Source organism: Propionibacterium sp. oral taxon 192 str. F0372 (assembly GCF_000413315.1).
Classification (GTDB): Bacteria; Actinomycetota; Actinomycetes; order Propionibacteriales; family Propionibacteriaceae; genus Brooklawnia.
In genome coordinates this window covers 1,965,378-2,080,377 of sequence record NZ_KE340297.1, presented here as the reverse complement: position 1 = coordinate 2,080,377, position 115,000 = coordinate 1,965,378, and the positions used below count along the sequence as shown (strand labels likewise).

The following is a 115,000-nucleotide window of genomic DNA, read 5'->3' as shown; positions in this document are numbered from 1 at the left end:
CACGCATCTGGTCGTAATCGGTGGCAACCGGGAATTGCGGGAACTCGGCGACAACATTGTCCGGTGGGCAGAACAGGATTCCGGCATCGGCCTGGGACAACATGTTGGTGTCGTTGTAGGAGTCCCCGGATGCGATGCACCGGAAGTTCAGCTGATGGAAAGCCCGGATCGCCTGACGCTTCTGATCAGCCATCCGCAGCTTGTAGTCAGTGATGCGGCCGTCGCTAGCCACCTCTAAGCGATGACAAAACAACGTGGGGCGTCCGAGCTGTACCATCAGGGGTTCGGCAAACTGGTAGAAGGTGTCCGACAGGATCACCACCTGGAACCGCTCACGCAGCCACGCGATGAAACTGGCTGCACCGGGCAGGGGTTCGAGGCCTGCGATTACCTCCTGAATATCGGGCAAGCGAAGTCCATGCTCCTCGAGGATCCGCAGCCGGTGGGTCATCAACTCGTCGTAGTCACTGATATCCCGGGTGGTCAACCGCAGTTCCGGGATGCCAGTGCGTTCGGCGAAAGCAATCCAGATCTCGGGGACGAGAACGCCCTCAAGATCGAGACAGGCGATTGTTGTCACATTCCCTCCACTCGGATGAAGCGCACCTCACCGTGAACCGCAGGCGAGGTTTTGAGTTCTGAGACACAGTCCAGCACATCCGATTCGAGTGCCTCGTGAGTCATCAGATGAATCTGGTTGGCCTCCCCGTCGGCGATCGCATCCGGTGATTGCTGGACGATCCGGATGGACACATTGTGCGCGGCTAGCACCGAGGCGATCTGGGCCAGAGTTCCGGGCCGGTCGACGACATCAATGCGCAGGTAATAACGAGTGCGTGCCGCGGTGATCGGTGCGACCTCCAACTCCCGGTACATCGACTGGGCGGCACCGGCCACCCCTCTGGTACGGTTGCGCCCGATGGTGACCAGGTCACCAACGACGGCCGAAGCCGTGGGAGCACCCCCAGCTCCCGGCCCCATGAACATCAGGCGCCCGGCACTAGCTGCCTCGACGAAGATCGCGTTGTAGGCACCGTTTACGCTGGCCAAAGGGTGGTCATTGGCCACCATCGCAGGGTGTACCCGCACCGATATCCTCCCATCGGATAGCATGACTGCCACCGCCAGCAACTTCACCACACAACCCATGCTGGCGGCAGCCTTGATGATGTCGGTATCGATGGCCGTGATCCCCTCGGTCGGCACACTGGAAGAGACCCTAGTGTGAAAAGCCAGCGATGCGAGCAGGGTGGCTTTGGCCGCGGCATCCAGTCCCTCGACATCAGCCGTCGGGTCGACCTCCGCATAGCCCAACTCCTGGGCCTGTCGTAGCGCAGAGCCGTAGTCCATGCCCTCGGTGGCCATCTTGTCCAGGATGAAATTCGTCGTTCCGTTGACGATGCCCATCACCGAGCGGATCTCGTCGCCAACCAGCGATTCTCGTAGCGGGCGAACGATCGGGATCGCACCGGCAACCGCAGCCTCGTAGTAGACATCCACCCCGGCGCGGGCAGCCGCCTTGAAAATCATCGGCCCCTCTGCGGCCAGCAAGGCCTTATTGGCAGTGACCACCGATGCGCCATGGGAGATCGCGGACATGATCAGGGTGCGGGCCGGTTCGATGCCCCCCATCAACTCAATGACGATGTCAAGATCGCCACTAGCGAGCAGAGCCTCGGCATCGGTGGTGATCAACTCGGCTGGGATGCCCGGACGCTGTCTATTCTTGTCGCGCACCGCCACACCGATAAGTTCAAGCCGACGCCCGATCCTGGCCTCCAATTCATCTCCCTGGGTGAGGATCAATCGCGCCACCTGAGCACCCACCGTTCCGGCACCCAGAAGTCCAACCCGCAGCACGTTCTTCTCGTTCATCTCACTCCCCCATGTCCAAGGCCATCAGATCATCAAAGGTTTCACGGCGCAGCAACACCGAGACCGCCCCATCCGCCACAGACAGTACTGGGGGACGTGGGGTGTGGTTGTAGTTGGAGGCCATTGCACGAGAATAGGCGCCGGACGCCGGGACCGCGATCAGATCCCCTGGGGCGATGTCCGACGGCAGGAAGACATCATGCACGAGAATGTCACCACCCTCGCAGTGCTTGCCGACGATACGGCTCAAAACGGTGTCTTCCTGCGAGGTGCGTGAAGCCAGGACTGCCGAGTATTCTGCAGCGTACAAGGCAGGACGGATGTTGTCGGACATGCCCCCGTCCACCGAGACGTAAACCCGTTGAGCTCCACCCTCCAAGTCGACGGTCTTCACCGTTCCGACGGTGTAGAGCGCCATTCCCGAAGGTCCCACAATAGCCCGACCAGGCTCAATGGAGATCTGCGGAACCTTCATCGCATGACCACGGGCCTCAATCTCGACGATCTCGCGCAGATTCCTCGACAGGGTATCCGGGGTGGCTGGTGAGTCATTGGAGGTGTAAGCGATTCCGAAGCCACCACCGAGATCGAGTTCGGGCAACTCCGTGCCGGTAGCCTCCTTAAATTGGCGCAACAGCTTCATGGTGCGTCGAGCGGCGACCTCGAAACCGCCGGTGTCGAAGATCTGGGAGCCGATGTGGGAGTGAATGCCAAGCAATTCGATATCCGATGCGACATGACAGCGGACCATAGCCACCATTGCTGCCCCGTTAGTGATTGAGAAACCGAATTTCTGGTCCTCGTGGGCGGTTGCTATGTACTCGTGGGTGTGCGCTTCCACACCCGGGGTGACCCGGATCAGCACCGAGGCCTTCCAGCCGTGATCGTGGCACAGTTGCTCGATCCGGGCTATCTCATCCATCGAGTCGACGATGATCCGTGCTACCCCGGCCTCTAGGGCCATGGCCAATTCTTCGGTAGATTTGTTGTTCCCGTGCATGCCAATGCGTTCCGGATGAAAACCCACCGACAGTGCAGTGGCGAGTTCCCCACCTGAACACACGTCTAAGAACAGTCCTTCCTGGTCCACCCACCGGGCAACCATCCTGGTGAGAAAAGCCTTGCCCGCGTAGTAGACATGCCAAGGGTCGAAGGCATCACGAAACCCTGCGGCCCGGTTCCGGAAATCTCGTTCGTCGATTAGGTACAGCGGCGATCCATAGTCGGCCAGCAGCTCAGCGACTGACAGGCCGCCCACCCGCAGCGCACCATCATCGCCACGTGCAACGCAGCACGACCACAGAGCTGGGTCGAGTGCATTCGGGTCCACTGGGCGATGCAGCCACTGCGGAGATGGGGTGGAAACATCGGCATGGATCGCGCCGGCAACATGCATGTGGGTCACGCTCCAAGTGTGACAGACCGGACACAGTTCTCTGGGCTGCTGGGACGCGGGTTGGGCGCACAGCAGCGGCGGTGCTACCCTGTTCGACGACCTGTACGAGCAGGTCGGGCCCCCGTAGCTCAGGGGATAGAGCACCGCCCTCCGGAGGCGGGAGCAGAGGTTCGAATCCTCTCGGGGGCGCCCCAACACCATCACCCTCCACCGTCAGGGGTGCCGATGTCCGTCAACAGACAGCAGTTGATGGAGCGGGCCATGCGATTGTTCCGCTCCTGGGATCTCGCCTCTGCACGCACCATGTCCTTGGTGTGGGTATGCACCAGAGTCCTGCTGTTGTTCATCTGGGCACTGTTCACCCCCGAATCCCAAGGAGACGTCGTCTATTACTACGAGCACATCACCGCCATGCATGAGCGCGGCCCAGCCCAGACGATGCCGGAATATCCCACTCCGGTGCTGTGGCTGCTGGATATGTGCTGGTACTTGGGCCTAGGAACCCAGGTCGGCTATGTCGTGTGGTTCGTGCTAGCCATGCTCGCCTGTGACGCCGCCCTCTACCGTCGGTTGTGGCTCACTGGGGGCAGGCTCGGCTCCCAGGCGGCCTGGTTCTGGACCGTCTTCATCACTGCCATCGGCCCAACTGTCTACCTGCGGTTCGACATCGTCACCTCGGTACTGACGGGTTGGTCATTGCTGTGGCTGGCTGCCAACCGACCCCGCACCGCCGGCGGATTGGCCGGGTTAGGCGCCGCGATTAAACTGTGGCCTGCCCTGCTGTGGCCAGCGCTGTGCGGAACCCGGGGTAGGCGGGCAGCGCCCACCCTGGCCTTCTGGTTCAGTGGCGGTGTGCTGGGGGTGGCGAGCTTTGTCTGGGCCGGTTGGGACCGATTGATCTCCCCGCTCACCTGGCAGTCGGGGCGTGGTCTTCAAGTGGAATCGGTCTGGGCAACGGTACCGATGTTGCTGCGTGCCTTCGGCGGCGGCGATTACACCGTCGCCGTGTCGCGCTACCAGGCCTTCGAGATCTTTGGGCCCCACGTGGTGAACTGGTCGGTTATCGCCAGCGTGGCCATGCCCGCCGGGTTGATCGGGCTGCTGATCGGCTACTTGTGGTGGCTGCGTGGCGATCAGCAGACCGGTTTCCAAGCGGCAATCCTGGTGATCGCTGTGGTGCTCATGATGATTGTCACCAACAAAACATTCTCCCCCCAGTACATGATCTGGCTCGGTGGCCCCACGGCCGCTGCCATCGCCCTACTCGGTCTCGAGAACCGAGACTCCCCCGGTTACCTGCATCGTCGCTCCCGGATATGGATGATCCTATTGATGGTGCTGGCTGCGAGTCTCGCCACGACGATGGTCTTCCCTATCGGCTACGATCCACTGGTGCGCGACAGCCCGATCTCCGGAACATGGCGACCAGTGGTCACCATTGTCCTGGCGATCCGCAACATGCTGATCTGTGCGATGACCGTGCTGGTCGCCGACACGGTTCTCGGGTTCCTGCGCGCACCTGACCGAACAGGAGAGGGTTGATGGATTCCAGGCCGAACGTCGGCGTTTTGCGGGTGCTCGCCGCCGTCGCAGCCTGGCTCATCACAAGAGTGCTGATGGCGACTCTGTGGGCCACCCGGGAGAGCTTCATCGACCACGATGTGCGCTACTACTACCACCAACTCACATCCAAGGGGTTGGCAGGCGCCTTGGTTGAATACCCCACACCGATTCCCGCAATGCTGGAGGCGATCCGCAACCTGCTGGCCGCCGACGAAGGATCCTTCGTTCTGGTCTTTGTCCTTGTCATGGCATCTTTAGACGCATGGACCACCGTGTGGTTGTGGTTGCGGGTGCATCACTGGGCGGCCGCCTACTGGACGGCATTCATCGCCGCTATCGGTTCCCTGGTCTGGTTTCGCATTGATCTGCTGCCCGCCGTGGCAGTAGTGCTGGCCCTAGGCTGGGTGCATCGCAGCCCTCGCCTTGCCGGAGCTGCCGTGGCAGTGGGGGCTGCCCTGAAGCTGTGGCCCGCTCTGCTCATCGCCCCCATGCTCGGCAGGGGAACGATGGCCCGGCGACGCGGGCTGGGTTTCCTGGTCATGGGCGGATTGCTTGGCCTCATCTCGCTGCTATGGTTCGGCATCGACCGTTCGCTGTCCCCGCTGACCTGGCAGTCGGACCGGGGGCTGCAGATCGAGTCGATCCCGGCCACCGTCGTGATGCTAAAACATGCCTTCGGCACCCCCGGGATGTATCGCACTGAGTTGTCCCAGTACAACGCCTGGGAGATCTACGGACCCGGGACGGACACCTGGCAGCAGGTCGGAGACGTGCTCATGGTGATCGCCATATGTTTCACCATCCTGCTGTGCTGGCTGATCGCCTTCAATGGCTTCGGAATCCGCAACCGGACCACCCAACGCAGCGATTCACCGGCTGTCCTCGCGGCCCGTCGACATGCAATCGTGCTGGCAACCGCGGCGATCATCTGCGCCATGATTGTGGCCAACAAGACATTCTCTCCCCAGTACATGATCTGGCTCGCCGGTCCGCTGGCGATCCTGGTCTGCCTGCCGCTGTCCGGTGGTGACCGCCGATGGTCACTGGTGCTAGCCGGGCTGGGGCTAGTCTGCGCATTCGCGACCCACGAGGTCTTCCCGCTCAACTACTCCGGATTGATCAGTGAGGTGGCTGGTCCCGATGAAACCCTGCTGCTGGCGGTGCGCAACGGAGCCGTCGTAGTGCTAACCCTGCTCGTCGGTTGGCGGGCGGTCGTCGCAGGTTGGCGACTAGGTGCCCTCGAGTCTCCCCCACCCACAGGGACGGGCCCGATTGTTGCAGAAGGAAACCAGAACGACTGCGCTGCGTGACCTGCGAACACCGGTGCTCCTGATTAGTATCGGGGCAGTATCTCCCGTCCAGCAGTGATTCCCGGTCATGGGCACTGCACCAGATGCGATGTCGCAAGGAGGCGAAGCGGTCCACCGCAGCGAACATGTCGAACGATGGATTCGGAACCAACGACTGGATCATTGAGGAGCTGCGGGAGCACTATCTCGCCGATCCTTCATCGGTTTCTCCCACTTGGCGCGAATATTTTGCCAATGAGCCGGAACGCCATCTCACCCCCAGGGTGCGCGTCCCAGCCACAGTCACCTCCCCCGAAACAGCACAACCGCTCAAGGGGCATCCCGTGAGCACTACCCCGCTCCCCGGCAATACCCCGGTGGCCACCGTGGAGCCCAGCGAGGTTCGCACCGAGTCGCCGTCGATCCCGGGCGCCATCTCGCCACTGGGCCCCGATGTTCCCAATCCCTTCGCCGAACCCGTGGTAAGCCGCGACGAGCCAATCCGCACCGTGCTGAAGGGCCCGGCAAAAGCCACCGCCCTCAACATGGATGCATCCTTGATGATGCCGACGGCCACCTCGCTGCGCACCGTGCCGATGAAGCTGGTCATCGAGAACCGCGCCTCAATGAACAACTTCCTACGTCGTTCTTGGGGTGGCAAGGTCTCCTTCACCCACATCATCGCCTATGCGATGGTGCAGGCAATCAAGGACCAGATGGCGATGAACACCACCTACGAGGTGGCCGAAGGCAAGCCCAGCGCCGTGCAGCACTCGAACATCAACCTGGGCATTGCCATCGACGTGGAACGCGGGGGAAAACGCCAACTTCTAGTGCCGAACATCAAAAGTGCCGAGCAGTATAACTTCGCTAGATTCTACGCCGCCTACGAAACCTTGGTGCGCAAGGCCCGCAAGGGCGAGTTGACGATGGACAATTTCACCGGCACCACGGTGTCGATCACCAATCCAGGCGGCATCGGCACCAATGCCTCCGTACCGCGGCTCATGCCGGGCCAGGCGATGATCTTGGGGGTCGGCTCGATCGACTACACCGCCGAGTTCGCTGGAACCTCCCTGCACGACGCCGATGCGATGGCTGTTTCCAAGGTCACCACCCTCACCTCCACCTATGACCACCGGGTCATCCAAGGCGCCCAGTCCGGCGAGTTCCTGCGCCGCATGCATTCGCTGCTGCTGGGGGCCGATAATTTCTATGAGGAGATCTTCCAGGATCTGCGCATCCCCTATCCGCCGGTGAAATGGGCAGTCGATATCCCGGTGAACGACTCGAACCAGCTGGACAAGTCGGCACGGGTGGCTGGGCTCATCTCTGCTTTCCGCACCTTGGGCCATCTGCAGGCCGACACTGATCCCCTGGAATTCAGGATGCGCACCCACCCCGATCTAGAGCTCGAATTCCACGGCCTGACCCTGTGGGATCTGGACCGTACCCTCCCCGTCGGGAGATTTGGCGCGGTGGACAATGCCCGGGTGTCGTTGCGCGGGGTCATCGACCAATTACGCAACGCCTACTGCCACACCATGGGTATCGAGTACATGCACATCCACGACATCGCCCAGCGTCGATGGATCCAAGATCGCCTGGAATCACCACACCGGTCACGTTCCCGTGAAGGGCACCTGCGCATCCTCGACCAGCTCAACGAGGCTGAGGTCTTCGAGACCTTCCTGCAGACCAAATACGTGGGCCAGACCAGGTTCTCCCTGGAGGGGGCCGAATCTGCGATCGTGGTGCTGGCTGCAATCTGCGAGGCTGCGGCCGATGCACACTTGGGCGAGGTGGCCATCGGTATGCCCCACCGCGGCAGATTGAACGTGCTGACCAGCATCGTCGGCAAGCTGTATTCCCAAGTGTTCCGCGAATTCGACAATCGAGCCTCCACCGACCAGGTCTCCGGCGACGTCAAATACCATTTGGGGGCAGATGGCCACTACACGGCCGCATCGGGCAATACGGTGCGCACCTCGGTGGCTGCGAATCCCTCCCATCTGGAGACTGTTGACCCGGTGTTGGAAGGCATCGCCAGGGCCAAAAACGACCAAGCCACTCTTGACGGCAGCGGTTCAGTACTGCCGGTGCTCATGCACGGCGACGCATCCTTTGCCGGGCAGGGCGTGGTCTACGAAACCTTCCAGATGTCCCAGTTGCGGCCCTACCGCAACGGTGGGACGATCCACATCGTGGTGAACAATCAAATCGGTTTCACCACCTCACCAGGCGACGCCCGCTCCTCAGTCTACGCCACCGATGTCGCAAAATCTGTGCAAGCGCCGGTGATCCACGTCAACGGCGACGACCCGGATGCATGCGCGGAGGCCGCTGGGCTGGCCTTCGATTTCCGGGAAACCTTCGGCAAAGATGTCGTGATCGACATGCTGTGTTACCGGCGCCACGGCCACAATGAGGGCGACGACCCCAGCCTAACTCAGCCGCTGATGTACCACTTGGTAGAAAAGAAGCGTTCGGTACGCAAGCTCTACACCGAGCAACTCATCGGTCGTGGCGATATCTCTATGGCCGACGCTGAAGCCTCGGTAAACCGGTTCAGAGACCGCTTGGAGGAGGTCTTCTCCAATGTACGTGACCCGCTCGTACCGAAAGAGCCCGTCGAATACCGCAGAGTTCCGGTCTATCCGGCGAAAGCAAAGCTGCTCCCCGCAACCTCAATCAACGAGGCAACGATGCAACGCATCGCTGAAGTGCACCAGATCCTTCCCGAGGGATTCACGGCCCATCCCAAGGTAATCACCCAGCTGAATCGTCGGGCCGTCCAGATCTCCACCGGGCCGATCGACTGGGCCACCGCAGAATTGCTAGCCTTCGGCTCGCTACTCATGGAAGGCCACCGGGTACGCCTGGTGGGTCAGGATGCCCGTCGCGGTACCTTCTCCCAGCGTTTCGGGGCCATCGTCGACCAGGCGACGAACGAGGCATGGGTTCCCCTCAAGCACCTCACCGCCAACCAGGCCCCTTTCGACATCTTCGATTCCTTGCTGTCGGAATATGCCGCCCTGGGGTTCGAGTACGGCTATTCGGTGGCTGCTCCCGATGCCTTGGTTTGTTGGGAGGCCCAGTACGGGGATTTCGTGAACGGTGCCCAGATCATCACCGATGAATTTGTCTCCTCCGGGTTCACGAAGTGGACCCAGAAGTCGGGGGTCGTACTGTTGCTGCCCCACGGCTACGAGGGAGCCGGTCCAGACCATTCCTCGGCACGCCTAGAGCGATTCCTGCAACTGTGCACCGGCGACAACATGGCCGTCTGCCAGCCTTCCACCCCAGCTTCCTATTTCCACCTACTGCGTCGGCACGTCCAGATCAACCAGCACCGTCCGTTGATCATCGCAACCCCCAAGTCGATGCTGCGCAACAAGGCTGCCGTCTCAACACCCCAGGATTTCACGACCGGCACCTGGGAACCGGTTTTGGATGATCCAAGCATCGCCGACCGTTCGAAGGTGAGGCGCATCGTGCTGTGTTCCGGGAAGGTTGCCTGGGATCTCAAGACCGAACGCGCCCGCCGGGAAATGGATTCCCGGGTGGCAATCATCACATTGGAACGACTGTTTCCCCTGCCAGTGGAGGAACTCGTCGAAGTACTGGCCGCTTACCCCCAGGTCGACGACATCCGATGGGTCCAGGATGAGCCTGCCAACCAGGGCCCGGCAGAGTTCTTCATCCACAGATTGATGCCACTTCTCGGTGAGGATATCCACATCAGCTTCCACACCCGACCGGCGCTGGCCGCACCGTCGACCGGTCTTTCCACCACTCACAAGGCAGAGCACCTTAAGTTGATGGACAACGCCTTCGCAGGGGCCTGACCGGGAATCGTCTCAAGACCCGGTGGGCTTTACCAGCGGAGCGCATGTTAGGGTTGACTTAGTTGCATTTTGCTCAACTAACTCTTCCACTTCCGGCTTCCAAGTGGCACAGTTATACAGCCGTGCAACCGAAAAGATGAAGGAGCCGCGAGCATGGACTGGCGCCATCGAGCAGCGTGCCTCACAGAAGATCCTGAACTCTTCTTCCCGATCGGTAACACGGGCCCAGCACTTGCCCAGGTTGAAGAGGCAAAACTCGTGTGCCGTCGTTGCGACGTCCGCGAGAGTTGCCTCAAATGGGCACTGGAAGCAGGACAGGACCACGGGGTATGGGGCGGCCTGTCCGAGGACGAGCGTCGGGCTCTGAAACGACGCAACTCCCGAGCAAGGGCCCGAGCAAACTGAACAGCATCACTGGCGCACCATGGGAGCATGGTGCGCCAGTGGTCTATCCTCGCTTCCCTGGCTAAATTACCTGCCCCGGATGCTCACAACTCACAGATGAAACGGCATACCCACTCTGACAGTGGCGACGGCTCCGTGTCCGGCACCGTTGGTCAACGCGAAACTGCCACCCAGATCGGAAATCAGGGTTGTGACGATGGACAATCCCAGTGAGCTTGTTTTGGTGGGATCGAACCCCTCGGGCAACCCGGCTCCATCATCAATGATCTGCATGAGTAGTTCTCCGTCGGCATGTCGCTCAACGTGGACTATCACCGATCCACCGCCCATCGCTAGTCCGTGTTCGATGGCATTCTGGGTTAATTCGGTCATAACCAGCGACAGGGAGGTGGCCCATTCCCCCGGCACCATACCGAAGCTGCCCTCCCGGATGGCGCTCACCCTGCCGCTGGATGCTGCAACATCACCGACCATCACCAAGATGCGATCGGCGATGGCATCGAAATCGACATCCTCGTCGAATCCCCGGGAGAGAATCTCATGCACCGCCGCGATCGACTGCACCCGGCGCATCGCGTCGGCAAGTGCTTCCTTGCCCTCGGGGTTGGTCAATCGCCGGGACTGTAGACGCAGCAGCGCCGCGACGGTTTGCAGATTGTTCTTCACCCGGTGATGAATCTCCGCGATGGTGGCATCCTTGTTCACCAGCTGCCGTTCCCTCTCCCTAACCGTGGTGACATCACGCACCAAGACGAGAGCAGCCACGAAAACCCCGTCGCTGTCCAAGGAAATCACCCTCATCCGGACAGCCGCTTGGGGACCCTCGACAGTCACCTCGACTGGTTTAAAGCTGCGACCCTCATTTCCGGCCTCCACCGTACGGGTGAATTCGTCCACGAGTTCGGGAGCCAGCGAAGTGATCTTCTCGCCCTGGATGTCGCCGCTGAGTTCCAATCCACGCAGGGCAGAGATGACATTCGGCGATGCAAAGGTGATCATTCCGTCCGGGGCCACCCACATCATCCCGTCGCCGACCCTAGGACTGGACACTGGATCGGAGGGCGGATCGAGAGGAAACATTCCGCGATGCAGCATGCTCGTCAGGACATCAGCGACCGCCAAATAAGTGTCTTCCAAGGCGCCGGGGGCGCGCAGCCCCATCTGGTTAGTGTGTCGCTCGACCACCGCGATGACCTTGCCGTGACGCACGACGGGCACCGCCATGACATCGACAGGAATGCCTGCCATCAGTCGGTGGTCCGAGGTGGCAGAGATCTCCCTCGACAAGAAAGCACAAGTGACCAAGGCCTCAGGATCGTAGGAGACGTCATCCCCGACGACATCGTCGGCCAGGGCAGTGGGCCCGGTGAGGGGACGAATCTGGGCACCCGCCCAGAAAACGTTCTCGTCGGCGCAGTCGGGCAGCCACAACACCAAGTCAGAGAAGGATGTGTCGGCCAGCAACTGCCACTCGCCGGTCAGTGCTTCGAGCCATTGCCGGTCCGAGGCATCAAGGGCGGTGTGCTCCTCGAGAACTTGGGACAAGCTGATCACGACCCACACAATAGAGCACCCGAGCCATCCGACCGTTCTCGCCGAATGGTGGCATTCCGGTTTTGGCGAGTCGACATGGTTTGGCATGATGTTCGTGCTGCGCGTGAGACCACGTGTGTGGCACGTGAGGTCCACGTGCTGGATCAGGAGGACGAAGATGGGAAAGACCGGACGCAAGCGCCGCGCCCGCCGCAGGAAGGCTGCGAACCACGGCAAGCGCCCCAACGCCTGAGATCAGGTATCCCGGCATGATCCGGGACAAACCGAAGGTCCCGCGCGATATTCGCCGGGACCTTCGTCGCTGTCAGAAGCTGTTCGCCGGACCGGAACCGCGCACCACCATCTGGGTGATGCGGACACGTAGCGAAACCGGTGCGCTGATCTCCACTTGGGCGCAGCGCTTCAGCAGCGTATCGATGCAGGCCTCCACGTCGTAGCTGTCCACGCAGTGCTCACAGGCAATCAGGTGTTCGCGGATCTCGTCAGCGGCTTCTTCGCTCAACTCACCATGTAGGAAAGCGTGCACCTGGTTCATCGCCTCGGCACAAGGATCGTCCTTAGTCATTATCGCGATTCACCCCGATTCCACGTTCGGCCGCATAGTCGGCAAGTTTCGCCCGCAGCTGGGCGCGACCACGGTTGAGCCGTGACATCACTGTGCCGATCGGGGTTCCCATAATCTCGGCAATCTCCTTGTAGGAGAACCCCTCCACGTCGCTGAGCAGCACCGTCTGACGGAAATCCGGGGATAACGAGTCCAAGGCCTCGGTGACGATCGCATCGGGCACTGCTTCGAGGGCTTCGAGCTCCGCTGAACGCAGCCCTACCGAGTCATGTGATGCGGCCCTGGCCAACTGCCAATCTTCCACCTGAGCGTCGCCGCTGGACTGTGGTTGGCGTTTCGCCTTGCGGTAGGAGTTGATGTAGGTGTTAGTAAGTATCCGGTACAGCCAAGCCCGCAGATTCGTTCCGGGGGTGAACTGGGCAAATGAAGAGAACGCCTTGGCATAGGTTTCCTGAACCACATCCTCGGCATCTGCCGGGTTGCGGGTCATGCGCAAAGCTGCCGCGTAGAGTTGATCGAGGTATTCCATCGCGTCGCGTTCGAAGCGTTCGGTTCGCTTTTCTTGCGTCTCCGTGTCACGCACGTCTGAAGGTGGAGTACTCATCAGCTTCCACATTAGCGGATCCTCGCGCAGCCGATGGCAACCGCCGGGTGAGGGTGGAGCATCCGGCGATGCCTGGATGGTGGGGCTCGTGACGCTCATGCCGGAACAACGACGAAGGTGGCCCTGCTATTCCCGGGGATCAAACACCATCTATTTTGCGGAATTGGCTTCGATGTGGGGGCTTGACAGGGTAGGAATGGAACATGTCATTGATTCGCTTCGCTGGACGCGCCCTGTTCTCCGCCCCGTACGTGGTCGACGGTTACCAGATGATCACCAGGCCCGAGCATGACGAGGAGCAGATCTCCGCCGCCGTGGATCGCGTTGTCCCATTCATCAGTTCGGTCTTGCCTGACCCGGTAGCCGGTTCCCTGCCAGTCGAGCCCCGCACTTGGACCCGTCTATTCGGCGGGCTGCAGATGCTGGGCGGGATCACCTATGCCAGTGGTTTCGGTCGCCGTGCTGGCGCTTGGTTACTAGTGCTGGCCACATTGCCGAAACTCGGTTCTAGTCACGGCCTGCTGACCGACCTCGGCCTGCTGGGCGGTGCCGTGGTAGCCACCCAAGACACTGCTGGCAAGCCCTCATTGGCATGGCGAGCGGCCCAGTCCCGTAAGTCCATCGGTTCTCAGGCCACCCAGACTTCCCGCTCGGCCCATCGCATTTCACGGAAGTTCTCCGCCAAAGCCGGGAAACTCGGTGAAGTCGGCGCCCGCAAGGCACGAAAGGTTGCCAAGAAGATGGCGAAGGAGCTGGACCGCTGAACACTTGGCACGCGCCACGAGCGCACACACCTCTTCGTGCAGTGTGCGCACTTCCAGGTTCGAAGTCGGAATCCAATCGCGCTCTGGTGCTAGCGGCGCTGGCCGACGCTCCCAGCAGGCTATCGGGGGTACTGGCAGCCCGGGATACCACCTTGATGGTCGGCGCCCTGCAAGCCCTGGGCGTCACTATCACACACAACGGCGATGACCTGTTCGTCACCCCACCGAAGGCCTTCTCTCCCGCTGCATCAATCGATTGCGGGCTAGCCGGAAATGTGATGCGTTTCGTTCCCCCGATCGCCGCTCTTGCCCCCGGAAAAAGCACCTTCGTGGGCGACGAACGAGCTTCACAACGTCCGATGTCCCCGCTAGTCGACGCCCTTCGCCAACTCGGTGCGCAGTGCTCGAATGATGCCCTACCCTTCACCCTGAGCGCCCCCGAACAGTTGACCGGCCACAAGGTGGTCATCAACGCTTCCGAATCCTCCCAGTTCATCTCGGCCCTGCTGCTCAGTGGGGCGCGTCTGCCTCATGGGATCCACCTGATACACACCGGAGACGCACTTCCTTCACGACCGCATATCGACATGACCGTCAAGATGCTGCGTGACCGCGGAGTCGTCGTGACCTGCTCCGAGCCCACCAGCTGGCAGGTGGCCCCTGGACCGATCGCCGCCATCGATCAGCGGATCGAACCGGACCTCACTAATGCGGCTGCCTTCCTCGTCGCCGGGGTGCTGTCGGGTGGAAGTGTGGCGGTTCCCGGTTGGCCCGAACACACCACCCAACCCGGTGATCTGATGCGTCAGGTGCTAGATGCCATGGGTGCCCACACCACTTGGTGCGACGGTGTGCTAACCGCAAGTCACCAGGGCACGCTGCATGGTGTGAGCATTGACCTGCATGCCGCCAGCGAGCTAGTCCCGGTGGTGGCTGCCATGGGTGCGGTGGTCAGCGGGCGAACGGTGATCAGCGGCGTCGCTCACATCCGAGGTCACGAGACCGATCGACTCGCCGCGATTGCTGCGGAGCTCTCCTCAATCGGGGTCAATGCCACCGAAACCGACGACGGTCTGATCATTGAGGGCACCGACCCTGCACGGCTGCACCCTACTAGGGTGTTGCGCTCCTACGCTGATCACCGTTTGGCCCATCTCGCCGCAGTGCTCGGGCTGGTGGTCGACGGGATCGAGGTCGATGACATCAGTGCGGTCTCCAAGACGATGCCCGATTTCACCGAAAGGTGGGCCGCGATGATTGGGCAGGTCTAGATGGGACAGGCATCACGCACAGCCGAGCGCTATGCCGACGTCGACCCCCATACCTTCCGTGCCCGGCCTGCCCGGCGTACCAGGCCCCGCACCAAGGATCGTCCTGATTACTCCGACGCCCCGGTGGGCCGCGTAGTCACCATCGACCGTGGTCGTTACCGAGTGCGGATGAGTGATGCGCTGGTGACCGCCGTCAAAACCCGTTCCCTGGGACGCAAGGCGGCCATCGTCGGCGACTTGGTGCGGCTCACCGGCAACGTATCCGGCAATGATGGGACTTTAGCGCGGATCGTCGAGGTCGCCGAACGTAGCAGCGTGCTGCGGCGCACCGCCGACGACAACGACCCGTATGAGCGTCCGATCGTAGCCAATGCCGACCAATTGATGATCGTGGCCTCCCTGGCTGATCCACCGCCAAGGCCGGGCATGATCGACCGGATCCTGGTTGCCGCCTATGATGCCGGAATTGTTCCGGTGCTGTGTCTCACCAAAGCCGATCTGGCCGATCCCGCAGAGATCCGGGCGGCCTATTCTCCGCTCGGTGTTCCGGTAGTGGCCGTCTCACCCGATGCGGATCTCACCGGGATCAATGACCTGCTCACCGGTCATGTGACCGTGTTGGTTGGTCACTCGGGAGTAGGTAAGTCGACACTCATCAACCGGCTAGTACCCGATGCGAATCGAGTGACCGGGCGGGTAAACAAAGTCACCGGGCGAGGGCGGCACACCTCCACATCAGCGATGGCCCTTGAGCTGCCCACCACGGGTTGGGTGATCGACACCCCAGGGGTCAGGTCATTTGGGTTATCCCACGTCACTCCAGATTCGATCTTGAAGGGTTTCTCGGATCTGGCGAAACTCACTGAGGACTGCCCCCGGGGATGCCAGCATGACCGGACGGCACCCGAGTGCGGCCTAGACCTGGCGGTGTCACATCACAAATTAGATCCCGAGAGGTTGTCCTCCTTCCGGCGGATCATCGGTGGTGTCCACCAGCGCCTTGCCACTGCCGAGGGCTAGCCTTGCGGCATGGGCTCCTACACCGATGATCTCCGATTGACCCACCTGCTGGCCGACGCCGCTGACAAGATCTCCGTGGCGAGGTTCCGTGCCCGCGACCTGCAGATCGCCACGAAACCGGACCATACTGCGGTGTCGGATGCCGACACCGCAGTGGAGGAGCAGATCAGGCACATGCTGGGCCAGGCTCGACGCCGCGATGCGGTACACGGTGAGGAGATGGACGACACCGGTTGGGCACCCCGCCAGTGGATCATCGACCCGATCGACGGCACCGCGAATTTCGTGCGCGGGGTGCCCGTGTGGGCCACGTTGATCGCGTTGATGGATAAGGGCCAGGTACGAGTGGGCATGGTCAGTGCACCATTGCTCGGTCGTCGCTGGTGGGCTGCCGAGGCTGAGGGTGCCTACACCGGACGGTCCCTCATCGGAGCGGAGCGGATACACGTGTCGAAAATCTCCAAGGTTTCAGATGCCTTCTTGTCCTATTCCTCGGTCGACGGGTGGATCTCTTCGGGCCGCGGCCAAGGATTCGTCGACCTGATGCGCGATTCGGGACGTACCCGGGCCTTCGGTGATTTCTGGTCGTACATGATGGTGGCCGAGGGCATCGTCGATATGGCCACCGAGCCCGAACTAAAACTGCACGACATGGCTGCCTTGGATATCATCGTGCGGGAAGCGGGCGGCACCTTCACTAATCTGGACGGGGAGCCTGGGGTCGAGGGGCCAGGTGCTATCGCATCTAACGGGCTGCTGCATGACGAGTTAGTCGACAGGCTTGGTTTCGTCGAGGTTCCCGACGAGGAGACTTCGATCGTCATTGAGCCCGAGCACTGAGCACCGGGCGACTCGCATCATCCCAAAACAATGCGGCCTTTTCGTCCCCACGAACGAGGCTGAACGGTCAAGTCGTTGATCAACGCGGTACTCCAGAAGTAGGGTAACCATTGAGCACCCTCGTCCAAACGCTCAACGGTCATGATCGCCGTGATCAGAGCACCCGGACCCGGATCGTCGCGGGGATCTCCCGCAGCACGTCTTCCAGTCCGGGTTCGGCTGAGGTGACGTCGGCCACCACGTAACCCACCTCAGCGTTGGTGTTGAGCGCCTGGAAGGCGATGTTGGCATCGTGGGCGCTGAGAGCCTTGGTGATGTTGGCAAGAACGCCGGGAACGTTGCGGTGAATGTGCACCACGCGGCGTCCCTGCTGCGGGGCCACCTGCACCTGAGGTAGGGAGACACCCATCACCGTCGAACCGGTGGAGACGTAGTCGACGAGCTTGTTAGCGGTATACTGCCCGATGTCCTTCTGGGCCTCCTGGGTGGATCCGCCGACATGCGGAGTCAAGATCACATTTGGGATGCCAATCAGTGGCGACATGAAGAGGTCACCGGCTACCTTGGGCTCAGTCGGGAAGACGTCCACTGCGGCACCGGCGAGGTGCCCGGAGCGCAGGGCGTCGGCCAGGGCCTGGGGATCGAAGATCGCGCCGCGGGCGTTGTTCAGGAACAGGGTTCGCGGACGCATCCTGGCGAATTCCTCGGCCCCGAACATCCCGGTATTCCCGGCCCGCCCATCGACATGTACCGAGATGGTCTCACAGGTGGCGAGCAACTCGTCAAGGGTGTCAAGACGCTTCGCATTGCCCAAAGCGAGCTTGTCCACCAAATCGTAGAAATAGACGCGCATCCCGAAGGATTCCGCCAGCACCGACAGCTGGGAGCCGATATTTCCGTAGCCGACGATACCCAGGGTGCGCCCGCGCACCTCGTGGGAGCCGGCGGCGGATTTGTCCCACAGACCTTGATGCATCTGGGTGTTCTTGTCGGTGAGGTGGCGGGCCAGCACCACGATCTCGGCCATCGCCAACTCCACCACCGAGCGTGTGTTCGAATAGGGTGCGTTGAAGCAGGCCACCCCAGCACGAGCAGCTGCCTCTAGGTCGATCTGGTTGGTACCGATGCAGAAGGCACCCACGGCGCGCAGGTCCGGCGAATGAGCGAAGACCTTCTCGGTCAACTGGGTGCGAGAGCGGATGCCGAGCAAGGTGACTCCATCGAGTGCCTTGATGAGTTCGTCTTCACCCAGCGCGCCGCGCCGGTTCTCCACCTCGTAGCCCGCGTCAAGCAGGACTTGGGTGGCGTCAGGATGGATGTTTTCCAGGAGCAAAGCCTTCACGCCAGACATCTTATGCACCTGGCTTTGCCAGCCCAGACCGTGGTCAGTCCACGGTTGCCATGCTCAGTGTCCGGGCAAACGTGGTACCGAAGCCAGGAGCCGGGCAGTGTAGTCGTCGGTGGGGTTTGCATGGATGGCCTCGGTACGGCCCTGTTCCACGATGACCCCGTCACGCATGACCACCATCCGGTCGCACAGGTGACGCACCACGGTGAGATCGTGGGAGACGAAAACCAGTGTGAGGTTCTGGGTAGCGACCAAGTCGGTGATCAGGTTGAGCACATGAGCCCGCACGCTGACATCAAGGGCGGAGACAGCCTCATCGGCGATGAGCACCTCGGGGGCCGGGGCCAGGGCGCGAGCGATGGCGACCCGCTGGCGTTGCCCACCGGACAGTTCGTGGGGGTAGACATTCGGGGCAACGTCGTCGAGCTCCACCAGGTCCATTAACTCGGCGACGCGTTCAACAGCGTGAGCGCGAATGCTGCGAGGCTGGACCGGTGAGAACAGAGGTTCGGCGATGATATCACCGATCCGCATCCTGGGGTTGAGCGAGGAGCGGGGATCCTGGAAGACCATCTGCACCCCGCGCCGCAGTTCCCGCAGTTGTTCTCGATTGGCACCGTTGATCGGATTTCCTCGGTAGAGGACCTGGCCAAAGCTGGGTTCCAGTAACCCGGCAAGCATCCTAACCAAAGTCGACTTCCCGGAACCGGACTCCCCCACTATGCCCAGCCGGTCCCCGGATGCCACGCTGAGGTCGATGCAGCGTATCGCCCTGACGGGGTTTCCGGAACGCCGGTAGGTCTTATCCAGGCCACGGGCTTCGAGCAAGGTCATGATTGCCTCCAGAAGTCCTGGATGACCGGGAGCCGACTTCCGGGTTCGGCTGAGGTGATGTCGGCAGTAGCGATCAGCCCTGCGGTGTAGGGATGCTGCGGATTACCGAGCACCTGGTCGAGCCGACCGGTCTCCACGATGCTACCCCGGTACATCACCGCGATGCGCTCGCACATGCGCGCCACCACTGCAAGGTCGTGGGAGATGAACAGCAGCCCGGCACCAGTATTGGCGAGCATCCGGTCGAGTTCCTCCAGCACTTTCGCCTGCACTGTGACATCAAGGGCGGTTGTTGGTTCATCGGCGATCAACAGTTGTGGGGAGTTGACCATCGCCATGGCGATAAGCACACGCTGACGTTGCCCGCCGGAGAGTTCATCGGGGTAGGAATCGGCGATCCGTTCGGGATCAGCCAACCCCACCGTGGCGAGGATTTCCAGGACCTTGGCCCGCGCCTGCCCACGGTCGGCGCCGGCGTGCAGGCGCACCACCTCGGCCACCTGACGCCCGCAGCGCATGGTCGGATCGAGAGCGGTCATGGGCTCCTGGAAGACCATGCCCATCGCTGCCCCGCGCAACCTCGAATAGTGAGCGTCGGAGCGGCCAACGAGCTCTTCCCCCTTCCACCGGATGGAACCGCTGATTCTTGCGGTATCACCCAGCAGCCCCATCACCGCCAAGGATGTGACCGATTTCCCGGAGCCTGATTCACCGATGAGCCCGAGTCGTTCACCTTGGTCAATGTGGAATCCGATGCCGGAGATCGCCGGGGTGGTACGTCGCCCGAACCGCACCGTGAGCTGGTCGACCTTGAGCATCATCGGGTGATCTCTCTCAAGGTGGGGTCGAGCAAGTCGCGCAGGCCGTCACCGAGCAGGTTGAAGCCAAGTACCGCGGCTGCAATACAGATTCCGGGCAGCGCAGCAAGTTGGATGTCGGAATAGACGAACGACTGGGCCTCGTAGATCATCCGCCCCCACGAGGGGGTGGTGGGTGGGGTGCCGAGCCCCAGATAGGACAAGGAAGCTTCGGCCAAGATAGCCACCCCAAATGCCGAGGAGGACTGTACCAGCACGACGGGGGCCACATTCGGCAGTACGTGACGCAGCGCGATATGCCCGAGCCCGAAACCCGCGCCTCGAGCGGCCATCACGTAATCCTGGGCGAGCACATCAACGGCTGCGGAGCGGGTGACCCTCATGAATGCGGGAATCGTGGACAGCCCGATGGCGGCCATCGCGGTGAAGGTCGAGGCATGTCCCCTGGCCGCGGCCAGCAGGATCGCCAGAAGCAGTGCGGGGAATGCGTAGACGATATCGGCCCCGCGCATCAATACTGTGGCCGCCACCCCACGGGAGCCACCGGCGATGATGCCTAACGGAACCCCGATCACCGCGCCGATCGACACCGCGACCACCCCGACGAGCAGACAGGAACGAGCCCCTACCAGCAGCCTGGCCGCCAGATCACGGCCCAAATTGTCGGTGCCCAGCGGGTGATCGGCCGAAGGCGGGGCCAAGGTCGGGGTGCCGACTGTGTTCGGATCCGTCGGCAGCCAGGCCACCGAAACCAAGCAGGCCAAGACCACTAGGGCCACCAACGTCGCCCCGGCCCACAGTACTGCTCGTTTCATCGTCCAAGCCTCCTGCGGTTGCGCAGCCTAGGATCAATGAATCCGTAGCTGAGATCAACCAGCAGATTCACCACCAGCACCAATGCGACGAGCATCAGCACGATGGTGGATACCACCGGCAAGTCACGGTTGCTCACGTTCTGCAGCAGATAGGTGCCGATGCCGCGAATGGCGAACACGGATTCGACGACGATGGCTCCGGCAAAAAGGCTTCCCACCTGCAAGCCGACGACAGTGACCAGTTGCAGGGCGGTATTGCGTAACCCGTGGCGCCACACCGCTGCCCAGCGCCGCCACCCCACCGAGCGTGCGGTGCGGAACCAGTCGGTGCGTAACACGTCGACGAAAGCCGACCGCACGTAGCGCACCAGGATCGCTCCTTGTACCGCACCCAGGGTGATCGAGGGCAGCACCAGGTGGGACAGCCAACCAGTAACCGAGGTGGAAGCCTCGACGTAACCGTTGGCGGGAAACCAGCGCAATTTGACGCCGAAGATGATGGTCAAACAGATGCCAACCATGAAGGCCGGAATAGCCATACCGAATTGAGCGAATCCCGACACCAGCCAGCCGCTGGGGCGATGTCTATTGAGTGCCGCCCAAGCCCCCATCGGCAAGGCCAGACAGATAGCCACGCCCATACCGAAGAACACCAGCCAGCCGGTGACTGCGAACCGTCCGGCGATATCTGCACCAACGGGGGCCCCAGACAAGGCTGAGCGCGGCACGTGCCCGGACAACAGGGTGCCCATCCATGTCACATAGCGCATCACCAAGGGTTCATCGAGACCCATGCGTTCCCGCAGCGCAGCCACCGACTCCGGGGATGCGTTAGGACCAAGGATCACCCCTGCAATGTCACCGGGCAGCAGGTTCACCACGGCGAACACCACAACGGAGGCAACCGCCAGACAGATCAGGAAGTTGCCCAACAACTTCAGGGTTCGCATGTTTATTTCGGCGGTGCCGCCGCTGCCGTCATATCGAAGGACAGAGAGACCGCGTTGGCCCCTACCCCGGTCACGTCAGAGGTGGTGACCACGAGGTTGGGCAGCAACCACAGGAAGTCAGCCGCCGCATCATCCGAGATCAGCTTCGCTGCCTGAGCCATCAGCTGGTCACGCTCAGCGGTGGTGGGCGCCACATTGGCTGCGGCGATGCTCTCCTGAACCGCCGTGTTGTTGTAGTTCCAGTAGTACCCGGGGTTGGCGAAGTTGGCGATGTCCCGTGATTCGGTGTGGGAGATGATCGTCATGTCATAGTTGCGTTCCACCATGACGGTCTGCACCCACGTGGCAGGGAACTCGAGTTGATCGACGGTGGCAGTGATGCCCACCTCTGCCAGCTGGGAAGTAATGTACGAGGCCGCACCGGGGGCGTAAGGCAGGGTGGGGATGCGCAACCGCAGGTTGAGATCGGTAATCCCGGATGCGGCGAGCAGTTCCCTGGCCTTGGCCGGATCATAGGGGTATTCCCCCGACAGATCTTGATACCACGGGTCGGTGGGGGCAACCATGGAGCCGATCAGTTCACCCTTGCCTGCCCACACCGAATCACGCAGTGCCTTACGGTCAATGGCGTAGTTGATCGCCTGGCGCACTTGAAGGTTCGACAGGGCCGGCGATGCGTGGTTGTAGGCGAGGATGATCTCCCCCGTCGAGGTGCCTTCCAAGACGGTGAAACGCTTGTCGCTGAACTGGGACAGCGCCTCGGGAGCGGCGACGTTGGAGATGATGTCAAGCTCTCCCGACAGCATCGCAGCATTCATCGCATTCGGGTCGGCATACTTCCTGAAGGTGATCCCGGCAAGTTTGGTGCCGGTGCCCCAGTAGCTGCTGTTACGCACGAGCTTTATCTCGTCACCCTGGGTCCAATTGTCCAGCCTGAAGGGACCGGAGCCTTGAGGCTGGGATGCGGCATTCGCATGGGAGTTCGGATCCATGATGATGCCTGCACGTTCGGCGATATCGAACAGCCATGAGTTGGAGGGTTGGTTCAGTTGCACCTGCACGGTGTCCGCGTCGACTGCAGTCATCGAGGAAACCGGTTCCATCTTCTTTTTGAGAATCGGCAGCACTGCAGGATCGTCGATGATGCGCTGCAGCGATGCGATCACCGCGTGGGAATCGACGGGAGCACCCGAGGCGAAGGTTGCGCGAGGCTGCAACTCGAAGGTGTAAGAAGTGCCGTCTGGAGAGACCGACCATTCCTTAGCCAACAACGGCACGATATCACCGGTATCATTGATCTTCACCAAGGTCTCGTAGACGTTGTACAGCAAGGCCTGGGAGATCGCGGCACCGTCGGCGGTGGTCGGATCAAGGGATGAAGGACTGGTCGACACTCCGACGACCAGTTGGCGATCGGCAGGAGCACTGGTGCCCCCGCATGCCGTCAACACTACCGTGAGTACGGCACTGATCGTCGCAGCGACGACCCGAGCAGCTGTGGTGCGCATGATCCTCCCGTACGGGTTGTAGGTTGCCCCAGAGTCTAGTGCTCTGTCTACGAGCGCCCCAGTCGAGGAGTGCAAGCACAGCATTAGGCATGTCGACAAGCGAGATAACCACCGTAACGGAGCGATTGCCGACCGTTGGCTTGGCTCTTGGAGACTATATGGGTTATACTTCATTGAGTCACCGCGGGGTGGAGCAGCTCGGTAGCTCGCTGGGCTCATAACCCAGAGGTCACAGGTTCAAATCCTGTCCCCGCTACCAATCAAAGGGCTTCCAGATCTGATCTGGAAGCCCTTTGGCATATGCAATGCAACCGTGGGTGAGACACTAGGTAGCTCAGCAAACACAGCTAAATCGATGTTTCTGCTTCTGGTGGTTCAGCTCACATAGGTGCCTCGGCTGGTGGTTCCAAAGGCGGTGCCCGCCACCGATAGCAAGCGCGTCCTCCCTCCCGGGAACGTGGCAAGCAACCCGCTACCAGGCAACTCAGGCAGCATCCTTCGGCTTGCGAGTGGCCTTTCGTCGCGGTTTGGCAGTTTTCACGGGCTCGGTGACCTTTTCCGGTTGCCCGGGCTCGAGGGGCACCTTCTTGCCATCGAGGACCTCGGCTAGGAAATGACCAGTGTGTGAGGCCTTCACCGCCGCAACCTGCTCGGGCGTGCCCTCGGCCACCACCTTTCCACCCCGGAAACCACCTTCGGGGCCCATGTCGATCACCCAGTCGGCGGTCTTGATGACATCCAGGTTGTGTTCGATGACCACCACGGTATTTCCGCTGTCAACCAGCCTGTTCAGCACCGAGAGGAGCTTGTCGATATCATCGAAATGAAGGCCTGTTGTGGGTTCGTCGAGCACATACATGGTGCGTCCGGTGGAACGGCGTTGCAGTTCCGCGGCTAGTTTTACCCGCTGGGCCTCGCCGCCCGACAATGTGGTAGCCGGTTGCCCCAGGCGTACATAACCCAGCCCTACATCAACCAAGGTGTTCAGGTGACGGGCAATCGCCTGGATGGGAGCGAAGAACTCGGCAGCCTGCTCGATGGGCATGTTGAGTACCTCGGAGATCGACTTGCCCTTGTATGTCACCTCCAAGGTCTCCCGGTTGTACCGGGCCCCTTGACACACCTCACAGGGGACGTAGACATCGGGCAAGAAGTTCATCTCGATTTTGATCGTGCCGTCGCCCTGGCAATTTTCGCACCGGCCACCCTTGACGTTGAAGGAGAACCGCCCCGGCTGGTAACCGCGGGCCTTGGATTCGGGGGTCTGGGAGAACAGGGCCCGGATCTTGTCAAAAACCCCACAGTAGGTGGCCGGATTCGACCTTGGTGAGCGGCCGATGGGTGATTGGTCGACATGGACGATCTTGTTGATCGCATCGGCTCCGGTAATGCCGGTGTGGTGGCCGGGGACTTCCTTGACCGAGTAGAGAGTCTTGGCCAAGGATGTGTACAGGATCGAGTTGACCAGCGACGACTTCCCAGAACCCGAAACCCCGGTGACCGCCACGAAACAGCCCAGCGGGAAGGCAACATCGACATTCTTTAGGTTGTTCTCGGTGGCCCCCAGCACTGCGATCACCTCACCGCTGCCCCGTCGCCGGCGCTCAGGAAGAGCGATGGACCGCTTTCCCGACAAATAGGCACCGGTAATCGAGGCCGGGTTGTCGACCATGTCGGCCACGGTTCCCGACACCACGACGTGACCACCGTATTCACCTGCCCCAGGCCCGATGTCAACCACATGGTCTGCGGCACGGATGGTGTCCTCGTCATGTTCGACCACCACCAAGGTGTTGCCGAGATCCCGCAATCGTTCCAGAGTCTCGATGAGGCGCCGGTTGTCTCGCTGGTGTAATCCGATGGACGGCTCGTCGAGAACGTAGAGGACGCCGGTCAGCCCAGAGCCGATCTGAGTTGCGAGCCGGATACGCTGGGCTTCCCCACCCGACAGGGAGCCCGCCGAGCGAGCCAAGGTGAGGTAGTCAAGGCCGACGTCGAGCAGGAACCGGAGCCTGACGGAGATCTCCCGAACCACCGATGCAGCAATCGCCGACTCCCGCTCGGTGAGTTCAAGTGCGGTGATGAACCCCGCAAGTTGATCGATGGACATGGCGCACACCGCGCTGATGTTGCGCCCGGCCACCGTGACGGCCAGCGAGGAGGGTTTCAGACGCGCCCCATCACAAGCCAGGCACGGAATCTCCCGCAGATAGGCTCCCCACCTGTCGCGAGCCGCGTCGGATTCGGATTCGTCGTAACGCCGACGCACATTAGGCAGCACTCCTTCGTATTTTTGAGTGAAGGAACGCACTCGACCGAAACGGTTGCGGTACTTGACCACTACCGCATCGTCGTTGCCGTTGAGTAGATAGCGACGAACACCGGAAGGAAGGTCTTGCCAAGGGGTATCGACGGAGAACCCGAGCTCATCGGCGATCGAAGCGTAGACGTGCTTGTAGTAGGAAGCGGTGGCCGCCGATGCCCACGGGGCGATGGCTCCCTGGGACAGGGACTTGAGTTTGTCGGGGACGACGAGGTCGGGATCAACCTCCAGGGTGGTGCCCAGACCGGTACACGAAGGGCAGGCTCCCCACGGGGAGTTGAAGGAAAACTGGCGGGGTTCCATCTCATCCATCGCGACGTCGTGGCCATTGGGGCAAGCGAGTTTTTCACTGAAAGAACGACTCCGCGCAGGATCGCCGACAGCCACATCTACAAAGTCGAGAACGACGATTCCCTTGGCCAGCACCAGGGCGGTCTCCACCGAATCGGTGATGCGCTGTTTGGCCGAGGTCTTGACGACCAGCCGGTCGACTACCACGTCGATGTCATGTTTGCGCTTCTTGTCCAGAGCTGGCGGGTTGCTCAGCTGGTGATTCTCCCCGTCCACCCGAACCCGGGCATAACCATCGGAGGCCAGGGAACGAAACAGCTCCAAGTATTCACCCTTGCGTCCACGCACTACCGGGGCCAGCACCTGGAAGCGGGTACCCTCCTGCATGGCGAGCACCTGGTCGACGATCTGCTGCGGGGTCTGCTTGGAGATCAGCGCCCCGCAGGTCAGGCAGTGCGGGTGACCAATCCGGGCGAACAACAAGCGCAGGTAGTCGTAGATCTCGGTAACGGTGCCGACGGTGGACCGCGGGTTGCGCGAGGTGGACTTCTGGTCGATCGCCACCGCCGGTGATAGGCCTTCGATGAAGTCAACGGCGGGTTTGTCCATCTGCCCGAGAAACTGGCGGGCATAAGCTGACAAGGATTCGACGTAACGGCGCTGTCCTTCTGCGAAGATGGTGTCGAAGGCCAGGGATGATTTCCCGGAGCCGGACAAGCCGGTGAACACGATGAGTGAGTCACGGGGCAGGTCGAGCGAGACATTTTGTAGGTTGTGTTCGCGGGCCCCCGAGATGATCAGTCTGTCCTTCACGGTGCCATCGTATTCGTGGCCGCCGACAAAACTTGTTCTGTGCACGGCCGGTGGCAACCGCTAGTGTGCATATGCGACGTACTCATTGAGGGGAGGGCCCCGTGGCTTGGGATCAGGCTGAACAGCAGTCGTTCTCGGCGCTGGCGCCGGTCCATCAGGTCCGCGCAGCGAAGCGCGAGCTGGGTCAGCGTCTGCTCGGAAGCACCATTTCATTGTCCGATCGAGCCTGGCAGGAGCCGTCCCGGCTGCCCGGGTGGACCAGGGCTCATGTGGCAACCCACATCGCCCGAAACGCCGATGCCTTGGTGCGCTCCGTCGATTCCGTATTGAGTGGGCGACGTGGTCTGATGTACGACTCCGCCGACGACCGGGAGACTGCCATTGAGCGCGGTTCCGAACGTACCGGTCTGGATCTGCAGATAGACTTGGACACCACGATCGGCCGGTTGGCACGACGGCTCAATGTTCTCGAGTCCACTCCCCCCGAGTTGATGGTCGAGTTGGTGCCCGGCTGCCTGTTCCGGATGGATCTGTTGCCGGTCATCCGGTTGAATGAGATCGTCCTGCATCACATCGACTTGGACTGCGGTTACGAGGTGGAAGACATTGAGCCCCACGTAGCTGCCTGGCTGGTCCAGTGGAATCTGCTCGGGATCGAATGGGACCGCTGGGTCAGCATTGAACTCCGGTCGGCCTCTGGATGGAGCCACCGTCTGGGGGAAGCCGGGGAGGTCGAGGTCATTGAGGGCGACGACAGCCTCTTGCTGGGTTGGCTGACCGGTCGGCTGGATCAGGTACGAGCGGCAGGTTTCCCGCCCTCTCCGGCCCCCACCTGTTGCTGATTCACCAGCCGAGCCTCAGCGACGGCGGGTAGCGTTGGGTCATGAACTTTCACACTGGCCCGAGTCTTGCCCCCGTCACCTTTGCCGTTGGCGATCTCGCCGTGACCAAGGTCTCGGTCGGAGAGATGGACAACAACGCCTATCTCATCGCCCCGCCGCGCGGTCAGGTTGTTCTCATCGACGCCGCCGCTGATCTGGATCGCCTGATGCAGGTGATCGCAGACCGCGACCTCGGCATGGTGGTGACCACCCACCAGCACCACGACCATATCGGGGCCTTGGCTCGGATCCTGGCCGTCACCGGCGCACGTGGCTTCTGCGGCACCCCTGATGTGGGTGGCATAGCAGAGCAGACCGGGGTCGGGTTGAATGGGGTCTGGGACGGCGAGACGCTCATCTGTGGGGCCATCCGATTGGAGGTCATCGGCTTGGTCGGGCACACCCCGGGCTCAATCGCCTTGGTCCTGCGCCCCCCGCACAATCCGGTGCACCTGTTTGTGGGCGACTGCCTGTTCCCCGGTGGGGTCGGCAAGACTTGGTCGGCAGATGACTTTACCTCCCTGCTCTTCGACGTTGAGAAGAAGATCTTCGACTGTTTCCCCGACGACACCATCATTCACCCGGGTCACGGCGACGCCACCACCTTGGGTGCAGAACGCGAATCCCTGCCGCAGTGGCGAGAGCGCGGCTGGTAATCCAAGCACATGTCATAATTCACCAAATCGCTGAGTGCATTCCTGAAGTAGATGCCCACTTACCCGCACTCTTTCCGCCGAGATCCACTCACGGTTGAGTCTCAATGATACGCAGGAGAGTTGTTGGCCAAGGGAAAATTCTGCATTCCCCGCGCCGAACAGTCCCACCGAAGTCAGCAGGTCATAACGGCCCCATACTCTCAGATGTCCAGCACCCGTACACTGGGGCCCTCAATGGCGAATCGTGCCGCGTTAACCAGATCACCAGGTAGAGCGGCCAGGAGTTCGTCCATCGTCTCGAACACTTGCAAGCTGCGGTCCTGCACCTGCGTGAAGCTGGGTTCCCACGTCTGCGGATCCTCCCACATTGAGGAATCCTGGCTCCACCTGCTCCAATCGGGACGGTCCACGATGTACAGAGCGAACTGGCTCTTCGCCGTGCGGTACACCTCAAAAGTTATCCTGCGCAATCCCAGGGTCTGAGAGAGTTTTGCGATCCTCTCACCCCGGAACCTGGTGCGCACCCGCGCAGGTCCCTCTGCAACGTCGAGTTCGATGAGATCGTCATCCGTGCGCTGTCGTTCCATGTCAGCCCTTCCTGCTGATCGGTTCGAGACATACATCCGCAACGCCGCAGCGATGGCAGGCGAGAGTCCACCCGCCATGGCAGCCGCCTGTTCGAAGATAGGCAGGTCAGTGGCGGAGACGTAGATCGTCTTGTTCGGCATATACGTATACTTGCACATATAATTGTTGAGAGCAATGGGACAACTCTGCAACCCAGGGACAACTCTGCAACCCAGGGCAGTCGACGCCAGCGGCGATCCGTGCACACATGAAAACCGGGGCCGACGTCAGATGACGCCAGCCCCGGCCGGGAAACAGATTATGCTTGGGCCTGCTCATCCCGCCTGGATTTCGACAGGGATGCCACCGCCGTGATCGTCAAGGTGACGATGATGACTGCCAGGGACAGCAGATTCGGCATCTCCCAGTGAACGATGTCGTAATGGTGCAAAGCGTGCAGCACCAGCTTGAAGGCGATGAAGCACAAGATGAAAGACAAGCCCACCGACAAGTAGACGAGCTTCTCGAGAAGGCCACCCAGCAGGAAGTAGAGTTGCCGCAGGCCCATCAGCGCGAAGAAGTTCGCGGTGAACACCAAGTAGGGCTCCTGAGTGAGCCCGAAGATGGCTGGGATCGAATCCAAGGCGAACATCAGGTCGATGGAGCCCAGGGCAACGACGACGAAGAACATCGGGGTCACCACACGCTTACCGTCGATCTTCACCGACATGTGGGTCTCGTGGTATTCCTCAGTAGAGGGAACCACCCGCTTGACCCAGCGCATGAAGACGTTGTCACCCTCGACAGGCTCATCCTCACCGCTCTCCTCGGCTGCGTTCTCCTTGCGCCAGTCGAGGAATAGCTTCACCCCGGTGTACAGCAGGAAAGCACCGAACACGAAGAAGGCGGCTGCGAAGTTATTGATGATTGCCGCCCCTAGGGCGATGAAGATGCCACGGAACACCAAAGCGAGCACGATGCCGCACATCAGCGCGTACTGCTGGTAGACGCGGGGCACCTGCATGGAACTCAGCAGGATGATGAAGATGAACAGGTTGTCAATCGACAACGAATATTCGGTGAGGAAACCGGTGATGAACTCGATTGAGTAGTCCCAGCTGGTCTTGTCGACGACCGGATGGGCGAACAGCCCGATCCCCACCCCGAACAGCAGAGCCAAAGAGATGTAGAAGGTGAGGAACTTCCCGCACTCCTTCAGTGTGGGCTCGTGGGGGTTTCTCATCATGTGGATGATGTCGAACGCCAGGAATCCGATGAGGATCACCATGGTGATCGCCCAAGCCAACGGGGTCACATGCATCTGTGGGCACCTTCCGGTAGGAACGGGAACGCTGGAGGTCTCACCACCAGGTACCCTGGCGACGGCAACGGAAGACATCTTCGGAGTGACGCTGCCGCACTTGGGGTTACTCCCCTCCAAGACTTGATTTTGACACCTTAAGGGGTCAATGCAAAACCCCGTACGTGGCCGCGACGGGCTCAGCGGGTTGCCTCCGCCATCTGCCGCAGTTCTTTCTTGAGGTCGGCAATCTCGTCGCGCAGCCTTGCCGCAAGCTCAAACTGCAGCCCAGCTGCCGCTTCATGCATCTGCTCGGAAAGTTCTTGGATGAGGTCTGCAAGTTCCGAGGTTGCCATCGTCGAGGAATCCAGCCTGCGCGGCTCGGCGGGCACCGGGCCACCCTTGCGGTGCCGCCCCCCGCCGGTGGCGGCGACCAGACGCATGGTGTCCTCGTCCTCGGCTGCGAGCATCTCGGAGATATCCGAGATCTGCTTGCGCAGCGGCTGGGGATCAATGCCATGCTCGGTATTCCAGGCAATCTGCCGTGTCCGGCGGCGGTTGGTCTCCTCAATTGCGGCTTCCATCGACGGGGTGATCCGATCGGCATACATGTGCACTTGGCCGGACACATTTCGTGCGGCGCGCCCGATCGTCTGGATCAGGGAACGCTCGGAACGCAGGAAACCCTCCTTGTCGGCATCGAGGATCGCCACCAGCGACACCTCCGGGAGATCAAGGCCTTCACGTAGCAGGTTGATACCGACAAGCACGTCGTAGGCGCCCATGCGCAATTCCTTGAGCAACTCCACTCGGCGCAAGGTATCCACTTCCGAATGTAGGTAGCGGGTACGCACCCCGTTTTCCATGAGGTAGTCGGTGAGGTCCTCGGCCATCTTCTTGGTCAGCGTGGTGACCAGCACCCGCTCGTCCTTCGCGGCACGGGTCCGGATCTCACCGAGCAGATCGTCGATCTGGCCCCTGGTGGGTTTGATGATGATCTCCGGGTCGACCAACCCGGTGGGTCGGATGATGAGTTCAACATGGCCTTCGGAACGTTCCACCTCGTAGGGCCCAGGGGTAGCCGAGGAGTAGACCGTCTGACCGATGCGCTCACAGAATTCCTCGAAACGCAGCGGGCGGTTGTCCATGGCCGAGGGCAGCCGGAAGCCGTGCTCCACCAAGGTGCGTTTGCGAGACATATCGCCCTCATACATGCCACCGATCTGCGGAACGGTGACATGGGATTCGTCGATGACCAGCACGAAATCTTCCGGGAAGTAGTCAAGTAGGCAGTTGGGTGGGGTGCCCGCACCGCGCCCATCAATGTGCCGGGAATAGTTCTCAATGCCCGAGCAGGTTCCGATCTGGCGCATCATCTCGATGTCATAGCTGGTACGCATCCGGATGCGCTGGGCCTCCAGCAACTTGCCTTGGCGTTCGAACTCGGCAACCCGGTCGGCAAGTTCTGCCTCGACGTCTGCGATGGCTCGCTCCATACGTCCGGCCGACGCCACGTAGTGCGATGCCGGGAAAACGTAGATCTCGGAGTCGTTAGTGAGGAACTCCCCGCTCACTGGGTTGATGGTGGCCAAGGAGTCGATCTCGTCGCCAAAGAACTCGATGTGCACGGCATTTTGCTCATAGACCGGGAAGATCTCGACGGTGTCCCCACGAACCCGGAAGGTGCCGCGAGCGGTGGCGATGTCGTTGCGCACGTACTGCATGTCGACCAGCTTGTGCATCAACTCGGAGCGGCCCCATTCCTGACCGACGACCAGCTTAAGCATCGAATCAACGTACTCCTGCGGGGTTCCCAAGCCGTAGATCGCCGATACCGTCGACACAACGATCACATCACGCCTTGTGAGCAGCGAATTGGTGGCCGAATAGCGCAGCCTCTCAATCTCCTCGTTGAGGGAGGAGTCCTTCTCAATGTAGGTATCGGTCTGCGGAACGTAGGCCTCAGGCTGGAAGTAATCGTAGTAGGAGACGAAGTATTCCACGGCGTTTTCGGGGAAAAAACTGCGCAGCTCGGCGGCGTACTGAGCTGCGAGAGTCTTGTTCGGCTGTATGACCAGCATGGGTCGCTGCAGTTGCTCGGCCAGCCATGCGATGGTTGCCGTCTTGCCGGTACCGGTGGCTCCGAGCAGGATGACGTCCTTCTCCCCCGCGTTGATCCGCCGGGCCAATTCGGCGATGGCCGCCGGCTGGTCACCGGCCGGTTGAAATTCCGAGTGCACGGTGAACGGGGCAACTCTGCGGGTGATCTCCTCGACTGGACGCATGACACCAATCTAAGGTCTGCCGCCTGGCCTGTCCCAGAGGAAGAGTGGCGATTACGGCCGAGACGTTCTCGCTCCGGAGCCACTTCCTGCCCAGGTGTGGGTAGTGGTATGGGGTGGCACACGTTACGTCGCATGGAACAGGAATGGGCGGAGGTGGACTGGCTCATCGCCGAGTTGCCCGATGACCCTCCGACACGTTGGTGGGTACCGCCTGCACGGGCTCTTCTTATGGTGATGGGATCACCGTGGAACTGGGTTTGTTCAGTGAACCGGTCGGTGCTTATTTTGATCCCGAATGGGTCGAGGGCCCGAAAAGATCATCGACCATCTCCAATGGCGTGCTAGGTGCTTACCGGCGGACACGAGCCAAATACAAACTACTCCGGATGAAGTTCAGCCAGCGTGATCTACTCACCCGGCACTACGACAGGATCACCGGAAGCGTACTCAAGAGCTTCGTCAATGGGTTGACTCTGTGAATCCGAGTGGGTTTTATCTAGTGAATTCAAGCCCACATCTGCATTGTTACAGAGCATGGAATCACACAATCTCGTGTAGAAGGATTAATGATCAATGACGCAAACACCTTGGAATGATGATCCTTTGGAGCAGAAGCGTGCCGCGACCGATCTTTCGTGAGTTGGAGACCGGTATAATTCAGACTCTTGAACGACTGACGGGTACAGATCTGAGCAGGGAGCACGACATTATAGGGAATTTTCCTGGTCTGGGTAGCGGTGAGAGGACCGTGAAGCGCGTGGATGGCCACTGTGATGCGATTGCTTCAAATATACACCAGGCCTATGTGGAGTGGAATGTAGTCACTTCGGAGCTTGAATCAGATGAGTGGGGATGCGCGGTTGTTGATGAGTGATAGTTGGTAATCTGCGGCAGGTGTTGTGTATCGGACTACGGCTCAGCAGCGGATCAGGGAGATTGATACGTTGCGGCCGTTAGCGCAGAATTCACGTGATTTGATGCATTCATTGAGCTACATCCAGTCCGCGATCACCGCCGTCGTCGGCAAATACAAAAAGGTGTCCACTGACGAACGAGACCGCATTGCTTTTAATGGGATGCCTCGTGCACAATTGCGGGGTTTTCAGGTTATGAGACCGAAGCGGGCCCGCGTTCTTCGGGACGGCACGTTGAGATGGTAATTCCATCTCAACGCGGTGGCGTTTTTAGAGTATTCATGGTGTTCGATAGATTGATGGGCATCATATGGTTTTGATATGCGATAGAACACGGCGGTTGGTTTGCATCGCAGCCGTTCTTAGTGTGTTGACATCATTGACGACCTACCAAAACCCGATACTCGCACCATTTCGCAAAAGATCCTGAAATCACGGTCTTTGTTATCGAAGCCAGCTCCGGTAAAAACGGCGATTCGGCCCGCGCTTTCAGTGTTACCAATGGGGAACTGACTTGGTCTAGCATTCGTGACAGTGAATTCTTTCTGACCTAAAACAGTGCCTGTAAATCCTTAGAACCTTTGGCGGAGATTGATCAGTTGTTGGTTGATGAGGCGCTGGGTACGTTGAAACGCCTCAAAGCTGAGGGAACCTGCCAGATACCGAGTATGTTCACTGCGAGCAGCCCTGCTGGAAAACCCGTCTTATAGTATAAATGTGAAGACAAGACCGAGCCGTCTAGTGGCCAGATCGGTTCCGACCCGGTGCCTTACCAGATTGATTTCATTGATCCTGTTAGTTTTCGTTCCCTGTTCGACACCTACACCGCAATCACCGGCACCACCATCAATGAAATCTACTACACCCTCGACGACCACGGCGTCACCATCACCGGCACCATCACAAACTCCATCTGAGCGCAATGCACCATCAGAGCATCTGCCGACCGTGATGGGACTTACCCGTCGATTCCCATGGAATGCGGCACGCCGGATGACACGTCGGGTCCTGCTTTTGATCTGAATGACTACGGAGGCCCTGAGGTCATCAGTAACACCTTCAACCGGGCCATGACCGGAAACCTAGACCCGGACAAGGTCTTCGCTTTTCATATCTACCACCAAAACGGCCAACTGTTCTGGGAGATCAGCAGCCACGACAGCTTCGACTTCTACCAAAACATCACCGCCTACAAAGGAACCATCCCCCACATATAACACTAGTTCTGTCCTCCGGTCGTCTCGGTGGCATGCTCCCAATAGGCTATTCCACGTGATCATCCGCTCACGTCAATCCGCAGACCTCCCGATGCTGGAGAGTCTGCTCCTGGAGGCCCAGCCGCACACGGGCTACCCATCGGTCTGGCCGCTGCCGATGCCGGTACGCGAGTTCATCGCCCGGGAGCACGAGGTAGGCGCCTGGGTAGCGGTCGTGGATGACGCGGTGGTGGGGCACGTAGGGGTGACCCATCCTGACCCGGAGGATGAGTTGACCTCACACTGGGTCGCAAGCACCGCTCTAAGCGTGGAATCCCTGGGACTGATCGGTGCGGTCTTCGTCGATCATCGCCTGACGGGCCGGGGCATTGGTGGTGCCCTGCTTGACCATGCCGTCGCCCAGATCCGAACCCATGGCTGGGTGCCCATCCTTGATGTACTCGATGAACAGGCGGTAGCCAAACAGATCTACCAGCGACGTGGATGGCGGGCCATCGCAGTCGCCCATCCGTCGTGGGCCCCGCGCAACACCCCGGTGACCCTCATGGTGTTGGACACTTGAACCGGTCGCGCTGTTTTCCTCAATCTGTGTCGCTCTTCCCAGCCTGCTGAGCATCACGTTCCGCGAGGCGCTCCTCGGTGCCGCCCCAACCAGTCAGACGCTCCTGGCGAATAATCGACCCAGCCTGTGCGCCCAGCCTTTCGGCATCGCAGTACAAGGCCTTCAGTTCCTCGGTGTCGGGAATCGTCACGCCCATATCTTCCAACCGGGACCGGACCCGTTCCCGTACCTCGTCAGGTGTTCCATGCCAGATGGAATTCGGGTCCTGGAGCGCTTCCCTGATCCTCTGCTGCATCGTCTCATCGAACTGACGCTCAGCCTCCCGGCCACGAAGCCCCATCTGGTCAAGAAAACCGGGATCGGCCATCAGCGTGCGCAACGGACGCTTTCCTTCTGCGACTTCCAGAAGACGCGCACGATAAGCAGGATCATCAGTTTTTGCAGCAGCCTCCTCCAATTGACGTTTGAGTTGCTTGCGAAAATCGGCACCCCCGAGCATCTTGGCTGCCAGTGGGTTCATATCCGGTGTTCCCATGTGACTTCCTTTCTCTTTAGCCTCATCCTTCGGGGAGGGTCACCCAGTTCACATCGGTAGTGGCCGCCCCCAGAAGAGCAATCAGACCGGTATAGCCGTACACCGCGGTCATCATCCATCCCCACATTGCACTGACCTGGGACATCAGTGCAATGAAAGCGGCTATGGCCGCCGGAATGGCCGTTAGACCTCCACTAAAGATTGCAGCGATTGCCGTCATCAAGCTGCCAGCCTCAAAGATGGCCGCGATGGTTTGATCAACGAGCGCATCGACGGCACTGAAGATTGCTTGATAAAACCAGAAAGAAGACAAAGAAACAGTGTTGTAGAGATCCCCCAAATTATGCAGGGGTTGGGGCACCCCGCCCGTGCCACCAAGCACCTTGGCTGCCTTAGCGAAGTAATCGCCAGCCGCTGTGGCATCAGCCGAATCGTACCATCCGGTGAACATGATCGACATCCGGTTCTTCAGTTCGGAGCCCAGTTCCCTGTAATATGCCTCAAGATTGAACCAGGCAGACGAAACACAACTGATCTTGTTGAAATCTCCCCCGATGCATTCCCACAACCATGCCCACAGATCAGCGATTCCGAACAGGGAAGCGATGTAATTCAGGAGCGTACGGGCCCAACTACTGATGGACAGATAGTCCGGCCAGCTCAGCACCTTCCAGATCCAGTCATCGGTCTTGCTATCAGGGGGCTTCAACCCAGCCGACGGCAGTGGCCCGGCACTGGCACCCGCCGACGCCGGCCCCACGGGAGATAGCTTCGGATTCTTCTCGAGTGCATTCCAGATTTTCGCAACCTCATCAGTATTGGTGTTCTCGGTATCTGCGTAAGCCTTGACCGTAGAATCGACGTGCAGCTTGGCATTGTTCAGCAACGTGCGGCTTCCCGAGACTAATTCCCCGAATTTTTCTACCGACTTCGTGTGCTCCGCTAAAAAAGCTTCGTATATTTTTCCACCGTTACAACGTCCGAGGCTCCCAAGATGATCATCGCCATAGGCCTGTGCCTTGGCGACGTCATCACGTAAGTCGGCCAAGTCTTTCGCTCCGGATGCGACAACATTTTGATCAAAATACACCATGCGAGAAACACTACGTTCTTCTTCACTTTCGCATCAACACGTATAAATGCTCAGAGTAAGATAAGTATGCGTACTCATTCTCCTGCCGTGCCGTTCCTCACGTACCGACCCGGAGTTCGGCTGCCCTAGACTCATGTCATGATGAAGCTGCGAGTCGAACTGAATGACATGGGACTTGCAACTCCAGTCTCCAGGGATCGGTTACGTCGCAACATCATCGCAGCCTTGGGAATGGGAACCGGATTGCTCTTGCTCGCCATACTGGCCATCACCGTTTCCCTCGTTCTCGGGAACTGGACCATCGAGAACGAGGTCGGGATCATGGTCATCGGTGGCGTCGGGGCCCTGCTGGTGTACAACGGAATCACCCGCAGCACATGGCTCAGGAAGCACACTGGCACTCGAGAACTACGGCTCGGGGCTCCATATGCTTTCGAAATGTCCGGTGATGCCATCTTCTTTCCAGAACAGCCATCACGACCAGCAGAAACGTGGCCACTGGGTGCAACCACCATCGATGTGGTGAAACGCTTCGGACAGCGCTGGCTCGTATTGCGCAGCCCCGGACACACGACCCGCCGTTACCCACAGTCCGTGCTCGCGACACCCATTGATGAAATCATCGTTTCGCTGTCTGGCAGCGCGTGACTCATCGTGGGGAGGTGATCACAGACCAACCCTCTGCCAAGAGGATGATGGCGCCCATCATCGCCATCACGCCAAAACCCCACACAAACGCCTGATCCTGCAGCCCCAGCTGACCAATGCCCGCAACGACCCCCACAACTCCACCGACAACCCCAAGCACCTTGGCCGCACGACCGCCCGTCCAAGCGACTGCACCGCCGAATCCTGCCAACATGATCATGAAACACAAGAAGGCCAGATCATCACCGTCCACCAGTCTCATCCCCGATAAGGCGGTACGCATACCAAAACCGACCCAAGCCAGCGCAAAGACAACACGCGCATCACGTACGGGATCAGTCATGCCCCAAGAGTAGGGCGTCATCTTGCATCAGGAGAACCCCTCCACGAATGAGTCAGCTGCGACTCACCTTTTCCCAAAGCAGCTGCGTCCACACTCGGTCGACCTGGTGCGGCAGATTGCCCGGTGTCCCGGAGTTGTCGATTACCCAATCCGCGACTGCGAGGCGTTCAGCCCGGGTCGCCTGACCCCGGATACGGGCCTGCGCTTGATCGGCCGTCATGTGGTTGCGCGCCATGAGCCGTCTCAGTTGTTCGGCAACGGGCAGATCGACGAGGATGATCCCGGCGAACCGGTCCCGGACCCCGGTCTCCACCAGCAGCGGTATTATGGAAATGCTCACCGCGTCGTCCGGGGCTGCTGCGATCAACTCTGTGCGACGCGCCCGGACCCGGGGATGGATGATTTGGTTCAGGTCTTGACGGGCCGTCTCGTCGGCGAAGATGATTTCGCCCAGTCCGGCACGATTCAGCCGCCCGTCCCCATCCAGCACACCGGCGCCGAACCGGTCGATGATCTCCGCCAGACCCTCGGTGCCCGGTTCCACGACTTCGCGGGCCAACAGGTCCGAATCGATGATGACTGCCCCACGATCGGCGAAGAGGTCGGCGACAGTCGACTTGCCGGAGGCGATGCCTCCGGTTAGTGCAACGGACAGTGCCGCCACCATTTCAGTTCATTGCCTCACGCGAGACCGACACCCGGGATGCCCCGGTCATTGACTCCTCCCCGGAAGTCCTTACCCGGACGATTCGTGGCGAACCGGTGCGTTCCGGGGTGCAACATCCCGGCGGACAGGCATCAAACCAGGCATCGAATTTCCCGACGCTGCAGCGACCCTCGACCCATCCCTGACGTTCTCCGATCATCTCGACAAGAGCACTGATGAAGACCGGGGCGGTGCCCGGAGTGGGGACCCTACGGAAGGCGAATCCGAGATCCCGGCTGGTGGCCGCGGCCTCATTATCCAGATCCCAGATCACCTCCATGTTGTCGGATAGGAAGGAGATCGGAACGGTGATGACTGCTTTCCGAGAGGACGTGTCGATCTCTGCGATCGCATCATTGACGTCGGGGACCAGCCAGGGCATCTGCGGAGGTCCGGAACGTGACTGGAAGACGAGCTGCCAATTGGGCAGCTCAAGGCCCCCGCGCTGTGCCATCTCGGCCAGGACAAGCCGCGCCACCTCGAGGTGTTGGGCGACATATACCCCACGGCCATCCTTCGGACCGGAAGAGGATTCGTAGCCGACCGGCAGCGAATGAGCGCAGAACAGCACCTCTATCTGTTCTGCCTTCAGATCCTCGACCTCCTCACGCAGCGAGACAACCGCTTCCTCCAACCCCCGGACCCACGGGGCAATGAAACCGGGATGATTGAAGAACTGCCGTACCTTGTCAACCGCAAGAACACTGTCGAGGCGGGTTTCTGCCAAGGCTCGCTCGATATCTTCCAAGTACTGCCTGCACGAGGAATAGCAGGCATAGGGGCTGGTAACCACCGCGAGAAGGCGGCGATGTCCATCAGCATGGGCGCGGACGAAGGCATCGGCGATGAAGGGGGTCCAGTTCCGGTTGCCTGCATACACCGGCATCGGGTGACCAGAATTGGCCAGCCCCTGGACCAGCGCCTCGTACAGGTCCTCGGTTTGCTCGTTGATCGGCGAGGCGCCGTCGAAATGCAAATAGTGCTCCGCCACCTCCGCGAGGCGTTCCTCCGGGATGCCTCGCCCCTTGGTGACATTGCGCAGAAAGGGCATCACGTCATCGGGCACCCGGGGCCCACCGAAGGAGATCAGCACGATGGCGTCGTAGCGGTCAGACATGACCGCCAGCATAGGAAGCCGAGGCCCTGCCAGGCACACTCTTCCCCACAGATCGCACTACGGTACCAGGCCGACAGCCGCCAGGTATCCCGGCAGATGTCATCACCGTATCCCGACAGGCCGATGTACACGTCCTCACCCGTCGGGCCACCTCTTCCGGAGCCGATGAAGGCTACTGTTCAACACGTCCCGATGCGATGCGCAGACGGCCTGGCGAGGAATCCATCGTGGACGGCACAGAAAGGCGGCAACGTGGCAGGACATCCTGGAGCAATCGGATCGGTAAAACCAGTCAACTGGGCATACGACCGGGCACCCATGATCATCTACTGGGAACTGACCCAGGCATGCGGGCTGGCCTGCAAGCACTGCCGTGCCACGGCCCTACCCGAACCCGCCACTGGGGAGCTCAGCACCGAGGAATGTCTACAGGTGCTCGACACCATCGTTGACTTTGGCACGCCGCTACCCCACATCGTGATGACCGGTGGAGATCCACTGCGTCGCGCTGACCTCCCGGTGCTGGTGAAGGCCGCCATCGATCGGGGCATAGGGGTTTCCCTAGCGCCAGCGGTCACTCCCCTGCTGAACCGGGCTTGCCTTCAGTGGATGAAGGATGCCGGAGTGGGCGCTATCTCATTGTCCCTGGATGCCGCCACCGCCGTTGCCCATGACGGGCTGCGTCAGGTCGAGGGAACCTTCGCCGACACTCTCCGGGCCATCAAGGATGCCGCCGAGGTGGGCCTCGGCGTGCAGGTGAATACCTTGGTGTCGGGCAACAATGCCGAGGATCTGGAGGAGATCTACGAGCTGCTGACCCCCTATCCATTGATGCAGTGGTCGCTGTTCTTCCTCATCTCGGTGGGTCGCGGCACCCAGTTGACCGAACTCGACCCTGGTCAAGCCGAGCGCTTACTGCGTTACTGGGGGACCCGCGCCCACACCGCCCCATGGCGCATCAAGACGACCGAGGCCATGCAGTACCGACGGATCATCGCCCAGCGGCTGTTCGCCCAGGGCCGCACCAAGCAGGAGATCATTGAATCTCCAGCATCCCGGGGATTCGGCATCCGCGACGGCAACGGCATCGTGTTCATCGACAAGCTCGGCAATGTGAATCCCTCGGGTTTCCTGCCGATCCAGGTGGGCAATGTGCGCCAGATTTCGCTAGTAGACATCTACCGGGACAACGAGTTGATGGTTGCCTTGCGTCGCCCGGAGCAGTTCAAGGGACGGTGCGGGCGCTGCGAGTTTAACCGCTGGTGCGGGGGGTCGCGAGCCAGGGCCTGGGCACGCACCGGGGATCCCCTAGAAACCGATCCGATGTGCCCCTACCAGCCTTCGGGACACTATGTCCGGGCCATGGAACTGGCCACCGCCTAAACCGAAGCACGTCCACCCCGAGCGGGCGCTCCTTCCCGAGCCGTCTGTCCCGGGAAGGAGTCGGACCAGCTCGTCAGCAGAGCATGCGCGAGCGTCAGACCTCGAAGGCGATCTCGACGGCCAATTCCAAGGCAGCCTGATGGTGATCCCGGCCGAAATTGCGGAATTCGTAGTGGCCCTGGGTCAAGGAATCGGCGGTGAACAGCAGCTGCCCAAAGCGCACGCCCCGGAACTTAGCCCAAGCGGCCCAGGCTGCGCACTCCATCTCGACAGCTGCGCAACCGCGCCCCACCCGGTCAGCCACCAATTCCCGGGTTTCCCGGTGGAAAGCGTCGGTCGTCCACACATTCACCTCGCGGCCCACCAAACCGTGGGAGGCAAGCACCCGGGCGGCAGCCCGGCGCACACCCATGTCGGTACCCACCCATTCGGAGGCCGGCAGATAGTGATAGCTGGTTCCCTCGTCACGCAGGGCACGGACCGGGATGAGGAATTCCCCCTCGCCGAAGGGCTGGAGTGCACCACAGGAACCGACAGCAATCGCCACCCGCACCCCTGCCGAGGCGAGGTATTCGGCGACCATCACCGCCGCCGGGGCCCCCACCGGGGCTTCGACGACGGCAATCTGCTGGGAACCGCGTCGCGCCTTATAGATGGGATAGGAAACGGTCACCATGTCCATGGTGCCAATCTGCTCCAGTTGGTTCGCCGCCGCGTACTGGCCCACCTTCGGTCCGAGGATGCCCAGCACTGCACGTTCCGGCAGCCGAGTTGCCGGTGGTGGGGCCATCGCACCGATCACATCACCGGGGTCGTCATCGTGGTCGAGGATCGGGAAACGACCGCGTTTGAGCATCTGTCCTCCTGCATCACTGGGTCATCGCCGACCCGGACACCATCATGGCAGTACCACCAATCGGACGCACCTCACCTTTCCCGAGACATTCATGACAGCAACAAACGGGGCCGAGCAATGAGCCCAGACCCCCGTTGTTGCGATGATGTGTGGATCAGTTGTTACCGCTGGTGAGCTTGTCACGCAGGGCCTGTAAGGCCTCATCGGAGGCCAGCGACCCCCCAGCCCCTGACTCGGAGGAAGAATACTCTGCTGAGCCTGCGCTCGAAGCAGCAGCGTCGGCTGATTCCTCCGCCTCAGCAGCCTGTTTCTTCAGCGCCAGCCAACGAGCCTGAGCCTCAGCGTACTGGGCCTCCCAGGCAGCCTGTTGCTTTTCGTAGCCGGGCTTCCACTCGTTGGTTTCCGGATCGAATCCCTCGGGGTAGATGTAGTTGCCCTGCTCATCGTAGGAGGCGGTCATGCCGTACAGCGATGGATCGAAGTCGTCGGCCGCGATGTCGACACCCATGTTCGCCTGCTTGAGCGACAAAGAGATGCGGCGACGGTCGAGATCGATGTCGATGATCTTGACCATGACCTCATCATCAACGGCAACGACCTGCTCCGGGATCTCCACGTGGCGCTCAGCCAGCTCGGAGACGTGAACCAGACCCTCGATACCATCTTCGACGCGGACGAAGGCACCGAACGGGACCAGCTTGGTGACCTTGCCGGGCACGATCTCGCCGATCTGGTGAGTGCGAGCGAAGGTCTGCCACGGATCCTCCTGGGTTGCCTTCAGCGACAGGGAAACGCGCTCGCGATCCAATTCAACGTCCTTGACCTCGACGGTGACCTCCTGGCCAACCTCGACGACCTCGGACGGATGGTCGATGTGCTTCCATGACAACTCAGAGACATGGACCAGACCATCGACGCCACCCAGATCCACGAAGGCACCGAAGTTGACGATCGAAGAGACCACGCCGCGGCGGATCTGCCCCTTGGCCAGCTGGTGCAGGAAGGACTGACGAACCTCGGACTGGGTCTGCTCCAGCCAGGCGCGGCGGGACAGCACCACGTTGTTGCGGTTCTTGTCGAGCTCAATGATCTTAGCCTCAAGCTCCTGCCCGACGTAGGGCTGCAGATCGCGGACGCGGCGCATCTCGACCAAGGAAGCGGGCAAGAAGCCGCGCAGACCGATGTCGACGATCAGACCACCCTTAACGACCTCAATGACGGTACCAGTGACGACCCCGTCGTCCTCCTTGATCTTCTCGATCGTGCCCCAAGCGCGCTCGTACTGGGCACGCTTCTTGGACAGAATCAGGCGGCCTTCCTTGTCCTCTTTCTGCTGGACGAGGGCCTCGACCTCATCGCCCACCTGGACGACTTCGAAGGGATCGACGTCATGCTTGATCGACAGTTCCTTGGATGGGATCACGCCTTCGGTCTTGTAGCCGATGTCGAGGAGAACCTCGTCGCGATCGACCTTGACGACGGTGCCGGTGACCAGATCACCATCGTTGAAATACTTGATTGTGGAATCGACCGCGGCCTCGAACTCTTCGGGGGTGGCGATGTCGTCGATTGCGACCTGAGAGGCCTCAGTGGAGGAGGTCATATAGTAGGGCTCCGATTGATTGCGTATGTGGTTGCGATGCACGCCGACCCACCTGGATGACGACCTCGCACGGAGGCCGATTCCCCGCGGTCACCCACCATGTCTGGAGCGACCCGAGCCGAAGTGCTCTATGATCCTACGTCGCGAGCGGAAACAGGGTCAATCCGGGGTGGGTTTCGCCCTCGGTTGTTCCTCGCGGAAACCTCCCTGCCGCAGTCTTCTGATCAACCCCGCGGTTTGGTAGCCTCAACTCTGCTCGCTGGCCAACAGGCATGGAACAAGATGGGGGAAGTAATGAATGCACGCGTTCGGACGCTGATCATCGGAGCGGTGGTGCTGCTGCTCGGTGCCGTCGGGGTCTTCCTGCTGGTGCGTCCGAAGCAGAACACTCCGGGAAAGACCGAAGAGCTGACCAATGTGCCGTCCCTGGTCGTGGAGACTTCGGCCGCAAAGGGTGAGATTGACACGGCAGTGCCAGTCGGTTGTCCCGCCGATCCCAAACCACTGGCAAACCCGGTCTCGGTTGAACTGGTCGGACACGATAAGACCATGCCAATGCTGTCTTTGGGCCTCGACGCCGACGGCGCAGCGGGCGCTCCTCCTGGCGACGCCGCATACACCATGGCTTGGTACAATGAAGGCCCTGCTTTGGGCTCCAAGGAGGGCAAAGCACTGCTGACCGCGCATACCTACCGACAAGGTGGCGCCATCGGTAATGATCTCAATGGGGGGCTGTTGAAGGTCGGCGACGTCGTCAAATTCACCGACCAGGACGGTTCGATCGCCTGCTACCGCTACACCAATAACTACCGTCTCCTCGAGGCCGACTACGACGAGAATTCCGACATCGTCTACGACTCCAATGGTGAGCCCCAGTTCGCCCTGGTGGTCTGCTCCGACTATGACGCGCAGGGCAACGCGCTGGGCCGGATCATCTACTATGGCTCCTTGGTCACCGGTGCCGATGCGGAAGCCGCTAACGGTTCGCCCAGCCCGACACGCTGAGCGTATACGACAACGAACAATCGAATGGGCGGTGGGGTGACCACCGCCCATTCTCATGTCCAGCTCAGTGTCCCGCAGCCAACCAATTGGGGCCGTAGCCGATGGACACATCCAGAGGAACCGCCAACTCCACAGCACCTGTCATGTGGGTGAGCACAAGATCAGTGACCTCCTGCTTCTCCCCCGGGGCTACCTCTAGGACCAGTTCGTCATGAATCTGCAGCAGGATACGCGATGATAATTTCGCCTCACTCAGGGCATTCGACAGCCGGAGCATGGCGATCTTGATGATATCGGCGGCCGACCCCTGGATCGGTGCGTTGAGCGCGGCTCGCTCGGCCATCTCTCGGCGCTGCCGGTTAGAGGAGTTCAGATCCGGCAGATAGCGGCGACGCCCCAGGAGAGTCTGGGTCCAACCGTCCTGCCTGGCCCGTGCGACGATCTCGTCCAGATAGTCGCGTACCCCGCCGAAGGTGGCGAAATAGTCCTCCATGAGTTCCCTAGCCTGGGAGACCGGCACCCCTAGACGGCTGGACAGCCCGTAGGCGCTCAGCCCGTAGGCTAACCCGTAGTTCATCTGTTTTACAGATGCTCGTTGCTCGCCACTGACCTGGTCAGCAGGAACCCCGAAAACCTTGGATGCGGTGACCGTGTGGAAGTCGACTCCGGATCGGAAAGCCTCCACCAGATCAGCATCCCCCGACGCGTGGGCCATCACCCGCATCTCGATCTGTGAGTAATCCGCGCTCATCAGCGCCTCGTAATCATCGCCGACGACGAAGGCCTCACGGATGCGTCGGCCTTGCTCGGTACGGATCGGGATGTTCTGCAGGTTCGGGTCCGCGGAGCTCAGCCGACCGGTGGCCGCGATGGTCTGCAAATAGGTGGTGTGGATGCGTCCGTCGTCGCAAACCGAACGTTGCAGTCCCTCCACGGCCTGGCGCAGCTTGATGGCATCACGATAGGCCAGCAAGTAGGCCAGGAAGGGGTGACCTGTGGTGGCGAATAGATTCTCCAGAGCCTCGGCATCGGTGGTGTAACCGGACTTGATCTTCTTGGTGCGGGGTAGGTCGAGTTGGTCGAACAGCACCGACTGGAGCTGTTTGGGCGAGCCCAGGTTCACCTCCCGCCCCACCGATTGCCAAGCAGCCTGCTGGGCTTCCATCACTTTGCCGTCGAATTCGTGGTTCAAGGCGTCGAGTAAGTCCGCGTCGACCCCCACCCCACGGATCTCCATCTCGGCCAGTTCTACTTGGAGAGGCATCTCCACCTCAGTGAGCAATTGCGCCTGCCCCACCTCGGTGAGTTGTTTCCCGAGCACCTCGGCGAGATCAACCAGCGCCCTGGCCCTGAACAAATCAAGTTCCCGGGAAGTGTCGTCTACCAGATCAAGCACCTGCTGGTCATCGTCTCCGGTAGCACTGATCTCCATTTTGAGATAACGAATCGCCAGATCCTCCAGGTCATAGGAGCGCTGGTCCGGACGCAATAGGTAAGCGGCGAGTTCGGTGTCGCATGTCAGGCCAGCCAGCCTCCAGCCGTGAGCCTTGATCGCGAGCATCGGCGGTTTCGCCCCATGCATCACCTTGGGTCTGTCGGAATCGGCAAGCCAAGCAGCCAGTGCTTGCTCGTCCTCCGGACCGAGATCGGCGACAGGCACCCAGCAAGCATGAGAGTCCGAAGAAGCCAAGGCTATCCCGGTCAGCTCGCCGATTCCTTGTCCCCACCTTCCTCTGGGAATCATCCCAATGGTTCCGGTGGCGTGGGCCTTGAGCCAGGTACCAAGTTCTCCCTCCACCAAGACGTCGGCCACGATCTCCACAGTCAGGTCCGCCATTTGTTCAGTGGCCTCGCCGTACATGGAGAACAACCGTTCTCGCAGGGTACGGAATTCCAGTGCGTCGAAGAGTTGGTGGATGGCCTCCCGGTCGAAACCACCGACCGCGGTGTCGTCAATGGTCACCGGCAGTTCCAGATCACGAACCAGTCGGTTGAGGCGGCGGTTGCGGCGCACGTCATCAATGTGTACCCGCAGCGACTCTCCTGCCTTGCCCTTGATCGTGTCTGCTACGGCAAGCAGGTTGTCGAGACCGTCGTGGGCAGTGAGCCATTTCGCTGCGGTCTTCGGGCCGACGCCTGGCACCCCGGGAAGATTGTCGGAGGTCTCCCCCACCAAGGCGGCCATCTCTGGATAGCGCTGCGGGCCGACGCCGTATTTGGCCTCAATAGCCTCTGGGGTCATCCTTGCCAGCTCCGAGACTCCCTTGACCGGATAGAGGACCGTCGTGGAGTCATCCACCAGCTGGAAGGAATCACGATCGCCGGTGATGATCACCGTGGGCCAGTGACGCTCTGCGGAACGTGCGCTCATCGTCGCGATAATGTCGTCGGCCTCGTAATTGTCCACCGATGCGTGGGCGATGTTCATGGCATCCAACACCTGGCGGATGAGCTCCACCTGTCCGGAGAACTCCGGCGGAGTCGCTGCGCGGGTCCCCTTGTAATCGGCGTACTCATCGGTGCGGAAGGTTTTACGGTCCACGTCGAAGGCAACCAGCAGATGGGTAGGGTTCTCGTCGCGTAGGACATTGAGCAGCATGGACACGAAGCCGTGGACGGCATTGGTGTGCTGGCCGGTAGCCGTGGCAAAGTTCTCCGCAGGAAGAGCGTAGAAAGCACGGAAGGCCATCGAGTGGCCGTCGATCAACATCATTCTGGGCTCAGTGGTCACTCCTCGACTGTAGCCAAGTCGGGCGACATCGGTGTGCCACAGTTGGGACATGGATCCTCAAAGCCTCGTCGCCAATTCTGCCCTCGACAGCAAACTCGGGCTGGTCATTGAATCGGCTACCCCCACCGAGGTTGTCGGGCGGGCACCGGTAGCAGGCAACACCCAACCGGCGGGACTGTGGCACGGTGGTGCATCTGGGATCATGATCGAATCCTTGGCCTCCATCGCGGCCACCTTGCACGCAGGGAATTCGGCGATGGCGGTGGGCACCGAGCTAAACGTCTCCCACCTGAGTTCCGCCCGCGGCGGGTGGATACACGGGACGGCAAGGGCTGTTCACCTGGGCCACAGCTCAACCGTCCACCAAGTCGATCTCGTCAACGACGAGGGGAATACAATCGCCACCGGTCGGGTCACCTGTCGGCTGTTGCCTGCGTAATCACGAACGCACACAGGTGACATCGGATCACTCGATACCACCTGCGGATGCGTCTGGATTCAGGACTTACGACCTGATTTGGTGTTGATGACTCCCTCGGCGACCTCGCGCATCGATTTGCGCAGATCCATCGCGGTCTTCTGGATGAACCGGAAGGCCTCCGGCTCGGTGAGGCCAAGGGATTCCTGGAGAATTCCCTTGGCTTGATCGATGACCTTGCGAGATTCAAGACGTTCTTCAAGATCTTCGATTTCGTCATCCAAAGCACGGATCTCGGCGAACCGCCCGATGGCGATCTCAATGGCCGGTACAACGTCGGAGGCGTCGAACGGTTTGACCACATAGGCCATGGCACCTGCCTCGCGGGCCCGTTCGACGAGCTCGCGTTGACTGAATGCGGTCAGCATGACGACGGGCGCGATGCGTTCTGCGGCAATGATCTCGGCCGCTGCGATGCCGTCCATCTTCGGCATCTTCACATCCATGACGACCAAGTCGGGCTCGAGTTCTCGGGCCATCTCGACCGCAGCCTCACCGTCTCCGGCCTGGCCAACGACCTCGTAACCCTCATCCCCCAGCAACTCGACGAGATCAAAGCGAATGAGTGCCTCGTCCTCTGCGACGAGCACACGTGGCGACCGCGACGATGCGGACTTCTTCTCAACCACGATGGTTCCTCTTGGTGTCGGCCCGAACGGGCAACTAATCTTTCCCAACGGCTCAGCAGCGTGCCTCACGTTGACTCTATACCCATGGATCAGATTCGGAGGGAAACAATCGAGATCTTGTTGCCTCTGCCGTGTTGCCGATAGCCGAGATGTGAACAGGCACATGGATGTGCCACAATGGACCGGTTGCTCGGCCCGAGTGGCGGAATGGCATACGCGGACGGCTCAAACCCGTCTGGCCGCAAGGCTGTAGGGGTTCGACTCCCCTCTCGGGCACCGTACCCGTGTGAAAGCGCCCATCCACCTTGGTGGATGGGCGCTTTCACACGGATTCACTCGCTACGCTTCCTTGTGACCGTTCCAGTCCAGCGGACGGATGCGGTGCACGCGCAAATTATTCGTTTTGCCGACCAGTCCCATCGGCGAGCCAGAGACAATGACGACACGCTCGTCAATCTTGATGAGGCCTTGCTCCTGGAGGATCCGGTTCACCTCGGTGACCATCTGCTCCTGATTATCGAATTCCGGGGTCAGCATCACTTGGGCACCCCAGCACAGGGTGAGCCAGCGTGCGGTGTGGTTCTCCGGCGTGAACACGACGAGCGGAATCTTAGAACGCAACCGGGACAACCGACGTGCAGTGTCACCAGAGGTGGTGAAGGCCACCATGTACTTGGCCCCGAGTTGATCAGCAGCCATCGCTGCGGCCATGGCGACCACGCCTCCGGTGGTGTGTGGGTCCCACTTGATCTTGGAGATCTGGGCGATGCCCCGGCGCTCGGTCTTCTCGACAATGCGGGACATGGTCTGCACTGTCTCCACCGGGTAGGCGCCCACCGAGGTCTCCCCGGAGAGCATGACTGCATCGGCGCCATCGAGGATCGCATTGGCGACATCAGAGGCCTCAGCCCTGGTCGGGCGTGGAGCCGATATCATCGATTCAAGCATCTGGGTAGCGACGATGACCGGCTTGGCCCAGCGACGAGCCTTGGAGACTATCCTCTTCTGAACCAGTGGCACGTCCTCCAAGGGAAGTTCTACACCCAGATCACCGCGGGCCACCATGAAACCATCGAATGCGTCGATGATCTCGTCGAGATTGTCGACGGCCTGTGGCTTCTCAATTTTTGCGATCACCGGTAGTCGTCTTCCCTCCTCGTCCATGATTTCGTGGACGCGGGTGACATCGGCGGCGCTGCGCACGAAGGACAGGGCAACCATGTCGAAGTCGTTACGGATTGCCCAACGCAGGTCTTGCTCGTCTTTCTCCGACATAGCGGGGACGTTGACCGCCACGCCGGGCAAGTTGATGCCCTTGTGGTTGGATACCGGACCGGCAACGACCACCTTGGTAACCACTTCGGTGTCGGTGACCTGGACAGCCTCAAGTGCAATGCGCCCATCATCAATGAGAATGGTGTCGCCGGGGCGGACATCGCCGGGAAGCCCCTTAAATGTGGTCGAGGCCCGTTCGGCGTCGCCGAGGATATCGTCGACGGTGATGGTGAACCTCTGCCCGTGGATCAGGTTAACCTTGCCATCAGCAAAATTGCCGAGGCGGATCTTCGGGCCCTGCAGATCGGCCAGCAGGCCAATGGTCTTGCCGACGGCGGCCGCTGCAGCACGGGTCTCTTGGAGACGACGCTCATGCTCAGAATGGTCACCATGGCTCATATTGAAGCGGGCCACGTCCAGCCCGGCGTTGATCAACTCCTCCATCCGCGCCTGGGTGGATGTGGCGGGACCAAGGGTACAAAGGATCTTTGCTCTACGCACGGCAAAACCCTAACCGACCGGGGCAATCATGCCGGAACGTGACGGCAAGCTCATGCCAACCGCAATATCTCCAGTGCATTGGCCAGATCGGGGGCGGGCGGAACCTCGAAATCGACCCGCTCCCCCGTCCCGGGATGAATGAACCCTAGACGTGCTGCATGCAGCCACTGGCGGTCTAAGCCCACCCGTTGGGCGAGCACCGGATCGCCCCCATACAGCGGATCCCCGACGCACGGATGACCGAGGGCTGCCATATGAACCCGGATCTGGTGAGTACGTCCAGTTTCCAGGCGCACCCGCAACAAAGTTCCTGCGATCATCATCTCATCGGTCTCATAGTGGGTGATCGCTTCCCGGCCATCGGAGGTTACTGCAAATTTCCAGTCATGCCCGGGATGACGACCGATCGGCGCATCGATGGTTCCCCGCAGCGGATCTGGATGACCCTGCACCAAAGCCAGGTACTGCTTGTCCACGCTGCGATCCCGGAAAGCCTGTTTGAGAACCGAATAGGCGCTTTCGGATTTGGCCACAACCATCAGCCCGGAAGTGCCCACGTCGAGCCGGGAGACGATCCCCTGCCGCTCGGCAGCACCGGAGGTGGACACTCGGATGCCCGCAGCCACCAGATGAGAAACGACATCGGGGCCCTCCCAACCCAGCGATGGGTGGGCTGCCACCCCGGCCGGTTTGTCGACGACCACCAAGTCGGCATCCTCGTGGACCACCACCAGACCGTCAGCAAGTTGCGGACGAACGGTGGCGATCCGCTGTGGCTCGGATGTGTCGACCTCAAGCATCTGAGCGATACGCACCCTGGTCGATGGCCGGGTCACCGTCACCCCATCGAGCAGCACCTTTCCCTCGTTCAGGAGATCGACGATCCTGGAACGCGACATCCCACTCATCCGGGCAGCTGCGGCATCAATGCGCTCCCCATCCAGACCGTCTGACACCAGCCAGATCACGAGACACGCTTCTTTCGATCGGACAGGATCGACCAGATGACGAGCAACCCGGCCGAGGTGGTAATGCAGATATCGGCCACGTTGAACACCGCGAATCCCCGGACTGCGATGAAATCGACAACATGACCCTCAAAGGGGCCGGGAGCACGAAACAACCGATCGGTCAGATTTCCCAGAACTCCTGCGGTCAGCAGAGAGCAGGCGACGGCTGCCAGCCTGGTCTGTACCCTGGGCAGCACCCAGCCGAGCATTGCGACGGCGACTACAAGGGACAGCACTGACAATCCGATGGTCAATCCCACCCCCATCGAAAAGGCTGCCCCCGGGTTGTGGTGCAGTGACCACCACAGCAACCCATCAATGACCGGGACTGGGGAACCAACATCCAAGTGGGTCTGGGCCAAGCGTTTGGTCAGCTGGTCTATCACATAACCGCAGCCAACGATTAGGGCCATGCCGATGCGCAGCCCCGCGACCGAAGTCTGCGGGGTGGATTGGTGGGAGATGCCAGATGTACTGTCCACCGGTCAGCGACGCTCTTGACGCTGCTTGCAGGACACACACATCGTTGCCCGCGGGAAAACTTCAAGACGCAGCTTGCCGATTGGCTCGCCACAGTTCTCACAGACACCGTATGTACCATCATCCAGCATGCGCAGAGCCTGTTCGATCTGGTCGAGCATCGCGAGTTGGTTGTTGTGCAGCGAGACCTCCTGGTCGCGTTCGAAATTCGAGGAACCGACATCGGCCGGATCGCGGCCGGCACCGTCGCTTCCCTCATTCATCAACTCGGCAAGTTCAGCCTCATTTTGCGCAATGGACGCGCGCAGCCGGTCACGATCAGCGACCAGCTCAGCGCGGACCTGAGCTATCTCCTCCACGGTCCATGGGTCTTCCCCGGCCAGTACTGGAAGATTGGCGGCCACCTCTGCGGCGGCGGTCTTACGGGCGGGCATCAACTGCTCCCTCTTCAACGACTTTTGCCCCGCAATATACACGCCGGGGCGATCATCTCGGCATGAGTGCGGGCCCGTTCCACATCGTGTGGAACGGGCCCGCAGCAGATCGTATTGATCAGTTGAGCCCCTTGCGGGACTCGTCAACCAAGGCATCAAGCCTCGGGGTGGACACTCTGGGGTTACCCATTCCGAACATCGAGTCGATATCGGGACGGTTCCCGGACAGCTCCGCCTTGGACAACCCGTCGAGTTGGGTCTTGAGGAAATTGGTGAACGTAGTGCGGTAGTGATCCTCGTAGTCACGTAGCCCATTGACCTTCACGGTGAGCTGGTCACGTTCGGCTTCCAAAGCCGTGAACAGCTCGGAACGACGCTGGGTGACCTCGGCGGTCAACCGCTCCGCGCGACCCCGGGCCTCGGCCAGGAGACGATCGGCATTGGCGCGAGATTCAGTTAGCACGCGATCTGCAGTGGCGCGAGCCTCGGTCTCGGCGGACTCGGCACGCGAACGGGACTCCTTCTCCAGAGCTGCAGCACGCTGCTGAGCCTCAGCAGTGACCCGTTCAGCCTGGCCGACGGCCTCATCCAAGCGACGCTGAGCTTCGGTCCGGGCATCGGAGACCAAGGTCTCGGCCTGCTCGGTGGCGAGCTCCACAAGCCGGATCACTGCCGGGGAGGCCTCAGCTGAAGTCGTTACGTGAATCGTCTGCACGCCATCGGCGGAGACCGGCCCCATGGAGGAGGTCATCTGTGCGGCCTGAGTACGTGCCTTCTCGGCCTCCTCACGCGCGGCAGCTGTCTCCTGGCGTGATGCGTTAAGTTCCTTGCGCAGCTTGTCCAACTGGGTGAGCAGGGAGGCATTCTCCGATTTCAGTTGCTCGCCACCGGTGGCGGCCACGTCAGAAGAAGCACGCAACTCGTCGAGCTGGCCACGAAGGCTCGCGATCTCACCGGTGAGTCGCTCGTTGTCCTGGGTCAGGCGTTGCTTGTCCTGGTTGAGCTGGCTGACAGCAGAAGCCGAACTAGACTGCGAGGCCTTCAACTGGTCAACCTGGACACGCAGTTGTTGGGCTTCCTGACGCGCAGACTCCGCTTTGGCGTTCGCCTCCTCAAGACGACCACGCAGCTCGTCGGACGCCCCAGAGTTGCCAGAGGCACCGGCAGAGCGCAACTGGTCAATCTCCTCGACCAGCTGTGCGTAGCTGATCTCGAGCTTGTCCATGAAATTGTCGACCGCACTGGCCCGGTATCCGTCCTCGTTCGGCTTGCGCGCCATCGGGAAACGAATATTGCGGACCTCATCGAGGGACAGGGTCATCTCTCACTCCACATCAGCAGGCTTCAATTGGCTCATCGCCCTTGCAAACTAGGCTAACGCAAGCAAGGCAAGCAAAATCACGAAAAAATCTCAACCGCATCCTGCCCACACTGCTCTAGATCACCAAAAAAGGTTGTGGACCAGCGTTTGGAGGACGTAGACGAGGACAAAAACTGCCATGAAGGCGAGGTCGAGACTCACGCCTCCGAGGTCCAGTGGGGGGATCACCCGGCGCAGCATCTTGATCGGCGGATCGGTCACCGTGTAGACCACCTCGAAGACCGATGCAACACCTCCGGTGGGACGCCATTGCGGGACGAGAGCAGGCACCCAAGAGATGATCATCCGGGCGATGAGCAGGTAGATGTAGATCTGCAGCGCGGTGGCCAGCAGGAACCCGATGGTATGCATCGAACCTCAGCTCTGGTTGTAGAAACCGCCCTTGATACGTTCCTTGTCCTCGGCGGTCACGTTGACATTGTTGGGTGACAGCAAGAAGACCTTGCTGGTCACACGTTCAATCGTGCCACGCAGACCAAAGATGAGGCCAGCCGCGAAGTCGACCAAGCGTTTGGCATCCGCGTCCTCCATCTCGGAGAGGTTCATGATGACGGGCACTCCCTCACGGAAGTGTTCGCCAATGGTTCGCGCCTCGTTGTATGTGCGGGGATGCACAGTGATGATCCGACTCAGGTCTGCTTGCACGGGACCCTCCGGTTCGGAAACCTCTACAGTGCGCACCGAAGAGGCGGACGATTTGGCTGCCGAGCGGGCGGACTCGATGCGGGAATCATCGGGATAGATGGGCTCGGAGAACTGTTCGACGTCGTCACCGTACCTGGTGAATTCCTCGTCGCTAATCAGTCCGATCCAGGCCGCCGCCTTGCGGAGGAACTGCGGCATCGGTCTTCCTTCCCTACTCGTCCTTGGCACGTCAGCCTACCCAAACACCGATGCGAGCAAACTTCGGCACACCGAGGAAATCCAACCGCACGAGGCTCAGTCCAACCACACCACCCCGACCTGACGCCCGGCATCCGGACCATCGCCGCGATGGGAAAACAGAGATGGAGTCGTCAGGGTACATGGGTCGACCGAATGCACCTCGACACCGAGTTCTGCCAATTGGATGCAGGCCCCGGTTCCTAGGTCGATCGCCGGGCTGCCCCAGGAGGTAGTTGTGGCCACCCCAGGAATGCGATGCTGCGCGTCAGCGGCCATATCGCCCGGCACCTCGTAACAACTTCCGCAGATGTGTGGTCCGATCCACGCGGTGATCCGTCGCGCCCCTTTGGCGGTCATTGCCTCGACGGTACTTCGCAGTACCCCGTCGAGCAGGCCTCGTCTTCCGGCGTGGGCGGCAGCCACGATCCGAGCCCACGGATCAGCGAGAAGCACCGGTAAGCAGTCAGCCACCCGGATGGCCAATCCAACTCGGGCAACCGAAGTGACCATGGCATCGGCCAACGGGATCCTGGCCGCCCCCGGGATTCGGTCACCCAGCCAGCGATCGCCCCTCCAGTCTGGATCCCGGTCCACATCGTGTACCTCCGCCCCGTGCATCTGATGCACGACGGCGATGCATTCCAGACCGCTGGCCCGTCGTACCGCTCCCATATTGGCACGCAGAGCCGCTACGTCATCAAGATCGGTGCGTCCCAAGTTGAGACTGCTCATCCCACCCTTGGAGAATCCACCGGTACGGTCCGTGAAGAACACACCGACCCCGGCGTTGCTGCCGGGGTCGAGGTAAGAGTCAAACATCACTTCAGGAAGTCCGGAACATCCAGATCGTCGCCGTCATCGTTCACCGGCAGCGGGGCTGCGTGGCGGTTGACGTTGGTATTCGTCGGTTCGTCATCACCAGGGTTCGGTGCTGGGGCGCCTGGCTGATTGACGATGGTGGGGAACCGACGCTGCCCGGTGAAGCTGACGCGCTCGCTCACCATGCTGCGTTCAGTGGCGTCGCGTTCAATGGTGCCGCGTTCAGTGGTGTCGCGTTCAGTGGCGTCGCGTCGTTCTGTGGCGATGTTGCTGCTGCTAGACCCCGCGATGGTGACCTGCGAACGGGCAGCCGGACGCTGCACGGGCCGCGAGACCGCAGGCTTCTCATCGAAGCCGGCGGCGATCACGGTGATCCGCAACTCGTCGCCGAGAGCCTCATTAATGACGGTTCCGAAGATGATATTCGCATCCTCATGGGCAACCTTCTCGATCATCGCGGCGGCTTCCGAGACCTCGAACAATCCGAGATCCTGTCCACCCGCAATCGACAACAGCACGCCCTTGGCACCATCAATGGAGGCCTCCAGCAGTGGCGAGGAGATCGCCTGCTCGGCTGCCTTGCGGGCCCGGTCATCACCCGATGCTGAGCCGATGCCCATCAAGGCGGTGCCCGCCTCGTGCATGACCGCCTTGACATCGGCGAAGTCCAGGTTAATCACTCCAGGGGTGGTGATCAGGTCGGTGATGCCAGACACACCCTGGAACAGCACCTGATCGGCCTGACGGAAGGCGTCCATGATAGCGATGTTGCGATCCGCGGCCTCAAGCAGCTTGTCGTTGGGGATCGTGATGAGGGTGTCGACCTCTGACTTGAGATTGTCGATGCCTTCATCGGCCTGCCGGGCACGCTTGCGGCCCTCGAAGGAGAACGGGCGGGTGACCACGCCGATAGTCAGGGCACCCAATGACCTGGCGATCTTGGCGACCACCGGTGCTGCGCCGGTACCAGTGCCACCTCCCTCACCGGCGGTGACGAAGACCATGTCGGCACCGCGCAATGATTCCTCGATTGCCTCCTTGGCATCTTCAGCGGCCTGGCGTCCTTTTTCAGGATTAGCGCCCGCTCCCAGTCCTCCGGTAGTTTCGGCACCGATGACGAGTTTGACGTCGGCCTCGGAGAACAATAATGCCTGGGCGTCAGTGTTTATGGTGAGGAAGCTGACCCCTCGCAGGTCGGACTCGATCATCCTGTTCACTGCGTTGCAGCCACCACCGCCAACACCGACGACCCTGATGTCTGCCGTCAGATTCGGCTCATCCACAAATGCCACTGTTGGCCCCGCTCTCGTCGTTACCCGTCTGGGGTGGTTGGTCTGCTCAGATTGTGGGTACGTTCGCCCCGGAAACGGTGATCGACCCGCGGCGACCTTCAAAAAGGTTAGGTTCCGTGGAGTTCAAGTGTCCATGTGGAGCCACGAACCTCAACCATCGCTTAAGGGTTTTGGTCAGAACCCCGAAGATGTCCGAGGCTCATTTGATGGCCGGATGAGAGGGCACCGAGACGTCGATCCAAGCGGCCTTCATGCCGAGCAGAGTGGGAAGCACCGCTGCCTTCTCGGCTGATTTCTCGGCGCTGCCCCAGTTGATCTGCCGCCCATCGGACAAAGTGAGCACGATGTGGTCGATTGAATCAGCGGTGACTTTCGTCGTCATCGTCACCACCTCGGGACCCAGTGATGTCACTACTGTGGCGACATCGCGCAGCAGCCGCTCATTGCTGATGTCCAGCACACCGAGCAACCCATCAGCCTGTTCCGCAGTCTGGTGAAAATCGACACCCTCGCCATCGACCCAATGAAAACTTCCCCGGTCGGCCACCTGGTAAACCATCGTCCGCTCGGTCACCGTGATGATCAGGGTATGAGGCAATGATTGACCGAACCGCACATCAGCGACGGGAGCCAAGGCAGAGATCCGCTCGGATATCGTTGCGCGTGGAAGTCGGGTGAGCGGCACTCCCAAAGGCACTTGGGCCGCCTCGATGACCTCTTCAGTAGACAAGACCGCGGTGCCCCGCACCTCCACCTGGTGGGTAGCCAGTACCGGGGAAAAGAGCAGCGTTCCGGTCACCAGCGCGACGGCAATCATCGTTGCGACGATGGTTAACCGCCGACGAAGCCTGCGTCGCCGCTCGGTCATGTCGCGCAGGCCGAGTCGCGTGTTGAGTTCCTGGTTTGGGACGCTCAACTCGTAGTCCTTTCCCGCAAAACCTCGGCGAGGCGTGGGCCCACCGAGGTGATATCGCCAGCTCCGAGGGTTATCACCAGATCTCCGGGACGCACCAAACCTGCCAGGTGCCCGGGAAGTTCCTGTTTATTGGGGATCCAGTCAACCTCAGCAGCATGGGCCCTGGCCGCGTCGGCAACCAGTTCCCCGCTCACCCCGGGTACCGGCTCCTCACGGGCGGCATAGACGTCGGTGACCACGACGTGGTCGGCGATCGCTAGTGATTCACCAAATTGTTCTGCGAAATTCTTGGTGCGGGAGTACAGGTGTGGCTGGAAGCACCCGATCAACCGCCCCTCCCCCTTGACCCGTTGTGCTGCCTGGAGGGCAGCTCGCAATTCGGTGGGATGGTGGGCATAGTCATCGAAGATGCGCACAGCGCCCCCGCCAATGTCCACATCATCGACCAGTTGGAAGCGACGCCGGGTGCCGGTGAAATCGGCGGCCCCGCCCAGCAGCGCGCCTGCATCCAGCCCAAGTAGACATCCCACGGTGAAGGCTCCAGTGGCATTGACAATGTTGTGTTCCCCAGGAATCCGCAGATCCAACCGGTGTTCCCCCTCCGGGGTGGTCAGCACCGCATAAGAGCGGGTTTGCTGATAGCCGATCCCGGTGATCCGGACATCGGCATCGGGGGCTTTGCCGTAGGAGATCGTCCTCGTTCCGGCGGCCATCAGCAGCTCACGAAGTCTGCGGGAACCCGGATCATCGGCATTGATGACCACAGCCTCGACCTCATCTGCAGTAGCAAATTCAACGAAACCGGCGAAATAAGACTTTGCATCTCCCCAGTTGTCCAAGTGGTCTGGCTCAACATTGGTAATGACCGCCACTTTGGTCGGATACTGCAGGAAACTGCCGTCGGATTCATCAGCCTCAACGATGAAGACCTCACCTCCTCCCAGGTGCGCCGAGACCCCGGTGGATACCAAGGGCGCCCCGATCACGTATGAGGGATCAGCTCCTGCAGCCCTCAGCATCACGGCAATCATCGCGGAGGTGGTGGATTTGCCATGGGTTCCTGCGACCGAGACCCCGGTCTGGCCAGTCATCAGGGCGGCCAGTGCTTCGGAACGGTGCCACACCCGCAGCCCCGCCGCCTTGGCGGCCGCCAGTTCTGGATTGTCTGCGGGAATCGCCGAGGAGGCCACTACGACCTCCACCCCAGCCAGATGCGCCGCATCATGGCCAACAAAACAGCTCAGACCCTGATCGGCGAGGGCATTGAGGGCCTCAGTGGCGACTCGGTCACATCCGGAGACCCGATGACCAAGGTCATGATAAAGTTGGGCAATGCCGCTCATCCCAGCACCACCCATGGCGATGAAGTGCAAGGATCCAATTCGTGCAGCCGGAACCACCGGTGTGGGGCGACGCAGACTCATCGTCGACCTCGCGCAATGTCCAATACGATGCGCCCTACCCGTTCGGCTGCTCCGGGAAGCATCAACTCACTGGCTGCCCGGGACATGGTAGACAATCGTCCTGGATCTTTCACCAGCGTATTCACCGTGGTGGTGAGCAGATCCGCGTCAAGATCATCATCGTCAATAACGATGGCTGCATCGGCAGCCACCAGCGGTGCCGCGTTGCGTGCCTGTTCCCCGTTGCCGATGGGCAGCGGGACGAAAATCGTCGGCAGTCCAACCACCGCGGTCTCCACCACCGTTCCTGCTCCGGAACGGGCGAGCATCACATCGGCTGCAGCATAAGCGTCGGCCATGTTGTCGACATAGGCCAACGGAACATAGCGAGCACCGTTGCTGGCAACACTCCCAGCGATCCTGTCGTGAAAGTTGCGGGCTCCCCACACATGCAGGATCTGCACTCCTGCCTCGAGCAGCCGGTTGGTTGCCTGCACGGTAGCGTCGTTGAGCGAACGCGCTCCTTGGGAACCGCCGGAGACCAGCAGCACCGGCAGATCGGGATGCAATCCAAAGCGTTCCCGCTGCTCGCCCTGGCGTGCCGTTCGCCCATGGGTGGCCAACTCGGTGATTTGCTCACGCAGCGGCATTCCCTCGAACCGGGCTCCGGGAAGCGGAGTACCGGGGAAGGAGGTAAGGGTCACCGCAGAGAACCGGGAAGCCACCTTGTTCGCCAGTCCCGGTAGGGCATTTTGTTCCTGAATGACCACTGGGATGCCCGATATGCGGGCAGCCAAGTAGACCGGCATCGACACATATCCACCGAACCCTACGACGGTATCGGCACCGCGGATAATCCGCCTAGCCCGTTTCACCGCCCCTATCAGCCGGAAGGGCACCTTGAGCAGATCCAGCGTGAGTTTGCGGGGCAGCGGCACCGCGGGGATCAATTCCAGCCGCAGCCCAGTTTCCGGAATGAGCCGGGTCTCCAGACCGCGCTCGGTCCCAATGCAGGTGATCTTCACCCCCGGTTCCAGCCGCCCTAGCGCCTGGGCCGTGGCAATTAGTGGAGAGGTATGTCCTGCCGTACCACCACCGGCCAGAACCACATGGAGCATGGATGAACCTTTCGTCACTGTTTCAAGTCTGTCACCAATCCCCCATCGGGGACGATGTGGATCAGCCACCCGGAGTGTCGACCACTGAGGTGATCCGTGGGGTGCGCTGGGGTTTATCTGGGGTGGTGGTCGCCGACTGGGAGACTCCGGGCTCGCGGCGGGCAGCAGCCAGAATGACGCCGACGCCAGCCAAATTCGCCAGTAGAGCCGAACCACCCTGCGACAGGAAGGGCAGCGGGATGCCTAACACCGGGGCCACACGCAGCACCACCGCGATATTGATCAGCGCCTGCAGACCCAGCCACGCGGTCATCCCCGCCGCAGCGTGACCGAGGCTTCGCGAGGTGCACCGCGACGCGGCCCGGAAACCGGCAAATACCAAGACCAAGAACAGCGAGATCACCCCGAGGGTACCGACCAGCCCGGTCTCCTCACCGAGCACGGCGAAGACATAGTCGGTCTGGGCGCCGTTGTAGAGGCCTCCCCATTTCTGCCGGGAACGTCCCAGCCCCAGACCTAGCCAACCGCCTGAGGCCAGTGCGTAGATCGCATTGTTTGGTTGATCAGAGACCGCCGATTCTGGGTGCAGGAAGCTCAAGATACGCGTGCGCCGTTCCGCGTCTGTGGCGATCATCAACAACACGCCAGTCACGGCTGCCACGGTGAGCCACGCCAGCCATTTCCACGGAGCTTCCGCGAAGATGAGCACCGCCATCAGGATCATGCCGATCACTACCATGGTGCCCAAGTCCTTCTGGGCGAGCACTAAACATTCAATGATGCCAAAAACAGTCACCATTTGAGGAACCCATTTGGCCGGGTCGTTGTGGGTCCTCTTACGCAGGGCCACGAAACCCGCTGCCCACATCACCAGGGCGACCTTGGCGAACTCGGAGGGCTGGATGGTTCCCAGTGGCCCCACATTCAGCCAGGCACGGTTGCCGTAGAGTTCGACGCCCAGGGGGGTGTGCACCGCCAGCAGGAGCACCACCGAGACCAGGATCCCGGCAAATCCCACTCCGTAGATGGTCCGGGTTCCGCAGCGGGACAGCCCCCAAGCCACCGGTCCCCCGATGGCGAGGAAGATGATTTGGCGTTGGAGGTAGTAATAGGGGCCGAGTTGATTGACCGAAGCGTAGACCGAAGATGCGGACCAGATCATCAGGACCCCGACGAGGGCGAGCATTGATGCCGCCCCGAGCACCAAATAGAAATCAGCCTGTGGATGGGACAGTTTCGAAGCTGGCGAGGAAAACAGCTTGGAGATGCCGTCGGCTGGCCGCCACCTGTGCCGAGGAGTCGAGTTGGTGGTCGAAAATTCCGTGGTGACCGAAGACTTCGTGCGGGCAGCCATCACCTAACACCTCCCAATGCCTGCACGGCAGCAGCGAAATCGTCACCCCTGGCGTCATATCCGGTCCACATGTCCCGGGATGCGCACCCCGGAGCCAACAACACGGTGTCTCCCACGGCAGCCAATCCTGCCGCTGCCGCAACGGCCTCGGTCATCGCTGCACGAGGCTCGGTGGTATCCACCACCACGACGGGCACCTCGGGAGCAAGGTGGCGTAGAGTTTCGGCGATCATCACCCGGTCGGCCCCGAGAACGATGGCTCCCCTTAGCTTGCCCGCATGGGCCGCGATGAGATCATCAAAGCTTGTTCCCTTCGCCTGGCCACCAGCAATCCACACGATCGAGTCGAAGGCCCGCATCGAAGAATTTGCCGCATGCGGATTGGTTGCCTTGGAGTCATCGATCCACCGGACCCCGCCGACCTCGGCCACCGTCGCAATCCGGTGACCTCCCAGGTGCAAGTCGCGTAATCCTTTAGCCACGGCCGCGGGCCGGATGCCGAAAGAGCGCCCGAGCCCAGCAGCGGCTAATGCATTCTCCACGTTGTGCGGAGCCTGCGGTTGGACGTCAGAAAGTTGAGCCAAAGGCAGGGCCGAGGAGTGGCGCTGTGGGATGAAGGCTCTGTCGGCCAAGACGTCATCCACCACCCCAAGCATGGAGACTGCGGGGATGCCATAGGTGAAACCGATCGCCCGGGCCCCTTCAACGACATCGGCCTGAGCGACCATCTCCTCAGTGAGAGGTTCGGCGACGTTGTAGATGCAGGCCTGCGAGACCTGGTGGTAGATACGCGCCTTATCGTCCTGATAGCCCTGCATCGCAAGGTCTTCACCGGTCCAAGGCCCGTACCATTCCAAATGGTCGGGATGCAGGTTCAGCACCACTGCGGAATGCAGACGCAGCGAGGGTGCCCAGTGCAGTTGAAAACTCGACAGTTCCACGGCAAGCACGTCATAGGCGAATTCATCATTGAGGGCCTCAATGATCGGTCGCCCGATATTGCCCACCGCCGAAACGGTCAGTCCATCGGCGCGCAACATCGATTCGAGCATCTGGGTGGTAGTGGTCTTCCCATTGGTTCCTGTGATCCCCAGCCAAGGAACCACGCGGTCGGGGAACATCAACCGCCAAGCCAGCTCGACGTCACCCCACACCTCCAGCCGTTTCGCCAAAGCCTGTGCCACCAAGGGCTGATCTGGGCGCCACCCCGGGGAGACGATCAACAGATCAGCGTCGGCGGGCAGGCTCGTGGAGGCTCCCTCACCCAGCCGGACGGTAGCATCCAAGGATTCCAGCAGCCCACCGCGGTCAGCGTTCGCATCGGAATCGGAGTCGTCCAGGACCGTTACCTGAGCACCGAGTTCCAACAGCGCATCCGCGGCCGCAAAACCGGCGCTGCCGATGCCTGCAACAACGGCCTTCACCTGCGGCCACGGCGAGCGCCGGTCCGCATTGGTGAGCCAGTCCAGATCAGCCATCAGATCCCTTTCAGCCGATTCAGCCGATGCCCATGCCCAGCACCCACTGGGCATAGAACAGTGCGAGCCCAGCAACCACCGTCGTGCCACAGATGATCCAGAACCTGATGACCACGGTCACCTCGTCCCAGCCCAGGAGTTCGAAGTGGTGATGCAGGGGGGCCATCTTGAACACCCGCTTACCGTGGGTGACTTTGAAATAGGAGACTTGGATCATCACCGATGCGGCCTCAACGACGAAAAGCAGCCCCAACACGATAAGCAGCAACTCGGTGCGGGTCAGGATTGCCAACCCACCGACTGCCCCGCCCAAGGCCAGTGAACCGGTATCACCCATGAAAATTTTGGCCGGCTTTGCATTCCACCACAGGAACCCGAAACAGGCCGCGGCCATGGCTGCGGCAATCACTGCAAGGTCCCATGGATCACGCACGTCGTAGCACAATGGCCCGGAGGTTGATCCCGGGCGACACCACTGGTTGCGCTGCCAGATATTGATCAAGGTGTAGGCACCGAAGACCATGGTCAGTGATCCAGTAGCCAGCCCGTCGACACCGTCGGTCAGATTGACCGCATTCGAGGATGCAATGACCAGCAAAGTCATCCAGACCACCGCCACCACCACAGGCATGCGCAACCATTCGATGTCGCGGGTGAATGAGATGTAGCGAGAAGCCGGAGTATCACCATAGGCATTGGGAACCACGAGGGACAACACCCCAAAGGCTGCCCCGATCGCCAATTGGCCGATCAGCTTGCCCCGGCTCGTTAAGCCCAAGGATCTCTTGTGAGAGATCTTGGTCCAGTCGTCGATGAAGCCCAGAAGCCCACAGGCGACCAGTAATCCCAGCAGCAGTATCCCCGAATAGGAGACTGGTTCCCAAGTGATTAGGTGGGCCAGCGCATAGGACAGTACAGCCACCGAGACGATTACCGCCCCACCCATGGTGGGAGTCCCCCGCTTTGAGTTGTGGCTCTGCGGTCCATCGTCGCGGACGAACTGCCCATAGTGCCGACGGATCAGGAAATCGATGAAGAACTTCGTACCGACGAGAGTACCCAGCAAGGAGAGCACCCCCGCAGCGATGATCAACTTCATCGTGTGTCCTCCCTGTCGACGAGTTCATTCGCGACGCGCTCTAGACCCAAAGCACGACTGGCTTTGACGAGCACGACATCCCCGTCGTCCAACTGTAGTGACCCGGCAGCGCGATCAACTCGTGTCACACGCCCCCGTTCGCCTGCCCCATCGGCGATCACTTCGGCGAAATCGCCGATGGCCCAGACCTCGTCGATACCTAGCTGAGCCGCCAGTTCACCCATCGCCCGGTGTAGTTGCACTTCATCGGAGCCCAGTTCGAGCATGTCTCCAACAACGGCGAGCGCCCGGGCTCTCGGATTGGTGCGACGCCGGTCCGCGATCATGCTGGCAAGAGTTCGTAGGGCCGCGGCCATGGAATCGGGATTGGCGTTGTAGGCATCGTTGATCACCGCAGCCCCGTTAGCCAACTCGTGAAACTCCATGCGCATCGGGGAACGCGGAACCGCATTCGACAAAGCATCTGCAACGATCTGCAGATCTACTCCCAGGCACAGAGCCGCGGTGGCGGCCGCTGCGGCATTCGTCACCTGGTGGGCGCCAATCACCTTGAGTTGGACGCTGGCCGAGGAAACCTGATCATCCTGGGTGGCTACGAGGGTGAAACCTGCCCGTTGCAGGTCATCGAGGACGATCCCATCAGCGTGCACCTCTAGTTCGACCCCGGGAACATCGAAGACCGGCTGGCCGCCCACCCGGTACGCTGCCCGATGGGCGGCGGTCCGCTGCCACATCGCTGCGACCAGGGGATCGTTGGCGTTGAGAGCGGCCCAGCCCTCAGTAGGCAGGGCCTCGTATATTTCTCCCTTGGCCCGGGCGATGTTTTCCCGGGAACCAAATTCGCCGATATGGGCGGAGCCGACATTGCACACCATGGCCACGTCGGGACGTGCGATGGAACACAAATGCGCGATATCCCCGGCCGCCCGAGAGCCCATCTCGGCGACCAGAAAGTCGGTATTCTGCCCGACCCGGCACACGGTCAGCGGGGTACCGATTTCGTTGTTGTACGAACCGGTCGGCGATACGGTGGCTCCGACCGCAGACAACACTTGGTGGGTGAGATCCTTGGTGGAGGTCTTCCCCGCCGATCCGGTGATGGCGACGGTACGCAATCCTTCCTCGCGGGCGCAGGCGTGAACAGCCCTTGCCAGCGACGTGAGCCCCGCGGCTGTGTCGTTGACGATGACCTGGGTGATCTCGGCGTCGACAGGATGGGTGACCATGACTGCGGCCGCACCCTGCTCATACGCAGCGCCGACAAAATCATGACCGTCGGCGCTCTCACCGGGAAGGGCGACAAAGAATGCACCCGCGGTGGCCTTCCGAGAATCGATGATTACATCGGGGCCGATCATCGTTTCCGGGGCGCCCGACAACCGTGCGACGGTCCCGTAATCCGTGATCATCCGAGTCATGGTTGCTGCATCAATGGTTCTCATGCCTGCCCCCGTTCCCACGCGGAAACGATCTCTGCAACATCGTCGAAGTTTATGGTGCAATCGGCCAACTGCTGGGTCTTCTCGTGTCCCTTGCCCAGGATTGCCACGACATCAGCGCGCTCGGCGATCCGCAGTGCCGTCTCGATGGCCGAGCGGCGGTCACCTCCGTCGACAACCTGCACCGCGCGCCCTTCTACCGACCGAGCCCCAGCAAGCACTCGAGCACGAATCGCGGCCGGTTCTTCGGATCGGGGGTTGTCGTCGGTCACCACGACAACATCGGCTAATCGGGCGGCAGCAGCGCCCATGGGTTCCCGCTTGTCGGGGTCCCGGTCGCCACCTGCCCCCAGCACCACAATGACTCTTCCGGCCCGCTGCGCATAATTGAGAGCCTCCAGCGCAGAGGAGATGGCTTGAGGAGTGTGGGCGAAATCGACGTAGACCCGGGGAGCATCATCACCCAACGGGACCGGCTGCATGCGGCCTGGGATCACGACATCAGCCAATCCGCTCGCTGCCACCGTGATGTCGACATCACCCTGATCGATCATCGCTAGGGCCAAGGCTGCATCGCTCAAGTTGTGAACCCCGGGCAAGCCAACATTCACCTCCAGTAATCCGCGAGGATGCGCGAGTTGCATCACCGACCCCGTCGCCTCGGGGCGATGGGAAACGATTCGGTAGTCGGCATCCTCGGCGAATCCCACCGTGCTCACCCCAAGGCCTGCGTCCAAGGCACGTCCGGCCATCCGGCGTCCCGGATCGTCATCAATGGTGATCACCGCACAACGGCACAGCTGCGAGGTGAATAGCTTGGCCTTCGCCTCGAAGTACTGCTCCACAGTGTGGTGGAAGTCGAGATGATCACGTCCCAGATTGGTGAACCCTGCGATGTCAAAGTGCATCCCGCTGACCCGCCCCAGCACCAGTGCGTGGGAGGAGACCTCCATGGCCACGTCTTGGACACCAGCCTCGCGCATCCGTACCAGGTTCTGCTGCAGGTCCGGGGATTCGGGAGTGGTGATCGTGGTGGTTTCCACATCAATCGGCTGACCGTCAACGAGAAAACCCAAGGTCCCGATGACACCGACATGCCGACCCGCGGCCCGCAGTGCAGCGTCTATCATGAACACAGTGGTGGACTTCCCGTTCGTCCCGGTCACCGCGAAGGTACCCATCGACCGCGATGGATGGCCGTGGATCCGCGCAGCGGCCACGCCCATCACCTCACGGGGATCATCAGCTATGCAGACCGGGATCGAAATACCCGAGACGATCTTGGCCCCTTGCGGATCGGTGATGAGCGCTACGGCTCCGGCTGCTGCTGCTTCCTTCGCGAAATGTGCACCGTGGTGCCGGGTCCCGGGGAGTCCGACGTAGACTGCTCCGGGTCTGACCCGACGGGAGTCAAGGACGACATCGAATACCTCGGGATCGGTCTCGGGTCTGCTGGCATCTGTTTCTGCCACCAGTTCGGACAGCTTCATGGCATCGCTCACGGTTCGTAGGACAACGGGTCGGCGTACGGCGAAATATTCGCCGTCGGTGCAACACCGTATCGTGGCAGGGCCTGCATCATCAGTTCTCGGGTGGCAGGGAAGGCAACTTGAGACCCATAGTAACCATCGGTTGGTTCGTCAATGACAACGTAGACCAGGATCTTCGGGTCCTCCGCCGGGGCGACCGCGACGAAAGACCCGGTGTAGCCCCCATCGTAGTTGCCATACCTGCCGATCTTCTGAGCGGTACCTGACTTGCCGGCCATCCGATAGCCGGGGATCTTGTTCGCATCCAAGGTGGTCATCTCCGGGGATGCGATCGAGGCCTCCATCATGTTGACCACCTGCCCCGAGGCCTCCTTGGAGATGACCTGGCGGGGTTCCTGCCGTGGGACCGTAATGTCTTCACCTTCGGCGGTGCGTGCCGAGGCAATGATCTTCGGCGCGTGATAAGTACCGCCGTTGGTGACCGCTGCAACAGCGGCCGCCTCCTGCAGAGCAGTCACCGACAAACCCTGCCCAAAGGAGATCTGGTCCCTTGCATAGTCCGGCATTGAGGCATCGGGCAGGGTCCCCATGCCTGCCCCAGCCTCACCGGGTAACTCGATGCCCGTGGAGGTTCCCAGGCCGAAGGAAGACAGGTAATTTCTCAAAGTCGATTTATCTATTTGTCTAGCCAGCAGCACGGTTCCAACGTTGGATGAACGCGCGAGCACTCCCCTGGCCGTCATGTATAGGGTCCCGTGACTCCAGGCATCGGTGACATAACCATCACCGGAAGAGATCCGGGAAGGCACTTCCACCTTGGTGTCGGCATTGCATACCCCGGCGTCGATCAAGGCTGCCATGGTCAGCACCTTCTGTACCGAACCAGGCTCGTAGGCATCGGTGACTGCCCGGTTACCTAGGTCTCCCTCCTTGCCAGTCGCTGGATCATTGGAGTCGAACGAGGGGTAGTTGGCCAGTGCGAGAACCTCGCCGCTGTTGACCGCCATCACCACCGCAGTTCCAGATCTCGCCTTGTGGGAGGCCACTGCACTCGCAAGCTCAGTCTCGGCCATGTATTGCATTTCGGCATCAATGGTCAACTGGTAGGCGGCCCCGTCCACGGGCTCCACCAAGGCGGATTCGCCTAGGGGGATCTGCCCATAGCTGGAGGACTGATAGATCTGCGAGCCATCGGTGCCGGTGAGCCACGCATTCTGCGAGTACTCCAGACCCGCGGCTCCCTCGTTCTCATGGTTCACAAAACCGAGCACATTCGAGGCAAGAGTACCGTTCGGGTAGAAGCGGATGGGATCGGGAGCCGAGTAGATGCCGAACCATCCTTGTGCGGTGAGCTCACTGACCATCTGCTGGTAGATGGCCGCCCCCACCTTACGTGCGAGCAGGACGTACTGGCGGCGATTTCCATCGGCGTCCATGGGATCCTTGATTTTGTTCAGATAATCCGCGGGATCACCACCCAGGTAACGAGCTGCGATTTCCGCGATCGCCCGGGGCGCACGCGCGGCAGTATCTTTCTGTTCTTCGGTCATCGACGAAGGATCTCTGCCATTGGTGGAGATCGAGTAAGGATCGGCGATGACCTGGAAGGCCGGCTGGGTCTCGGCAAGCACCGTGCCGTTGCGGTCGACGATCACCCCCCGGTCGGCCTTGAGGATCTCCTTGTGCCGCAGCATGGCCGCGGCCTTTTCCGCATTCGATCCGGCATCAATCCCCTGCACCAGCAAAGCCCGGCCCGCCAACAAGGAGAATAGAAAAGCCATGACGAGGAAGAAAATGGTGACCCGCACCTCAGCGATGCGTCCCACCGGCCTGCGTGACCGCTTCCGCGCCATCAGCCCTGCCCGCTCGCGGCAGCAGTAGCTTCCTGAGACGGTGTAGCCGAAGGACCCTGGTGGGTAGGCACGGTCGAGGCGCTGGCCCTAGCCTTGGCCTCCGCCTTCAATCTCGCCTCCTCCTCGGCCTTGGTGCGTGCTGCAGCAACGGCATTCGCCTCGATTACCTCGGCCGGTACCATACCGCCCAGCTCGTCACCGGTCACGGGAGTGGGATCACCGGCCACGGTGCCGTCAGGCATTTGGATGAAGGCCGGATGCGGATTGGGCCTCATCCCCATTTCATAAGCTCTGCTAGCAAGGTTCCTGCTGGACCTCAAGTTTTGCACTTGAGCCTGCAGTGCTGCCTCCTGGTAGGACAGTTGGGCGGCCTCCTGCTGCAGCCTGTTCAACTCAGCCTGTTGGGTCTGAATCGTGGTGGTGAAGACCAGCACTCCTGCGATGCAGGCAATCAGGACCAAGATCACCACCGGAACCCACGGGATGTTGATGCGCCGTCCACCCACCTGTGGAACTAGCCGGAGCAGGGGTCGCTCGGTACGGGGCGACTCATCGAGTGGCGTTGCCAGTGCACTCATCTCTGTCTCTCCTTGCTCATGACCGCCCCTGGGCGGATTCTCTCGACGATCCTCAGTCGTGCCGATGCGGCACGGGGGTTGGCCTCAACCTCATCTGGGTCAGGCCGGACGGCCTTGCGTGTTACCGGGGTGAACTTGGCCATCAGTTCTGGTGGCACGACGGGCAGTCGTGCCGGTGCATGATCGGAGCAGGCCTCAGTGAAGGTCCGCTTGACCATGCGATCCTCCAACGAGTGGTAGGCCAGCACAGCGAACCGCCCCCCCACCTCCAGGGCATTGAGCGCCGTCGGCAGCATCTGCTCCAGGGCATCCAATTCCCCGTTCACCCGGATGCGCAGTGCCTGGAAGGTCCGCTTTCCAGGGTGCCCGTTGTTGCGAGCCGACGCAGGCAGAGCGTCCGAGATGACCTGCACCAGGCGGGCCGAGTCAGTGAACGGGGCAGCTTCGCGAGCGGCGACGATCCCCCGCACGATCCGTTCAGCGTGTGGTTCCTCGCCGTAGGTGCGCAGAATGTCTACCAACTCGTTCGCAGACGTCTTGTTCAGCAGATCCGCAGCAGTCAGCTGCTGCCTGCTGTCCATGCGCATGTCCAGGGGGGAGTCCACCGCATAGGCGAAACCACGCTCGCGCTGATCAATCTGCATAGAGGACAAACCGAGATCGGCGAGCACCGAGTGCACCCGCTTCACACCCAGTTCATCCAATACCTCGTTCAATTCATCGAACCCGGCCCGTATCAGATGCACCCGCTCGCCGAAGGGCGCCAAGGTCTCCCGGGCGATCTCCAGAGCCGACGCGTCCCGGTCGATCCCGATGACCCGCGCCCTGGGGTTCGCCACCAGGATCGCTGATGCGTGCCCAGCCATCCCAGTGGTGAGATCAACATGGATTGCATCAGGGACATCCAGCGCATCGGACAACTCCCGGGTGATGCGTTCCCGCAGCACCGGTATATGGATCACCCGTCCCTCGCGTGTCGCCAATGCAGGGAGCGCGTCAGGCAACGCACGATTAACAGCCAACGAGGCTGCATTGTGGCGTGCGGTCATGACTGCACTCTCCTTTCGTTGTTCCGTGGCCTCGGATCCCAGTCCGGCCCCCGGCACCTGGCACCGGGGAAGATGCGCCAGGGTCCAGGGTCCGGACCGAGGTCCGGGATCACGGCGGCCTCACAGGACGGGGAATATCTCCTCATTCAGTTCTGCGAATTCGGTTTCCTTCTCGGCGTTGTAGTCAGCCCACGACGTGGGGTTCCAGATCTCGAGTCGATCGATGGCCCCGACCACCACGATCTCGGTCTCCAGTCCCGCGTATTCCCGCAGAACAGCAGGGATAGTGACCCTCCCCTGTTTGTCCGGTACCTCGTCAGAAGCCGAGGCTGCCAGCATTCGCTGGAAGTCTCGCACCCGACGCATGGTGGTCGGCGCCTGAATCATCTGCTGCGTCCGCTCCTCGAAAGTCGCTCTCGGGAAGACGGACAGACAGTGGTCCTGACCCCTGGTCACCACGAGTCCGGCAGCCATCTGGTCGCGGTACTTCGCGGGTAAGAAGAAGCGGCCCTTGTCGTCGAGTTTGGGCGTGTGAGTGCCGAGAAACATCGGTCCTCACCTCCCAAGTTCATCGACCTGCACCACCTCTCCAGTGCGCACCACCCTACTCCAGATCACTCCACTTTCCACCCAACTTGCCTTCCGACACGCCATCGACACTCCTCACCGCACTCAACGAAACAGCTCTGACCAGCGCCTCTATCTGGTGGAGGAAAGTGGAGCAAGGGTTTGCCTTTCTTCCATCGCGCTTCGCCTCCACGCGTGTCGCGGAAAACGGATGGCATCTGGTGGCGAACCCCGGGATCAAGGTGGATAGGATTAACGGGCCCGTGGCACGGGCTGCCCACGACGTGGAGATCGACACAGGAGAAATAGTGGAGACAACAGCCCGGCTGAACATTGATGCGGTACGCGCCACCGCCCAAGCGATCGCGAAGTCCGTGGGGTCGGTGATCGAGGGCAAGGCGCAGCAGATCAACCTCGCCACCGTCGTCCTGCTGTCCGGTGGGCATCTGCTGGTCGAGGATGTTCCCGGGGTCGGCAAGACGATGCTCGCGAAGGCCATGGGGCGCACTATCGACTGCACCGTCCGACGCATTCAGTTCACCCCAGACCTGCTGCCCTCAGACATCACTGGGGTATCCATCTACGACCAGGCGACCCGCGAGTTCGAGTTCAAGCCCGGCGGCATCTTCGCCAACATCGTCGTCGGCGACGAGATCAACCGGGCATCGCCCAAGACCCAGTCGGCCCTGCTCGAAGCGATGGCCGAACGGCAGGTGTCGGTTGACGGCACCACTCACCAACTCCCGAAGCCATTCATGGTGATGGCCACCCAGAACCCGATCGAGATGGAGGGCACCTATTCCCTGCCGGAGGCGCAACGCGACCGCTTCATGGCGCGGATCACTATGGGGTACCCGGCGCGTACCGCCGAAATCGACATGCTGTCCAACCACGGATCACGCAATCCTCTGGACTCCCTGATGCCGATCACCGACACCTATCGGATCGCGGCGATCACCGACATGCTGCGCGGGGTACACGCCACCGCATCCATCAAGGAATACGTTGTCGACATCGTTGCAGCCACCCGTGAGAGCGATGACCTGAGGCTGGGCGCATCACCCAGGGCCAGCCTCCAGTTGCTGCGTGCCTCCCGCACCCAGGCCGCGATCCAGGGGCGCGATTACGTGATCCCAGACGATATTCAGGCGCTAGCCGAGCCGATTCTGGCCCATCGCGTGGTGTGCACCCCGAAGGCCCGGCTGACAGGAGTGACCCCGGCTTCGGCCATCGCAGCAGCCTTGCGTTCCGTCCCGGCCCCCACCGATCGTTGAGTCGTCGTGTGGGTCTGGCGTCGTATGACCTCCCGGGGCCGGGCCGTCCTGGGGCTTGCACTGGTGTTCCTGGCAGCCGGAGTGATCACCTCCCAGCGTGATCTTGTATGGGTGGGGTCGTTCATGGTCGTCGTCTTATCCGGGGCCCTCTTCCTCGTGTCATGGCCGCTCAAAGGCCTGCGTCACGAACGCCATCTGGCTGCAACCTCAGTTCCGGTGGATGAGTCCGTGGCAGTGCAGGTGATACTGCACTCGAATGCGCGGGGACGCCGCCTGTTGCACTTCGAAGAGGTCGTTCCTCGGCACATGGGGGTCCGTCCCCGCTTCGGATTGAGCGACCCGACGAGCAAACGGGGGCGCAACATCACATATGCCCTGCACGCCTCTCGCCGGGGTCGTCATCAGATCGGCCCCCTGCTGGTGCGCAACCTGGATCCTTTCGGGCTGGCTACCCATGACATGGCGTTCAGTTCGGTCACCCCGCTGTCGGTGACCCCGCATGTGTACGAACTGTCCTCGGCCGGTTCGGGTACAGCCGGTGACCATGTGACCGACCGGTCCTCCTCCTCGGGCCTGGTGGGTGCCGATGATGTCCTGGTGCGCGATTACCGGCCCGGTGACGAGGTACGCCGGGTGCACTGGCGTTCCACCGCCAAGATCGGCAAGCTCATGGTGCGTCGCGAGGAACAGTCCTGGTCGCCCACCACCCGCATCGTCATCGACAACCGAGCGAATGCCCATGCCGGGCTCGGGATGGCATCCTCCTTCGAATGGGCGGTCTCGGCCGCCGCATCCATAGGCATCGCGATGCTGGGAGCCTCCTCCCGGGTTTCCCTAGCCGACGCCGAGGGCATCCGACGCATCCCAGAGCCCCGGATGTCAGCATCCCGGCTGCTCGACGAGCTCACCGATATCCAACTCGTCGAGGCTGATTCCCTGGAAACTGCTGTCTCCGAAGCCTCTTCCACAGGTGTTTTCGCCTTGCTAGGTCTGCTCCACGACGCTGACATCGCGGCGCTGTCCACGATCAACACCTCGGCGGCAAGTGCCCATGCGATCGTCCTCGACGTGGGCACCTTCTCCGGAGCCAAGGCCACCACAGCCCAGAAACGAGCAGCGCAGATTCTTGCCGCCCGGGGGTGGCAAGTAATCGTTGCTGATGCCCAGACCTCTGTCCCGTTGGCCTGGGAACTACTCAACGACCCGATGGGGGCACTGTGACCTCCTCCCTGCGCAACACAGTCGTCGTCGCCCTCGCCATGGTGGGTGCGGTGATTCCCGGCCTCGTGCTGACTACCGACCCCCGCGCCATGTGGACTTGGGCAGCTACCATCACAGGACTGCAATTGGTGGCCGCGCTGGTACGCAGCGCGGTCGCGCGGCGACGCGGTCCCGCCGATGGCGCTGGTGCCGGATCGGTACTGGTATCGGTGGCCCAGTTCATTCTGCTTGCGGTCGGTGCCCAGGTCACGGCCGGACTGCTGACCTCCGGGACAGTGCTGGCCTTTAACGCCCTGCCCACAGTGTTAGAGCGGGCCGTCGAAGTGCTATCTCAGGATCAGCCCGCCCCGGCTGATGATTCGACATTGCTCGCCCTAGCATTCGTCGCGAGCTTGTTGACTGTGCTGGTCGACCTGGTTTTCATCGCGGCCCGCAACGCGATGTTGGCCTGCATGTTCACGGCAGTCCCCTTCCTGGTAACCGTGATCATCATCTCCCATCCGGTGCCCGTGGCCGCCATGGCCGGTCTAGTCATCAGTTGGTGCCTGCTGCTGTGGTCTAGGACCCTCGACCACGATCTGCGGTGGGCCAGACTGGTCACATCACCTCCCAACCGTAAGCGGTGGTTCGGCTACTCAATGTGGGCGCTGGTGTTGACCGCCGTCGGTCTGGTCGGCTCGCTCCTGGCTGGGTTGGCCATTGCCCCGGTGGAACGCGACCTACTGCCACAGGCCAATGAGCGCTCCTCGGTGGAGCTCACTGACCCGACAGTCTTGCTGGATCAGAATCTGAAACGCCCCGAGGATGCCACGGTCGCGACCTATGACAGCTCCGCAAAAAACGGCGTGATGCTGCGGATGGCTGCACTGACCAATGTGGATCAGCAGGGCTGGCACATCGTCGACATGGATCTGCAATCTGGTTTTCCCGAGAAGATCCCTGGGATGTCCGCGACAGGAATCACTGACACCACCAGCGTGCGCCCCGTCGACCTCGACGTCAGTTACCTCCCACTCCCCTACGCTCCACGCCGGTGGAATGCGCAAGAAGGTTCCTGGCGCTACGACCCGATGACCCTCAGCGTGGTCGACGTGGCCGAGCAGCCTCCGAGGCTGGGTTCCTACGAGGTGGCACACCGCGATGTCGAGCCCTCACGGGAACAACTGCTCGCAGCCTCTGCGGGAGTTGCCCCAGATGGTGATGTGGCGAATCTTTCCCCCGCCGACATACCAACCGCAATCACCACCTTAACCCAGGAGATCACTGCAGGAGCGAACACCGACGGGGAAGCTGCAATAGCCCTGCAGACTTGGCTACGCGACACCTCTCGCTTCAGCTACGACCTGACGGTCTCCCCATCGATCAACTACGATTCCCTCTCCGCCTTCCTGACCCAGACACATCGCGGCTACTGTGTTCACTATGCAGCTTCGATGGCTTTGATGGCTCGTTCCTTGGGCATCCCATCCCGGGTCGGGGTTGGGTACACCAGCGGTGAGCGCTCCGCAAACGGTTCATGGGAAGTCACCGCCCACGATGCCCACGCGTGGCCCGAGCTGTACTTCAATGGGATCGGCTGGGTTCGCTTCGAGCCAACAGTCTCGGTTGGCGAGGATCCCAGTTGGTCCACTAACGCCCCCACTCCCAGCCCTTCACCGACGCCGTCGCCGACTCCCTCTGCAGAGGAGCCGGACACGACTCCCTCGGCTCCTCCGCCCCCGGAACAGTCCCCGTCGGTGACTCCCCCGAATGCCCAAGATGGCCAGGATGGCCAGTTAGACCTGCCGTGGGAGTGGATCGTGGCAATCCTGACAGCGCTGATTGCTGGGGCAGTACCAATGACGGTGCGCACCGGTATCAGACGTCACCGGTTGTCCGGGGAGGGAGCTGCCCTGGTTCGTGGCGTCTTCTCCGAGATCCGGGCCACCGCAGTTGATCTGGACATCTCCTGGCCGGAGTTGACTTTGCAGCAGTTGGCCCATCGTGATTGGGGGCTCAATGCCGAGGCCTCGCAGGCGATGAAACGTATCTTGCTGGCCACCCAGGAGTTGAGGTTCTCCGCGCGAGTTCCGGAAACTGATCATCTGGTGAGCGATGTCGCGACGGTACGTGCCGGTTGGTGGGCTTCTGCCTCAAGCGGACGACGACTCATCGCGCGTCTGCTACCCAAATCCTTGTGGCACTGAAATTGATCTGGAAGAATTCCGGAAGCCGTCGTGCCATCGCTTGCAGAAGCACACGACCGGGTTCGGCAGAACCACGAGTACAATGAATGGTCACCGATCGACCGGACAGAACCAATCAGTTGTCACCTTGCTGACGACGATTCCATCGTTCTTCCATGCGCCCCATAAATTCGGGGTTCTGCCTGGGGCCCGCCGGTTTCCCGGAGGTGTCCTCCACGACGCGCCACGCATTGAGGGCGTAAACGGTGGATACGACCATGACCAGGAAACCGAGGACCGAGACGAGCCAGTGGCTACTCATACCGCCGATGACCGCAAGCACACCGAAGACAAAGAACAGACCTGCCAGCCCAGCGCGCCGCCCCTTGACCTGGCGCATGCCCCCCAGAGCGGAACGGCCCAGGGTATTTGCCAGTTTCGGATCGTCAGCGGCCAAGGCTGCCTCCAACTGGGCCAGCCGACGGCGTTCATCCTCCGAAAGCTCCATGGCCTCCCCTCCAGATCCGCACCGAATGGTGCCTGCCAACAGGTACCCGCTTCCTGCGGTTATCCCCAGTGTATGCGCGACCGACGCGCATCGGAGTGACGGTGGACAGGTTTGCATCCATTCACAGATTGTCGATCCCCACAGGCCAGGCGGACAGCACCTCGTGCTCCAGACCGGGGACATTGGTGACCAATACATTCAGCCAGCCAGGGCATGGATCCGTTACAAGTCATCAATCTTCCACAGATGGACCTGCAATCTGCTCGAATGAACGGCGAAAACTAGCTCTGATGAGGGAGAAAACCCTGAACGCAGCGCCCGCGCAACGACCAATCTGGGATTCCGGTTGCGCTTGTTGGTTGCTGGATGAAGGTAAGCTGTCTGTTTCAGGGCTTTTCACGAGGCAGGAAACAGTTGAACCAATCCAACGACAGCCAAGCAGAACTCATCGCACGGGAGATCGCCGTCGAACAAGCCCACGTAGACGCGGTCTACCGGAGCCTCGAGTTAGCGACGGAATCGGCCCGCAGCATCCAGGCCGAGTCGCACCGCAAGTACCGCACCGACCGCTCCGACTGGATGCGCGAGGAAGACGGAACCGCGATGTTCGAGCGCGATGCCTTCGCCTTCCAGGCAGCCAAACGACTCGCCACCTTAGATGCCCAGCACGAGGGGCTGGTCTTCGGACGTCTCGACTTTGTCGACCAGGAGAAACGTTATGTGGGCCGTATCGGGGTCCGCGATGCCGACTACGAACCATTAGTCATCGACTGGCGAGCTCCTGCTGCGGAGGCCTTCTACCGAGCCACGGCCGCCAATCCAATGGAAGTGGTCCGTCGCCGCGTATTACGTTGCCACGACGACAAGGTCACCGGCATTGAGGACGATCTCCTCAACGACCAGGCTTCCTCCAATCTCGTGGTGATCGGCGAAGGCGCCTTGATGGCTTCCCTTCAGCGAGCCCGCGGGCACCGGATGCGCGACATCGTCGCTACCATCCAGGCCGAGCAAGACGAAGCGATCCGCGCCCCCTACCAAGGAGTGACGATCATCTCCGGCGGGCCGGGGACCGGCAAGACCGTCGTCGCTCTGCACCGCGCAGCCTTCCTGCTGTACACCCACCGCAGGCGTTTGGAACAAGGTGGAGTACTCGTGGTGGGCCCCACTGACCTGTTCATGAGTTACATCGAGCGAGTACTGCCCGGTCTCGGTGAGGACTCGGTAACCCTGAAGTCGATCGGAGAGCTCGGCACCGACGTGTTGGGATTCAGTTCCCAGCTCGTCGACGACGCCGAAGCCGCGGTGATCAAGGGAAGCCTGCGGATGCTCAAGGTATTGCGGCGGGCGGTCAATGAGCCGCTGACCGCGGAGTCGATGCGGCTTCGGGTCTCGGTCAAGGGTGAGGTACTCACCCTCAATCCTGCCGAGTTGACCCGACTGCGTCGCGATATCCTCGCCAGTCACAAGGCGAATCGTGCCCGAGAGGCTGTCGGAAAAGGACTGCTCGATGCCCTTTGGGCCCATCTGAGCCCGGACATCGCAGCCACCTTGGACATTGACCGGAGCTATTTCGATGACACCATCACCTCCCAAGGCGCCTACACCATGTTCCTCAATGCCTGGTGGCCGACCCTGTCGCCGGAGCAGGTGCTGGCTCGGCTGGCAGACCCGGCGATGGCGCACAAATTCGGTCACGACGTGCTCGACGAGGCCGAACGCCAGGTGCTCACCGATTCCCTGGCACACGCCCGAGGCTATGTACCGGGAAGCGGTTCACCGCGACCGGCATGGACTGTGGCCGACATTGCCCTGCTTGATGAACTAGCCCATATGATTGGCCCGACCCCGGTCGAAGCCGATGCCGATCCGACATTGTTCCTCACCGATGGCTCCCAAGTCTCCGAATTGGTCACCCTGGCCGACCAGCTGACTACCCGGCGCGAGATAGAGACCGAAGATGAGACCGTGATTATCCACTCCCATGTCTTAGTCGACGAATCCCAAGACGTCACCCCCATGCAGTGGCGGATGCTGCGACGCCGCGGCCCGCAGGCCTCCTGGACCTTGGTTGGCGATCCAGCGCAGTCCTCCTATCCCTCCAACGAGGAAACCCGCCGTGCGATGCGCGACCTGGTCGGTCGTGGCGCCTCGCGCACCTTCACCCTCACAACCAATTACCGCTCCCCCGCAGAGATAATGGAGTTGGCCGGTCGAGTGGTGCGTCGTGAGTACCCGAGTGCCCAAGTACCCACCTCAGTGCGCACCACGGGGATCAAGCCGCTGCTGGATGTCATCACCCCCCAGCAACTTGCTGCCTCCCTCCGCGAGCATCTCACAACCCTCACCAGCCAGGTGGACGGCACGATTGCGGTGATTTGTGCCGGTCATCGGATCGAGGAGATGCGCGAGATGATCGTGGCCCTCGACCTACCCACTGCCCTGGCCGGCCGCCTTGAGGTGCGGACGGCCCTGCAGGTCAAGGGGCTGGAATTCGACGCGGTCATCGTGGTGGACCCCGACGACATCGTCGCCCACACATCTGGGGGCATGCGGGTGCTCTACGTCGCCCTGACCCGACCAACCCAGCGCCTGGTCACCCTGGATCTGACCCCTGATCCGGTCTGGCGGAGAAATCTGTGAGAGTTGCGCAGCTTCGCAGTTTTCACGATGGCGACTTCTGCGACTCCAGGTTCAGTCGTGGGATGCGCCGGGGAACGCATTGAGTTGCACGGTCACGTCAACTCCTAGGTAGACGCGCAACGCGACCGCCTGGCGTTCCGTTCGTCCGCGCGGGAAACTGCAACAGATCAGATGAACCCCTTGAGCCGGGCAACAATCTCACGCGTGGCCCGGGAACGATTCTGCGTATAGAAGTGCAGGCCCGGAGCGCCACCGGTCAACAGGCGGGTGCACAACTCGGTAGCAATCTGGAAACCCACCTGACGCACTTGCTCGGCGTCGTCGGAAACTGTCATCAATCGCTCGGCCATCGCCGCAGGGATATCGGCCCCCGACATCTGGGCAAAACGACCGAGCTGCTTGAGTGAGGAGACCGGCATGATACCGGGAACGATCGGCAAGGTACATCCAATGGAACGGGCGCGACCGATCATCGCAAAATAGTGCTCGACGTCGAAGAACAGTTGAGATATCGCGAAAGAGGCTCCAGCCTGCTGTTTACCAAGCAGGATCCGGGCATCCATCTCCACCGAAGATCCAGTGTGCCCGTCGGGAAAGGCACCCACTCCGATCGAGTAGGGGCCACGAGATGCGATCAACTCAACCAACTCAGTGGCATTGGCCAGCCCGCCGGGATACTGTTCCCAGGCTACCGAAGCACCACCCGGCATGTCGCCGCGGATGGCGAGAATGTTAGTGATTCCAGCGTTCCCATATGCATCAATTGCCGCCTTCAGTTCATCGACGGTCTGCCCCGTGCATGTCAGGTGCCCCATCACCCGGAATCTGTGGCGCCGCCCCAACTCGGTGGTGATCGCCAAGGTGCGGGCCCGGTTGGAGCCGTTGGCACCGTAGGTGACCGATACCCAGTCGGGGCCGACCTCTTCTAGTTCGTCGATGGTCCGCAGCAGCAGCGCATGGCTTTCATCATCCTTGGGAGGGAAATATTCGAAGCTTGAGGTTGGGCTGCAGGCTGTGGCAAGCAGTTCTCCGATGGAGGAGGGATCAGACATGGTGGCGATTGTACGCAGATATGCTCCCGGAACACGATCATGCCCAAAATGCCCACACCACAAGAAGAACGGCCACCAATCGCAGCGATAGCCTTGGTTCATGTCTCCGGATCCCCATGAGCCGACCTCCACAAAACTGCGGGAGCATGTCGATGCCAAACTGACGCGATTCCTTGCAGCCCGAACCGATGAGTTGGTGGCGGTCTCTCCCAGCCTCGGGCCCCTCACCGAGGTAGCTAGTGACCTGATTGCCGGAGGAAAGCGGATTCGTCCTGCCTTCGGCTACTGGGGTCATGTCGCGGTCAGTGATTCGGGTATTCCCGAGGGCATCTGGTCGGTGCTGGCTGCCCTGGAAATGCTCCATGTGGGGGTGCTGATCCACGACGACGTACTGGACTCCTCAGATACCCGGCGCGGTCGTCCTGCCGCGCACCGGCAGTTCGAGGCCTGGGCTGCGGTCCAGGCGATAGAACACCCAGAACGCTTCGGCACCGAGATCGCGGTTCTGCTCGGTGACCAGCTCATGGCCTGGGCCGATGAGATGGCCACGACCGCAGAGCTGGATCCACAGGTGTGGGCGCGGGCCGCGCGCTACTGGTACCTGATGCGCACCGAAGTGAATTCCGGGCAGGTACTGGACATCTGTGCCCAATACCGTTTGTCGAGGGGCGACCCCCAGCAGATCGCCTGGAAGGTACTGGAGGAGAAGACCTCCCGCTACACCGTGCAACGCCCGCTCCAATTAGGGGCTGCAATCGGCGGGGCCGACGAGTCACTGCAAGATGCTTTGGGAGTATTCGGGATAGCTCTGGGCCGCGCCTTCCAGCTGCGTGACGATTTACTCGGGGTGTTTGCGCCCTCCGCTCAAACCGGGAAACCCGCGGCTGGTGATCTGCGGGAGGGCAAACGCACTGTGCTGCTGACGCGGGCCACCCACAATCTCGGCAATGCAGCAACGGAACTGGAATCCCTGCTCGGCCCCGGGATGGACGATGACCAAGTAGAACGGGCAACGCAACTCATCACCAGTTCAGGGGCTGTAGAACAGCTGGAGGAGATGATCGCTGCCGATCACGCAGCGGCCCTGCAGGCCTTGGATCACCCGGGAATCACCCAGACCGGACGCATCGCATTGACCGAGTTGGCACGCCAGTGCGTGGAACGTGATTCCTGAACCAATTCAGCCGCGACGCCAGTTCCACCCACCCAAGGCAACGGGGCCCATATCGGTCTTCCATGCGGAAGACAATTCCTCGCGCAGGACCGGAATCTGTTGCCTGGTCAGGCCGTGCAACCAGAGCCGCCGGGCCCCAGCCAGGATCATCCGGGAGGCCAGTGTTGGATCGGTGAGGTGCACGAACCATGGCTTGGCTGCAAGTTGCGTTGCGGGAGCGGTACATATGGCATGGGGAATGAGCCCCTCGGGGATGACGATTGCATCGGCATCACAGGCATCGAACTCGGCGATGGTGGTGACCCGGCCCAGCTTCAGGCAATGAGCGTGGGGGCGGACACGCAGATCGACGACCAAGTCGGCCCGGGCTACCGATGCGAGATCCGCAGGAGCAAGCACCCCAGCGATCGTGTGGGTTCCCACCGCCCTGCGCAGTCCCGCAAAACCGCGTAGAAAATCCTCGCGGTCCGCTCCTGTGGAATCCAGAACGACCAGATCCACCCGGGAGCGGGCCAGTGCGGACCCTACCTCGGCAATCCGCTCCGGCGAGTCGACGCCGATCACCATACCGATCCGTGCCTGCTTCAGCCGGGCATCCAAACCCATCATTGCATTCACGCGGCCTACTGTACCGGCTTGGCAGCCATCGTCGGCCGGGGATCGCACCGGGGTCATCGCCTGGGAAGAGGCTGCGACTCGCAGGCTCCGCCCGTGACCAGCTCCACCGATTCATTTCGTACATCCATCACGCACTACTAAAGAAACCCCGAATGACCACGGCAACCACGACCCCATTCGCCGTGCCGGTCGTCGTCAACCCATGTACCCACCTAGAATTGGTGCTCCCTGATCGGATGGAGTTGCCTTGAACCGACGTACCGCACCTGACCCGCTGGTCGGGGATGTCCTCGACGGACGGTACGAGGTATTGCAGCGCCTCGCCCGCGGCGGCATGGCGACGGTCTACCGGGCCTGGGACCGTCGTCTGGAGCGGATCATCGCCATCAAGGTGATGCACGAGAGTCTGAGCACCGACGTAAACTTCACCGCGAAATTCGATCGAGAGGCCAGGGCCGCCGCGCGGTTGTGTGACCACAATGTGGTGGCCATCTATGACCAAGGGTTCGACCACCAGCGTCCCTATATCGTCATGGAATATGTTCCGGGCAGTACCCTGCGCACCCTGATCACCCGCAAGGCTCCGCTGACACCGATTCGTGCCTTGGAGATCATCGAACCGGTCGCCTCAGCGCTGGCAGTCGCCCACGAGTCCGGGCTGGTGCATCGCGACGTGAAACCTGAGAACGTTCTCATTAACGGCGACGGTGAGATCAAGGTCGCCGATTTCGGGTTGGCCCGCACCGTGTCCGCCCAAACCGCAACCCATTCCCAGGGGCTGTTGATCGGCACCGTCTCCTACCTTCCCCCAGAGTTGCTCACCACCGGCAAAGCGACCTCAGCCTCGGATGTCTACTCCACCGGGGTGGTGCTGTGGGAGATGCTCACCGGTTCCAAGCCCTACATTGCCGAACAACCCATCCAGGTGGCCTACAAGCACGTCAATGAGGACATGCTCGCCCCCTCGGTAGTCCTGGGCAAATCCCACCCGGGTCAGGCGCGTCGCGAACCGATCCCCGACTACTTGGATGCCTTGGTGCTCTCCTGTACCCGTCGCGACGCACAGATGCGCCCTGCGAACGGGCGCGAGTTGCTGCACCGGATCAGGGTCGTGCGCAAAGGCGTGGAGCGCGGACTGGGCTCCGACGCAGACCTGGTAGCACTGGCCTTCCCAGCCGCCGTGTCACAGGCAGCATCTACACAGGTGCTCACCCCCGATATGGCTGCCACCTCGGTCATCGCTTCTTCCCAGACCGCTCAGCCAGTGCTCTCCACTCCCCGGTCGACCGCCGTCACGCCCGCCCCCGATGATGTGGATGAGAACGACATCGAACAGACCCCCGTCGAGCAACTAGAGACATTGTTTCCTGCTCCCGATCGGCGGGATACCGGAGTTGTGGCTTCCCCCCGCTTCCCAAAACTGTCCACTTCCCCCGTCCACCGGCGACGCCGAGCACTGCTCGCCGCGATACTTCTTGTGCTGCTCACCTTGGGGGTGGGCAGCGGGGCTTGGTGGCTAACCTCGGGGCGCTACACGCAGACCCCATCGCTGATCAACATGACCGAAGTAGACGCCCGACCGGTGGTGGCTGCTGCGAATCTGACGGTTCGGTTTACCCAGGGTTATTCCGAAGATGTGCCCGCCGGGCAGATCATCTCCACCGATCCATCAGCGGGAAGCCGGGTACTACGTGACTCGGAAATCGTTGCGGTGGTCTCCTTGGGCCCGGAACGCAATGCCATGCCCCATATCATCGGTCTGGGTCAGCAGGATGCGACTGACGCGCTCGCCCAAGCAGGCCTGGCCATCGGGCGGGTGGAGCAAGCTTGGTCGGAAACCGTGGAAACCGGACATGTCATCTCGGCAGGCTATGACCCGGGAACGATGCTGAGGCCGGGCACCACCGTCGATCTGACGATCTCCAAGGGCAGGGAGCCTATCTCCATCCCCTCGGTGGTCAACAGGACCCTCGCTGAGGCCAACACGACTCTGACCACAGCCGGTTTCAAGGTCACCACCGCCGACGGAGTCTTCCACGACTCAATTCCAGAGGGATCAGTGGTTTCGCAGAACCCATCCGACGGTACCGGCCACCGTGGGGATACCATCACCCTCACCCCATCAAAGGGAGCCGAGAAGGTGCACTTGCCCAATATCAGGGCCAATGAGCAGGTCTCGGAAGCAACCAAGAAACTGGAGGATGCTGGATTCAAAGTGCGCGTCGACTGGCCATACAGTCTGCCGTTTCGACGCGGTGTGGTGATCGATATCACCGACGAGTCTGGCAAGCAACTGCTGACCGACGACCAGCTAGCCAAGGGCTCGACGGTCGTCATCATCGCCCAGTAATCACCTGGTGATCAGATCTCGAAAGGCTCACCCTCGGCGACCTTGACCAGTTCGGTGCGGCACAAATTGCCAATGTGAGTCGCAGTGATCGCCTGACCAGCATCGGAGAGCACTGCATAATGGATGAGCATCCCACGGGCAGCATCCAGAGCCCGGGTGAAGTCGATTACTTCTTCCACCTTCCCCCATGGGGCAAAGGTGGGGATGCAGGCGAAATCCACGCCCTGTGGTGTGGTTTCCAGACTATCCCCGGGATGGAAGAGAGTCTTCCCACTGGCTCCTACGATCAGGTAACCGAGATTGCGGAACCGCGCATAGTCGGGATGAATGACCGCATGCAGTCCTCCGACGGTGGTGATCCTGGTGCCCTTCAGTTCGACAGATTCACCAACAGCAAAACGATGCACCCGCTGTGGGAGGTCGATTACCTCGGCGACACTCGCCTCGACCCCAACGAAGGCCTGCGGATTCGACTCCAGGAGGGCACCAATATGCTGCGGATCGACATGGTCGGGATGCTGATGGGTCACCAGAATCGCATCCAGTTGCCCCATCCCATGCCAACTGGTCGACAAGTTACCGGGATCGACGAGGATACGCGCCCCATCGTCGATGAGTACACAGGAATGTCCCAGAGCCGTGATCTGCATGAATCCATTGTCCCACGGGACATGTGGTGCAGACCGATTGCAGACTCAATCATTCCAATCCGGCACTTCGACCGGCACGTGCCGCAGCAACCGTGACTTGTTCACCCGTTCGGCCACCATGAAGGCAAGTTCCAAGGATTGGTTACGGTTGAGCCGTGGATCGCAGGCGGTCTCGTAGCGGGATTCCAGGTCGGTCTCGGACAACTGGAAAGCACCCCCGATGCATTCGGTGACGTCATCACCGGTCAACTCGATGTGCACCCCACCCGGCCAGGAGCCCAGTTCATCATGGGCGTCGAAGAAGCCGTGCAGTTCGTTGACCACCGCGTCGTAGGAGCGGGTCTTGAAACCGTTGGCGCTCTCGAAGGTGTTGCCGTGCATCGGATCGCACACCCAGGCGACCTTGCGTCCCGAGGCCTCGACCTCCTCAATGATTCGAGGAAGCCGGTCACGTACCTTGTCGGACCCCATCCGAGTGATGAAGGTGATACGTCCGGGGATTCGCTCAGGGTCGAGCCTATCGGCAATCTCCAGGGCCTCGGTCCCAGTGGAATCCGGCCCCAGTTTGACGCCCAACGGATTGTGGACCCGGCGCAGCAGTTCCACCTGGGCGCCGTAGGGCTGGCGAGTGCGCTCCCCGATCCACACCATATGCCCCGAGGTATCGTAGGGCATCTGGGAACGTGAGTCGATGCGGGTCATCGCGTATTCATAGTCCAGCAGCAAGGCCTCATGGGAAGCATAGAAGTCTACGGTGGACAAGGTGTCGTCCTGGACCCCACAAGCGAGCATGAAGCCCAGGGCCCGCTGGATCTCATCGGCAACCTGCTCATAACGCTTCTCCACCCGGGAGTCGCGCACGAAGGAGGCATTCCAGGCGTGCAGTTGGCGCAGATCGGCAAAACCACCGGTCATGAAGGCGCGCACCAAGTTCAGAGTGGCTGCCGAGGCGTTGTACACCTGCAGCAGCCGCTTCGGGTCGTGGCAGCGCGCCTGCGGGGTAAAGTCGAAACCATTTACCGCATCCCCCCGATAGGCGGGAAGGGTGACCCCATCACGAGTCTCAGTGTCCTTGGACCTGGGTTTCGCGTACTGTCCAGCGATTCGGCCGACCTTGACCACGGGAAGCTGGGAGGCATGGGTGAGTACCACGCTCATCGACAGCAGTACCCGCAGCTTGGAGCGGATGTTATCGGCCCGCACTCCGTCGAAGGTCTCGGCACAATCACCGCCTTGGAGCATGAAGGCTTGTCCCTCAGCGACTTTGGCGATCTTGGCCCGCAGATCATCACATTCCCCGGCGAAGACCAGTGGGGGCAGGGCGCGCAACTGGGCGACGACCTCCGCGGCTTCTGCGGGATCGTCATAGGTCGGCTGTTGTACCTTGGGCAGGCGATGCAAGTCGTCAAGGTCGAGTCCGGGGATCACGTCAGGCACGAGCCCAAGAATAGGTCAGATCACTACCTCGCTGCTGTCTCATCCCACCAATGAAGAATCGCGCCGACAGATCGGCATGGTCAGGAATCGAGACCTTGCTCGATGGCGTAGCGGGTGAGTTCCACCCGGTTGTGCAACTGCAGCTTGCGCAGCACATTCTGGACGTGATTCTGCACGGTACGATGCGAGACGAAGAGCTGTTCGGCAATGTCACGGTAGCTGAGACCTTTCGCGACAAAGCGCAGCACCTCGGTCTCCCGGGAGGTCAGGGAGGGAGTGTCGTCGTCGGGTGAGGGATTGTTTGCCATGCGGCGGTACTCCCCCAGTACCAGACCGGCCAGGGTCGGGGTGAATACGGCCTCACCATCGACGGTCTTGTGCACCGCATCAAGAAGTTCTGCCTTTGAGGAAGATTTCAGCACGTAGCCGTTAGCCCCGGCCTTGACTGCGCGCAACACGTCGTCGCGCTCCCCAGACGCGGACATCACCAGCACCCGCAACCCGGGCAGTTCATTCATCAGCAGCTGGGTGCAGGTCGCACCATCCGGGTCGGGGATGTTGAGGTCCATCACCACGACATCGGGGCAAGTGGCACGGGCACGAGTCAAGGTCTCCGAGCCATCATGGGCGACTGCGACAATCTCGCAGCCGTCCTCGCTCAAATCCTCGGCCAGTGCCTCGATCCACATTGGGTGGTCATCGACCAGCATGATCCGGGTCGGCGCCTTGGAAAATCTCATCCTTCTTCTCCTGGGGGATTCGTTGCTGCCATTGTGCCGTGTGGTTCACTGGAGGGGAACCCGGAACTCCCATTCGGTACCCTTCCCCGGCGCAGAGTCGAGGGTGGAGGTCCCGCCCAGCGACAATATTCGGCCGACGATTGATTCCTTGACCCCCAGTCGCCCGGCATCGGCTGCGGCCTGCAGCCGTTCGGGAGTCATGCCGATCCCATCGTCACGCACTGTGACAATCACCTGGCCTTTCTCTTCTTCCAACAGGATCCAGGATTTGGCATTGACCCCGGCATGCTTGAAAACATTGGACAAAACCTCAGTAATCACCCGGTCAAGTTCCTTGGCGCGATCAGTAGTCATAGACACGTGCCCGGCCATCGTCGAGACCGTCACCGTTTTCGACTGGTGCTTTTCCAGCATGGTGGTCAGGTCTGTCGTATCAGCATCCAAGTACTCACCTTTGGTCACATCGACATGTTTGTCTTGCAGGGTGGTGCGCAGTTGATCCTCCTGCTTGCGGGCGAGCAGCGCGAGCATCTTGCCCCTGGGGCCCAGCTCATGACCTTCGCGGGCAACCATCGCCAGCACCTGCAACACCCCGTCGTGGACAATCCGGTTGAGCCTTTCTCGTTCCTCCAGGGCCACCGCGGTGGCGACGGACCGGTTCCGCTCCGCGATCGCCTCATTGTTGACTTTGATCAGCAACCCCACCAAATAGGGAACGGTGACTGTGATGATCAGGTGAGTCCACACACGTGGATCCAACGACGGAGCTTCAAGGAATTGGATGGCACCGAGCACCAGACCTGCCCCAGCGCCTACGGCTGATCCGGTGTACATGGCCAGTGTCACCGGCGCCATCAACATCCAGAATCCGCCAAGCCCGAAAGTGGTACTGCGCAGGACTTCGGTACCCAGCACTGGTCCGGACAGGGCGACAATCACCGCGGTGATCCCGATGTCGCAAAGATACAGATTCCGTCGTCTCCGGCAGTTGCGGCGTCCATACAGGACCATCACTAAGCTCCAAGCGACCATCACGCTGCTGACCACGATCATGACCACCGGTTGGTGAGCGACGTCGAGACGCAACAGATTGACCACCACAGCGTGGACAACCATGGCGAGACGGATCCAGTCAGCGGATCGGCGTATGGACCCAGAGACGCGTTCGTCCCCCTGGGCCGTGCAGATCCTCATGGTGTCATTTTTCATCGTCCCCCACTCTCAACGCCCTCGGCCCAGCGTCTCGCAGCTTCCTGGGCAGCTGTTATCTCGGCCGCCTCCTGTTCGTCAAGGATGCGTGCCAGTTCGGCCTCGGCCGCCATTCGCTGGCGCTGTGTCTCCCGGCGCTCCCGCTGCATCCGCCGTCGCGCTGTGACCCATTCCCGCAGGCTCGCTGGATCGACTGGGTTCAACACCGGATTGCGGTTAGCCGCACGCAGATCCGGATCAAATGAATGAGTGTCGACATAGCGGCGGTTGGCCAACTCGGCAATACGACTCATCACTGAGTCGACCAGTCCACGCATGATTAGCCCGTCGGTCACCCTCCCGGGTTCGTCCAGTCCCAGATAGCGATTGATCAGAATAGGTTTGCCGATGGCCAGGCGATAGCGCAGGTCACCGATAGCCCATCGTGCGGGGGCGTCAGCTAGGTTCCGCGTGCTCCCCCGGTGGGTGCGCGGAGCAAGACCTGCGGGAACGATGGGCACTTCCGCCCCGATCGCCACAGCTGCGGTGTCCGCGGTCCCGCGGTGAACCGCGCCGTCATTCCCGCAGACCCGCTCAGGGAAGACCAACACGATTCCGCCACTGGCAAGTACTTCCTCTGATGCAGCACGACCAGCCTGTCCGAAACCAGTAGTCGCCAAGGTTGGAATGCGCAGTAGGCCGTCACCACGACTGGTGACGACGGTCATCGGCCGTCCGATGGCCTGGGTGACCAGAAGATGGTCAAATCCCCCAACCCGGTTAACGGCAAGGATGAATGGCCCGTCAGGCAGGTTCTCCGCCCCTTCCACCAGAGGCTTCCACCAATTATGCGCGCGATATGCGCGATGGGGGCCATTCACTTCAACCCTCCGTCCGCTGAGCAATGATCGGTGGTTGCGAAACCCCCTGATTGGGGTGGTCAAGCTCCAGTGAACTCGTATCCTTCGATGCCAAGTCGCCATATTTCACCCGGGAGGCATAGGCATCGACATAGGGCTGGTCAGTGAGAGCCTTGATGGCACCCATCACCTCATTGGTCACCCACCGCAGTACCTTGTGATCGCTCTCCTGACCGGCCCACGCGCTGAAGTCGAGGGGATCACCGATGATGATACGCGGGTGATCCATCATCACCGGCAGCCCGATACGATTGCGCATCAACCTGGTGTTGATCACCCCGACCGGCAGGACGGGTTTCCCAGATGCCAAGGCCAGCCGGGCCACCCCAGTCTTGCCCTTGTAGAGGCGGCCATCTGGGCTGCGCGTTCCCTCCGGGAAGATACCGACTGTACCGCCTGCCTCGAGCACTACTTCGACCGACCCGAGCCCGCTGGCCGATGCGCGCCCACCGGATCTGTCGATCGGTGTCTGACCGATCGCGCGAAGCACCCGGGCCAAAGCTCGTCCCTTGAGGGTGCGTCCCTCGAATAGTTCCCGCTTGGCCGGGAAGACCACCGTGGGGCGCACCAGCGCCGGGAGGGAGAAGGTGTCGCCGACGTCCAGATGGTTGGCGGCCAAGATACAACCGGTGCCGGGCACTTTCTCGGCACCGGTGATCTCGACCCTGAACCAGTACTTCACCGCGGGCCGCACCACCACGATCTTGAAGAAGCTGTACCACCCCGTCACCTGTGCCCTCCTTGGCTGTCGACTGGTGCATACTCTACGGCCACCGGCTCACCCGGCGACCGAGGCAGGCGCAGTAGGAGTGATCTCCGGGACCTGAGCCCGGTCGCGTGTCGATAATTAAGAGTGCCATGACGAGCCGAGTACCGCGTTTTGAGACTCAACCGCATATCAGAGAGTCATCGAACTTGGGAACCGGTGTGTTGCCCTGCCACAATCCGCTCAAAGATGCCGGATCGGTGGCCATGATCTGCCCCACAGCCCAGGTACTCCAGGCATAGGCGCGTGCTGGGTTGTCGGCAGCAAAATCAGAATCGGCCACAATGGTGGTGGCCAGCGGGCACATCTGCGCCAAGAGTTCGACCGAGCCCCGTTGAGCCGCCTGATCTGCGGCCAGGGAGAGGTGCTCGGCGAGCCCTTCGCTGACCCACTGCCTTCCTGATCCAACCTGGAGGTAAGCGGTGCTGGCGTGCACCATCTCGTGGGTAATCAGATGCTCCAGCTGGGCATCAACAGCCGAATCGGTGGTCTGCGGATTGAGCACAATGTGTTGCAGGGCAGGCGTGGTGAGGCTTCCCGCCGTCCAGGTAAGCCCACCGCTGGACCGGAAATCCAATGCAGGGGCTGCCATCATCTGCTCAAACTGTCCAGCCGTGGCCGGAACCTCGACGATGATTGATTCTGTCATGTCCAGCAGCGGGACCCCGGATTGTGACAACCGCGATCGGGCTGCCTCCGCCAGAGCCGGGACCCGCCCACCAGCGGTGGCGTCCAAGACCACCACATTGGCATCGATACTGATCATCACTTGTCCCAGTACCCAGATGGGAGCTGGCTGATCAGGAGACTGCACCAGATCGACCAACGCACAGTCCCGGTCGCAGTTGAGTACCGGGCGGACAACGCTGCGTGTACTGGCCCGGGTAGCGGGGACGCTCCAAGTGATGTGCCATTGCTGGTCATCAATGGGATCGACGGAGGTGATCTGCACTCCATCGGTCGACTGCCATAACTGTGCGGCACGAGAACGTGCGGTCTTGTCAAAGAGTGCGAAAAAGGCATTCTCCTCACGACTGGCCCAAGCCATGGCTACCCCGGCGGCGACCTCGGAGCCGGTACGTGGATCTCTAGATGCACAACCGGTAAAGGTGATAACACAGCACCAAGCGATCACGGTCACCACCAGACGGTCAACCATCCGCGACGCTGGCATAAAGCCCCATGCAGGAAAACGACACCAGTCCAACGAGAATGGTAGTGATGATCGCCAAGTGATCAACGGTGCCAAATCCGATCTGCTCCCCAGAACCGGAAATGGCCCAAGCAGTCGGTAGTGCAGGCAGGCCAGCGCACCTCGCAGGTATCGCATTCGGTCAACTCTGATTAGCTACACCCATCACGGACACCACTCACACATTGCTCGTTGAGCATCCATCACAGAGCCCAAGACAGTATCAGCGCTTGATGACAGTGGTTGGATCGGTGATCTGATTGTTCACCCACGTGGAGAAGTGCAGGTGGCAGCCGGTCGAAAAACCGGTGGTGCCGACCGCACCGACAACCTGACCGGCTTGGACGACATCACCTGGCGATACGCTCATCGACTGCAGGTGAGCATAGGCGGTCTTGTAGGTGCCAGAATCGATAATCACCCGATTGCCCCAGCCGCCCTCAGTGCGAGCGGACAGCACAACACCAGTCCAAGAGGCCATCACCGGCGTGCCACACGGCGGGGCGATGTCAACCCCGTCGTGAAGTTCGGTGTATCCACCGATCGGGTTGGTGCGGTATCCGAAGGGGGAGGTAATCGGACCCGAGGTAGGCCAGATCCCGGCACCTAATGGATCGCCACTGGCGCTGCGGGAGGAACGTCCGGAGGCCTCAGCCATGGCCGAGTTCAACAGCTTCATGTTCTCGTCGATGACCGCCTGGGAGGCCTTGGACTCAAGCATCGACTTCTGGGATGCGCTCAGCGCGTCAACGATCGACTTCGCCTGGGCCACCTTGCCGTCGTAGTCGGCGGTGAGTTTCTCCTGCTCCGCGATCTCGGCATTGATGGCTTCTACGGTTGAGGCCTGGGTGGATTCGAGTTCGGCGAGCCGGTCCTGCTCGGCGGCCAGGCGGGCCAGTTGCTCATCAGTCAGCGAGGTGACCGACTGCATAACCTTCATATCAGCGATGAAAGACTCCTCGGAATCCGAGGAAAACAACAAAGATGCGGTACCCATGGAGGCCGCCTGCTGCTGAGCAGCCACGGCTACCCGGCCCACCTGCACCCGCAAGGCATCGACCAAGACGCGCTGATCGGCAAGATCAGCAGTGGTTACGTCGTAGTCGGCTTGGGCCTGGGTGAGGTCCTTGCGGGACTGCTCCAGTTCCACCTGGGCCTTGGCCGCCTCAATCTGGAGACCCGACAACTCGCTTTGTGCCTTGGCGACGGTGTCATCAGCCCGGGCCGACGGGGACGCCGCAACGACGACGGAACAAGCAACCAAGCCACCGACAACAGCCGCGATGGCACCCTGGAGATTCACCATTCATCCACCCTCATGGAACGTTACTCACATAAAGTTTAAGACTTCTTAAGGTTGCTCTCAACTCTTTTGCATGACTCGTCCAAGCTCCCGATCGCCCTCCAGAAGTGTCAGTTACCGATCTTAAGGTCGCTGCATGACCTCACCAACTGTTGCTACGCAACCCGGCCTTGATGATCTCGGAACCCCGCTACGCGAGGTAACGTTCTGCGTTGTCGATCTGGAAACCACTGGCACCTCGACCACTGATGCAATTACCGAGATCGGGGCCGTGAAAGTACGCGGTGACCAGACGCTCGGCGAGTTCGCCACCTTGATCAATCCCTGTATGCACATCCCGGCGAGAATCCAGGCTCTGACCGGCATCACCGACCGGATGGTTGCCTACTCTCCCACCTTGCCAGCAGTACTGCCCACTTTCCTGCAGTTCGTCACCCCCTGCGTGCTGGTAACCCACAATGCCCGCTTCGATGTCGGTTTTCTCCGGCGTGCCTGCGTTGACCTGGGGTACGAGTGGCCCGGGATGATGGTGGTCGACACCGTCGGATTGGCACGGAAGGTGCTGTTGCGCGACGAGGTGCCCAATGTGAAGCTACACACCCTCGCCGCCCACTTCCGCACCACAGTTACCCCCGGCCACCGTGCCCTGTCGGATGCTAGGTCAACCGTCAACGTGCTGCACGAGTTGCTGGGACGGGCAGGTGGTCTCGGAGTAACCACCTTGGAAGATCTCAAGGAAATCGAACACCGGGTACCGGCCAAGCGGCGGGCAAAGAGTTCATGGGCCAGCGAGTTGCCCACCGAACCCGGAGTTTATGCCTTCTATGCCCAACGCCCCGGGGAGTCCCGCCAGGTACTCTACGTCGGCAAGTCGGTCAACGTTGCCCGCCGGGTGAGATCCTATTTCACAGCCTCAGAGAACAGAACCTACATAGACGAAATGGTCCGGGTGGCCACCGGTGTGGAGGCCACGGTGTGCGCCACAGATTTGGAGGCAGAGGTCCGAGAACTGCGGATGATCGCCGCCCACAGCCCCCACTACAACCGTCGATCCAAGCACCAGGACAGGCTGTGCTGGGTAAAGCTGACCACCGAGACATGGCCCCGGCTGTCCATCACCTACGCGGTGGGCGACGACCAGGCCCGCTATCTGGGCCCTTTCTCCTCACGAGTCACAGCCAAGGAAGTCTGCCAGGTGATCCACGACGCCTATCCGATCAGGCAGTGCACCCAGTCGATGGGGCCCCACGCATCCCCTACCGGGTGCGTCCTAGCCGAGCTCGGTCGTTGTCTGGCACCGTGCCTACCGGATGCCGACCATGCTGCCCATCAGAAACTGGTGTTGGGCATCAAGCAGGCGTGGAATCATGACGTACGTCCGCTATTGGGGATCGTTGGCAGTCATCTACGGCCCCTGGCAGCTGAACAGCGTTACGAGCAGGCGGCACAAATCACCAGTCGCCTTGAATTGCTCACCGCAGCGATTCGTCGCTGGCACCGGCTGGTTGCGGTGGGGCGCTGCCCCCAGATCGTCGCGGTGCGCCGCTCTACTGTCCCTTCGCGCCCGGGCTGGCAGATTAATATCATTCGCCACGGTCGGCTCGCAGCTGCGGGATTCGCCCGGGCCGGAAGCTCAGTGCGTCAAGTCGCAGCCCACGTGCTCGCCACTGCCGAAACTGTGCTCCCCTCGCCCCACGATCTGCCATCGGCCTCGGTGGAGGAAGCAGAGCGGGTGATCGCCTTCCTCACCAGTCCCGGGGTTCGACTGCTGGAGATCGACGGTGAATGGTCAATGCCCCTGGGCGCGGGCATTGGGGAACAGGACCTGCCCAGATGGACCCTTTCACCACTTCCCGTCGCTCCACCGGGCGATCTCAACGAAGTGCTGCCCGGCTCCTTGCCGGATGCCGGGCAGCAGGAGATATCGACATCGATCAGGCGACCTCGACCGAGTTGATCACCACGTCGGTGGTGGGACGATCCATGCGCCCGGTGGGAGTGGTCGCGATGGCGTCGACGACCTTGCGGGAAGCCTCTTCGGTGACCTCACCGAAGATGGTGTGGCGCCGGTTGAGGTGTGGGGTCTTGGCGACGGTAATGAAAAATTGCGAGCCGTTAGTGCCCGGACCGGCATTAGCCATGGCCAACAGGTAAGGCCGGTCGAAGGAGAGTTCAGGATGGAACTCGTCAGCGAAACGGTAGCCCGGGCCGCCACGCCCGGTACCGGTAGGATCCCCACCCTGGATCATGAAACCGTCGATGACCCGGTGGAAGATGGTGCCGTCATAGAATTTCCCGGTTTTGGTGGTGCCGTCGACGGGATCGGTGTACTCCCGGGTGCCACTGGCTAGTTCGACGAAATTTGCGACGGTCTTGGGAGCATGGTCGTCGAAGAGTTCGACGACGATATCACCCAATGAGGTGTGCAGGGTGGCCTGGGACATGTGGGCCGCCTTTCTGTGTGGGACTGCACCCATCCTTCCAGATCAACCCAACGCATGGCCCATCGTGCTCATGGTCCCGAGACGGCCTTCGGCACCGGGACGGTCGGTCACGTACCGTTTGTCCTGTTGGCCAGAGCCTGAAGTTCTGCAACGATCATGGCCAGTTTCGGCCAACAGCTGTGTGCAATTGCATCGATGCTGATCGGCGTGCAGGGGTTGGTTCGGTGCAGCGGTGAACTACGGTGGTAAGTGCTCGACTACGAGCAGCTCGATCACGAGCCTCAACAACGAACGGAGCGAATATGTCTCGCCGATCGAAAAAGGTACGCAAGGCCGCCGAACTGGCCGCAAAGAACACCACCAACGCATTTGAAGAAGTCTTCGAGCAGGTGGCGCCCAAGGCGAAGAAGACCAGCAAGCAAGCGGTCGATGCAATCACGCCTGTGCTAAGCAACACCAAGGACACCATCGAGGATCTCTACGAGCAGCATCTCGCACCGCGAGTTGCGGATACCGTCGATTTGGTGAGCCCCGTGGTCACCCAAGCCTACGAGAGCATCTCGGAGCATTTTGACAACGATGTCCAGCCGCACCTGGCCGATTGGTTGGGACAAGTCCAAGATGATGAGGCCGAGGTCGTGGTACCCAAGGCGAAGAAACGTTGCTCCCTCGGCAAGCTGTTCGCTTTGCTGGGGGTGGCGGCCTTCCTCGGTGCCTTGGTGCTCGTGGTCCGCGAGGTACTCGGTACCAAAGACGATGGCTGGGCACCGGCAGCCCCGAATCCCAAGGAAGATCCACATCGAGATGGGCAGGCCAAACGCGCCGAGACCGGGAAGATCGATTACGGTGAAGGCTCCTACGTGGGTGAGAACCCGCCCGCTGAGTTCTGGATCAAGGGCAATGAGCGTTCGATGAAGTACCACACCCCGAATTCGATGGGCTACGAGCGCACCAACGCCGATGTGTGGTTCGCCACCGAGGAGGCCGCGCAAGCCGCCGGGTTCACCCGCGCCCTGCGCTGAACCTGAATCATTGGCGGGGGCCGGGGAGAGCCCCGGCCCCCCGCCAACAATATGTGCGGTGTTGTCCGAACCTGCACAGGTGTTGTCCAGGACCTCTTCGGTGTTGTCCGGATTCGCGGTGGTGTTGTCTGTACCGGGCAAAACCTCGTCAGCCACTCTGCTGCGCGACTTGACTGGTCTCGTCGCCCCAGACGAGGAGGAATGATGACCATCGTTGCAGCGCCGCGTCTCGCGCAATCCCCGTACTCCCGCACATCCACCCCTTGCCCGAGTGATCTGGTCGATGCCACCGCATTTCGCGCCTGGGTAAGGCAGTTGATCAGCGATACCGGATTGCCCTGGCGGGCCATCGCCCGAGCCGCCGGGGTACCTTCGAGTGTGGTCGCCCAGTTGCTGCACGGCGTGAACGGCCACCAGGTCCGGATGATTCCGCGTCGCTATGCCCAAAGGCTCCTTGGGCTCACCCGCCACAGATTGACAGAGATGGCCACCCAGCCTGCTCCCTGCCCTGCGTTACGGATGTTGATGTGGCGGTTAGGCCTGGATGGGGTCAGCGTGGAGGAAATGGCCCGATTCACCACGGTACTTCCCCACGAACTGCGCACACTGATGTCGGGCAGCGATGTGTGGTGCACGCGGCTACAGATGCTGCGCGCCGAGGCTGCATGCGAGGCCCGGGGCATCGACCCCGAGACGCTGATATACCCCAGCCGGAGACAATGGATGCGATGATCCCTGCAGTGTTTGCCGCATTCGCGGCCCTCGTGCAGTTGCTGTTGGTCGCCACCCATCCGGAACCGACTGGAGACGACCCCGATATCGCGCACAAACCCAGCTACCGCTCGCTGATCACATGGCCCGCAGTGACCAGCCTGTGTCTCGCAGCAACCATGCTAGGAACACTGTGCGCGGTTCTCGGCATCAAGGCCCTCTGGGCATGGGCTGTGTGGGCAGGTGCCGGACTGGTCCTGGTGTGGGTTGATGCCCGCTCAACATGGCTTCCGCGGCGCTGCACCACCCTGCTGTGGACCGGGCTGTTCGGTACCCTCGCTGTCCACTGCATCGAAGCGCCCAACCTAGTATTTGCACTATTGATCGGGGCAACTGCTTCAGCCGGGATCTTCGCGATCTTCTGGTTACTCACCCGCTCACTGGGTTTCGGCGACGTACACCTGGCCGGGATGGCCGGGGCACTGGGTGCACTTCACGGGTTGAGCGGATGGTCAATCACCATGCTGGTGGGCACCGTAGCCGCTGCGCTGTGGGGAATAGCCACCACCGCGTGGCGACGCCATCATCCTCACCCACTCGGCTCAGTCTTCGCCTATGGCCCGGGGCTGTGGTGCGGCCCATGGGTGCTAGTGGTGTTGTATCCCAGCTGAGTATCACCTGCGAAATCACATCGGTGGCAGGATCGCGCGGTGCCCCACCGTTTCAAGACTCTTCTGAAGGTCAGTCTTCCACCGGGTCAGCGGGTTGCCAGTTCTGCATTGGTGGCGATCCACCGATCGAACAGGTCAGCTGCCTGCCCGTCGTCGATGGCCGCGGCAGCCCGGCTGATACGCTCGGCGATCTGGTCGGTCACCGGCACATTGAGATCAGGCCCGTCATAGGCCAGCAGCGCAGCGGCTGCGTTCAGTTCAACAATGTCACGCACCGGACCTTTGCGTCCGCTTAGCAGTTCCCGCACTACCCTGGCGTTCACCGCCGAGTTACCACCGACAAGATCTGCCGGAGCAGCCGGAGCGATCCCGATCGTGGTCGGGTCGAAGACGGTCTCGACAACCTGCCCACCGCGCACCAACCAGATATTCGAGGGGCCTGTCGTGGTGAGTTCGTCCAGTCCGTCGGTACCGTGGAAGACCAGCCCCCGGTTGCCACGATGGGCAATCACCCCGGCGACCAGATCCGCCATTCGCCGGTTTGCCATACCCAGCGCCTGGGCATCCGGGCGGGCAGGATTGGCGAGCGGGCCCAGGAAATTCATCGTTGTCTGTATTGCGAGATCCCTGCGTACCGGACCAATGTGCCGAAGGGCTGTGTGGTACATCGGGGCGTAGAGGAAAACCATGCCAGTGCGCTCCAGCACCTCCTGCTGGCGGGCGGGTTCCACCTCCAACGCCAACCCAAGTTCCTCCAGGCAGTCGGCGGTTCCACATTTGGAGGAGGAGGCCCGGTTACCGTGCTTGACGACCTTCGCCCCTGCAGCTGTGGCGACAATCGCGGCCATCGTCGACACATTGACGGTGTTGGCTCGGTCGCCACCGGAGCCGACAATGTCTACCGCATGAGTGTCAAGAGTGATCGGGGTGGCTGCATCAAGCATCGCCTGAGCCATGGAGTCGATCTCGACGACCGTCTCGCCCTTGACCCGAAGCGCCACCAGGAAAGCAGCCATTTGGGCCTGCGACGCATCCCCGGCGAGCACCTGTGCCATGGCCCAACGAGCCGCATCGGCATCCAGGTCCTCGCCGTCGATGAGATGGGTCAGGATATCGGGCCACGTGAAGATCATGGGCGCAAGGCTACCGCCGCCCAGCAACTGCACCTACCCGGTCGCGACTGGTGGACATCCAGTGGGATATCGATGATTCAGTCGTGTCGCGACCCGACTCCGGGCACCACATCGACGGAGCTGAGCACTGTGACGACACTATTTCGCCGGTCACGGATTACTTGGGCGACATCGCCGGGTAGCCGTAACGGGTCAATCGGGAAACCCACCACCGCATCGGCTCGCGACCAAGTGGCCAGCCAAGCATCTTGGGGCCGGGCGACCAGTATGACGACCGGCGGTGCGTCGATGATTTCGTCCTTGATCTGGTGGCAGATCCCCATGCCTCCGGGAACGGCCTCACCGTCCATGACAGCCGCGTCGAATTTCTCGGCATCAAGTGCGCGGATCAGTGCCTCGTCAGTGGCAAACTCGGTGATGGTGATCTCAGGAAGATCGGCAGCGATGCGCCGCCCCAGGGCAGCCTTGATCTTCTCCCGCACCAAACGGTTGCTCGAGTACACGAGAACCTTGAGCAGATTGTCGCTCGCATCTGCGGTGGTGTTACTCATAGCAGCCTCTCCTTCACCTGGGCAGCCCCCGCACCAATGCCGGGCCAGCCTCGGAACAACCAGACACGCCCGATGCTACCGCGTCTGCTGCCGCGATTCCCCAATTGGGGCCGGTTCCCGGTTTCTTCCACCAGATCCGGGGCAGAATGCATGGGTGCGATTCCTCAACACGAACCCGTCCCATGACCTGACCTACAACGATGTTTTCATGGCCCCCAACCGGTCGGCAGTCACCTCCCGCTTCGACGTGGACCTCACCTCCCGCGACGGGATTGAGCTACCGCTTCCGCTCGTTGTGGCAAACATGACAGCGATCTCCGGGCGTCGCATGGCCGAGACTGTGGCACGTCGCGGTGGACTGGCGGTGCTTCCACAAGATATCCCGGTGAATGTCCTGACGGCTTCCATGGCCAAGGTCAAGGCAGCTCCAACGGTCTTCGAGACCCCGGTCACGGTGGATCCGACAATGACGGTTGGCGAGGCGATGGCCCTACTACCGAAACGGTCGCACGGTGCCGTCATCGTCATTGATGCTGAACGGATACCAGTGGGTATTTTGGGGACGAGTGAGACTGACGGGGTCGACCGTTTCTCCCAAGTGCACGAGGTAATGTCCACCCACCTCACCGTGATTCCCGACACAAGCACCCCTCAGGATGTCTTCGACCTCTTGGCGGAGACCAGACAGAAACTCGCCATCGCAGTGGACGGCTCCGGCGCCTTGGTCGGGGTGATGTCTTCGCGCGGTGCCCTGCGCTGTGCTATCTACTCCCCCGCGCTGGACCCTCAGGGAAGGCTAATGGTAGCGGTTGCCATCGGAATCAGCGGGGACTCAGCCGGTCGTGCCCGGGCCCTGCTGGATGCCGGCGCGGACGTTTTGGTGATGGACACCGCACACGGACACCAGCAGCGTATGGTTGATGCCTTGGGTAGGGTCCTCCCGGTCCGTGAGGAGTTCCAGACATCAACTGGAAGGCGTATCCCGATCGTGGCAGGAAACATCGTCACGGCCCAAGGCACCATTGATTTGCTGGATGCCGGGGCAGATGTCGTCAAGGTCGGCGTGGGGCCCGGTGCGATGTGCACTACCCGTATGCAGACCGGAGTGGGCAGACCCCAGTTCTCAGCGGTGCTGGAGTGCGCCGAGGCCGCTGGGGATCGCAATGGCGCGGTGTGGGCAGACGGTGGGGTGCGCTATCCGCGCGACGTTGCCCTGGCCTTGGCTGCAGGCGCTGGGAACGTGATGATCGGCTCTTGGTTCGCAGGTACCCACGAGTCCACCGGTGATCTGTTACACGATCCCGATGGCAGAGCCTACAAAGAGAATTTCGGGATGGCCTCGGCCAGAGCTGTGCGCAATCGAACCCGCAGCCAGTCCTCCTTCGACAGGGCCAAGGCTGCGCTGTTTGAGGAAGGTATCTCCTCCTCCAAGATGTATCTGGATCCCCGTCGTCCCGGGGTAGAGGACCTCATCGACTGGATTACCTCCGGGGTGAGGTCCTCGTGTACCTACGCGGGCGCTCATAACCTCATGGAGTTTCATGACAAGGCCGTTATCGGCATCCAATCTTCCTCCGGCTACGAGGAGGGCCGCCCCCTGTCGAGCAGTTGGTCGTGACCTCTCCGCCTGATCCCGGCGTACGGGTGAGGCCCCGCAGCGACCTCATGGAAGCCTCCAACAGAATCGGCAACTTCAGCCCTCGGGACTCCGCAAAATCTCAAGTCAGTGGAAAGAATCTCCGCAAGCGCACGTGTTGGTCGCGTTCGGGTTGTCGATGGTGAAGCCTTGGGCCTCAATGGTGTCGGCGTAGTCAATGCTAGCCCCATTCAGGTAAGGAGCTGACATCTTGTCGACTACCAAGGCGACCCCGTCATAGTCGTCACGCAGGTCACCGTCGAGTTGGCGGTCGTCGAACATCAATTGATAACGCAGCCCCGAACATCCGCCGGGCTGCACCGCGATGCGCAGGGCAAGGTCGTCACGTTCCTCGGCTTTCAGCAGGGCGCTGGCCTTGGCGACGGCGGCATCGGACAGGCTCACGCCGGTGACACGCGTTGGGGTTTCAGTCATTGCTCGCTCCAAGATTTGTCTAGTTCTCGTCGGCGAGTCTACGCCGCCGAACAGCGTCAGCCCATCGGTCGAGGGCCTGGTTGTCGTCATGCTGAGGGACGGAATGGCCCGGGAACGAGTCCGCTCTCAGTATTGGAGCAGTCCATCCAGTTCGGTGATCTCCTCAATATCGGCCACCGGGGAGCGGGAAGAACCGTATCGAACAGTCGAGCTGACCAGCTTAGGAGCGCCACCGACTATTTTCCCGCACCAGATGACGGATCGCTATCAAAGTCTCAACCCCCTTAGCCGCCCTTTTTCTTCGATCGCAGTCCTGAGTTCCCCATGGCAGTGTTGTGCCAGGGCAACAACTTCTCTGGCTAGCAGATCTCACTGTGCTTGTCCCATGAGATCCGCACAATCATTAACTGCTCCATTCATCCTGGACCGCAGATGCCGCACCGGCAGCATCCGGGTTGCGGTAGGTGATGCCAGACAACTCCGCCAGTTCTTGGTCGATGGCTTCCCGAGAGAGATCGGGAACCTGAGCCTGCAAGTCATCGACATCAACCTGGCTCAACCGGTCGGCCCGGGCCAGTCCCTCGCCCGCCTCGGCGAAATCCTCACTGACGCCCCGCCAAGCCTCTGCCTCCCGGACTCCGGCCTCCTCAGCAGGAAGTCCTGCCCAGCCACCATCCCGTTGTGTAGCGATGTCGTCAAGTTTGGCGCTGAGCCTGGTGCAAGCCCGCACCAAAGCCTCCTCGGTACGCTGCAGTTCATCGTGGTGGGCATCGAGTTCGGCTAGCCGGGACATGAGAACCTGCCTGGAACCCAACGCCTCACGCGCTATCTCGTCCTGCCCCGATACCACCGCGCGCCGGGCATTCGTCGTATGCTGATCAATGCGAGTTGCCATCTCGTCAACGCGTCCGGCAACATGACGTCGGGATTCCGCGACCCGCGCCGCCGATGCGCGCAGATCGATAAGGGTCTTACGCAATGAAGCCTCGGGATTGACTGGGGGCGTGCTGCGATGCTGCGTCCCTGCCTGCGCCTCGGTGCCCTGGTCGTTTTCCGGGCGTGGTGCCAACGCCCGCGAAATGCGAGAGAAGATGCCTGCCATGGGCCACAAGTCCTTCCGTTCCGCGTGGTCAGGGAATCGGACCTGCCACGCCCAACAACCCGACGCTACCCCAACCAACCCTCACACGGCATTTCACTCCTCCAGTAGTCCTGTAGGGTTTGTTGACCCTTCCCGCACACTGTCCCGGAGCCATGACGACTGATATGTTTGCCGCACCACCCATGGAATCGAGGATGACAAGTGGGACTGTTCCGCCCATATTCGGATGACCGCTCCAAGCAGACTGCGGAGCCCAGCCATGTCGCAACAGGCGCCGACGCTGCCGGGCACCACGGCAAGGGGATCCCAACTCCCTCCCGCAAACAAGCCGAAGCTGCCCGGCGAGAACAACTGCGCCCTACCCTGTCGAAGAAGGAGAAGCGAGAGAGGGAACGCAGGCTCAACGCAGAACGCAACGAGCGGGCTTACCAGCGAATCGAGAGTGCCAGAGAACGGGTGCTGCTGCGCAATTTCATCGATTCCCGGTGGACTGTCTCCGAATTTGCCTGGCCCGTGCTGCTGCTATCCATGGCCCTGTTCATCGCCGGCTCTTGGGTCCCCATGCTGCTGACCGCGGCGGTCGTCGTGATGTGGGGAATCCTCGCCATCGACCTGATCGAGATCACCATCTTGTGGTTCAGGTTCCGTCGAATACTGGATGAGCGTCTTCCGGGTACCCCGCGCCGGGGTTTGCTGAGTTACATGGCCTCCCGGATGATCTCCCCACGACGTATGCGCCGCCCGCCGACCGCCCTCAACAGAGGAGATACATACTGATGAGCTTCACCTGGAAACCGACCTTCACCTCCCCGCATCCGGATCCCACCGATGTCGCTGAGTCCGGTCTAGACACCGAATTCACCGATCAACAGGAGGCCGAGGACTGGTTGCGTGAGAATTTCGATCTCCTCCAGGAGGTCGGCGTCGCCGAGGTCGAGTTGCTGGATGACGGCATCGTGGTCTACGGACCGATGTCCTTGGATGCCTGATCACCGGGTAGCCCCAAGCCACGTTTTCCTGAGCCACCCGGTTCACAGTCATCTCAGTCGCGCACGTGTGGTTCTACGAAAGGTGGCTTGACAATCTCGAAATTCTCAACCCGGTTGCGAACTCGCACCCCGACCTGTTTACCCAGTCCATGGTCCACGTCGATGTGGGCCAACCCGATGCCGGTGCGCAGAGTCGGGGAGAAAGTGCCCGAACTCACCTTGCCGATCACCGCGCCCTCCGCATCAACCACCTCCATGCCGGGACGCGGGATGCCTCGGCCGAGGGCCTTGATACCACGCAATCGGCGAAGCGGACCACCATCAGCGCGAATGCGGGCAAAGGCCTCGGCCCCGTCGTAACCGGTTTTGGTCTTGGACACAGCCCAGGCCGCGCCCCCGGTGATCCCATCGATGATCGGGGAGAACTCGTGGCCGTGCAGCGGGTAACCCATCTCGGTACGCAGGGTGTCACGGGCCCCCAAACCACAGGCTCGGACCCCAAGCCGATCCCCAGCCTCCATGAGCCGGTTCCACCAATCCATTGCCTCACTCGCCGGGCAGATCAATTCGACCCCGCGTTCCCCGGTGTAACCGGTGCGACACAAGGTGGTGGGCAGCCCTACCCGCTCCCCGGCAATGACGGCGAAGGACATATAGTCCAAGTCGGTTGGCAGCCCTACCCGTGAAATGAGATCATCGCAGCGAGGCCCTTGGACGGCAATAATGGCCAGATCCCGGTGCTGGTTCGCCAGCTTCAACCCATCGGGCATGTTCTGAGCCAGTACCTCGGCGACCGTGGTGGCGTTGGCGGCATTGGGCACCAACAAGACATCATCATCGGCGATTACATAGGCGATGAGATCGTCAATGACCCCGCCCTGCGCATTCGCCAGCAGATTGTAGAGAGCCTGGCCTGGCCCGACCTTGTCGAAGTCATTGGTCAACCTGGACTGGAGGTGAGCTACGGCCCCCGGGCCGGTGAGCCGTAGCTTGCCCAAGTGCGAGACATCAAAGACACCCACCGCCTCACGTACCGCCGCGTGTTCGGTAAGCACCCCTCCCCCGGCATACTCAATGGGCATCGCCCAACCGGAGAACTCGGCCATCTTCGCGCCGAGCTGTTCATGGGCAAAAGCCAGAGGTGATTGCAACAACTGATCCATGACCCCACGCTATGCGACACGACGCAACGGCGTGCCCAGTGCGCAGCATTCGGTCGGAATTCTCACTTGCAGTGCGCAACGTTACCTAGTTCCAGACTGGTTGATGAGACAGTGCCTTGGTGGGCGTCGACGCTGACGTACGCCCCGGTCCATGCCCGTCAGCAGACAAAGGTGGGCAGGGCATCCGGCAGGAGCCGGGCAGTTGCCGCAAAGGTGCGCGCCGCCACGGATGACGGGGTAGTCCGTGCAGACATCCCTGGATTTGAGAAACGCAAGCTCTCCAGGCCTTCTGAGCGAAGTCTCGCCAGGGTCTTCCATGGACCTGGAAGACGACTACAATTTTCTCGTGGGGAAACTTCTCGTCACCGGCGGCGCCGGATTCATCGGTTCCAACTTCGTCCACTTGGTCATGGACAACACCGACGACACTGTCATCGTGTTAGACAAGATGGGTTACGCAGGCAACGAGTCCTCTCTCGTTGGACTACCCGCCAATCGCTTCACGCTGGTCGTGGGGGACGTCTGCGACCGCGAGTTGGTTGACCGGCTGGTCGCAAAAGTGGATACGGTGGTCCACTTCGCTGCGGAGTCACATAATGACAACTCACTGGATGATCCAGAGCCTTTTATCATGACCAATCTCTACGGCACTTTCGCCCTACTCGAAGCAGTACGCGCCCACGACAAACGCTACCACCACATCTCCACCGATGAAGTCTACGGAGACCTAGAAATAGGCAGCTCAGAAAGATTCTGCGAAACCACACCCTACAGACCTTCCAGCCCCTACTCCTCATCAAAAGCGGGCTCCGACCACTTGGTTCGCTCCTGGGTACGTTCATTCGAAATACGAGCGACTTTATCGAACTGTTCTAACAACTACGGCCCCCGCCAGCATGTGGAAAAATTCATTCCACGCCAGATCACCAACGTGATCGATGGGATTCGCCCCAAGCTCTATGGTCAGGGACTCAACGTACGTGATTGGATACACGTTGATGACCACAATTCCGCAGTGCTGCGCATCCTGGAGGCCGGGGTGATCGGCGAAACATATCTGATCGGTGCCGACGGAGAGAAAAACAACAGGAGCGTCATCGAGTCAATTCTGTTCCAAATGGGCCAACCCACCGACGCATACGATCATGTTACGAACCGCCCAGGCCACGACATGCGCTACGCAATCGACGCCACCAAACTACGCACCGAACTCGGTTGGGAGCCCGTCCATAGTAACTTTGAAATCGGACTGGCTTCCACCATCGAATGGTATCGCACCAATGAGAGCTGGTGGCGCAAACAAAAGAAGTTCGTTGAGGTCAGATATGCCACGCGTGAACAGTGAACAGTGAACAATGATGAATGATCTCCGGACAGAAAAGAGTCTTGGACTGCACACCACGCCCATCCCGGGAGTCCTGATCATCGATTTACCTGTCCACACTGATAACCGCGGCTGGTTCAAGGAGAATTGGCAACGGGCTAAGATGCTGGAATTGGGTCTCCCCGATTTCGGTCCGGTACAGAACAACATCTCCTTCAACGACAAGGCAGGGACAACCCGCGGCATCCATGCAGAGCCTTGGGACAAGTTCATCTCAGTTGCCGCCGGCACAATCTTCGGAGCTTGGGTGGATCTACGTGAAGGTCCAGGTTTCGGCACCGTGTTCACCCGTGAGATCGACCCATCGATGGCGATTTTTGTACCCGCCGGCGTGGGCAATGCCTACCAGACCTTGGAGCCCAAAACTATTTACACCTACTTGACGAATGCGCACTGGAGTCCTAGAGATACCTACACTTTCCTCAACTTGGCAGACACAGCCTCAGCAATCAACTGGCCGATCCCATTGGACCAGGCGACTTTATCGGAAAATGACCGGTACCACCCGCACATGGACGAGGTAGTTCCCTTCCCAGCAGCGACCAAGAACCGCCGCGCCTTAGTGACCGGCGCCAACGGTCAATTGGGCCGGGAATTGGGCGTCCAGTTGCCTGCGGCAGGCTACGAATTTGTTGGAATGGACCTTCCTGAACTCGACATATCTGATGCAGTTGCCATGGCCGAAGTGGACTGGTCCTCCTACGACCTGGTGATCAACGCTGCGGCCTGGACTGACGTCAACGGGGCGGAGTCCCCTGAAGGGCTTCCGCTGTCGTGGCGGGCCAATGCTGTTGGCCCAGCTAACCTCGCCAAGGCTGCAGTAGAACACGGTTTCACTCTGGTCCACATCTCCTCGGACTATGTTTTCGACGGGACCAAGGCTCCATACTCTGAAAACGATCCTCCCTCCCCTCTCGGCGTCTACGGGCAATCAAAAGCTGCCGGCGATGCAGCTGTCACCCCGGTGCCGCGCCACTACTTGGTGCGTACCTCTTGGGTGATCGGCGGCGACAAGAACTTCATGAGAACCATGAAGGCGTTCGCCGATGATGGAGTTAACCCAACCGTGGTGTCCGATCAGATTGGGCGATTGACTTTCGCCGAAGACTTGGCCAGCGGCATTATCCATTTGGTGCGTTCTGGGGCCGAGTTCGGCACCTACAACCTATCGAACACCGGCGATCCAATCACGTGGTACCAGGTGGCAGCCTCCACCTTTGAACTATGCGGGCACGATCCCGCACGAGTATCGGCTGTGACCAGCGCTGAATACCTCGCCGACAAGCAGCAAGCCCCACGACGCCCATTGAATTCAACCTTGGATCTGTCCAAGATCGAGTCCACTGGTTTCAGGGCTGCTGACCTGCGACAACGGATGCGCGAGTACCTTGCTGGGCTCTAGCCCGGACACAAGCCGGGTTCGTCACCGGCCCGCACAAGCAACTATGTCCCGCACGAACTGAAGTTGCCCGCGATTGTATGGGTTGGCGCTGTCCTGGGGTACTCGGGTTTCTCCGGCCACCGTGCGCCAAGAGCGAGTCACCCTCTAGGCGAACAAGCTAGCGTGGGTAACCTAAGCGTCAGTCTGCTCCTATCGAGAGGCCCGCTCTTCCAAGTCAACAACAGCCAGGGGAAACAGTGCACGGAATCATTCTCGCCGGGGGAACCGGATCGCGTCTGCATCCACTCACAACAGCCATTAGCAAGCAGCTCCTCCCGGTCTACGACAAGCCGATGATCTATTATCCGCTGTCAACTCTGCTGTTGGCAGGGATTCGCGATGTTCTGGTCATCACCACCCCGCACGATGCCGGGCCCTTCCACCGTTTGCTCGGTGATGGCTCCCAGTTCGGCATCAACCTCTCCTTCGCTCTCCAGGCCGAGCCCAAGGGTCTGGCCCAGGCATTCACCATTGGCGCCGATTTCATCGGTACCAATGGTGTTTCCCTGGTGCTGGGTGACAACATCTTCTATGGTCAAGGGCTCGGCACCCGGTTACGTCGTCACACAAATGTCAACGGCGCCACAATCTTCGGCCACCAGGTGGCGGATCCCCGCGCCTACGGAGTGGTTGAGATCGATGCGAGCGGCATGGCGATTTCCATCGAGGAAAAGCCCGAGAACCCCAGATCGCATCTGGCGGTACCGGGCTTGTACTTCTACGATAATAACGTCATGGAATACGCCCGGGAGTTGATTCCTTCAGCACGCGGCGAGCTGGAGATCACCGACATCAACCGGATCTACATGGAACAGGGCGAACTGAAGGTTGAGGTACTTCCACGTGGTACAGCTTGGTTGGACACCGGTACGTTCGATTCTCTCAGTAACGCCAGTGAGTTCGTACGCACCATCCAGAAACGTCAAGGGCTCCAAGTGGGCTGCCCGGAAGAGATCGCTTGGCGCAACGGCTGGCTGAGTGATGAGGAACTGTTGGCACGAGCAACCGCGTTGGAGAAGTCAGGTTACGGTGACTACCTAAGAATCTTGGTCGAGCAGGGACATTGATCCTGATCCCACGAGGATACGATGAAGAAGCCATGCGTGAGAGAGACCTCAAGCACGTGACATACGCTCCTGTAGCGCGGCAGTCCGTCATGTACACGTGCCATTGGATCCGAGTGCACAACTGCGCATAGCCTTTGAGCATCAACGATTCGCAGGAGGACTCTCGCAATGGGACGCGGCGCCGCTGACTTCAGCCGATTCAATCCCGACCGCATCGCCACAGCGACGGTGGAACTGGGTACCGACACCCGGGACGCAACCGATGTGGTCATCGGTTTGGTCACCGTCAAAGGCTGCGATTCTGTAGTGGGCGCAACCCCGGAACTGGAGAAACATTGGGCCACCGCTGGCACTTTGACTGAAACGGTGGTGGCCGCCGGCGCCACCTCGAAGCCCGGATCGGTCACGGTGCTCGGAAACGGCAGCAAGCGGCTGGCTGTAGTAGGACTGGGTAATGACTTGGACCTCAGTAACGAGGACCTGCGACGCGGTGCCGGGCATGCGATCCGCCGGATCACCCATACCAAGCTGCCCTCCATGCGACGGATTGTCATTAGCCTGGACACCGACCACGGCAAGCAGGTGGCGGCAGTCGCCCAAGGAGCGGTGCTCGCCATAGACCAGTTCACGAAGATCTCCAACGACGATGAGCAGATCCCGCGCGACACGATCGTGGTGATCGGGCCCTCCTCAGCCCAGCAGGAACTGGAGAATGCAATGGTGGTCGCCGAGGCGATCCGCGTCGTGCGGGATTGGGTGAACACTCCGCCGAATCTGCTCGGCCCCAGCGAACTCGTCGGACAGGCCAAGGACTACCTGGGGTTGTCAAAGGGGATCAATGTCGAGGTACTTGATGAAAAGGCCCTCGCCAAGGGCGGTTATGGCGGCATTCTCGCGGTCGGTGGAGGATCGGTGCGCCCACCCCGGTTGCTGCGCGCCGACTATCACCCGAAGCAGGCTACAAAACATTTGGTTCTTGTCGGCAAGGGGGTGACCTACGACTCCGGCGGCTATAACCTGAAAACCGAGTCCTCCCTGCTCACCATGAAACAGGACATGGCGGGAGCCGCCACCGTCGTGGCTGCATTGCGAGTGATCGCCACCCTAGGATTACCGCTGCATGTGACGATCTACGCCCCGATAGTCGAGTCGATGATCTCGGGAGCCGCCTACCGTCCCGGCGACGTGATTACCACCTACGATGGGACCACCGTGGAGAACTCCAATTCCGACTGCGAGGGCCGGATTATTCTCGCAGATGCTCTGGCCAGAGCCGCCGAGGACTCGCCAGAGCTGATCGTGGATGTCGCTACCCTGACCGGTGCCTGCATTGTTGCCCTAGGAGAGCGGACCGCCGGACTCATGGTGAGCAGTGACCCGGTGGCCGATGACATCCTGGACGCTGCCGAACTCGCCGGTGAGGACTACTGGCAACTCCCAGTCACCGAAGAGGTCCGTTCCCAGTTGTCCTCCCCCTTCGCCGATCTGAAATCGAAGAATACCCGTTCAGGGGGAACGATCTACGCAGCTGCCTTCCTGCAGCACTTCACCAAAGATCACAACTGGGCGCATCTCGACATCGCAGGACCAGCATGGAACACCGGGTCAGCCCACGATTACGTGCCCGCAAACGCGACGGGAACCGCAGTACGAACCTTGGTCTGCTTGGCAGCCTTGATGACGCAAAGTACATCTGAGTCGGCTGAGAAAACTGCGGATTGCTGACCAAACCAGCCGCGGTTTTCCCACACGTCGCTCTGGGGCGTTAGGCTTGCAACTGGTACCGACATCACGTCAAAGGAGAGCGCTACCCATGTCGACTGAAGTCACCCTGCCCGTACTGGGCGAAAGCGTCACCGAAGGAACCGTGTCGCGTTGGCTGAAGGAGGTCGGTGAGCAGGTTTCCGCCGACGAGCCCTTGGTCGAGGTCAGCACCGACAAGGTCGACACCGAGATTCCTTCCCCGGCGACCGGTGTGCTGTTGGAGATCCGCGTTCCCGAGGACGAGGTCGCTGCCGTCGGTTCCGTACTGGGGTTGGTCGGTTCACCATCCGCGACCCCGGCTCCCGGGGCACCGGCTACCGCACCTGTGGCCCCTGCCGTAGAGCCTCCGGCTCCCCAGATCCCGCAGGGTCCCTCGCCGTCCCCGACGATTCCCCGGATCGCGCCGCGCGCCACCGGTAGCTCCGATCCGTCTGCCTATGTCACCCCGCTGGTACGCAAGATGGCCGCCGACCTGGGTGTCGAATTGTCCGCAGTAACCGGCACCGGGGTGGGTGGACGCATCCGCAAGCAGGATGTGCAGGCTGCCGCCGAAGCCGCCAAGGTTCCGGCACGGGCTGAGAGCCCGGCTGCATCGGCTGCTCCCGCTTCGGCACCGAAGGCTCCCGAGGGTACCGACGCTGCCAAGCGTGGCACCAGCGAGAAGATGCCGCGACTGCGCACCATCATCGCCGCGCGCATGGTGGAGTCCCTGCAGACCGCCGCCCAGTTGACCGCCACCGTCGAGGTTGACCTCACCGCCATCTCCAAGCTACGCGGCAAGGTGAAGGACGATTTCAAGCGGCGTGAGGGCACCGGCCTTACCTACCTTGCCTTCATCTCAAAGGCGACGGTGGAAGCACTGCAGGCCTTCCCGATCATCAACGCCTACATTGAAGACAAGAACATCGTCTACCCCGGAGCCGAACACCTGGGCATCGCGGTGGATACCCCTCGTGGCCTGATCGTCCCGGTCATCAAGAATGCCGGTGATCTCAATGTCGGCGGCATCGCCAGGCAGATCTCGGATCTCGCCACCCGTGGCCGCGACAACAAACTGGGCCCCGACGAGCTGTCCGGTGCCACCTTCACCATCACCAACTACGGTTCGGCAGGCACACTGTTCGACACCCCGGTGATCAATCAGCCGAACTCAGGCATCCTGGGTACCGGCGCCCTGGTGAAGCGCCCGGTGGTGGTCAAGGATTCCTTCGGCAACGACACCATCGCGATCCGGGACATGATGTATCTTTCGCTGACCTACGACCACCGTCTGATCGACGGTGCTGTGGCGGCCCGGTTCCTGTCCACGATCAAGCATCGTCTGGAGGAGGGTATCTTCGGCGCCGAGTTCGGTCTCTGATCGCTCATTCAAACATCCCGACGGGGTCACAGCTTCCGCCTGTGTCCCCGTCGTTGTGTACTGAACTGGACAATCTCGTCGGGTAGGATAGCCATTCAGACACCGGGTGGCCGAGACCCCTGCCCCCAGCAACACTTCCAGGCGAACACGGAGCGACATGGCGAAGAGCGAACGGGCCAAGGAACTTGCGGCGAAGCAGAAGGCCGAGGCCAAGGCCTTGCGCGCAGCCAAGAAGAACTCCGACAACCCCAGGGACTGGGGCATCGTCAAACAGGTACGTGAGTCCTACCGGCTTACCCGGGAAGTCGATCCGCAGCTCAATCTGTGGCTGGTCGGCTCCTTCATCGTCGCGGCGGCCCTCATCGCCGGGTTGTCCACGCTGACCGGCGCCAGATGGTGGATGTCACTGATCATGGCGCTGCTATTCGGGTTCACCGCGGCTCTGTTTATGCTCACCCGCCGTACCCGCACCGGAACCTATCTGCGCTACAAGGGCACCCCGGGAGCCGGTGAAGTGCCTCTGTCCATGCTGAACAACAAGAAATGGACCGTCACCCCAGCAATCGCCTTCACTCGCCAACAGGACTGTATCCACCGCGTGGTCGGGGCCCCCGGAGTGGTGCTGATCGGCGATGGAAACCCTTCCCGGCTCCGCCCGCTACTGAATTCTGAGCTTAAACGCCACCAAGCAGTGCTCTACGGGATCACCGTCGAGGCCATCCAGATGGGCGAGGGCGAGGGCATGGTCCCGATGGAAAAACTCACCAAGCATATCGAATCCCTGCCGAAGGCCATCGACAAAGTGGAGCAGGAAGAGGTCATCTCCAGGCTGCGTGCCCTGGACAACATGAAAGGCCGCATGCCAATCCCGAAGGGCCCGATGCCCACCAACATGAAGGGGGCCCGTAAGGCGATGCGGGGACGTTGAGGCGTGGTCGCACCCAATCTGGTCAACGCGGAGCATCTCACCAAATCCTATGGCACCCGGATCCTCATCGACGATGTCTCCCTCGGGCTGGGCGCTGGTGAAGTGGTGGGCGTCGTCGGTCGCAACGGCGACGGGAAATCGACCCTGCTGGGCATGCTGACCGGTGTCGTGGAGCCAGATTCTGGCCGGGTCACCCGCACCGGCGGGATCTCATTGGGGAGTCTTACCCAGGTCGAGCACCTGGTGGAAGGACAGACGGTTCGTGATGTCGCCCTTGCGTCAGCCCCCGACCACGTGTGGAACTCAGATGGACGCAACCGGGCCGTCGTCGCGCATTTCCTGGCCGGGATCGACCTTGATGCCCCGGTGACCGAGCTGTCAGGTGGGGAACGTCGCCGCACGGGGCTGGTCGGTTTGATGACCGCCCACCACGACCTGTTGGTATTGGACGAGCCGACGAACCACCTCGACGTGGAGGCAGTCGACTGGCTGGCAAAGCACCTTGTCGAGTTGCAGAACCGCGGTACAGCGATGCTTATCGTCTCCCACGACAGGTGGTTCTTGGACGCCGTGTGCACCAAGACCTGGGAAGTGCACGATGCGGTCGTCGATGCCTACGAAGGTGGCTACGCGGCCTATGTGCTGGCCCGGGCAGAACGTGCCCGTCAGACAGCGGCGAACGAAGCACGACGCCAGAACTTGATACGCAAGGAATTGGCCTGGTTACGACGCGGCGCCCCGGCCCGCACCTCGAAACCGAAGTTCCGCATTGAGGTTGCTAACGAATTGATCGCCGATGTACCCGAGCCCAGGGACAAATTCCAACTCGCTCAGTTCTCCTCGGCACGCCTCGGCAAGGAGGTCATTGATCTGAAGAACGTCTCGGTGACGGTAGGTGCACAGCGGGTGCTGCTGCACGATCTCACATGGTCGATCGGTCCTGGAGACAGGATCGGCCTAGTCGGGGTGAACGGGGCAGGAAAATCAACCCTGCTCCGGTTAATGTCTCGTGAGCTCTCCCCCACCTCGGGCATCGTCAGACATGGCAAGACCTTGCGGCTGGCCCATTTATCTCAGCATGTCGACGAACTCGACGACACCGAGCAGGTCCTGGCCTCGGTAAACCAGCTGCGTGAGGAGACCCGGCTAGCGACCGGTCGTACAGCGAGCACCACAAATCTCCTCGAGGAATTCGGTTTCCGCGGAAACAAGCTGGTCACCCGGATCGGTGAGCTCTCGGGCGGGGAACGCCGTCGGCTGCAATTACTAAGGTTGTTGATCGCAGAACCTAATGTGTTACTGCTCGACGAGCCCACCAATGACCTGGACATCGACACCCTCACCGTGCTTGAGGACTATCTGGACACTTGGCCGGGAACCCTCATCGTTGCATCCCACGACCGCTATTTCCTTGAACGAGTCTGCGACGTGCAGTACGCGTTGCGCGGCGACGGCAGCTGTGTGCTGCTGCCGGGCGGGATGGATCAGTACTTAACCGAACGCCAGGCGGCCGTCGCACCGGCCCCTGCTCCCCATCCGCAGACCGGTCAGGTCTCCGAGCAGGCACGGCTGCGCACTGCTCGCAAGCAGGCGGCCCGGCTGGAATCCCAATTGGAGAAACTGAGCATCGAGATCAAGCGGGTGCATGCCGCTATGGTCGAACAGGCCAGTGACTACATCGCCCTGGCCACCCTCCAGGAGGAACTCACTGGTCTGGAAGCCCGATGTGCTGAACTTGAGGAGGCTTGGTTGACTGCAGCCGAAATCGCGCAGGGCTGAATGGATCCGAGCTCACCTGTGGTTCCGCTCTCCCACGAGCACTTGGCATTCTCACCTATCGACGCGAGCCAAAGCACCGATACAGTATTGGTCGTTCCATACCGCGACGTGCATCCGTCCCACGATCACTCGCCACCAGTCAATACGTCGGTCACAGCCAGCCTTGCCCGGTTCGAGCAGGGCCGACAAGTCGAGCAAATGGGCCTCGTCCAAGCTGGTGAACCCGATTTTCACCGCTGCCTCCTTGGCCACCCACAGCTTCAGCCGTGCCTTTGGGCACGTGCCCAGCAACGCCTCTTCCCGGGGATGAGCGATCATCCCAGCAACGTGGGCCGCTTCATCAGCCCTTTCGATGTCTTCCACATCAACTCCGATCCGCACCCCTCTTTTTCCCACACCAACTGCCACCACGGTGCGGGAGTGGGAGAGACTCACCTCCAACCCACAACGGGTCATCGGCCTCCCATCGGGAGCATGATCGATGACTGCGTTACTCGGATCCATTCCACTGTGCACCCTGTTCACCATTGATGAGGCCACGGCATGGGCCAATAGGCGGGTGCTGCGGTCATCGGCGTCAACGAGAGCATCTATCCTCTGCCGCTGCTCTCGGCTCATCCACGAAGCACCCGGGCTACGGCCTTCTCCTGATGCAGTGCGAGCCCACCATTCAAGCTGCACTCGGTGATCGCGACTGCAGAGGGCTCCCAGCCGGGTGCCCGTGACTGCTCTGGAGATGGGCAGCACGTCGGACGACGTGCCTCGGATCATCTCAGCAGATCCTCCAGTTCTTCAGCGAGCCGATCAAGAAAACCTTGGTCTTCCAATGGAAAGAAGTGCCCACCATCATGAGTCACCAATCGGAACCTGCCTCTGGTAAATCCCGACCACAACCGCATGGCCTCAGAATCCAAGGTGGGATCCTGGTTCCCGGCAAAGGCAAGAATGGGAGCATCTAGGATCGTCGAATGGTGTTCGAAGGACTCGTGGAGCATATAGTCGCGCTGGATGGGCCCCAGCAGCAGATCCATCGCTGCCTCGTCGGCAAGTATCTCAGCGGGAGTACCTCCAGCAATCACCAACTCTTGTTTCAGAGCAGCCAGTCCCATCGATGAGTGATACTCCCCTTCAAGTATCTGACCTGGAGCCTGCCTACCGGCAACAACGAGTGCAGCCACTTCTACTCGAGCTGCCCCTTGGAGACAGGCAGCCACTTGATAGGCCATGGCCGCTCCCATGGAATGCCCATAGAGCACCACCGGCTCAACAGCGATCCGGGAGATTTCGGATGCGAGGTGAACTCCGAGACTGGAGAAGTCTCCCACCCAAGGTTGTTTCATTCGAGTTGCTTTCCCGGGCAACTCAACGGGGATAACATCAAGGTCTGGATGTATGCCCACCCACGGTCGGTAGGATGAAGCATTCCCGCCAGCATGATGGAAGCAGAAAACCAGTCTGCCACGACGAGGTTCGTGAACAAATGGGAAGGGATCCCGGCTCACAATCATAATTCCTCCTGTTGTTGGTTCTCCGGCGCGATAAGAATATAAACCCGCTGACCCAGAACAGAGATCGGGTGGTCATCGGGCGGCCAGTGC

The 115,000-nt window shown here is 61.1% G+C and carries 104 protein-coding genes, 3 tRNA genes and 1 pseudogene (2 of these 108 only partly in view); 42 read left to right on the top strand and 66 right to left on the bottom strand.

Going from position 1 to position 115,000, the window contains the following annotated elements:
* The 3 genes in view from thrH to lysA are tightly spaced (at most 1 nt apart) and all read right to left on the bottom strand, a layout consistent with a single transcriptional unit that may run on beyond the window.
* On the bottom strand, positions 1 to 580 hold the 5' portion of the coding sequence (gene thrH, locus HMPREF1531_RS09670; protein ID WP_016669768.1) for a bifunctional phosphoserine phosphatase/homoserine phosphotransferase ThrH. 44 nt of this gene lie to the left of the window's left edge; only the first 580 of its 624 coding nucleotides appear in the window; the start codon lies at positions 578 to 580; its stop codon lies beyond the left edge, outside the window.
* Entirely contained in the window at positions 577 to 1,875 is a 1,299-nt protein-coding gene (locus HMPREF1531_RS09665) for a homoserine dehydrogenase (RefSeq protein ID WP_016669767.1), read from the bottom strand. Before HMPREF1531_RS09665 ends, thrH begins: the two co-directional genes overlap by 4 nt.
* A gap of 1 nt (position 1,876) precedes the next feature.
* Positions 1,877 to 3,280 (bottom strand): diaminopimelate decarboxylase, encoded by a 1,404-nt coding sequence (gene lysA / locus HMPREF1531_RS09660; RefSeq protein ID WP_084669325.1) that lies wholly within the window; start codon positions 3,278 to 3,280, stop codon positions 1,877 to 1,879.
* A 108-nt stretch (positions 3,281 to 3,388) separates the two neighbouring features.
* Here lysA and HMPREF1531_RS09655 point away from each other — a divergent pair.
* From HMPREF1531_RS09655 to HMPREF1531_RS13365, 5 genes are all read left to right on the top strand, one after another.
* Positions 3,389 to 3,460: transfer RNA gene (locus tag HMPREF1531_RS09655), tRNA-Arg, on the top strand.
* Between the two features lie 36 nt (positions 3,461 to 3,496).
* Positions 3,497 to 4,813 (top strand): glycosyltransferase family 87 protein, encoded by a 1,317-nt coding sequence (locus HMPREF1531_RS09650; protein WP_016669766.1) that lies wholly within the window; start codon positions 3,497 to 3,499, stop codon positions 4,811 to 4,813.
* Positions 4,813 to 6,144 (top strand): glycosyltransferase 87 family protein, encoded by a 1,332-nt coding sequence (locus HMPREF1531_RS09645; protein ID WP_016669765.1) that lies wholly within the window; start codon positions 4,813 to 4,815, stop codon positions 6,142 to 6,144. Before HMPREF1531_RS09650 ends, HMPREF1531_RS09645 begins: the two co-directional genes overlap by 1 nt.
* An 83-nt stretch (positions 6,145 to 6,227) precedes the next feature.
* Positions 6,228 to 9,971: a multifunctional oxoglutarate decarboxylase/oxoglutarate dehydrogenase thiamine pyrophosphate-binding subunit/dihydrolipoyllysine-residue succinyltransferase subunit gene (locus tag HMPREF1531_RS09640; protein WP_016669764.1), complete on the top strand. Its 3,744-nt coding sequence runs from the start codon at positions 6,228 to 6,230 to the stop codon at positions 9,969 to 9,971.
* Between the two features lie 153 nt (positions 9,972 to 10,124).
* Positions 10,125 to 10,376: a WhiB family transcriptional regulator gene (locus HMPREF1531_RS13365; RefSeq protein ID WP_016669763.1), complete on the top strand. Its 252-nt coding sequence runs from the start codon at positions 10,125 to 10,127 to the stop codon at positions 10,374 to 10,376.
* A gap of 90 nt (positions 10,377 to 10,466) precedes the next feature.
* Here the strand turns inward: HMPREF1531_RS13365 and HMPREF1531_RS09630 are convergent, their stop codons facing one another.
* Positions 10,467 to 11,930 carry a sensor histidine kinase gene (locus HMPREF1531_RS09630; protein WP_036898974.1) on the bottom strand — a complete coding sequence of 488 codons (1,464 nt, stop codon included), beginning with the start codon at positions 11,928 to 11,930 and terminating at the stop codon, positions 10,467 to 10,469.
* A gap of 157 nt (positions 11,931 to 12,087) precedes the next feature.
* On the opposite strand from HMPREF1531_RS09630, the gene HMPREF1531_RS14450 reads away from it, so the two are divergent.
* Positions 12,088 to 12,162 (top strand): 50S ribosomal protein bL37, encoded by a 75-nt coding sequence (locus tag HMPREF1531_RS14450; protein ID WP_442852415.1) that lies wholly within the window; start codon positions 12,088 to 12,090, stop codon positions 12,160 to 12,162.
* Between the two features lie 72 nt (positions 12,163 to 12,234).
* Here the strand turns inward: HMPREF1531_RS14450 and HMPREF1531_RS09625 are convergent, their stop codons facing one another.
* Entirely contained in the window at positions 12,235 to 12,495 is a 261-nt protein-coding gene (locus HMPREF1531_RS09625; protein WP_016669761.1) for a zf-HC2 domain-containing protein, read from the bottom strand.
* Positions 12,488 to 13,111, bottom strand: a complete 624-nt coding sequence (locus HMPREF1531_RS09620; RefSeq protein WP_016669760.1) for a sigma-70 family RNA polymerase sigma factor — start codon at positions 13,109 to 13,111, stop codon at positions 12,488 to 12,490. The genes HMPREF1531_RS09625 and HMPREF1531_RS09620 overlap by 8 nt, the downstream gene beginning before the upstream one ends.
* A gap of 191 nt (positions 13,112 to 13,302) precedes the next feature.
* On the opposite strand from HMPREF1531_RS09620, the gene HMPREF1531_RS09615 reads away from it, so the two are divergent.
* The 4 genes from HMPREF1531_RS09615 to HMPREF1531_RS09600 are packed head-to-tail and all read left to right on the top strand — an operon-like array spanning position 13,303 to position 16,994.
* Positions 13,303 to 13,863, top strand: coding sequence for a DoxX family membrane protein (locus HMPREF1531_RS09615; protein WP_016669759.1), 561 nt, complete (start codon positions 13,303 to 13,305; stop codon positions 13,861 to 13,863).
* Positions 13,864 to 13,904: 41 nt separating this feature from the next.
* A complete protein-coding gene (gene aroA / locus HMPREF1531_RS09610; RefSeq protein ID WP_016669758.1) occupies positions 13,905 to 15,134 on the top strand; it encodes a 3-phosphoshikimate 1-carboxyvinyltransferase in 1,230 nt (409 codons plus the stop codon).
* The gene (rsgA, locus tag HMPREF1531_RS09605) at positions 15,135 to 16,154 is read left to right on the top strand and encodes a ribosome small subunit-dependent GTPase A (RefSeq protein WP_016669757.1); all 1,020 of its coding nucleotides are present in this window, start codon (positions 15,135 to 15,137) and stop codon (positions 16,152 to 16,154) included.
* A gap of 9 nt (positions 16,155 to 16,163) precedes the next feature.
* Positions 16,164 to 16,994, top strand: coding sequence for an inositol monophosphatase family protein (locus tag HMPREF1531_RS09600; RefSeq protein WP_016669756.1), 831 nt, complete (start codon positions 16,164 to 16,166; stop codon positions 16,992 to 16,994).
* Positions 16,995 to 17,148: 154 nt separating this feature from the next.
* On the opposite strand, the gene serA is transcribed toward HMPREF1531_RS09600, so the two are convergent.
* Genes serA through HMPREF1531_RS09570 form a run of 6 tightly spaced genes read right to left on the bottom strand, consistent with a single transcriptional unit; the run spans position 17,149 to position 23,267 of the window.
* Positions 17,149 to 18,345: a phosphoglycerate dehydrogenase gene (serA, locus tag HMPREF1531_RS09595; protein WP_016669754.1), complete on the bottom strand. Its 1,197-nt coding sequence runs from the start codon at positions 18,343 to 18,345 to the stop codon at positions 17,149 to 17,151.
* 54 nt (positions 18,346 to 18,399) lie between these two features.
* Positions 18,400 to 19,179, bottom strand: coding sequence for an ABC transporter ATP-binding protein (locus HMPREF1531_RS09590; RefSeq protein ID WP_442852414.1), 780 nt, complete (start codon positions 19,177 to 19,179; stop codon positions 18,400 to 18,402).
* Complete coding sequence (locus tag HMPREF1531_RS09585; RefSeq protein WP_016669752.1) at positions 19,173 to 19,997, bottom strand: ABC transporter ATP-binding protein; 825 nt, start codon at positions 19,995 to 19,997, stop codon at positions 19,173 to 19,175. Before HMPREF1531_RS09585 ends, HMPREF1531_RS09590 begins: the two co-directional genes overlap by 7 nt.
* Positions 19,994 to 20,809: an ABC transporter permease gene (locus tag HMPREF1531_RS09580; RefSeq protein ID WP_016669751.1), complete on the bottom strand. Its 816-nt coding sequence runs from the start codon at positions 20,807 to 20,809 to the stop codon at positions 19,994 to 19,996. The genes HMPREF1531_RS09585 and HMPREF1531_RS09580 overlap by 4 nt, the downstream gene beginning before the upstream one ends.
* A complete protein-coding gene (locus HMPREF1531_RS09575) occupies positions 20,806 to 21,759 on the bottom strand; it encodes an ABC transporter permease (protein ID WP_016669750.1) in 954 nt (317 codons plus the stop codon). Before HMPREF1531_RS09575 ends, HMPREF1531_RS09580 begins: the two co-directional genes overlap by 4 nt.
* A gap of 2 nt (positions 21,760 to 21,761) precedes the next feature.
* Entirely contained in the window at positions 21,762 to 23,267 is a 1,506-nt protein-coding gene (locus HMPREF1531_RS09570; protein WP_036897684.1) for an ABC transporter substrate-binding protein, read from the bottom strand.
* A gap of 182 nt (positions 23,268 to 23,449) precedes the next feature.
* Here HMPREF1531_RS09570 and HMPREF1531_RS09565 point away from each other — a divergent pair.
* Positions 23,450 to 23,526: transfer RNA gene (locus HMPREF1531_RS09565), tRNA-Met, on the top strand.
* Between the two features lie 225 nt (positions 23,527 to 23,751).
* Here HMPREF1531_RS09565 and uvrA read toward each other — a convergent pair.
* Positions 23,752 to 26,694 (bottom strand): excinuclease ABC subunit UvrA, encoded by a 2,943-nt coding sequence (uvrA, locus tag HMPREF1531_RS09560; RefSeq protein ID WP_036897681.1) that lies wholly within the window; start codon positions 26,692 to 26,694, stop codon positions 23,752 to 23,754.
* A gap of 101 nt (positions 26,695 to 26,795) precedes the next feature.
* On the opposite strand from uvrA, the gene HMPREF1531_RS09555 reads away from it, so the two are divergent.
* Together HMPREF1531_RS09555 and HMPREF1531_RS09550 are read left to right on the top strand one after the other, a co-directional pair.
* Entirely contained in the window at positions 26,796 to 27,536 is a 741-nt protein-coding gene (locus HMPREF1531_RS09555; RefSeq protein WP_016669747.1) for a maleylpyruvate isomerase family mycothiol-dependent enzyme, read from the top strand.
* Positions 27,537 to 27,577: 41 nt separating this feature from the next.
* Complete coding sequence (locus HMPREF1531_RS09550) at positions 27,578 to 28,231, top strand: MBL fold metallo-hydrolase (protein WP_016669746.1); 654 nt, start codon at positions 27,578 to 27,580, stop codon at positions 28,229 to 28,231.
* Between the two features lie 200 nt (positions 28,232 to 28,431).
* Here the strand turns inward: HMPREF1531_RS09550 and HMPREF1531_RS09545 are convergent, their stop codons facing one another.
* From HMPREF1531_RS09545 to uvrB, 3 genes are all read right to left on the bottom strand, one after another.
* Complete coding sequence (locus HMPREF1531_RS09545; RefSeq protein WP_036897678.1) at positions 28,432 to 28,959, bottom strand: EXLDI protein; 528 nt, start codon at positions 28,957 to 28,959, stop codon at positions 28,432 to 28,434.
* 158 nt (positions 28,960 to 29,117) lie between these two features.
* Complete coding sequence (locus HMPREF1531_RS09540; RefSeq protein ID WP_016669744.1) at positions 29,118 to 30,119, bottom strand: TerC/Alx family metal homeostasis membrane protein; 1,002 nt, start codon at positions 30,117 to 30,119, stop codon at positions 29,118 to 29,120.
* 179 nt (positions 30,120 to 30,298) lie between these two features.
* The gene (gene uvrB / locus HMPREF1531_RS09535; RefSeq protein ID WP_016669743.1) at positions 30,299 to 32,383 is read right to left on the bottom strand and encodes an excinuclease ABC subunit UvrB; all 2,085 of its coding nucleotides are present in this window, start codon (positions 32,381 to 32,383) and stop codon (positions 30,299 to 30,301) included.
* 1,678 nt (positions 32,384 to 34,061) lie between these two features.
* Between uvrB and HMPREF1531_RS13710 the strand changes: the two genes are divergently transcribed.
* The 3 genes from HMPREF1531_RS13710 (at position 34,062) to HMPREF1531_RS09510 (ending at position 35,076) form a co-directional block, all read left to right on the top strand.
* Positions 34,062 to 34,214 (top strand): hypothetical protein, encoded by a 153-nt coding sequence (locus HMPREF1531_RS13710; RefSeq protein ID WP_016669740.1) that lies wholly within the window; start codon positions 34,062 to 34,064, stop codon positions 34,212 to 34,214.
* Between the two features lie 153 nt (positions 34,215 to 34,367).
* Positions 34,368 to 34,514, top strand: a complete 147-nt coding sequence (locus HMPREF1531_RS13955; RefSeq protein WP_198011034.1) for a hypothetical protein — start codon at positions 34,368 to 34,370, stop codon at positions 34,512 to 34,514.
* Positions 34,515 to 34,569: 55 nt separating this feature from the next.
* On the top strand, positions 34,570 to 35,076 hold the full coding sequence (locus HMPREF1531_RS09510) for a GNAT family N-acetyltransferase (protein WP_016669738.1): 507 nt from the start codon (positions 34,570 to 34,572) through the stop codon (positions 35,074 to 35,076).
* A 19-nt stretch (positions 35,077 to 35,095) separates the two neighbouring features.
* Here HMPREF1531_RS09510 and HMPREF1531_RS09505 read toward each other — a convergent pair whose 3' ends face one another.
* Both HMPREF1531_RS09505 and HMPREF1531_RS09500 read right to left on the bottom strand, forming a co-directional pair.
* Positions 35,096 to 35,611: a hypothetical protein gene (locus tag HMPREF1531_RS09505; RefSeq protein WP_016669737.1), complete on the bottom strand. Its 516-nt coding sequence runs from the start codon at positions 35,609 to 35,611 to the stop codon at positions 35,096 to 35,098.
* A gap of 22 nt (positions 35,612 to 35,633) precedes the next feature.
* Entirely contained in the window at positions 35,634 to 36,704 is a 1,071-nt protein-coding gene (locus HMPREF1531_RS09500; protein WP_016669736.1) for a hypothetical protein, read from the bottom strand.
* A gap of 138 nt (positions 36,705 to 36,842) precedes the next feature.
* On the opposite strand from HMPREF1531_RS09500, the gene HMPREF1531_RS09495 reads away from it, so the two are divergent.
* Positions 36,843 to 37,352, top strand: coding sequence for a hypothetical protein (locus tag HMPREF1531_RS09495; RefSeq protein ID WP_016669735.1), 510 nt, complete (start codon positions 36,843 to 36,845; stop codon positions 37,350 to 37,352).
* Position 37,353: 1 nt separating this feature from the next.
* On the opposite strand, the gene HMPREF1531_RS09490 is transcribed toward HMPREF1531_RS09495, so the two are convergent.
* From HMPREF1531_RS09490 to HMPREF1531_RS09480, 3 genes are read right to left on the bottom strand one after another with little or no spacing between them, the layout of a single operon-like run.
* Positions 37,354 to 37,695: a hypothetical protein gene (locus tag HMPREF1531_RS09490; RefSeq protein ID WP_036897669.1), complete on the bottom strand. Its 342-nt coding sequence runs from the start codon at positions 37,693 to 37,695 to the stop codon at positions 37,354 to 37,356.
* 52 nt (positions 37,696 to 37,747) lie between these two features.
* Positions 37,748 to 38,362 (bottom strand): dephospho-CoA kinase, encoded by a 615-nt coding sequence (gene coaE / locus HMPREF1531_RS09485; RefSeq protein ID WP_016669733.1) that lies wholly within the window; start codon positions 38,360 to 38,362, stop codon positions 37,748 to 37,750.
* A 1-nt stretch (position 38,363) separates the two neighbouring features.
* Complete coding sequence (locus HMPREF1531_RS09480) at positions 38,364 to 39,518, bottom strand: ferrochelatase (RefSeq protein ID WP_198011033.1); 1,155 nt, start codon at positions 39,516 to 39,518, stop codon at positions 38,364 to 38,366.
* A 252-nt stretch (positions 39,519 to 39,770) separates the two neighbouring features.
* On the opposite strand from HMPREF1531_RS09480, the gene HMPREF1531_RS09475 reads away from it, so the two are divergent.
* Complete coding sequence (locus tag HMPREF1531_RS09475; RefSeq protein ID WP_016669731.1) at positions 39,771 to 40,901, top strand: TIGR04053 family radical SAM/SPASM domain-containing protein; 1,131 nt, start codon at positions 39,771 to 39,773, stop codon at positions 40,899 to 40,901.
* Between the two features lie 94 nt (positions 40,902 to 40,995).
* Here HMPREF1531_RS09475 and HMPREF1531_RS09470 read toward each other — a convergent pair whose 3' ends face one another.
* Both HMPREF1531_RS09470 and rpsA read right to left on the bottom strand, forming a co-directional pair.
* Positions 40,996 to 41,757, bottom strand: a complete 762-nt coding sequence (locus HMPREF1531_RS09470; RefSeq protein WP_016669730.1) for a nucleoside phosphorylase — start codon at positions 41,755 to 41,757, stop codon at positions 40,996 to 40,998.
* 154 nt (positions 41,758 to 41,911) lie between these two features.
* Complete coding sequence (rpsA, locus tag HMPREF1531_RS09465) at positions 41,912 to 43,360, bottom strand: 30S ribosomal protein S1 (protein WP_016669729.1); 1,449 nt, start codon at positions 43,358 to 43,360, stop codon at positions 41,912 to 41,914.
* Positions 43,361 to 43,654: 294 nt separating this feature from the next.
* Here rpsA and HMPREF1531_RS09460 point away from each other — a divergent pair, with 294 nt between their 5' ends.
* Positions 43,655 to 44,365 carry a class F sortase gene (locus tag HMPREF1531_RS09460; RefSeq protein WP_051123371.1) on the top strand — a complete coding sequence of 237 codons (711 nt, stop codon included), beginning with the start codon at positions 43,655 to 43,657 and terminating at the stop codon, positions 44,363 to 44,365.
* A 64-nt stretch (positions 44,366 to 44,429) separates the two neighbouring features.
* Here the strand turns inward: HMPREF1531_RS09460 and polA are convergent, their stop codons facing one another.
* Positions 44,430 to 47,147: a DNA polymerase I gene (gene polA, locus HMPREF1531_RS09455; protein WP_156860239.1), complete on the bottom strand. Its 2,718-nt coding sequence runs from the start codon at positions 47,145 to 47,147 to the stop codon at positions 44,430 to 44,432.
* Between polA and HMPREF1531_RS09450 the strand changes: the two genes are divergently transcribed.
* The gene (locus HMPREF1531_RS09450; RefSeq protein WP_016669726.1) at positions 47,146 to 47,535 is read left to right on the top strand and encodes a PaaI family thioesterase; all 390 of its coding nucleotides are present in this window, start codon (positions 47,146 to 47,148) and stop codon (positions 47,533 to 47,535) included. The genes polA and HMPREF1531_RS09450 overlap by 2 nt on opposite strands.
* 59 nt (positions 47,536 to 47,594) lie before the next feature.
* Here the strand turns inward: HMPREF1531_RS09450 and HMPREF1531_RS09445 are convergent, their stop codons facing one another.
* Entirely contained in the window at positions 47,595 to 48,242 is a 648-nt protein-coding gene (locus HMPREF1531_RS09445) for a response regulator (protein WP_084669383.1), read from the bottom strand.
* Between the two features lie 154 nt (positions 48,243 to 48,396).
* On the opposite strand from HMPREF1531_RS09445, the gene HMPREF1531_RS09440 reads away from it, so the two are divergent.
* Positions 48,397 to 48,479, top strand: a tRNA-Leu gene (locus HMPREF1531_RS09440).
* A 63-nt stretch (positions 48,480 to 48,542) separates the two neighbouring features.
* Here the strand turns inward: HMPREF1531_RS09440 and pyk are convergent.
* The 21 genes from pyk to mraZ form a co-directional block, all read right to left on the bottom strand.
* Positions 48,543 to 49,979 (bottom strand): pyruvate kinase, encoded by a 1,437-nt coding sequence (gene pyk, locus HMPREF1531_RS09435; protein ID WP_036897667.1) that lies wholly within the window; start codon positions 49,977 to 49,979, stop codon positions 48,543 to 48,545.
* A 50-nt stretch (positions 49,980 to 50,029) separates the two neighbouring features.
* Entirely contained in the window at positions 50,030 to 50,947 is a 918-nt protein-coding gene (locus HMPREF1531_RS09430; RefSeq protein ID WP_016669723.1) for an RluA family pseudouridine synthase, read from the bottom strand.
* Positions 50,944 to 51,471, bottom strand: coding sequence for a signal peptidase II (gene lspA / locus HMPREF1531_RS09425; protein ID WP_016669722.1), 528 nt, complete (start codon positions 51,469 to 51,471; stop codon positions 50,944 to 50,946). Before lspA ends, HMPREF1531_RS09430 begins: the two co-directional genes overlap by 4 nt.
* A 3-nt stretch (positions 51,472 to 51,474) precedes the next feature.
* On the bottom strand, positions 51,475 to 51,903 hold the full coding sequence (locus tag HMPREF1531_RS09420; RefSeq protein ID WP_016669721.1) for a TraR/DksA family transcriptional regulator: 429 nt from the start codon (positions 51,901 to 51,903) through the stop codon (positions 51,475 to 51,477).
* Positions 51,904 to 52,021: 118 nt separating this feature from the next.
* Positions 52,022 to 53,224: a DivIVA domain-containing protein gene (locus HMPREF1531_RS09415; RefSeq protein ID WP_016669720.1), complete on the bottom strand. Its 1,203-nt coding sequence runs from the start codon at positions 53,222 to 53,224 to the stop codon at positions 52,022 to 52,024.
* Positions 53,225 to 53,344: 120 nt separating this feature from the next.
* A complete protein-coding gene (locus HMPREF1531_RS09410) occupies positions 53,345 to 53,635 on the bottom strand; it encodes a YggT family protein (RefSeq protein WP_016669719.1) in 291 nt (96 codons plus the stop codon).
* A gap of 6 nt (positions 53,636 to 53,641) precedes the next feature.
* On the bottom strand, positions 53,642 to 54,127 hold the full coding sequence (locus HMPREF1531_RS09405) for a cell division protein SepF (protein ID WP_016669718.1): 486 nt from the start codon (positions 54,125 to 54,127) through the stop codon (positions 53,642 to 53,644).
* Between the two features lie 96 nt (positions 54,128 to 54,223).
* Complete coding sequence (locus HMPREF1531_RS09400; RefSeq protein WP_016669717.1) at positions 54,224 to 54,988, bottom strand: polyphenol oxidase family protein; 765 nt, start codon at positions 54,986 to 54,988, stop codon at positions 54,224 to 54,226.
* Positions 54,988 to 56,271 (bottom strand): cell division protein FtsZ, encoded by a 1,284-nt coding sequence (ftsZ, locus tag HMPREF1531_RS09395; protein WP_036898948.1) that lies wholly within the window; start codon positions 56,269 to 56,271, stop codon positions 54,988 to 54,990. The genes HMPREF1531_RS09400 and ftsZ overlap by 1 nt, the downstream gene beginning before the upstream one ends.
* 208 nt (positions 56,272 to 56,479) lie before the next feature.
* Entirely contained in the window at positions 56,480 to 57,196 is a 717-nt protein-coding gene (locus tag HMPREF1531_RS09390; protein WP_156860238.1) for a cell division protein FtsQ/DivIB, read from the bottom strand.
* Positions 57,193 to 58,620, bottom strand: coding sequence for a UDP-N-acetylmuramate--L-alanine ligase (murC, locus tag HMPREF1531_RS09385; RefSeq protein ID WP_016669714.1), 1,428 nt, complete (start codon positions 58,618 to 58,620; stop codon positions 57,193 to 57,195). Before murC ends, HMPREF1531_RS09390 begins: the two co-directional genes overlap by 4 nt.
* On the bottom strand, positions 58,617 to 59,717 hold the full coding sequence (gene murG, locus HMPREF1531_RS09380) for an undecaprenyldiphospho-muramoylpentapeptide beta-N-acetylglucosaminyltransferase (protein ID WP_016669713.1): 1,101 nt from the start codon (positions 59,715 to 59,717) through the stop codon (positions 58,617 to 58,619). Before murG ends, murC begins: the two co-directional genes overlap by 4 nt.
* 61 nt (positions 59,718 to 59,778) lie before the next feature.
* Positions 59,779 to 61,071 carry a peptidoglycan glycosyltransferase FtsW gene (locus tag HMPREF1531_RS09375; protein WP_016669712.1) on the bottom strand — a complete coding sequence of 431 codons (1,293 nt, stop codon included), beginning with the start codon at positions 61,069 to 61,071 and terminating at the stop codon, positions 59,779 to 59,781.
* Positions 61,071 to 62,549, bottom strand: coding sequence for a UDP-N-acetylmuramoyl-L-alanine--D-glutamate ligase (gene murD / locus HMPREF1531_RS09370; protein WP_016669711.1), 1,479 nt, complete (start codon positions 62,547 to 62,549; stop codon positions 61,071 to 61,073). Before murD ends, HMPREF1531_RS09375 begins: the two co-directional genes overlap by 1 nt.
* 19 nt (positions 62,550 to 62,568) lie before the next feature.
* Positions 62,569 to 63,648: a phospho-N-acetylmuramoyl-pentapeptide-transferase gene (gene mraY, locus HMPREF1531_RS09365; protein WP_016669710.1), complete on the bottom strand. Its 1,080-nt coding sequence runs from the start codon at positions 63,646 to 63,648 to the stop codon at positions 62,569 to 62,571.
* Positions 63,645 to 65,090, bottom strand: coding sequence for a UDP-N-acetylmuramoyl-tripeptide--D-alanyl-D-alanine ligase (locus HMPREF1531_RS09360; RefSeq protein ID WP_016669709.1), 1,446 nt, complete (start codon positions 65,088 to 65,090; stop codon positions 63,645 to 63,647). Before HMPREF1531_RS09360 ends, mraY begins: the two co-directional genes overlap by 4 nt.
* Positions 65,087 to 66,577, bottom strand: a complete 1,491-nt coding sequence (locus HMPREF1531_RS09355) for a UDP-N-acetylmuramoyl-L-alanyl-D-glutamate--2,6-diaminopimelate ligase (RefSeq protein ID WP_016669708.1) — start codon at positions 66,575 to 66,577, stop codon at positions 65,087 to 65,089. Before HMPREF1531_RS09355 ends, HMPREF1531_RS09360 begins: the two co-directional genes overlap by 4 nt.
* Before the next feature lie 8 nt (positions 66,578 to 66,585).
* The gene (locus HMPREF1531_RS09350) at positions 66,586 to 68,430 is read right to left on the bottom strand and encodes a peptidoglycan D,D-transpeptidase FtsI family protein (protein WP_016669707.1); all 1,845 of its coding nucleotides are present in this window, start codon (positions 68,428 to 68,430) and stop codon (positions 66,586 to 66,588) included.
* Positions 68,430 to 69,008 (bottom strand): FtsB family cell division protein, encoded by a 579-nt coding sequence (locus HMPREF1531_RS09345; RefSeq protein ID WP_016669706.1) that lies wholly within the window; start codon positions 69,006 to 69,008, stop codon positions 68,430 to 68,432. The genes HMPREF1531_RS09350 and HMPREF1531_RS09345 overlap by 1 nt, the downstream gene beginning before the upstream one ends.
* Entirely contained in the window at positions 69,005 to 70,057 is a 1,053-nt protein-coding gene (gene rsmH / locus HMPREF1531_RS09340) for a 16S rRNA (cytosine(1402)-N(4))-methyltransferase RsmH (protein WP_016669705.1), read from the bottom strand. Before rsmH ends, HMPREF1531_RS09345 begins: the two co-directional genes overlap by 4 nt.
* A 120-nt stretch (positions 70,058 to 70,177) precedes the next feature.
* A complete protein-coding gene (gene mraZ, locus HMPREF1531_RS09335; RefSeq protein WP_016669704.1) occupies positions 70,178 to 70,606 on the bottom strand; it encodes a division/cell wall cluster transcriptional repressor MraZ in 429 nt (142 codons plus the stop codon).
* 344 nt (positions 70,607 to 70,950) lie between these two features.
* Between mraZ and HMPREF1531_RS09330 the strand changes: the two genes are divergently transcribed.
* Genes HMPREF1531_RS09330 through HMPREF1531_RS09320 form a run of 3 tightly spaced genes read left to right on the top strand, consistent with a single transcriptional unit; the run spans position 70,951 to position 75,305 of the window.
* Positions 70,951 to 71,898: an AAA family ATPase gene (locus tag HMPREF1531_RS09330; protein ID WP_232210272.1), complete on the top strand. Its 948-nt coding sequence runs from the start codon at positions 70,951 to 70,953 to the stop codon at positions 71,896 to 71,898.
* Positions 71,899 to 71,904: 6 nt separating this feature from the next.
* Positions 71,905 to 73,119 carry a DUF58 domain-containing protein gene (locus tag HMPREF1531_RS09325; RefSeq protein ID WP_016669701.1) on the top strand — a complete coding sequence of 405 codons (1,215 nt, stop codon included), beginning with the start codon at positions 71,905 to 71,907 and terminating at the stop codon, positions 73,117 to 73,119.
* Positions 73,116 to 75,305: a transglutaminase family protein gene (locus HMPREF1531_RS09320; RefSeq protein ID WP_016669700.1), complete on the top strand. Its 2,190-nt coding sequence runs from the start codon at positions 73,116 to 73,118 to the stop codon at positions 75,303 to 75,305. Before HMPREF1531_RS09325 ends, HMPREF1531_RS09320 begins: the two co-directional genes overlap by 4 nt.
* 115 nt (positions 75,306 to 75,420) lie before the next feature.
* Here the strand turns inward: HMPREF1531_RS09320 and HMPREF1531_RS09315 are convergent, their stop codons facing one another.
* Positions 75,421 to 75,792 (bottom strand): DUF3040 domain-containing protein, encoded by a 372-nt coding sequence (locus HMPREF1531_RS09315; RefSeq protein WP_016669699.1) that lies wholly within the window; start codon positions 75,790 to 75,792, stop codon positions 75,421 to 75,423.
* 414 nt (positions 75,793 to 76,206) lie between these two features.
* On the opposite strand from HMPREF1531_RS09315, the gene HMPREF1531_RS09310 reads away from it, so the two are divergent.
* On the top strand, positions 76,207 to 78,432 hold the full coding sequence (locus tag HMPREF1531_RS09310; protein ID WP_016669698.1) for a HelD family protein: 2,226 nt from the start codon (positions 76,207 to 76,209) through the stop codon (positions 78,430 to 78,432).
* 167 nt (positions 78,433 to 78,599) lie between these two features.
* Here the strand turns inward: HMPREF1531_RS09310 and HMPREF1531_RS09305 are convergent, their stop codons facing one another.
* Positions 78,600 to 79,484: a methylenetetrahydrofolate reductase gene (locus HMPREF1531_RS09305; RefSeq protein ID WP_016669697.1), complete on the bottom strand. Its 885-nt coding sequence runs from the start codon at positions 79,482 to 79,484 to the stop codon at positions 78,600 to 78,602.
* A 100-nt stretch (positions 79,485 to 79,584) separates the two neighbouring features.
* Between HMPREF1531_RS09305 and HMPREF1531_RS09300 the strand changes: the two genes are divergently transcribed.
* Positions 79,585 to 80,658: a polyprenyl synthetase family protein gene (locus HMPREF1531_RS09300; RefSeq protein WP_016669696.1), complete on the top strand. Its 1,074-nt coding sequence runs from the start codon at positions 79,585 to 79,587 to the stop codon at positions 80,656 to 80,658.
* Positions 80,659 to 80,664: 6 nt separating this feature from the next.
* Here the strand turns inward: HMPREF1531_RS09300 and HMPREF1531_RS09295 are convergent, their stop codons facing one another.
* A complete protein-coding gene (locus HMPREF1531_RS09295; protein WP_016669695.1) occupies positions 80,665 to 81,276 on the bottom strand; it encodes a hypothetical protein in 612 nt (203 codons plus the stop codon).
* 247 nt (positions 81,277 to 81,523) lie between these two features.
* Here HMPREF1531_RS09295 and pknB point away from each other — a divergent pair, with 247 nt between their 5' ends.
* On the top strand, positions 81,524 to 83,626 hold the full coding sequence (gene pknB / locus HMPREF1531_RS09290; RefSeq protein ID WP_016669694.1) for a Stk1 family PASTA domain-containing Ser/Thr kinase: 2,103 nt from the start codon (positions 81,524 to 81,526) through the stop codon (positions 83,624 to 83,626).
* Positions 83,627 to 83,637: 11 nt separating this feature from the next.
* Here the strand turns inward: pknB and HMPREF1531_RS09285 are convergent, their stop codons facing one another.
* The 8 genes from HMPREF1531_RS09285 to HMPREF1531_RS13030 form a co-directional block, all read right to left on the bottom strand.
* Complete coding sequence (locus tag HMPREF1531_RS09285) at positions 83,638 to 84,276, bottom strand: MBL fold metallo-hydrolase (RefSeq protein ID WP_016669693.1); 639 nt, start codon at positions 84,274 to 84,276, stop codon at positions 83,638 to 83,640.
* Positions 84,277 to 84,321: 45 nt separating this feature from the next.
* Positions 84,322 to 85,713, bottom strand: coding sequence for a class II 3-deoxy-7-phosphoheptulonate synthase (locus HMPREF1531_RS09280; protein WP_016669692.1), 1,392 nt, complete (start codon positions 85,711 to 85,713; stop codon positions 84,322 to 84,324).
* A gap of 80 nt (positions 85,714 to 85,793) precedes the next feature.
* Positions 85,794 to 86,453, bottom strand: a complete 660-nt coding sequence (locus tag HMPREF1531_RS09275) for a response regulator (protein ID WP_016669691.1) — start codon at positions 86,451 to 86,453, stop codon at positions 85,794 to 85,796.
* Positions 86,454 to 86,498: 45 nt separating this feature from the next.
* A complete protein-coding gene (gene macS, locus HMPREF1531_RS13035; protein WP_198011032.1) occupies positions 86,499 to 87,647 on the bottom strand; it encodes a MacS family sensor histidine kinase in 1,149 nt (382 codons plus the stop codon).
* Positions 87,648 to 87,658: 11 nt separating this feature from the next.
* Positions 87,659 to 88,471, bottom strand: a complete 813-nt coding sequence (locus HMPREF1531_RS09265) for a lysophospholipid acyltransferase family protein (RefSeq protein WP_036897658.1) — start codon at positions 88,469 to 88,471, stop codon at positions 87,659 to 87,661.
* Positions 88,472 to 88,523: 52 nt separating this feature from the next.
* Positions 88,524 to 89,291, bottom strand: coding sequence for a lysophospholipid acyltransferase family protein (locus HMPREF1531_RS09260; RefSeq protein ID WP_016669688.1), 768 nt, complete (start codon positions 89,289 to 89,291; stop codon positions 88,524 to 88,526).
* 157 nt (positions 89,292 to 89,448) lie between these two features.
* Complete coding sequence (locus HMPREF1531_RS09255; RefSeq protein ID WP_016669687.1) at positions 89,449 to 90,486, bottom strand: hypothetical protein; 1,038 nt, start codon at positions 90,484 to 90,486, stop codon at positions 89,449 to 89,451.
* A 256-nt stretch (positions 90,487 to 90,742) separates the two neighbouring features.
* Positions 90,743 to 91,825, bottom strand: a complete 1,083-nt coding sequence (locus tag HMPREF1531_RS13030; RefSeq protein ID WP_016669686.1) for a M23 family metallopeptidase — start codon at positions 91,823 to 91,825, stop codon at positions 90,743 to 90,745.
* 133 nt (positions 91,826 to 91,958) lie between these two features.
* On the opposite strand from HMPREF1531_RS13030, the gene HMPREF1531_RS09245 reads away from it, so the two are divergent.
* Entirely contained in the window at positions 91,959 to 93,779 is a 1,821-nt protein-coding gene (locus HMPREF1531_RS09245; RefSeq protein ID WP_016669685.1) for a DEDD exonuclease domain-containing protein, read from the top strand.
* Here the strand turns inward: HMPREF1531_RS09245 and HMPREF1531_RS09240 are convergent.
* On the bottom strand, positions 93,757 to 94,266 hold the full coding sequence (locus HMPREF1531_RS09240; RefSeq protein WP_016669684.1) for a peptidylprolyl isomerase: 510 nt from the start codon (positions 94,264 to 94,266) through the stop codon (positions 93,757 to 93,759). The two genes, HMPREF1531_RS09245 and HMPREF1531_RS09240, sit on opposite strands and share 23 nt — an antisense overlap.
* 788 nt (positions 94,267 to 95,054) lie before the next feature.
* Between HMPREF1531_RS09240 and HMPREF1531_RS14445 the strand changes: the two are divergent.
* The 4 genes and pseudogenes from HMPREF1531_RS14445 to HMPREF1531_RS09225 all read left to right on the top strand — a co-directional run.
* Positions 95,055 to 95,288, top strand: a pseudogene (locus HMPREF1531_RS14445) (sunset domain-containing protein); the annotation flags it as partial.
* A gap of 58 nt (positions 95,289 to 95,346) precedes the next feature.
* Entirely contained in the window at positions 95,347 to 95,493 is a 147-nt protein-coding gene (locus HMPREF1531_RS13700; protein ID WP_156860235.1) for a hypothetical protein, read from the top strand.
* Positions 95,493 to 96,020: a hypothetical protein gene (locus HMPREF1531_RS09230; RefSeq protein ID WP_016669682.1), complete on the top strand. Its 528-nt coding sequence runs from the start codon at positions 95,493 to 95,495 to the stop codon at positions 96,018 to 96,020. Before HMPREF1531_RS13700 ends, HMPREF1531_RS09230 begins: the two co-directional genes overlap by 1 nt.
* Positions 96,017 to 96,670: a prepilin peptidase gene (locus HMPREF1531_RS09225; RefSeq protein ID WP_016669681.1), complete on the top strand. Its 654-nt coding sequence runs from the start codon at positions 96,017 to 96,019 to the stop codon at positions 96,668 to 96,670. The genes HMPREF1531_RS09230 and HMPREF1531_RS09225 overlap by 4 nt, the downstream gene beginning before the upstream one ends.
* Positions 96,671 to 96,756: 86 nt before the next feature.
* Here HMPREF1531_RS09225 and trpD read toward each other — a convergent pair whose 3' ends face one another.
* Both trpD and HMPREF1531_RS09215 read right to left on the bottom strand, forming a co-directional pair.
* Entirely contained in the window at positions 96,757 to 97,803 is a 1,047-nt protein-coding gene (gene trpD, locus HMPREF1531_RS09220; RefSeq protein WP_036897649.1) for an anthranilate phosphoribosyltransferase, read from the bottom strand.
* A 77-nt stretch (positions 97,804 to 97,880) separates the two neighbouring features.
* The gene (locus tag HMPREF1531_RS09215; protein WP_016669679.1) at positions 97,881 to 98,354 is read right to left on the bottom strand and encodes a response regulator transcription factor; all 474 of its coding nucleotides are present in this window, start codon (positions 98,352 to 98,354) and stop codon (positions 97,881 to 97,883) included.
* Positions 98,355 to 98,508: 154 nt separating this feature from the next.
* Between HMPREF1531_RS09215 and HMPREF1531_RS09210 the strand changes: the two genes are divergently transcribed.
* Complete coding sequence (locus tag HMPREF1531_RS09210; RefSeq protein ID WP_016669677.1) at positions 98,509 to 99,972, top strand: GuaB1 family IMP dehydrogenase-related protein; 1,464 nt, start codon at positions 98,509 to 98,511, stop codon at positions 99,970 to 99,972.
* Between the two features lie 105 nt (positions 99,973 to 100,077).
* On the opposite strand, the gene HMPREF1531_RS09205 is transcribed toward HMPREF1531_RS09210, so the two are convergent.
* Positions 100,078 to 100,425: a HesB/IscA family protein gene (locus tag HMPREF1531_RS09205; protein ID WP_016669676.1), complete on the bottom strand. Its 348-nt coding sequence runs from the start codon at positions 100,423 to 100,425 to the stop codon at positions 100,078 to 100,080.
* 403 nt (positions 100,426 to 100,828) lie between these two features.
* A complete protein-coding gene (locus HMPREF1531_RS09200; RefSeq protein WP_016669675.1) occupies positions 100,829 to 101,527 on the bottom strand; it encodes a PspA/IM30 family protein in 699 nt (232 codons plus the stop codon).
* 201 nt (positions 101,528 to 101,728) lie between these two features.
* On the opposite strand from HMPREF1531_RS09200, the gene HMPREF1531_RS09195 reads away from it, so the two are divergent.
* Together HMPREF1531_RS09195 and HMPREF1531_RS09190 are read left to right on the top strand one after the other, a co-directional pair.
* Positions 101,729 to 102,304, top strand: coding sequence for a DUF3043 domain-containing protein (locus tag HMPREF1531_RS09195; protein ID WP_016669674.1), 576 nt, complete (start codon positions 101,729 to 101,731; stop codon positions 102,302 to 102,304).
* Positions 102,304 to 102,516, top strand: coding sequence for a hypothetical protein (locus HMPREF1531_RS09190; protein ID WP_016669673.1), 213 nt, complete (start codon positions 102,304 to 102,306; stop codon positions 102,514 to 102,516). Before HMPREF1531_RS09195 ends, HMPREF1531_RS09190 begins: the two co-directional genes overlap by 1 nt.
* A 53-nt stretch (positions 102,517 to 102,569) precedes the next feature.
* On the opposite strand, the gene gcvT is transcribed toward HMPREF1531_RS09190, so the two are convergent.
* Positions 102,570 to 103,679, bottom strand: a complete 1,110-nt coding sequence (gene gcvT / locus HMPREF1531_RS09185; protein ID WP_016669672.1) for a glycine cleavage system aminomethyltransferase GcvT — start codon at positions 103,677 to 103,679, stop codon at positions 102,570 to 102,572.
* A 346-nt stretch (positions 103,680 to 104,025) separates the two neighbouring features.
* Between gcvT and rfbB the strand changes: the two genes are divergently transcribed.
* The 7 genes from rfbB (at position 104,026) to HMPREF1531_RS09150 (ending at position 113,402) form a co-directional block, all read left to right on the top strand.
* On the top strand, positions 104,026 to 105,024 hold the full coding sequence (rfbB, locus tag HMPREF1531_RS09180) for a dTDP-glucose 4,6-dehydratase (RefSeq protein WP_036898915.1): 999 nt from the start codon (positions 104,026 to 104,028) through the stop codon (positions 105,022 to 105,024).
* A 10-nt stretch (positions 105,025 to 105,034) separates the two neighbouring features.
* Complete coding sequence (locus HMPREF1531_RS09175; RefSeq protein ID WP_016669670.1) at positions 105,035 to 106,465, top strand: sugar nucleotide-binding protein; 1,431 nt, start codon at positions 105,035 to 105,037, stop codon at positions 106,463 to 106,465.
* 236 nt (positions 106,466 to 106,701) lie between these two features.
* Positions 106,702 to 107,571: a glucose-1-phosphate thymidylyltransferase RfbA gene (gene rfbA, locus HMPREF1531_RS09170; protein WP_016669669.1), complete on the top strand. Its 870-nt coding sequence runs from the start codon at positions 106,702 to 106,704 to the stop codon at positions 107,569 to 107,571.
* Between the two features lie 168 nt (positions 107,572 to 107,739).
* Complete coding sequence (locus tag HMPREF1531_RS09165) at positions 107,740 to 109,296, top strand: leucyl aminopeptidase (protein ID WP_016669668.1); 1,557 nt, start codon at positions 107,740 to 107,742, stop codon at positions 109,294 to 109,296.
* Between the two features lie 52 nt (positions 109,297 to 109,348).
* Complete coding sequence (gene sucB / locus HMPREF1531_RS09160) at positions 109,349 to 110,695, top strand: 2-oxoglutarate dehydrogenase, E2 component, dihydrolipoamide succinyltransferase (protein WP_269593320.1); 1,347 nt, start codon at positions 109,349 to 109,351, stop codon at positions 110,693 to 110,695.
* 157 nt (positions 110,696 to 110,852) lie between these two features.
* Positions 110,853 to 111,623, top strand: coding sequence for a DUF4191 domain-containing protein (locus HMPREF1531_RS09155; RefSeq protein ID WP_016669666.1), 771 nt, complete (start codon positions 110,853 to 110,855; stop codon positions 111,621 to 111,623).
* Positions 111,624 to 111,626: 3 nt separating this feature from the next.
* Positions 111,627 to 113,402, top strand: a complete 1,776-nt coding sequence (locus tag HMPREF1531_RS09150) for an ABC-F family ATP-binding cassette domain-containing protein (protein ID WP_016669665.1) — start codon at positions 111,627 to 111,629, stop codon at positions 113,400 to 113,402.
* 51 nt (positions 113,403 to 113,453) lie between these two features.
* On the opposite strand, the gene HMPREF1531_RS13025 is transcribed toward HMPREF1531_RS09150, so the two are convergent.
* The 3 genes from HMPREF1531_RS13025 to HMPREF1531_RS09135 all read right to left on the bottom strand — a co-directional run.
* Complete coding sequence (locus tag HMPREF1531_RS13025) at positions 113,454 to 114,020, bottom strand: 4'-phosphopantetheinyl transferase family protein (protein WP_051123367.1); 567 nt, start codon at positions 114,018 to 114,020, stop codon at positions 113,454 to 113,456.
* A gap of 149 nt (positions 114,021 to 114,169) precedes the next feature.
* A complete protein-coding gene (locus tag HMPREF1531_RS09140) occupies positions 114,170 to 114,910 on the bottom strand; it encodes a thioesterase II family protein (protein WP_016669663.1) in 741 nt (246 codons plus the stop codon).
* Positions 114,907 to 115,000, bottom strand: partial view of a bifunctional Gfo/Idh/MocA family oxidoreductase/class I SAM-dependent methyltransferase gene (locus tag HMPREF1531_RS09135; protein ID WP_036897645.1) — the end only. It continues 2,093 nt past the right edge of the window; 94 of the gene's 2,187 nt are visible here — the last part of the coding sequence; the start codon falls outside the window, past its right edge; its stop codon occupies positions 114,907 to 114,909. The genes HMPREF1531_RS09140 and HMPREF1531_RS09135 overlap by 4 nt, the downstream gene beginning before the upstream one ends.

What these genes read in the sequence shown, in the direction of transcription:
- HMPREF1531_RS09665 (WP_016669767.1), bottom strand. Translation starts at nt 1,875, where the DNA reads ATGAACGAGAAGAACGTGCTGCGGGTTGGACTTCTGGGTGCCGGAACG.
- HMPREF1531_RS09650 (WP_016669766.1), top strand. Translation starts at nt 3,497, where the DNA reads ATGTCCGTCAACAGACAGCAGTTGATGGAGCGGGCCATGCGATTGTTC.
- HMPREF1531_RS09645 (WP_016669765.1), top strand. Translation starts at nt 4,813, where the DNA reads ATGGATTCCAGGCCGAACGTCGGCGTTTTGCGGGTGCTCGCCGCCGTC.
- HMPREF1531_RS09640 (WP_016669764.1), top strand. Translation starts at nt 6,228, where the DNA reads ATGCGATGTCGCAAGGAGGCGAAGCGGTCCACCGCAGCGAACATGTCG.
- HMPREF1531_RS13365 (WP_016669763.1), top strand. Translation starts at nt 10,125, where the DNA reads ATGGACTGGCGCCATCGAGCAGCGTGCCTCACAGAAGATCCTGAACTC.
- HMPREF1531_RS09625 (WP_016669761.1), bottom strand. Translation starts at nt 12,495, where the DNA reads ATGACTAAGGACGATCCTTGTGCCGAGGCGATGAACCAGGTGCACGCT.
- HMPREF1531_RS09620 (WP_016669760.1), bottom strand. Translation starts at nt 13,111, where the DNA reads ATGTGGAAGCTGATGAGTACTCCACCTTCAGACGTGCGTGACACGGAG.
- HMPREF1531_RS09615 (WP_016669759.1), top strand. Translation starts at nt 13,303, where the DNA reads ATGTCATTGATTCGCTTCGCTGGACGCGCCCTGTTCTCCGCCCCGTAC.
- rsgA (WP_016669757.1), top strand. Translation starts at nt 15,135, where the DNA reads ATGGGACAGGCATCACGCACAGCCGAGCGCTATGCCGACGTCGACCCC.
- HMPREF1531_RS09600 (WP_016669756.1), top strand. Translation starts at nt 16,164, where the DNA reads ATGGGCTCCTACACCGATGATCTCCGATTGACCCACCTGCTGGCCGAC.
- serA (WP_016669754.1), bottom strand. Translation starts at nt 18,345, where the DNA reads ATGTCTGGCGTGAAGGCTTTGCTCCTGGAAAACATCCATCCTGACGCC.
- HMPREF1531_RS09585 (WP_016669752.1), bottom strand. Translation starts at nt 19,997, where the DNA reads ATGATGCTCAAGGTCGACCAGCTCACGGTGCGGTTCGGGCGACGTACC.
- HMPREF1531_RS09580 (WP_016669751.1), bottom strand. Translation starts at nt 20,809, where the DNA reads ATGAAACGAGCAGTACTGTGGGCCGGGGCGACGTTGGTGGCCCTAGTG.
- HMPREF1531_RS09575 (WP_016669750.1), bottom strand. Translation starts at nt 21,759, where the DNA reads ATGCGAACCCTGAAGTTGTTGGGCAACTTCCTGATCTGTCTGGCGGTT.
- HMPREF1531_RS09570 (WP_036897684.1), bottom strand. Translation starts at nt 23,267, where the DNA reads ATGCGCACCACAGCTGCTCGGGTCGTCGCTGCGACGATCAGTGCCGTA.
- HMPREF1531_RS09550 (WP_016669746.1), top strand. Translation starts at nt 27,578, where the DNA reads ATGAACTTTCACACTGGCCCGAGTCTTGCCCCCGTCACCTTTGCCGTT.
- HMPREF1531_RS09545 (WP_036897678.1), bottom strand. Translation starts at nt 28,959, where the DNA reads ATGCCGAACAAGACGATCTACGTCTCCGCCACTGACCTGCCTATCTTC.
- HMPREF1531_RS09540 (WP_016669744.1), bottom strand. Translation starts at nt 30,119, where the DNA reads ATGCATGTGACCCCGTTGGCTTGGGCGATCACCATGGTGATCCTCATC.
- uvrB (WP_016669743.1), bottom strand. Translation starts at nt 32,383, where the DNA reads ATGCGTCCAGTCGAGGAGATCACCCGCAGAGTTGCCCCGTTCACCGTG.
- HMPREF1531_RS13955 (WP_198011034.1), top strand. Translation starts at nt 34,368, where the DNA reads ATGACCGGAAACCTAGACCCGGACAAGGTCTTCGCTTTTCATATCTAC.
- HMPREF1531_RS09505 (WP_016669737.1), bottom strand. Translation starts at nt 35,611, where the DNA reads ATGGGAACACCGGATATGAACCCACTGGCAGCCAAGATGCTCGGGGGT.
- HMPREF1531_RS09500 (WP_016669736.1), bottom strand. Translation starts at nt 36,704, where the DNA reads ATGGTGTATTTTGATCAAAATGTTGTCGCATCCGGAGCGAAAGACTTG.
- HMPREF1531_RS09495 (WP_016669735.1), top strand. Translation starts at nt 36,843, where the DNA reads ATGATGAAGCTGCGAGTCGAACTGAATGACATGGGACTTGCAACTCCA.
- HMPREF1531_RS09490 (WP_036897669.1), bottom strand. Translation starts at nt 37,695, where the DNA reads ATGACTGATCCCGTACGTGATGCGCGTGTTGTCTTTGCGCTGGCTTGG.
- coaE (WP_016669733.1), bottom strand. Translation starts at nt 38,362, where the DNA reads ATGGTGGCGGCACTGTCCGTTGCACTAACCGGAGGCATCGCCTCCGGC.
- HMPREF1531_RS09480 (WP_198011033.1), bottom strand. Translation starts at nt 39,518, where the DNA reads ATGTCTGACCGCTACGACGCCATCGTGCTGATCTCCTTCGGTGGGCCC.
- HMPREF1531_RS09470 (WP_016669730.1), bottom strand. Translation starts at nt 41,757, where the DNA reads ATGCTCAAACGCGGTCGTTTCCCGATCCTCGACCACGATGACGACCCC.
- rpsA (WP_016669729.1), bottom strand. Translation starts at nt 43,360, where the DNA reads ATGACCTCCTCCACTGAGGCCTCTCAGGTCGCAATCGACGACATCGCC.
- HMPREF1531_RS09460 (WP_051123371.1), top strand. Translation starts at nt 43,655, where the DNA reads ATGAATGCACGCGTTCGGACGCTGATCATCGGAGCGGTGGTGCTGCTG.
- HMPREF1531_RS09450 (WP_016669726.1), top strand. Translation starts at nt 47,146, where the DNA reads ATGGATCCTCAAAGCCTCGTCGCCAATTCTGCCCTCGACAGCAAACTC.
- polA (WP_156860239.1), bottom strand. Translation starts at nt 47,147, where the DNA reads ATGTCCCAACTGTGGCACACCGATGTCGCCCGACTTGGCTACAGTCGA.
- HMPREF1531_RS09420 (WP_016669721.1), bottom strand. Translation starts at nt 51,903, where the DNA reads ATGCCCGCCCGTAAGACCGCCGCCGCAGAGGTGGCCGCCAATCTTCCA.
- HMPREF1531_RS09415 (WP_016669720.1), bottom strand. Translation starts at nt 53,224, where the DNA reads ATGACCCTGTCCCTCGATGAGGTCCGCAATATTCGTTTCCCGATGGCG.
- HMPREF1531_RS09410 (WP_016669719.1), bottom strand. Translation starts at nt 53,635, where the DNA reads ATGCATACCATCGGGTTCCTGCTGGCCACCGCGCTGCAGATCTACATC.
- HMPREF1531_RS09405 (WP_016669718.1), bottom strand. Translation starts at nt 54,127, where the DNA reads ATGCCGCAGTTCCTCCGCAAGGCGGCGGCCTGGATCGGACTGATTAGC.
- HMPREF1531_RS09400 (WP_016669717.1), bottom strand. Translation starts at nt 54,988, where the DNA reads ATGTTTGACTCTTACCTCGACCCCGGCAGCAACGCCGGGGTCGGTGTG.
- murC (WP_016669714.1), bottom strand. Translation starts at nt 58,620, where the DNA reads ATGAGTCTGCGTCGCCCCACACCGGTGGTTCCGGCTGCACGAATTGGA.
- murG (WP_016669713.1), bottom strand. Translation starts at nt 59,717, where the DNA reads ATGCTCCATGTGGTTCTGGCCGGTGGTGGTACGGCAGGACATACCTCT.
- HMPREF1531_RS09375 (WP_016669712.1), bottom strand. Translation starts at nt 61,071, where the DNA reads ATGGCTGCCCGCACGAAGTCTTCGGTCACCACGGAATTTTCGACCACC.
- murD (WP_016669711.1), bottom strand. Translation starts at nt 62,549, where the DNA reads ATGGCTGATCTGGACTGGCTCACCAATGCGGACCGGCGCTCGCCGTGG.
- mraY (WP_016669710.1), bottom strand. Translation starts at nt 63,648, where the DNA reads ATGAAGTTGATCATCGCTGCGGGGGTGCTCTCCTTGCTGGGTACTCTC.
- HMPREF1531_RS09360 (WP_016669709.1), bottom strand. Translation starts at nt 65,090, where the DNA reads ATGAGAACCATTGATGCAGCAACCATGACTCGGATGATCACGGATTAC.
- HMPREF1531_RS09355 (WP_016669708.1), bottom strand. Translation starts at nt 66,577, where the DNA reads ATGAAGCTGTCCGAACTGGTGGCAGAAACAGATGCCAGCAGACCCGAG.
- HMPREF1531_RS09350 (WP_016669707.1), bottom strand. Translation starts at nt 68,430, where the DNA reads ATGGCGCGGAAGCGGTCACGCAGGCCGGTGGGACGCATCGCTGAGGTG.
- HMPREF1531_RS09345 (WP_016669706.1), bottom strand. Translation starts at nt 69,008, where the DNA reads ATGAGTGCACTGGCAACGCCACTCGATGAGTCGCCCCGTACCGAGCGA.
- rsmH (WP_016669705.1), bottom strand. Translation starts at nt 70,057, where the DNA reads ATGACCGCACGCCACAATGCAGCCTCGTTGGCTGTTAATCGTGCGTTG.
- mraZ (WP_016669704.1), bottom strand. Translation starts at nt 70,606, where the DNA reads ATGTTTCTCGGCACTCACACGCCCAAACTCGACGACAAGGGCCGCTTC.
- HMPREF1531_RS09315 (WP_016669699.1), bottom strand. Translation starts at nt 75,792, where the DNA reads ATGGAGCTTTCGGAGGATGAACGCCGTCGGCTGGCCCAGTTGGAGGCA.
- HMPREF1531_RS09305 (WP_016669697.1), bottom strand. Translation starts at nt 79,484, where the DNA reads ATGTCTGATCCCTCCTCCATCGGAGAACTGCTTGCCACAGCCTGCAGC.
- HMPREF1531_RS09300 (WP_016669696.1), top strand. Translation starts at nt 79,585, where the DNA reads ATGTCTCCGGATCCCCATGAGCCGACCTCCACAAAACTGCGGGAGCAT.
- HMPREF1531_RS09285 (WP_016669693.1), bottom strand. Translation starts at nt 84,276, where the DNA reads ATGCAGATCACGGCTCTGGGACATTCCTGTGTACTCATCGACGATGGG.
- HMPREF1531_RS09275 (WP_016669691.1), bottom strand. Translation starts at nt 86,453, where the DNA reads ATGAGATTTTCCAAGGCGCCGACCCGGATCATGCTGGTCGATGACCAC.
- macS (WP_198011032.1), bottom strand. Translation starts at nt 87,647, where the DNA reads ATGAGGATCTGCACGGCCCAGGGGGACGAACGCGTCTCTGGGTCCATA.
- HMPREF1531_RS09255 (WP_016669687.1), bottom strand. Translation starts at nt 90,486, where the DNA reads ATGGTTGACCGTCTGGTGGTGACCGTGATCGCTTGGTGCTGTGTTATC.
- HMPREF1531_RS13030 (WP_016669686.1), bottom strand. Translation starts at nt 91,825, where the DNA reads ATGGTGAATCTCCAGGGTGCCATCGCGGCTGTTGTCGGTGGCTTGGTT.
- HMPREF1531_RS09245 (WP_016669685.1), top strand. Translation starts at nt 91,959, where the DNA reads ATGACCTCACCAACTGTTGCTACGCAACCCGGCCTTGATGATCTCGGA.
- HMPREF1531_RS09240 (WP_016669684.1), bottom strand. Translation starts at nt 94,266, where the DNA reads ATGTCCCAGGCCACCCTGCACACCTCATTGGGTGATATCGTCGTCGAA.
- HMPREF1531_RS09230 (WP_016669682.1), top strand. Translation starts at nt 95,493, where the DNA reads ATGACCATCGTTGCAGCGCCGCGTCTCGCGCAATCCCCGTACTCCCGC.
- HMPREF1531_RS09225 (WP_016669681.1), top strand. Translation starts at nt 96,017, where the DNA reads ATGATCCCTGCAGTGTTTGCCGCATTCGCGGCCCTCGTGCAGTTGCTG.
- trpD (WP_036897649.1), bottom strand. Translation starts at nt 97,803, where the DNA reads ATGATCTTCACGTGGCCCGATATCCTGACCCATCTCATCGACGGCGAG.
- HMPREF1531_RS09215 (WP_016669679.1), bottom strand. Translation starts at nt 98,354, where the DNA reads ATGAGTAACACCACCGCAGATGCGAGCGACAATCTGCTCAAGGTTCTC.
- HMPREF1531_RS09205 (WP_016669676.1), bottom strand. Translation starts at nt 100,425, where the DNA reads ATGACTGAAACCCCAACGCGTGTCACCGGCGTGAGCCTGTCCGATGCC.
- HMPREF1531_RS09200 (WP_016669675.1), bottom strand. Translation starts at nt 101,527, where the DNA reads ATGGCAGGCATCTTCTCTCGCATTTCGCGGGCGTTGGCACCACGCCCG.
- HMPREF1531_RS09190 (WP_016669673.1), top strand. Translation starts at nt 102,304, where the DNA reads ATGAGCTTCACCTGGAAACCGACCTTCACCTCCCCGCATCCGGATCCC.
- gcvT (WP_016669672.1), bottom strand. Translation starts at nt 103,679, where the DNA reads ATGGATCAGTTGTTGCAATCACCTCTGGCTTTTGCCCATGAACAGCTC.
- HMPREF1531_RS09175 (WP_016669670.1), top strand. Translation starts at nt 105,035, where the DNA reads ATGATGAATGATCTCCGGACAGAAAAGAGTCTTGGACTGCACACCACG.
- HMPREF1531_RS09165 (WP_016669668.1), top strand. Translation starts at nt 107,740, where the DNA reads ATGGGACGCGGCGCCGCTGACTTCAGCCGATTCAATCCCGACCGCATC.
- HMPREF1531_RS09155 (WP_016669666.1), top strand. Translation starts at nt 110,853, where the DNA reads ATGGCGAAGAGCGAACGGGCCAAGGAACTTGCGGCGAAGCAGAAGGCC.
- HMPREF1531_RS13025 (WP_051123367.1), bottom strand. Translation starts at nt 114,020, where the DNA reads ATGAGCCGAGAGCAGCGGCAGAGGATAGATGCTCTCGTTGACGCCGAT.
- HMPREF1531_RS09140 (WP_016669663.1), bottom strand. Translation starts at nt 114,910, where the DNA reads ATGATTGTGAGCCGGGATCCCTTCCCATTTGTTCACGAACCTCGTCGT.